The organism is Flavobacterium orientale (assembly GCF_014638005.1).
Lineage (GTDB): Bacteria > Bacteroidota > Bacteroidia > Flavobacteriales > Flavobacteriaceae > Flavobacterium > Flavobacterium orientale.
Genome location: NZ_BMFG01000005.1, coordinates 1 through 115343 on the forward strand (window position 1 = coordinate 1; position 115343 = coordinate 115343).

93 protein-coding genes are annotated in these 115343 nt (G+C 35.1%); 50 read left to right on the plus strand and 43 right to left on the minus strand.

Annotated elements, in window-relative coordinates:
• A partial coding sequence (locus tag IEV15_RS07545) for an FIDD domain-containing protein (RefSeq protein ID WP_505661210.1) occupies positions 1-2804 on the minus strand: 2804 nt, incomplete at its 3' end.
• Positions 2805-2819: 15 nt separating this feature from the next.
• The gene (locus tag IEV15_RS07550) at positions 2820-3257 is read right to left on the minus strand and encodes a hypothetical protein (RefSeq protein ID WP_188361913.1); all 438 of its coding nucleotides are present in this window, start codon (positions 3255-3257) and stop codon (positions 2820-2822) included.
• Positions 3258-3421: 164 nt separating this feature from the next.
• Between IEV15_RS07550 and folE the strand changes: the two genes are divergently transcribed.
• The 4 genes from folE (at position 3422) to lgt (ending at position 6874) form a co-directional block, all read left to right on the plus strand.
• The gene (gene folE / locus IEV15_RS07555; protein ID WP_188361914.1) at positions 3422-4093 is read left to right on the plus strand and encodes a GTP cyclohydrolase I FolE; all 672 of its coding nucleotides are present in this window, start codon (positions 3422-3424) and stop codon (positions 4091-4093) included.
• 21 nt (positions 4094-4114) lie between these two features.
• Entirely contained in the window at positions 4115-5599 is a 1485-nt protein-coding gene (gene cysS / locus IEV15_RS07560; RefSeq protein WP_188361915.1) for a cysteine--tRNA ligase, read from the plus strand.
• Positions 5600-5603: 4 nt separating this feature from the next.
• Positions 5604-5828, plus strand: a complete 225-nt coding sequence (yidD, locus tag IEV15_RS07565; RefSeq protein WP_188361916.1) for a membrane protein insertion efficiency factor YidD — start codon at positions 5604-5606, stop codon at positions 5826-5828.
• A 119-nt stretch (positions 5829-5947) separates the two neighbouring features.
• A complete protein-coding gene (gene lgt, locus IEV15_RS07570; protein WP_373282152.1) occupies positions 5948-6874 on the plus strand; it encodes a prolipoprotein diacylglyceryl transferase in 927 nt (308 codons plus the stop codon).
• Positions 6875-7178: 304 nt separating this feature from the next.
• Here the strand turns inward: lgt and secDF are convergent, their stop codons facing one another.
• The 8 genes from secDF to IEV15_RS07610 all read right to left on the minus strand — a co-directional run bounded on the left by secDF (position 7179) and on the right by IEV15_RS07610 (position 21020).
• Positions 7179-10226: a protein translocase subunit SecDF gene (secDF, locus tag IEV15_RS07575; protein ID WP_188361918.1), complete on the minus strand. Its 3048-nt coding sequence runs from the start codon at positions 10224-10226 to the stop codon at positions 7179-7181.
• Between the two features lie 192 nt (positions 10227-10418).
• Positions 10419-11354: a malate dehydrogenase gene (gene mdh, locus IEV15_RS07580; protein ID WP_188361919.1), complete on the minus strand. Its 936-nt coding sequence runs from the start codon at positions 11352-11354 to the stop codon at positions 10419-10421.
• Positions 11355-11389: 35 nt separating this feature from the next.
• Positions 11390-13330 carry a DNA topoisomerase (ATP-hydrolyzing) subunit B gene (gene gyrB, locus IEV15_RS07585; RefSeq protein WP_188361920.1) on the minus strand — a complete coding sequence of 647 codons (1941 nt, stop codon included), beginning with the start codon at positions 13328-13330 and terminating at the stop codon, positions 11390-11392.
• A 333-nt stretch (positions 13331-13663) separates the two neighbouring features.
• Entirely contained in the window at positions 13664-15280 is a 1617-nt protein-coding gene (asnB, locus tag IEV15_RS07590) for an asparagine synthase B (protein ID WP_188361921.1), read from the minus strand.
• A gap of 235 nt (positions 15281-15515) precedes the next feature.
• Positions 15516-15614 (minus strand): T9SS type A sorting domain-containing protein, encoded by a 99-nt coding sequence (locus IEV15_RS14695; protein WP_188361922.1) that lies wholly within the window; start codon positions 15612-15614, stop codon positions 15516-15518.
• Positions 15615-15667: 53 nt separating this feature from the next.
• The gene (locus IEV15_RS07600) at positions 15668-16111 is read right to left on the minus strand and encodes a hypothetical protein (protein WP_188361923.1); all 444 of its coding nucleotides are present in this window, start codon (positions 16109-16111) and stop codon (positions 15668-15670) included.
• 100 nt (positions 16112-16211) lie between these two features.
• Positions 16212-17972, minus strand: a complete 1761-nt coding sequence (locus IEV15_RS07605) for a TonB-dependent receptor (protein WP_188361924.1) — start codon at positions 17970-17972, stop codon at positions 16212-16214.
• 33 nt (positions 17973-18005) lie between these two features.
• Positions 18006-21020 carry a tetratricopeptide repeat protein gene (locus tag IEV15_RS07610; RefSeq protein WP_188361925.1) on the minus strand — a complete coding sequence of 1005 codons (3015 nt, stop codon included), beginning with the start codon at positions 21018-21020 and terminating at the stop codon, positions 18006-18008.
• Between the two features lie 197 nt (positions 21021-21217).
• Between IEV15_RS07610 and IEV15_RS07615 the strand changes: the two genes are divergently transcribed.
• Genes IEV15_RS07615 through IEV15_RS07630 form a run of 4 tightly spaced genes read left to right on the plus strand, consistent with a single transcriptional unit; the run spans position 21218 to position 24847 of the window.
• A complete protein-coding gene (locus IEV15_RS07615; RefSeq protein WP_188361926.1) occupies positions 21218-21901 on the plus strand; it encodes a cell division ATP-binding protein FtsE in 684 nt (227 codons plus the stop codon).
• 3 nt (positions 21902-21904) lie between these two features.
• A complete protein-coding gene (locus tag IEV15_RS07620) occupies positions 21905-22639 on the plus strand; it encodes a glycosyltransferase (RefSeq protein ID WP_188361927.1) in 735 nt (244 codons plus the stop codon).
• Positions 22632-23966: a glycosyltransferase family 39 protein gene (locus IEV15_RS07625; protein ID WP_188361928.1), complete on the plus strand. Its 1335-nt coding sequence runs from the start codon at positions 22632-22634 to the stop codon at positions 23964-23966. The genes IEV15_RS07620 and IEV15_RS07625 overlap by 8 nt, the downstream gene beginning before the upstream one ends.
• A complete protein-coding gene (locus IEV15_RS07630) occupies positions 23966-24847 on the plus strand; it encodes a glycosyltransferase family 2 protein (RefSeq protein WP_188361929.1) in 882 nt (293 codons plus the stop codon). The genes IEV15_RS07625 and IEV15_RS07630 overlap by 1 nt, the downstream gene beginning before the upstream one ends.
• On the opposite strand, the gene IEV15_RS07635 is transcribed toward IEV15_RS07630, so the two are convergent.
• Genes IEV15_RS07635 through IEV15_RS07645 form a run of 3 tightly spaced genes read right to left on the minus strand, consistent with a single transcriptional unit; the run spans position 24830 to position 27211 of the window.
• Positions 24830-25924 (minus strand): glycosyltransferase family 4 protein, encoded by a 1095-nt coding sequence (locus tag IEV15_RS07635; protein ID WP_188361930.1) that lies wholly within the window; start codon positions 25922-25924, stop codon positions 24830-24832. The two genes, IEV15_RS07630 and IEV15_RS07635, sit on opposite strands and share 18 nt — an antisense overlap.
• 29 nt (positions 25925-25953) lie before the next feature.
• Positions 25954-26358, minus strand: coding sequence for a sugar 3,4-ketoisomerase (locus tag IEV15_RS07640; protein ID WP_188361931.1), 405 nt, complete (start codon positions 26356-26358; stop codon positions 25954-25956).
• 1 nt (position 26359) lies between these two features.
• Positions 26360-27211: a glycosyltransferase family 2 protein gene (locus IEV15_RS07645; protein WP_188361932.1), complete on the minus strand. Its 852-nt coding sequence runs from the start codon at positions 27209-27211 to the stop codon at positions 26360-26362.
• 3 nt (positions 27212-27214) lie between these two features.
• Between IEV15_RS07645 and IEV15_RS07650 the strand changes: the two genes are divergently transcribed.
• Positions 27215-28357, plus strand: a complete 1143-nt coding sequence (locus IEV15_RS07650; RefSeq protein WP_188361933.1) for a glycosyltransferase family protein — start codon at positions 27215-27217, stop codon at positions 28355-28357.
• Here IEV15_RS07650 and IEV15_RS07655 read toward each other — a convergent pair.
• From IEV15_RS07655 to IEV15_RS07670, 4 genes are read right to left on the minus strand one after another with little or no spacing between them, the layout of a single operon-like run.
• Positions 28347-29291 (minus strand): NAD(P)H-dependent flavin oxidoreductase, encoded by a 945-nt coding sequence (locus tag IEV15_RS07655; RefSeq protein WP_188361934.1) that lies wholly within the window; start codon positions 29289-29291, stop codon positions 28347-28349. The genes IEV15_RS07650 and IEV15_RS07655 overlap by 11 nt on opposite strands.
• A 3-nt stretch (positions 29292-29294) precedes the next feature.
• On the minus strand, positions 29295-30908 hold the full coding sequence (locus tag IEV15_RS07660) for a S8 family serine peptidase (RefSeq protein WP_188361935.1): 1614 nt from the start codon (positions 30906-30908) through the stop codon (positions 29295-29297).
• Between the two features lie 24 nt (positions 30909-30932).
• On the minus strand, positions 30933-32120 hold the full coding sequence (gene mnmA, locus IEV15_RS07665) for a tRNA 2-thiouridine(34) synthase MnmA (RefSeq protein ID WP_188361936.1): 1188 nt from the start codon (positions 32118-32120) through the stop codon (positions 30933-30935).
• Between the two features lie 43 nt (positions 32121-32163).
• Positions 32164-32913 (minus strand): toxin-antitoxin system YwqK family antitoxin, encoded by a 750-nt coding sequence (locus IEV15_RS07670; RefSeq protein WP_188361937.1) that lies wholly within the window; start codon positions 32911-32913, stop codon positions 32164-32166.
• A gap of 139 nt (positions 32914-33052) precedes the next feature.
• Between IEV15_RS07670 and IEV15_RS07675 the strand changes: the two genes are divergently transcribed.
• Entirely contained in the window at positions 33053-34429 is a 1377-nt protein-coding gene (locus tag IEV15_RS07675) for an alpha/beta hydrolase-fold protein (protein WP_188361938.1), read from the plus strand.
• A gap of 209 nt (positions 34430-34638) precedes the next feature.
• Positions 34639-35601 carry a fasciclin domain-containing protein gene (locus IEV15_RS07680; RefSeq protein ID WP_188361939.1) on the plus strand — a complete coding sequence of 321 codons (963 nt, stop codon included), beginning with the start codon at positions 34639-34641 and terminating at the stop codon, positions 35599-35601.
• 63 nt (positions 35602-35664) lie between these two features.
• On the opposite strand, the gene yidC is transcribed toward IEV15_RS07680, so the two are convergent.
• The 8 genes from yidC to rho form a co-directional block, all read right to left on the minus strand.
• Complete coding sequence (gene yidC, locus IEV15_RS07685; RefSeq protein ID WP_188361940.1) at positions 35665-37563, minus strand: membrane protein insertase YidC; 1899 nt, start codon at positions 37561-37563, stop codon at positions 35665-35667.
• Positions 37564-37603: 40 nt separating this feature from the next.
• Positions 37604-39217 (minus strand): CTP synthase, encoded by a 1614-nt coding sequence (gene pyrG, locus IEV15_RS07690; RefSeq protein ID WP_188361941.1) that lies wholly within the window; start codon positions 39215-39217, stop codon positions 37604-37606.
• A 216-nt stretch (positions 39218-39433) separates the two neighbouring features.
• A complete protein-coding gene (locus tag IEV15_RS07695; RefSeq protein ID WP_188361942.1) occupies positions 39434-39667 on the minus strand; it encodes a DUF3820 family protein in 234 nt (77 codons plus the stop codon).
• A gap of 36 nt (positions 39668-39703) precedes the next feature.
• Entirely contained in the window at positions 39704-40105 is a 402-nt protein-coding gene (locus tag IEV15_RS07700; protein WP_188361943.1) for an OsmC family protein, read from the minus strand.
• Positions 40106-42001 carry a PBP1 and LysM peptidoglycan-binding domain-containing protein gene (locus IEV15_RS07705; RefSeq protein WP_188361944.1) on the minus strand — a complete coding sequence of 632 codons (1896 nt, stop codon included), beginning with the start codon at positions 41999-42001 and terminating at the stop codon, positions 40106-40108.
• Positions 42002-42014: 13 nt separating this feature from the next.
• The gene (locus IEV15_RS07710) at positions 42015-42719 is read right to left on the minus strand and encodes a LysM peptidoglycan-binding domain-containing protein (RefSeq protein ID WP_188361945.1); all 705 of its coding nucleotides are present in this window, start codon (positions 42717-42719) and stop codon (positions 42015-42017) included.
• Between the two features lie 77 nt (positions 42720-42796).
• The gene (guaA, locus tag IEV15_RS07715) at positions 42797-44326 is read right to left on the minus strand and encodes a glutamine-hydrolyzing GMP synthase (RefSeq protein ID WP_188361946.1); all 1530 of its coding nucleotides are present in this window, start codon (positions 44324-44326) and stop codon (positions 42797-42799) included.
• A gap of 179 nt (positions 44327-44505) precedes the next feature.
• Complete coding sequence (gene rho, locus IEV15_RS07720; protein WP_188361947.1) at positions 44506-46185, minus strand: transcription termination factor Rho; 1680 nt, start codon at positions 46183-46185, stop codon at positions 44506-44508.
• A gap of 178 nt (positions 46186-46363) precedes the next feature.
• Between rho and IEV15_RS07725 the strand changes: the two genes are divergently transcribed.
• From IEV15_RS07725 to IEV15_RS07740, 4 genes are all read left to right on the plus strand, one after another.
• The gene (locus tag IEV15_RS07725) at positions 46364-46774 is read left to right on the plus strand and encodes a DUF4293 domain-containing protein (protein ID WP_188361948.1); all 411 of its coding nucleotides are present in this window, start codon (positions 46364-46366) and stop codon (positions 46772-46774) included.
• A gap of 144 nt (positions 46775-46918) precedes the next feature.
• Entirely contained in the window at positions 46919-47569 is a 651-nt protein-coding gene (locus tag IEV15_RS07730; RefSeq protein ID WP_188361949.1) for a response regulator, read from the plus strand.
• A gap of 12 nt (positions 47570-47581) precedes the next feature.
• Complete coding sequence (locus tag IEV15_RS07735) at positions 47582-47878, plus strand: hypothetical protein (protein WP_188361950.1); 297 nt, start codon at positions 47582-47584, stop codon at positions 47876-47878.
• Entirely contained in the window at positions 47875-49641 is a 1767-nt protein-coding gene (locus IEV15_RS07740; RefSeq protein WP_188361951.1) for a tetratricopeptide repeat-containing sensor histidine kinase, read from the plus strand. Before IEV15_RS07735 ends, IEV15_RS07740 begins: the two co-directional genes overlap by 4 nt.
• On the opposite strand, the gene IEV15_RS07745 is transcribed toward IEV15_RS07740, so the two are convergent.
• The gene (locus IEV15_RS07745) at positions 49628-50122 is read right to left on the minus strand and encodes a metallophosphoesterase family protein (protein WP_188361952.1); all 495 of its coding nucleotides are present in this window, start codon (positions 50120-50122) and stop codon (positions 49628-49630) included. The two genes, IEV15_RS07740 and IEV15_RS07745, sit on opposite strands and share 14 nt — an antisense overlap.
• A 115-nt stretch (positions 50123-50237) precedes the next feature.
• Here IEV15_RS07745 and truA point away from each other — a divergent pair, with 115 nt between their 5' ends.
• From truA to lpdA, 3 genes are all read left to right on the plus strand, one after another.
• A complete protein-coding gene (gene truA, locus IEV15_RS07750) occupies positions 50238-50990 on the plus strand; it encodes a tRNA pseudouridine(38-40) synthase TruA (RefSeq protein ID WP_188361953.1) in 753 nt (250 codons plus the stop codon).
• Positions 50987-52735 carry an ABC transporter ATP-binding protein gene (locus IEV15_RS07755; protein ID WP_188361954.1) on the plus strand — a complete coding sequence of 583 codons (1749 nt, stop codon included), beginning with the start codon at positions 50987-50989 and terminating at the stop codon, positions 52733-52735. The genes truA and IEV15_RS07755 overlap by 4 nt, the downstream gene beginning before the upstream one ends.
• A gap of 137 nt (positions 52736-52872) precedes the next feature.
• On the plus strand, positions 52873-54261 hold the full coding sequence (gene lpdA, locus IEV15_RS07760; protein ID WP_188361955.1) for a dihydrolipoyl dehydrogenase: 1389 nt from the start codon (positions 52873-52875) through the stop codon (positions 54259-54261).
• A gap of 206 nt (positions 54262-54467) precedes the next feature.
• On the opposite strand, the gene nhaA is transcribed toward lpdA, so the two are convergent.
• Complete coding sequence (gene nhaA, locus IEV15_RS07765) at positions 54468-55796, minus strand: Na+/H+ antiporter NhaA (RefSeq protein ID WP_188361956.1); 1329 nt, start codon at positions 55794-55796, stop codon at positions 54468-54470.
• A 191-nt stretch (positions 55797-55987) separates the two neighbouring features.
• On the opposite strand from nhaA, the gene IEV15_RS07770 reads away from it, so the two are divergent.
• From IEV15_RS07770 to IEV15_RS07790, 5 genes are all read left to right on the plus strand, one after another.
• The gene (locus tag IEV15_RS07770; RefSeq protein WP_188361957.1) at positions 55988-56353 is read left to right on the plus strand and encodes a DUF2200 domain-containing protein; all 366 of its coding nucleotides are present in this window, start codon (positions 55988-55990) and stop codon (positions 56351-56353) included.
• Between the two features lie 115 nt (positions 56354-56468).
• The gene (locus IEV15_RS07775) at positions 56469-57314 is read left to right on the plus strand and encodes an alpha/beta hydrolase family protein (protein WP_188361958.1); all 846 of its coding nucleotides are present in this window, start codon (positions 56469-56471) and stop codon (positions 57312-57314) included.
• 176 nt (positions 57315-57490) lie between these two features.
• Entirely contained in the window at positions 57491-58066 is a 576-nt protein-coding gene (locus tag IEV15_RS07780; protein ID WP_188361959.1) for a non-canonical purine NTP diphosphatase, read from the plus strand.
• A gap of 408 nt (positions 58067-58474) precedes the next feature.
• Positions 58475-60349, plus strand: a complete 1875-nt coding sequence (locus tag IEV15_RS07785; protein WP_188361960.1) for a DEAD/DEAH box helicase — start codon at positions 58475-58477, stop codon at positions 60347-60349.
• 111 nt (positions 60350-60460) lie between these two features.
• Positions 60461-61231 (plus strand): carboxypeptidase-like regulatory domain-containing protein, encoded by a 771-nt coding sequence (locus IEV15_RS07790; protein ID WP_188361961.1) that lies wholly within the window; start codon positions 60461-60463, stop codon positions 61229-61231.
• Between the two features lie 5 nt (positions 61232-61236).
• Here IEV15_RS07790 and IEV15_RS07795 read toward each other — a convergent pair whose 3' ends face one another.
• Positions 61237-61911, minus strand: a complete 675-nt coding sequence (locus IEV15_RS07795) for a TrmH family RNA methyltransferase (protein WP_188361962.1) — start codon at positions 61909-61911, stop codon at positions 61237-61239.
• Positions 61912-61966: 55 nt separating this feature from the next.
• On the opposite strand from IEV15_RS07795, the gene IEV15_RS07800 reads away from it, so the two are divergent.
• Genes IEV15_RS07800 through IEV15_RS07810 form a run of 3 tightly spaced genes read left to right on the plus strand, consistent with a single transcriptional unit; the run spans position 61967 to position 64043 of the window.
• On the plus strand, positions 61967-62500 hold the full coding sequence (locus IEV15_RS07800; RefSeq protein ID WP_188361963.1) for an RNA polymerase sigma factor: 534 nt from the start codon (positions 61967-61969) through the stop codon (positions 62498-62500).
• Positions 62497-63291: an anti-sigma factor gene (locus IEV15_RS07805; protein WP_188361964.1), complete on the plus strand. Its 795-nt coding sequence runs from the start codon at positions 62497-62499 to the stop codon at positions 63289-63291. The genes IEV15_RS07800 and IEV15_RS07805 overlap by 4 nt, the downstream gene beginning before the upstream one ends.
• A 59-nt stretch (positions 63292-63350) precedes the next feature.
• Positions 63351-64043, plus strand: coding sequence for an SIR2 family NAD-dependent protein deacylase (locus IEV15_RS07810; RefSeq protein ID WP_188361965.1), 693 nt, complete (start codon positions 63351-63353; stop codon positions 64041-64043).
• Here IEV15_RS07810 and IEV15_RS07815 read toward each other — a convergent pair.
• Complete coding sequence (locus IEV15_RS07815; protein WP_188361966.1) at positions 64030-64437, minus strand: hypothetical protein; 408 nt, start codon at positions 64435-64437, stop codon at positions 64030-64032. The genes IEV15_RS07810 and IEV15_RS07815 overlap by 14 nt on opposite strands.
• Positions 64438-64575: 138 nt before the next feature.
• Here IEV15_RS07815 and purB point away from each other — a divergent pair, with 138 nt between their 5' ends.
• The 3 genes from purB to IEV15_RS07830 all read left to right on the plus strand — a co-directional run bounded on the left by purB (position 64576) and on the right by IEV15_RS07830 (position 68522).
• Positions 64576-65922: an adenylosuccinate lyase gene (gene purB, locus IEV15_RS07820; RefSeq protein WP_188361967.1), complete on the plus strand. Its 1347-nt coding sequence runs from the start codon at positions 64576-64578 to the stop codon at positions 65920-65922.
• Positions 65923-66032: 110 nt separating this feature from the next.
• Positions 66033-66635 (plus strand): NAD(P)H-dependent oxidoreductase, encoded by a 603-nt coding sequence (locus tag IEV15_RS07825; RefSeq protein WP_188361968.1) that lies wholly within the window; start codon positions 66033-66035, stop codon positions 66633-66635.
• A 3-nt stretch (positions 66636-66638) separates the two neighbouring features.
• Positions 66639-68522: a monovalent cation:proton antiporter-2 (CPA2) family protein gene (locus IEV15_RS07830; RefSeq protein ID WP_188361969.1), complete on the plus strand. Its 1884-nt coding sequence runs from the start codon at positions 66639-66641 to the stop codon at positions 68520-68522.
• Positions 68523-68569: 47 nt separating this feature from the next.
• Here IEV15_RS07830 and guaB read toward each other — a convergent pair whose 3' ends face one another.
• From guaB to IEV15_RS07855, 5 genes are all read right to left on the minus strand, one after another.
• A complete protein-coding gene (guaB, locus tag IEV15_RS07835; RefSeq protein WP_188361970.1) occupies positions 68570-70042 on the minus strand; it encodes an IMP dehydrogenase in 1473 nt (490 codons plus the stop codon).
• A gap of 150 nt (positions 70043-70192) precedes the next feature.
• A complete protein-coding gene (locus tag IEV15_RS07840; RefSeq protein ID WP_188361971.1) occupies positions 70193-71503 on the minus strand; it encodes a hypothetical protein in 1311 nt (436 codons plus the stop codon).
• Between the two features lie 94 nt (positions 71504-71597).
• A complete protein-coding gene (gene ligA, locus IEV15_RS07845) occupies positions 71598-73601 on the minus strand; it encodes an NAD-dependent DNA ligase LigA (RefSeq protein ID WP_188361972.1) in 2004 nt (667 codons plus the stop codon).
• A gap of 36 nt (positions 73602-73637) precedes the next feature.
• A complete protein-coding gene (locus IEV15_RS07850; RefSeq protein WP_188361973.1) occupies positions 73638-74117 on the minus strand; it encodes a DUF6495 family protein in 480 nt (159 codons plus the stop codon).
• A gap of 159 nt (positions 74118-74276) precedes the next feature.
• Positions 74277-76598, minus strand: a complete 2322-nt coding sequence (locus IEV15_RS07855; protein ID WP_188362106.1) for a UvrD-helicase domain-containing protein — start codon at positions 76596-76598, stop codon at positions 74277-74279.
• 227 nt (positions 76599-76825) lie between these two features.
• Between IEV15_RS07855 and IEV15_RS07860 the strand changes: the two genes are divergently transcribed.
• Positions 76826-77350, plus strand: a complete 525-nt coding sequence (locus tag IEV15_RS07860) for a DUF7935 family protein (RefSeq protein WP_188361974.1) — start codon at positions 76826-76828, stop codon at positions 77348-77350.
• Here IEV15_RS07860 and IEV15_RS07865 read toward each other — a convergent pair.
• On the minus strand, positions 77347-79419 hold the full coding sequence (locus IEV15_RS07865; protein WP_188361975.1) for a M1 family metallopeptidase: 2073 nt from the start codon (positions 79417-79419) through the stop codon (positions 77347-77349). The genes IEV15_RS07860 and IEV15_RS07865 overlap by 4 nt on opposite strands.
• A 244-nt stretch (positions 79420-79663) precedes the next feature.
• Here IEV15_RS07865 and recG point away from each other — a divergent pair, with 244 nt between their 5' ends.
• The 3 genes from recG (at position 79664) to IEV15_RS07880 (ending at position 86224) form a co-directional block, all read left to right on the plus strand.
• Complete coding sequence (gene recG, locus IEV15_RS07870; protein WP_188361976.1) at positions 79664-81769, plus strand: ATP-dependent DNA helicase RecG; 2106 nt, start codon at positions 79664-79666, stop codon at positions 81767-81769.
• Between the two features lie 145 nt (positions 81770-81914).
• Positions 81915-84911 carry an amidohydrolase family protein gene (locus tag IEV15_RS07875; RefSeq protein WP_188361977.1) on the plus strand — a complete coding sequence of 999 codons (2997 nt, stop codon included), beginning with the start codon at positions 81915-81917 and terminating at the stop codon, positions 84909-84911.
• Between the two features lie 11 nt (positions 84912-84922).
• Positions 84923-86224, plus strand: a complete 1302-nt coding sequence (locus IEV15_RS07880; protein ID WP_188361978.1) for an amidohydrolase family protein — start codon at positions 84923-84925, stop codon at positions 86222-86224.
• A gap of 78 nt (positions 86225-86302) precedes the next feature.
• On the opposite strand, the gene IEV15_RS07885 is transcribed toward IEV15_RS07880, so the two are convergent.
• A complete protein-coding gene (locus IEV15_RS07885) occupies positions 86303-87046 on the minus strand; it encodes an RDD family protein (protein ID WP_188361979.1) in 744 nt (247 codons plus the stop codon).
• A 20-nt stretch (positions 87047-87066) separates the two neighbouring features.
• Between IEV15_RS07885 and IEV15_RS07890 the strand changes: the two genes are divergently transcribed.
• From IEV15_RS07890 to IEV15_RS07935, 10 genes are all read left to right on the plus strand, one after another.
• Positions 87067-88044 (plus strand): stage II sporulation protein M, encoded by a 978-nt coding sequence (locus tag IEV15_RS07890; RefSeq protein ID WP_188361980.1) that lies wholly within the window; start codon positions 87067-87069, stop codon positions 88042-88044.
• Positions 88045-88047: 3 nt separating this feature from the next.
• Positions 88048-88998 carry a hypothetical protein gene (locus IEV15_RS07895; protein ID WP_188361981.1) on the plus strand — a complete coding sequence of 317 codons (951 nt, stop codon included), beginning with the start codon at positions 88048-88050 and terminating at the stop codon, positions 88996-88998.
• Positions 88991-89725 carry a DUF4129 domain-containing protein gene (locus IEV15_RS07900; protein ID WP_188361982.1) on the plus strand — a complete coding sequence of 245 codons (735 nt, stop codon included), beginning with the start codon at positions 88991-88993 and terminating at the stop codon, positions 89723-89725. Before IEV15_RS07895 ends, IEV15_RS07900 begins: the two co-directional genes overlap by 8 nt.
• Positions 89725-90921, plus strand: a complete 1197-nt coding sequence (locus IEV15_RS07905; protein WP_188361983.1) for a DUF4350 family protein — start codon at positions 89725-89727, stop codon at positions 90919-90921. The genes IEV15_RS07900 and IEV15_RS07905 overlap by 1 nt, the downstream gene beginning before the upstream one ends.
• A 48-nt stretch (positions 90922-90969) precedes the next feature.
• Positions 90970-91977, plus strand: coding sequence for an AAA family ATPase (locus tag IEV15_RS07910; protein WP_188361984.1), 1008 nt, complete (start codon positions 90970-90972; stop codon positions 91975-91977).
• 6 nt (positions 91978-91983) lie between these two features.
• A complete protein-coding gene (locus tag IEV15_RS07915) occupies positions 91984-93318 on the plus strand; it encodes a DUF58 domain-containing protein (RefSeq protein WP_188361985.1) in 1335 nt (444 codons plus the stop codon).
• 37 nt (positions 93319-93355) lie between these two features.
• Positions 93356-94138 carry a TrmH family RNA methyltransferase gene (locus IEV15_RS07920; protein WP_188361986.1) on the plus strand — a complete coding sequence of 261 codons (783 nt, stop codon included), beginning with the start codon at positions 93356-93358 and terminating at the stop codon, positions 94136-94138.
• Positions 94139-94253: 115 nt separating this feature from the next.
• Positions 94254-96473: a RelA/SpoT family protein gene (locus IEV15_RS07925; protein WP_188361987.1), complete on the plus strand. Its 2220-nt coding sequence runs from the start codon at positions 94254-94256 to the stop codon at positions 96471-96473.
• A gap of 131 nt (positions 96474-96604) precedes the next feature.
• Positions 96605-97054 carry a Fur family transcriptional regulator gene (locus IEV15_RS07930; protein ID WP_188361988.1) on the plus strand — a complete coding sequence of 150 codons (450 nt, stop codon included), beginning with the start codon at positions 96605-96607 and terminating at the stop codon, positions 97052-97054.
• Between the two features lie 50 nt (positions 97055-97104).
• Positions 97105-98376 (plus strand): adenylosuccinate synthase, encoded by a 1272-nt coding sequence (locus IEV15_RS07935; RefSeq protein ID WP_188361989.1) that lies wholly within the window; start codon positions 97105-97107, stop codon positions 98374-98376.
• 86 nt (positions 98377-98462) lie between these two features.
• Here the strand turns inward: IEV15_RS07935 and IEV15_RS07940 are convergent, their stop codons facing one another.
• The 4 genes from IEV15_RS07940 to IEV15_RS07955 form a co-directional block, all read right to left on the minus strand.
• Positions 98463-98849 carry an ankyrin repeat domain-containing protein gene (locus IEV15_RS07940; protein WP_188361990.1) on the minus strand — a complete coding sequence of 129 codons (387 nt, stop codon included), beginning with the start codon at positions 98847-98849 and terminating at the stop codon, positions 98463-98465.
• Positions 98850-99001: 152 nt separating this feature from the next.
• Entirely contained in the window at positions 99002-99952 is a 951-nt protein-coding gene (locus tag IEV15_RS07945; protein ID WP_188361991.1) for a phosphoribosylaminoimidazolesuccinocarboxamide synthase, read from the minus strand.
• 129 nt (positions 99953-100081) lie between these two features.
• Positions 100082-100585, minus strand: coding sequence for a hypothetical protein (locus IEV15_RS07950; protein ID WP_188361992.1), 504 nt, complete (start codon positions 100583-100585; stop codon positions 100082-100084).
• Positions 100586-100974: 389 nt separating this feature from the next.
• Positions 100975-101925 carry a PhoH family protein gene (locus tag IEV15_RS07955; RefSeq protein ID WP_188361993.1) on the minus strand — a complete coding sequence of 317 codons (951 nt, stop codon included), beginning with the start codon at positions 101923-101925 and terminating at the stop codon, positions 100975-100977.
• 107 nt (positions 101926-102032) lie between these two features.
• Here IEV15_RS07955 and IEV15_RS07960 point away from each other — a divergent pair, with 107 nt between their 5' ends.
• The 5 genes from IEV15_RS07960 (at position 102033) to dnaN (ending at position 106774) form a co-directional block, all read left to right on the plus strand.
• Positions 102033-102869 (plus strand): SAM hydrolase/SAM-dependent halogenase family protein, encoded by an 837-nt coding sequence (locus IEV15_RS07960; protein WP_188362107.1) that lies wholly within the window; start codon positions 102033-102035, stop codon positions 102867-102869.
• A 1-nt stretch (position 102870) separates the two neighbouring features.
• Positions 102871-103167 carry a putative quinol monooxygenase gene (locus IEV15_RS07965; protein ID WP_188361994.1) on the plus strand — a complete coding sequence of 99 codons (297 nt, stop codon included), beginning with the start codon at positions 102871-102873 and terminating at the stop codon, positions 103165-103167.
• A gap of 10 nt (positions 103168-103177) precedes the next feature.
• Complete coding sequence (gene gldF / locus IEV15_RS07970; RefSeq protein WP_188361995.1) at positions 103178-103903, plus strand: gliding motility-associated ABC transporter permease subunit GldF; 726 nt, start codon at positions 103178-103180, stop codon at positions 103901-103903.
• Complete coding sequence (gene gldG / locus IEV15_RS07975) at positions 103903-105588, plus strand: gliding motility-associated ABC transporter substrate-binding protein GldG (RefSeq protein ID WP_188361996.1); 1686 nt, start codon at positions 103903-103905, stop codon at positions 105586-105588. Before gldF ends, gldG begins: the two co-directional genes overlap by 1 nt.
• Before the next feature lie 67 nt (positions 105589-105655).
• Positions 105656-106774, plus strand: coding sequence for a DNA polymerase III subunit beta (dnaN, locus tag IEV15_RS07980; RefSeq protein WP_188361997.1), 1119 nt, complete (start codon positions 105656-105658; stop codon positions 106772-106774).
• A 286-nt stretch (positions 106775-107060) separates the two neighbouring features.
• Here dnaN and IEV15_RS07985 read toward each other — a convergent pair whose 3' ends face one another.
• From IEV15_RS07985 to IEV15_RS07995, 3 genes are all read right to left on the minus strand, one after another.
• Positions 107061-108209, minus strand: a complete 1149-nt coding sequence (locus IEV15_RS07985; RefSeq protein WP_188361998.1) for a hypothetical protein — start codon at positions 108207-108209, stop codon at positions 107061-107063.
• Between the two features lie 645 nt (positions 108210-108854).
• A complete protein-coding gene (locus IEV15_RS07990; protein WP_188361999.1) occupies positions 108855-110402 on the minus strand; it encodes an AbgT family transporter in 1548 nt (515 codons plus the stop codon).
• Between the two features lie 884 nt (positions 110403-111286).
• Positions 111287-112120, minus strand: a complete 834-nt coding sequence (locus IEV15_RS07995) for a universal stress protein (protein WP_188362000.1) — start codon at positions 112118-112120, stop codon at positions 111287-111289.
• Positions 112121-112288: 168 nt separating this feature from the next.
• Here IEV15_RS07995 and mnmE point away from each other — a divergent pair, with 168 nt between their 5' ends.
• Both mnmE and IEV15_RS08005 read left to right on the plus strand, forming a co-directional pair.
• Entirely contained in the window at positions 112289-113731 is a 1443-nt protein-coding gene (gene mnmE / locus IEV15_RS08000; RefSeq protein ID WP_188362001.1) for a tRNA uridine-5-carboxymethylaminomethyl(34) synthesis GTPase MnmE, read from the plus strand.
• Between the two features lie 99 nt (positions 113732-113830).
• Positions 113831-114787 carry a Fic family protein gene (locus IEV15_RS08005; RefSeq protein WP_188362002.1) on the plus strand — a complete coding sequence of 319 codons (957 nt, stop codon included), beginning with the start codon at positions 113831-113833 and terminating at the stop codon, positions 114785-114787.
• Positions 114788-115343 lie beyond the last annotated feature (556 nt).

The window sequence follows — 115343 nt, forward strand, 5'->3', positions numbered from 1 at the left end:
TCATGGTAGCTAATGGTCGAAGTCGCTGCTCCTCCCGTTACTTGGTTAGCAACACTTGTTAAATCAAAGATACCAACATTGTCATTGTTCGGATCACAGTAGGTTAACGGCGTTGGGGTGTTGGCAACCGGTCCAGGTACAACATTAAGTTCTAAGGTGGTGGTGGTAAAACATCCGGTGTCATTATTCTCTACTCTCACATACACCACTTGTCCATTAACGGTGTTGGTATAGGGTATCGGCAGGGCATCAATTTCTTGCTCAGCATCACTTAATGTCAAGTGATAACTCACCGTAAATCCGGATAAAGCCCCTGTGATTTGGTTGTTTCTGATAGTTAAATCAAAAGGTCCTGTTTCGGTGTTGCTACCTTCGCTACAAATAAATAATGGATCCGGTGCAAAAACCGTTGGTAACGGATTTACCACCACTTCAAATTGTGTAGTTGTGGTACATCCAAAATTATTCTCTGCAGTAACAAAAATAGTTTGTTGACCTGGAGTAGTATTTTCAAAACTTGTTGGCGTAGCAATAGTGGTTAAAACACCTCCATTGTCATAAGCATACGTTAAGAGTAATCCCGGTTGGTTGTTGGTAATCTGATCATACATAGTTGTTAAATCAAACACCTCTAATCCGTCTCCTGAATTGTTATAATCACAAAGCTCATAATCTGGAATGGCATTGTTTAATTCCGGTCTTGGGTTGACAATTAAAGTTAGCGTTGTAAAGGCAGAACAATCTGAAGCTCCCGCTCCGGTTTCTTTTACATTAATATAAATGATTTGTGTGTTAGGAGTAATCATCGGATAAGCCGATGGAGTGCCAATTGGCGTTACACCTAACAACGCGTCAGTTTCTGTTTCATGGAAGGTAACCACTAAATTAGGTTGACCTCCGGTGATTTCAGCAATGGCTTGTGTTAAATCAAACGTGGCAAAACCATTGTTATCATCATCACACAATACCAAATCACTAGGATCAAATATCGTAGGTGGTACAACTATAGTTACCGTGAAAACATGCTCGGTAAAACAATTTGGAGTAGTCCCCGTTTCTGCATAGATATACAAAGTGGTAGTAGTCGCAATGGAATCTCCTGCTGCATATTGCATACCACCTCCCGAAGGAGCAGCATAATAATTACCAACTAATAAACTTGGTAATTCATAAGGTCCGCAAGAAACCACATCAGCAGGTGTTGAAACCTGTGGTGTATCGTTTACCGTTACTGTAAAACTTGTCTCAGCAAAACAATTAGGTGTTGTTCCCGTTTCGGCATAAATATACAATTGTGTAGTGGTGGTTATAGGATCTCCTGCATTTAAAGGTGCTCCTAATCCATTCGGACTTGTAAAATAATTACCAACCGTTAAAGCAGGTAAAAGATACGAATCACAAACTGTTACATCGGGTAAAGTATCTGGGGTGGGAACAGGAATTACTGTTAAGGTAATTTGAGTTGTGCCATTAATTGCAGCATTATTATTGTTCTGTACTCTGATGTAAATAACCTCACCATCTGTACCATTATAAGTAGTTGGATTAGCAATAAATGGAGTACCTGTACTAGCAGCGGCAAATGTGGTATGATAAGTTACTGTATATTCTGAAGCTGGTAATCCATTTAGGGCATTAGCATCTGCTTGGGTTAAATCAAAAATCTCAAAACCGTCACCATTAGTATCACATAAACCGGGAATATCAGTAGGCTGAGGATCTAATGTACAATCCAAAATTATCAAATCAAACGAAGAAGTTACAATACAAGGGTCTCCATCAATTTGAATAGCAGCATATATTGTTTGACCGTTACTGGAGTAATTAGAAGCACCACCAATTGGAGCCGCTCCAATTTGTGCGTCCTCAAGCGTTAAATGATAGGTAACATCACCAAACAAACCATTTAATAAAATTCCTGAATTAGAATTAAGATTGAAAATTCCGGGACCGGGACCACAAAATTCTAAATCATTTGGAGTACCAATATTAGATGCGGGGGGGTCCATCAATACGACAGAGTCTGTTGCATTTGCAACACAACCCGGTTTATTTACAACTACAGAGTAAGTTCCAATTTGTGTAGCAATATAAGACTGACCGGTTGCAGTGGGTATTAAAACACCATCCAAAAACCAAGCATAACTTGCAGCATCAGCGATTGTAGCTTCTAAAAACACGGCACCACCTGGACATAAAATTTGGTCTTCTCCTAAAGTTAACGGACAAACAATATTACAATCTGTTGTGCCTGCATTGGGAGCCAGAGTATTGGTCTGTGTCATAGTTATTTGACCGGGAGCTCCATTAAAATTAGTAATTAATACTACATAAATTTCGCCTGCCTGAGCACCGGTAATAGTCATAGTTTCTACAGGTTGACCGGAATAACTACAATCTACTATATTACCGTTAGGATAAAAATTAGGATTAGAAGTGTTGTTCGGACATGAAGATGGAGCACAATTCGTTTGCAAAACTGGACAAAAATCAGCCGGACTTGTTCCTGGAGGAAAAGGTCCCCAAGCTATAAAGTCAACATCAATTGGAGTTCCTGTATTACTGGTTTGTGAAATTTGAAAATTCAAATTACCTCCTTGACTAATTTGCATATAAAACCAAGCCGGATTAGGAGTGGTTCCATTACAACCAATTGTTCCTAAACTTGGCACACCGGTTTGATTATTAAATGTTAGTGAACTACCACCGGCACAAAAAGGTTCCACAGTTGGACATGTGGCTCCTTGACCATAGAACACTACAGTTAATAATAAAAAAGATAAGGTTACTAGTAGTTTTTTCATAGCTAGTTTAAAATATTAAAAGATAAAGGGGGTAAAATTCCAATTTGATTCCGTAGTACAAGATTTCCCTGAAGCATCACTTTTTCCAATAAGAATTCTCCATTTGAAGCACTTTCTGTTTACCGTAGTTAACATGCCTAATTTAATTGCAACTTGATTTTTATTTAAATCAAGTATATCGTACATAATAGGATCAAACAAAGTTTCACCTGAAATATCGTTCATACAATCATTTAAGGGTTGTATTTCTAAAATTACTTTATCTAAAGTTTTAAAAGAATTGCTTTCATTCCATGATAATTCCACTGCCGCATATTCAGCAGGAGTAGCTTCTACCGCTCTGGTTGAAATTTCAATTGACGCATTACATTCCTCATTAAAAGTTACTTTTGTAACCTGAGCTTGCATTAAATTGGTACCGGCAAGTATCAAAAAAATAATCTTCTTAATCATTTGTTTACTTTTTTTAAATGTTTTAGGGGCGGAAATTTACATAAATTTAAGAAATTATTGTCTTAAAATTTTAAAGATTTTAAATGAATTGCTGTTTACATTAAATTCCTATTATTTATTTATCTTTGCACACCATTATAAATTAACAGTAATAGTCGATATTAATGAATACAGATAACGATACTTTTGACGAAGCCGGAGATGATCATTTTTTTAATTCAGTAAACAATCCCATTAGAGAAGATGCCTTTGATTTGAGCGACGATCAAAAAATTGAATTGATAAAAAAAGATGTGGCTTCCATTTTAACTACTTTGGGAATGGATTTGACCGATGACAGTATGAAAGGCACCCCTAATCGAGTGGCTAAAATGTTTGTAAAAGAACTTTTTGGAGGCTTAAATCCGTCAAAAAAGCCAAGTTCATCTACTTTTGAAAATCATTATAAATATGGCGAAATGCTTGTTGAAAAAAACATTACGGTTTATTCAACATGTGAACATCATTTGTTACCAATTGTTGGAAGAGCTCACGTGGCTTATATCTCTAGCGGAAAAGTAATTGGTCTTTCTAAAATGAATCGTATTGTGGATCATTTTGCAAGAAGACCACAAGTTCAGGAACGTTTGACGATGCAAATTGTAAAAGAATTACAACATGCTTTAAACACAGAAGATGTGGCTTGCGTTATTGATGCCAAACATTTGTGTGTTAATTCAAGAGGAATCAAAGATATTGAAAGCAGCACTGTCACTTCTGAATTTGGTGGGAAATTTAAAGAAGAACAAGTAAGAAGAGAGTTTTTAGAATACATTAAATTAGACACTAAATTTTAATAGTCCGGCTAAATTTTTTTTATGGAACTTTATAAAACAAATTCACTAAAAATATACAATTCACTATCCGGTGAAAAAGAAGTTTTCATTCCAATTCATCCCGGAAACGTGGGAATGTATGTTTGTGGACCAACCGTTTACAGCAATGTGCATTTAGGTAACGTTAGAACTTTTATGAGTTTTGATGTGGTGTATCGGTATTTTAAACATTTGGGATATAAAGTTCGTTATGTAAGAAACATTACCGATGTGGGTCATATTGTTGACGATATTGATGAAGGAGAAGATAAAATTGCCAGAATGGCTCGCATTGAAAAAGTGGAACCCATGGAAATTGTGCAGCGATATACTGTAGATTTTCATACCATTTTACATGAATTGAATTTCCTTCCACCAAGTATTGAACCTACAGCAACTGGACATATTATTGAACAAATTGAAATCATCAAACAAATTATTACCAACGGGTTTGCATATGAATCCAATGGTTCTGTTTATTTCGATGTAGTAAAATTTAATGAAACCAATAACTACGGCAAGTTAAGCGGTCGTAATATTGAAGACATGATTGCCAATACTCGTGATTTAGACGGACAATCAGACAAAAAAAACAGTCAGGATTTTGCCTTGTGGAAAAAAGCAGAACCCCAACATATAATGCGTTGGCCTTCGCCTTGGAGTGATGGTTTTCCGGGCTGGCATTTGGAATGTACAGCCATGAGTACAAAATATCTAGGTAATCATTTTGATATTCACGGTGGTGGAATGGATTTAAAATTTCCACACCACGAATGTGAGATTGCTCAAAACGAAGCTTGCACAGGTCAATCACCCGTTAATATTTGGATGCATGCCAACATGCTTACCTTGAACGGTAAGAAAATGGCAAAATCTACAGGAAATAATATTTTACCGGGAGAGATTTTTTCAGGAGATACACCCCATTTAACTAAAGCCTTCTCCCCTTCTGTGGTGCGATTTTTTATGTTACAAGCTCATTATAGAAGCATTTTGGATTTTTCAAATGATGCGATTTTGGCTTCCGAAAAAGGATTTATGCGACTGATTGATACCATCGATTTGATTCCGGCAATCCCAACATCAACTTCATCAAGTTTGGATGTTGCCACTTGGAAGCAAAATTGTTATGACGCCATGAACGATGATTTTAATACCCCAATTTTAATTGCTCATTTGTTTGAAGGTGTTCGCTTTATCAATTTAGCTAAAGAAAAAACAGAAACACTAACGGCTGACGATTTACAATTAATCAAACAAACGTTGCATTCGTTTGTTTTTGATGTTTTAGGATTGACCAATGCTTCTAAAAACAACAACCAAAGCGACAAGCTTGAAGGTGTTGTGCATTTATTAATCAATATGCGTGAAGAAGCACGAGCTAATAAAAACTTTGCTCTTTCTGATCAAATCAGAGATCAGTTGTTAGCACTCGGAATTCAATTAAAAGACGGCAAAGAAGGTACACAGTTTACAGTTTCAAACTAATTTCATGTTAAAAAAAATCCTAATAGCTCCGTTTATAATTCTAGTAAGAGCCTATCAGGTTTTAATTTCTCCGTTAACCCCGGCAGTCTGTAGGTTTGAGCCTACTTGTTCGCATTATACTATAGATGCTTTTAAAAAATATGGTGTTCTGAAAGGTTTTTGGTTGGCTGCAAAAAGAATAAGCAGCTGTCATCCTTGGGGAAGAAGCGGTTATGACCCTGTTCCCTAACCACCTAAAAACATAAAAACAAAATTTAACCTTTTTGAAATCTTAATGGTTTTAAAAAGGTTTTGTTTGTTGTTATAATTTCAATTACTTTTACTGATGCTAAGAAATTTCTAACTATGATTTTACACTCCTTGCAGTTTGTTTGGAATCCTTCTGAAGGTTTCGATTTAGGTGTTTTTATGATTCGCTTTTACAGCTTAACATGGGTAATTGCTTTTATTTTAGGATGGTATATTACTAAAAAAATATTCATTCGTGAAAATGAACCCATTGAAAAATTAGATTCTTTATTTATTTATACTGTACTAGCCACCATGCTAGGAGCTCGATTGGGACACGTTTTGTTTTATGAATCTAAACTGTTTTATGAAGATCCTTTGAGTATTTTACTTCCCATCAGAACCGTACCGGAATTTGAATTTACCGGATTTTCAGGGTTAGCCAGTCATGGAGCTGCCATTGCTATCATTATAACTATGATTTATTTCAGTAAAAAAATCATGCTACGTCCTTTGCTTTGGGTTTTGGATCGCATTGTAATTGCTGTAGCTAGCGGTGCTGTTTTTATTCGATTGGGTAACTTTTTTAATTCTGAAATTGTAGGTCACGAAACTACTTCATCTTTTGGCGTGAAATTTATTCAAGATTTTTATGGTAAACGAGATGCAGTTATGGCAACAAAAATTGCTGAACCAAAAGAAGCTTATAAAGCAATCACCAATAATCCTGAATTTGCCCAATTGGCCGAGGTAGTTCCTTACAAACATCCGGCTCAATTATATGAAGCAATTGGTTATGTTTTTGTCTTTATGATTTTGTACTTTTTATATTGGAAAACTGAAGCCCGACTGAAACAAGGATTTTTATTTGGTTTGTTTCTTATTCTTTTATGGAGTATTCGTTTTGCAGTTGAATATGTAAAAGAAAGTCAAGGAGGTTTTGAAACCTATACTATATTTAATGCCTTATCAACCGGTCAATGGTTGAGTATTCCGTTTATTTTAATTGGTTTGTATTTTGTAATTAAAGCTAAAAAAACGACGTAATTCACTTTTTTATATACAATAAAAACCGACTTTATTTGAGGTCGGTTTTTTTGTTATTACCACATTATATTTTTTTTATTTGTTAGATGATGTAAGTTTAGATTATTGTTTTAAAGCTCTCAAAAAGGTAAAAAAAGGAAATTAAATAGCTCACAGAAAACAAAGAAAACGCAGAAGAAAAAAGATATAATTAATACCCTTAAACTTTTAAACTTTTTTAAACTATTGTCTATTACCTATAACTCATTACCAAAAAAAAAGACCCGATTGCTCAGGTCTTTTTATACTATAAATTGAGAACAAATTATTCTTGTTCAAATGCTTTTTTTCTAGCTTCTTGCTTATTGATTGTATCAACCATTAAAGGAGTTGCTATAAATAAGGAAGAATATGTACCCACTAAGATACCAACAAGAATTGCGAATACAAATCCTCTGATTGTTTCACCACCTAAGATGAAAATAGAGAACAATACAATTAATGTAGTGAATGAGGTATTAATAGTTCTACTGATAGTAGTATTTAACGCTTTATTCACCACCTCGTTGAATGTACCGGTTGTATGCTCTGATAAAAACTCACGAACTCTGTCAAATACAATTACCGTATCGTTTAACGAATATCCAATTACGGTTAGAATAGCCGCGATAAACGCTTGGTCAATCTCCATGTTGAATGGTAAATATTTAAAACCAATTGAATAGATTCCCAAAACAATAATCACATCGTGGAAAACAGCACCAACTGCTCCTAAAGAGAATTGCCATCTTCTGAAACTGATTAATAAGTAAAGGAAAACTACCAATAACGATCCTAATACTGCCCAATATGCATTGGTTTTAATATCTTCTGCAATAGTAGGACCTACTTTAGTTGCTTGAAGAATACCCACCGTTTTATCATCAGAATTGGTTACAAATTGCTCATAAGTCATTGTTACCGGTAGATAAGGTTTTAAATTATCAAATAACAGTTGATTTACTTCTGAATCAATACCTTCACCTTCTTCGTTAACTTTATATTTTGTTGTAATTTTTAACTGATTATTAGTTCCAAAAGTCTTAGCTTCTACATTAGTTCCAAAACCTTTGGTTAAAGCAGAACCAACTTCATTGGCTGAAACTTCTTTATCAAAACGTACTTGGAAAGTTCTTCCTCCAACAAAATCAACCCCTTGGTTTAATCCGTTAATAAAGAATAACGATACTAACGAAGCGATAACTAAAACTGAAGAGATAGCATAAGCTACTTTTCTTTTGCTTAAGAAATCAATATTCATATTCTGAAACCAATTTTTGGACATTGGTGTAGAGAATGTTAAGTTTTGTGTTTTACTCAAACTCCAATCTAACAAAATTCTTGTAATAAAGATAGAAGTGAATAATGAAGTTCCAATACCAATTAATAAGGTAGTTGCGAAACCTTTAATTGGTCCCGTTCCAAAAACTAAAAGGATTAAAGCAGTTAACGCTGTAGTAATGTTAGCATCAAAAATAGATGACATTGCTCCTTTCCATGTAAATGCATAATTTACAGATTCTTCTAGAGTTTTGCCCATGTCTAATTCTTCTTTGGCTCTTTCAAAGATAATAACGTTAGCATCCACTGCCATACCTATCGTAAGAACGATACCGGCAATACCAGGCAAAGTTAATACAGCACCTAAACTGGCTAAGATTCCGAAGATGAAAAGAATATTTACAATAAGTGAAATATTAGCAAAAACACCGGCTTTTCCGTAGTATAAAATCATCCAAACCACTACTAATAACATACCAATTATAAATGATAAAATACCATTATCAATAGCTTCCTGACCCAATGATGGACCAACAACATCCGACTGAACAATATCTGCAGCAGCAGGAAGTTTACCGGCTTTTAATACGTTTGCTAAATCTTGCGTTTCTTCAACTGTAAAGCTACCTGTAATTTCTGAACGACCACCGGAAATGGCACCGCTTGAAACTCCTGGAGCAGAATAAACAATATCATCTAAAACAATAGCAATTGCATTTTTTTGTTGGCTAACTTTACCTGTTAACTCTTCCCATTGTTTGGCTCCTTTTCCGTTCATTTGCATGGTTACGGCCGGTTTACCAATTTGATCAAAAGTTGCAGCAGCATCAACAACAACACCACCACTAATTGGAGCTTGTTTGTTACGGTCTGCTTTTAAAGCATATAATTCTACAGCACTTACTTGTTCTTTCTTATCGTTTTCAATTGTAGTTGGTTTACCCCAAACTAACTTTGCATAACGTAATTCAGGTGTACGCAAAGATTTAATACTTTCTCTTTTGAAATAATTATTGATTGTTGCTGTATCTCTTGGAGAAAAATAAGCAACAACAGGTCCGAAACCTCTTGAAAGCATCTTGTCTAATAACGGATTATTAGTATCCACTTTTGCACTATCTGTAGTATTATCTGTCAACAACGATTCGATTTCAGTTTTAACTGAATCTTTTACTTCAGTACTTGCTACCTCTTCACTTTTTACTTCAGTTGCTTTTAAAGCATCATTTACAGCAAACAAATAATTCATTACTTGATCTGACTGTAAAGTTTCCCAAAATTCTAATTGAGCAGTACTTTGTAATAATTTCTTAGCACGATCGATATCCTTAGCTCCAGGTAATTCTACTAGAATTCTTCCTGATTCTCCTAGACGCTGAATGTTAGGTTGGGTTACTCCAAATTTATCAATACGCTTTCTCAATACTTCAAAAGCACTCACAATTGACTCGTCAACTTTTCTTCTGATAACAGGTTTAACCTGATCATCGGTCATTTTTAACGTAATTTCGTTTTCTAAGTTTTTGTTTAAGAAAATTTCAGGTGATGCTAATTTAGTTTTAGAATCTTTAGCAGCGACATCATACGCTTCAAAAAAAGCATCTAAATAAGTTTGATTTCCTCTTTGGTTTACTTTTGCATCAGCCAAAGCTTTGTTGAAAGTAGCATCTTGTGTGTTGTTCGCCAAACCTTTCAAAATATCTCTTACAGAAATTTCTAAGATAACGTTGATACCTCCTTCAAGGTCAAGACCTTTGTTGATTTGGTTGTCTTTTACGAAATCATAAGTAAAAGCATTTAAAAATACTTTCTCATTTTTAATCGAATCCAAGTATTTCAACTCCAATCGATTTAAATCAAGATTTTCAAGTGCTCCCGGATCATCAGCTAATAATCCTTTCTCTTTTTTATCAGTTAATTTTTTAAACTCCGCTGTAGCATATGCCTTGGCATCATTTTTTACTTTATTTGCTACAAAAGTGAATGAAAGTTGGTAAATACATACCAACGCTAAAATGATTGCGATAAATTTAATCAGTCCTTTATTCTGCATTATTACTAAAAATTAATTACTATTTAATTGGTAAAGTTTTGATTGTAAATCAGATAGAAACCAGAGTCGCTCTAATCTTTTTCTGAAAACGTGCAAATATATAATTATGGTTAGGATTAACCAATTAATTTATGGTTAATCTCAAAAAAAAGACTGCAAAAATGCAGTCTTTTTTATTATATATCTACTAAATTATGCTAAAACCGATTTCAAATCGCCGTTCATTGCTCTAACAGCATCTGCACTTTTAGCAAATAATGCTTTTTCATCGGCATTTAACTCCAAATCCACAATTTTTTCGATTCCGTTTTTACCGATAATACATGGCACTCCGATACAAATATCGTTTTGTCCGTATTCCCCTTCTAAAAATACCGAACATGGTATCATTTTTTTCTGATCGTTCAAGATACTATCCACCAAATAAGCTACAGAAGCTCCTGGTGCATACCAAGCAGAAGTTCCTAATAAGGCTGTAAGTGTTGCTCCACCAACCATCGTACTTGAAGCTACTTTACTTAATTCTTCTTCAGATAAAAATTCTGAAACAGGAACACCGTTATAAGCTGCTAAACGGGTTAATGGAATCATGGTAGTATCACCGTGACCGCCAATTACCATTCCGTGAATGTCATTTGCCGGTTTGTCTAACGCTTGTGATAAATACGTTTTGAAACGTGAGCTATCCAAAGCACCACCCATTCCAATCACTCTGTTTTTTGGTAATCCGGTGGCTTTTAAAGTTAAGTAAGTCATAGTATCCATTGGATTTGAAACTACTACAACAATTGCATTTGGAGAATGTTGTAATAAATTTTCGGCAACCGACTTCACAATTCCTGCATTGATTCCGATTAACTCTTCACGAGTCATTCCCGGTTTTCTTGGAATTCCTGAAGTGATAACTACTACATCGCTATTTGCTGTTTTTGCATAATCATTAGTGCTTCCCGAAACTTTTGTATTAAAACCTAAAGTAGTTTGCGTTTGCATGATGTCTAACGCTTTTCCTTCAGCAAAACCTTCTCTAATATCTAACAATACGATTTCACTCGCAATTCTTCTGTAAGCGATAGCATCGGCACATGTTGCACCTACGTTTCCTGCTCCTACAATTGTAACTTTCATTGTGTGTATAAATTTATAGTTATTTTTTTATTTACTTATGCATCAATCTTGGCATAAACTGCGTTCTTTTCAATAAATTCTCTTCTTGGCGGTACTTCATCTCCCATTAACATAGAAAAGATACGATCTGCTTCTGCCAAACTATCAATAGTTACTTGACGAAGCGTTCTGAAATCAGGATTCAAAGTGGTTTCCCAAAGTTGTTCCGCATTCATCTCTCCTAAACCTTTGTAACGTTGAATTGCTGCAGAACCTCCTAACTTTAAGTTGATCATATCGCGTTGGTCATCATTCCAAGCATATTCTTTTTTATTTCCTTTTTTCACTAAATATAAAGGTGGTGTGGCAATGTAAACGTGACCACCCTCAATCAATTCTTTCATGAAACGGAAAAAGAACGTTAATATTAAGGTAGAAATATGACTACCATCCACATCGGCATCACACATGATGACTACTTTGTGGTATCTCAATTTTTCTAAATTCAATGCTTTTGAATCTTCGGCTGTTCCGATGGTAACTCCTAAAGCAGTGAAAATATTACGAATTTCTTCGTTTTCAAAGACTTTATGGTGCATAGCTTTCTCCACATTCAAAATTTTACCACGAAGCGGTAAAATAGCTTGAAAACCACGATCACGACCTTGTTTTGCCGTTCCACCTGCCGAATCTCCCTCGACTAAGAAAATCTCACATTTTTGTGGGTCTTGTTCTGAACAATCAGAAAGTTTTCCCGGTAATCCGCCACCGCCTAAAACGGTTTTACGTTGCACCATTTCACGAGCTTTTTTGGCAGCGTGACGGGCTTGAGCAGCTAAAATTACTTTTTGTACAATAATCTTAGCATCATTTGGATTTTCTTCCAAATAATTCTCCAACATTTCTGCAACAGATTGACTTACCGGAGAAACAACCTCACGGTTTCCAAGTTTGGTTTTGGTTTGTCCTTCGAATTGTGGTTCTTGAACTTTTACCGAAATAATTGCTGTTAAACCTTCACGGAAGTCATCTCCAGAAATTTCAAATTTCAATTTATCTAATAACCCTGAACTGTCTGCATATTTTTTCAACGTACGTGTCAATCCCATTCGGAAACCTTGCAAATGCGTTCCTCCTTCGTGGGTATTGATATTGTTTACATAAGAAAAGATATTTTCTGAATAACTGGTGTTGTAAACCAACGCCACCTCAACCGGAATTTCACCTTTTTCATTATCCATGCTAATCACATGAGATATGATTGGTTCACGGTTACCATCCAAGAACTTAACGAATTCTTTCAATCCTTCTTTCGAATGGAAAGTTTCAGTAACTAATTCGCCTTTTTCATCCAAATGCCTTTTATCACACATTGTAATGGTGATTCCTTTATTTAAAAAGGACAATTCACGCATACGAGCGGCCAACGTATCATACGAAAACTCAATCGTTTGTGTAAAAATAGTCGTGTCCGGCTTAAATGTAACCATCGTTCCACGTTTGGTCGTTTCACCAATTTGCTTCACAGGATACATTGCTTTTCCGCGTTCGTATTCTTGTTCGTATATTTTACCGTCTCTATAAACTGTCGCTCTTAAATGGTCAGAAAGTGCGTTTACACACGAAACTCCAACACCGTGAAGACCTCCGGAAACTTTATACGAATCTTTATCAAACTTACCTCCTGCTCCAATTTTTGTCATTACTACTTCAAGAGCAGAAACACCTTCCTTTTTGTGAATATCGACCGGAATTCCACGTCCGTTATCTTCTACAGATACAGAATTATCTGCATTTATAAAAACTGTAATGGTATCACAGTGTCCTGCCAACGCCTCGTCAATGGAGTTATCAACAACCTCATAAACCAAGTGATGCAAACCTCTAACACCTGTATCTCCAATATACATGGAAGGACGCATTCTTACGTGCTCCATTCCTTCTAAAGCCTGAATACTATCCGCTGAATAACTATTCTTTTTAATTTCGTCGCTCATAAATTTTTATACTAAAAATGCATTTTTTGTCAAACATGCAAATATAGCAAAAATTAGCCGATTTTCCTTGGCAACCCTTACGTCAAAAGTCATAAGTTATTAACAAAAAGTACGAGTTTTTCACTATTTTGGAAAGATTATACTCCTAGGGGTCGTTTGCATTTTAAATTTAGAAAGTCGCAATTAAATAACCATATAAGTCATTGAAGTTTTAATAGCTTGATTTACTTCCGTAGTAAGAGTTCATATAAGTAATGAAAAAAAAGATATAAAAAAACGCCCCGATAAATCAGGACGCCTTTAACAAACAAACTAAACTTTCATCTGAAAAATTTACACTATTAAGGATTCTTTGGCAATTGTTGTATCTGCTTTTACGTGAGCAGCATTTGCTCTTCCACTTGGATCTTGGTTTTCTTGCCACTTTGGAATCCATTTGCGAACGGTTTGAGCGGCTGCATGTTGCGGAAAATGTTTATGAAATAGCGTTCTGTAATAAAATGCTTCTTTGGTTGCAGGTGTATTGTATGGAAATAATGTTGCAGCTTTTGCAAAATCTTCATCCGATACTTGAGAAGAACAATAATCAATTAACGTATCAATCCAATTGTAGCCCACTCCGTCTGAAAACTGTTCTTTTTGACGCCATAATACTTCCTGTGGTAAATAAGGTTGTTCAGGCGTATCAAATGCTTTTCGTAAAATATATTTTTCTACACCATCATACGTCTGTGGCATTTTTTCTTCGGGTTTTATTTTAATGGATAATTCCAAAAAGGCTTTGTCTAAGAAGGGTACTCTGGCTTCTAAACCATGAGCCATTGTTGATTTGTCTGCACGAAGCAAATCGGCCGTGAAAAGCTTTTGAACTCGTTCGATTGTTTCTTTATGAAAATCCATTACGGATGGTGCATTTCTAAAATAAAGATAACCTCCAAATATTTCATCGGCTCCTTCACCTGATAAAACTACTTTTATACCTTTTTCTGTAATGGCTTTTGATAAGAAATACATGGGCGTACTTGCTCTCACCGAAGTGACATCATAGGTTTCTAAATGCCAAATCAATTTATCAATAATTTCAATACCTTGCTCTATCGTAAAATGAATTTCGTGGTGTTCTGTTCCTAAAAACTCCGCAACTTTTCGTGCTGCTTTTGCATCAGGGGCTTCTTGGTCTAATCCAATTGAAAAAGAATGTAAGGTTTTGCCTTTCTCTTTCATCATACGAGCGGCGATTGAAGAAGTTAATGAAGAATCCAAACCTCCGGATAATAATACACCAATCGGCACATCGCTCATCAATCGTTTTTCTACTGCCTTTGATAAGGCTACACGGATTGCAGCTAAATCCAACTCCTCTACTCCAGCTTCAGGATTTTCCCATTTTGGTTGGTAATATTTTACAAATCCTGTTTCGGGCGTATAATAATGTCCCGGAGGAAAGGTTGAAAAAGTTTTACATTGGTCAGCTATGGATTTCATTTCTGATGCAAAATACATGCGTCCACGTTCGTCTAAACCATAATATAATGGTTTAACTCCAAGTGGGTCGCGACCAGCAATGTAATCATCGCCATCAATAACAACAAAAGCAAACATACCGTCAAGTAAATGGCAAAAATCGTATCCGAATTTTTCATACAAATGCACGATGACTTCCGAATCAGACGTACTTCTGAAAGTATGATCTTTTAAAATGGTATCCCGCAATTCTTGGTGGTTGTAGATTTCGCCATTGTGCACCATCCAAGCGGTATCGCATCCTTGAATGGGTTGCTTTCCGGTATGTAAGTCGATAATTGACAAACGTTCATGGGATAGAAAATGACCTTTCTCAGTAATGTGCACATCACTTTCATCCGGACCGCGATGCGACATTCGTTTCGATAATTGTTTCACTAAGGCTTCGTCTTTTCCTTTTCCTATAATGGCTAATATTCCACACATATATTTTTTACTTTTCAGATTATTATTTATTTGATAAAGCAAAAGTGAGTATTTGGTTTATATTTATGAAACAATATCAATTTTTTGATTACAATTTAAAACTATAAACTCATAATAACATCATAAATGAAACTTAAAATCTAATAAATTGAAGTAACTGATTATAAATTGTAATTTCAAATAAAAAAAACTCCTTTCTGTGACAAAAGGAGTTTCAGGTATATTGTAGTTTTCTTTACTTTTTTATGATTTTTTCAGTTTGAGAAAACTGTTCGTTTTTAACTTTTAAAAAATAAATACCATTTGAGCAAAAGCAGAAAAACCAAAAATGCAAAAGATAAAAAGAACAATTTTTTTCATATTTTTAAACTTAGACAATCAAAGTTACTAAAAAATACTTATGATACTATAATTCTTACCGTTAAAAGTGATGCTTTCATTTATTTCTCTTCCCATAAACAATTCACCCAAAGGTGATTGCGGAGACATTCCAAAAACAGATTTGCCCTCTACTTCAATTTTAGGTAAAGCAACTGCCATCAAAAAAAAGGTGTCGTTTGCTTGAACTAAACTTCCTAAAACTACCTGATTTGATGAAATAGTATAATCAATTTTCAAGAATTTATGTTGCGTAGCCAAAACCTCTGATAGCTTTTGATTCAGTTTTTCCTGTTCTAAATGCATCATCGCCAAACCGGTTTCATGTTTGTCACCGGCAGAACCTTTGGCATCATTTTTTGAGTCTTCGGTTAAGCCAACAATCATTTCACGTAAGGAAGTGATGCGGTCGTTAAGGTATTGATTGTAATGTTGGATAATTTGTTGTTTCATTTTAGAGGTGCTGAGTTGCTAAGATGCTGAGTTAAAAAAATCCGCAAGGCTTACTAAACTTTGCGGACTTTTTAAAATCTTTGTATGCGGTTAGATAAATTTAAAAATCAAACTTATAATTGGCTCCTAGCACCACTTGAAACTGTTGTGCTGGAAAATTAAACCATTTCTCATACGATTGATTCAAAATATTATTCAAGCGTAAGAAACCTGTTAAACGTTCGTTATGTTTGTAACCGATATTGGTGTTCAAATCAAAATAACTGTTTAATGTTGCTTTGTTTCTGTCTAAAAATAGTGGGTCATTTGCTACTGTTAAATATTCATCATAACGCTGTCCGACAAAAAAGGCTTCCACACCACCAAACCATTTTTCAGTGAAGGTTACATTCAAATTACTTCCTACTGTAACGGCCGGTAAGTTCCATGCTTCTTGTTCAAAGTTGGTAGTGTAACTATTTAAAGTAGCATTAATTCCAAAAGATACATTCTTTGAAAAATCAGCTTTTAATTCCCCTGAAAAAGCAATAGTTTTCACATCATCATACACCACACCAAAGGAATTGCCATTACCGTATGCTTTGTTACTCGGATCCATAGAGGTGAATGATTCCAAGCTATTGTATTTAAACAACGCTTTGGCTTTTTCATTCGTATAAGAACCTCGAACGTTATAACTGATATTCCCGGCCAATTTCCCTTTTAGACCGGCAAAAATATCATATTGTCTATCCGTAGGCGTCATAAATTGAGTTGGCGACAAAAACGGATTGCTATTAGTAAATTCTCTGTAACTGTTTTGTTGTAATGATCCTTCTGCACCTGCATAAAAAATCATTAAATCACCCACCACTTTGTAGGCTGCTGTAATTTGCGGATATACAAATAAGTTGTTGTCACCTTCGCTGGCAATACTGTAGAAAAAAGCAGCTCCGATATTCATGGACAAATCATCTTGATTGTAAACAAAACTTGGATGAATTCCCACATTGGTAAATCCGTAATCTATTTTATTTGAATCGAAATAACTTCTTTCAAAAGAACCGCTTACATTGTCAACAATTACTTTGGTATTGATTTGAAAATCATTAATGGCAAATTCAAAAGTTGGTTTCAAAATCAATCTGTTTTCTGCCGAATTATAGGCATCCCAAAAACGATTGTATTTGATACTTGCTCCTTTGAAAAAACTGTCTTCCATGCTTAACTTTCCACCTACATAAAAATTGTGATAGGTTTGTTGTGGGTCAATTCCGTTCAAAAACAAATCGCGGTCTTCTTGTGATAGTGAACCAATTAAATAATCAGGAGTTCCATACCAATTGTAAATTTGATGTTGGTAACCCAAATCTGCATTCCAAGACATGTCTTTGTTTTGATTTCCATAAGTTAAATCCAATGACGTGTTATAGAATTTATCATCCAATAATGCTTCTTCGATTCCTCCTTGAGAAGAGTGATGACGAAACATTCCGCCAACATATTCATTGCGATTGAGTTGTTGTGTTACAAATAATTCGCCAATAATTGTGCCGTAATTTCCAAAACCTAAAGTGGCATAATTTGAAAATAATTTTTCTTTTTTTGCTTTATCAACTCCGGCCGCTTTTCCTTTGGCAGGTGTAAATGTTGACGCTACGGGAAAAGAAAAAATATTGTATTGAATGTCTTCTTTTTTAGAATTGTCTTCGTCATCCAACGAAGGTGTTTCTTTTACTTTAAAAGCATCTGAAATAGTTGCCGTATAAGGTTTTACTACATTCACCACTTCGGTTCCTATGTTTTCATCTTTCTTTTGAGCTAATGTTGTCTGAGCAACAATCAGCAATAAGATTAAAAGGTATTTTGGGTTGCTTTGCATAATTTACTTTTTTAAAAACTGCTTACTTTTTAATTAATTCTGAATCGATGAGTTGCGTTTGGCTTCTTCACCTTTGATAATGGCCAACTCTTTTTGTGCCTCTTCCACTACATCGGGATATTCTTTGAAGTTTGCAATCAAACTATCCAAGATGTAAGTAGCTTGAAAACTGTCTTTTAACCCATAAAAATTCTTAGCCATTACTACTAATCCTTTGGCTCCATAATATCGGTAACCGGAATAATCTTTGGTTAATTTTTGAACGGCAATATTCGATGCTTCAAACTTATTTTCTTTGTTTTTAAAATACGCATCATAATACAATGCTTCGGCAGCCAATTCGCCTTTGGCAATGGTCATTAACGTTGCATAAGCCGTTTTTGCTTTGGCTTCATCTTTCGTTTTCATGGCAGAACGTGCCACAATCATATAAGCATCACTTTTGATTCGATCATCAACTTTAGCATTGTTCAACACTTTATCAGCATAAACTACGGCATTGGCATAATCTTCTTGTTCGTAATACGCTTTCATCAAATTGGATTGAGCAAAGGTGATGTTTTGAGGGAAATCTGCTTCTACTTCCAAGCGTTTCAAAGCCGGAATTGCTTTTGCGTAATCTTTTTTCTTTAAATGAATTTCAGTCAATCTGGCTAAAGCTTGTTCCGTATATTCACTTCTTGATTTAGAAGCTACAAATTCATAATGCGGAATGGCATTGGTTTCCAATCCATCTGCAAAATACAATTGAGCCAAATAGAAATTGGCTTTTAAAGCATGAATTCCATTTGGAAATTTGGAAACATAACTACTAAAACCTGCAATCGCACCTTTGGCATTGTTTTGCAAATACATTTTTTCTGCCGATTCATACGACGTATTATCAATATCCGCATTGGATACTTCTACATAATCTAAGGTTTTTACCCAAGTGGCATATTCATCTACTTTGCCGGTATCCACATAAATTTGTCTGGCCGTTGTAACCGCTTCCATAGCTTCAGTAGTTCTAGGATAATCGGCTGCCACTTTTTTGAATTTTGTCAACGCCAATTGCAGTTTATCATCATTGTAATAAATCAATCCCTGACGCAAAATTGCTCTTGCGGCAAAAGAACCGTTTTTATATTCTGAAATTAATTGGTCATAAATTTTTAATGCCAAATCGGATTTATTTTCATTGGTATACGTGTTACCTAACTCAAACAAAGCATCGTCACGGAATTGTGATTTTGGATAATTTTTCAAAAACAGATGTAAGTCTTCAATCTTTTTTTCGTTTCTGGCAACAAATCCATAGCTGATGGCTTTTTGGTAAGCCGCATAATCGGAATCAACCACTTTTAATTCGATGGCTTTGTTGTATGCTTCCATGGCCGGCCAATATTTTGCGGATACAAAATGACTGTCGCCCAAACGCAAATAACTATCATTCAGCCTTGTTTTGTCTTCTTTCGCTACATCAATTTGTTTTTGAAAAAATGCAGCTGCTTGTTCGTATTCTTTCAATTTGAAATGCGTGTAAGCCAAATTGTAATTAATGTTTTTATATTCAGGAGTAGTTTTGGCTTCCGGATAACCTAAAAACTGTTTAAAACTTAACAAAGCTTCTCCAAAATTGTCTAAAGTATATTCGCTTTCCCCTTTCCAAAACATGGCACGAGCTGTAAATTTTGGGTCACGAGGTTCTGCCAATGATTTTTTGAACATTGCCAAAGCCTCTTGGTTATTTCCGTCAGTATATAACTCTAAACCTCTGTAGAAGGTTACTTTTTGATAAGCCTGTTTGTTTTCAAAACTTTTATTTTTTTCTAATAAAACCAGAGCTTCCTTGTAGTTTTTTGAAGTGATGTAAGAGTTAATTAAAAGTGTTTCCACTTCTTGCTTGTTTGGCGTATTGGGATATTTATTTAAAAAAGCCACCATCACATCCGGAACACTCTGATAAGGATTTCCAATATCATAACTTAATTTGGCATAGTTATAAAAAGCATCTTCTTGAATTTTTAAATCAAAATCCATCTCAGAAGCATTTTTAAAAGCATTCAACGCTTGTTGTTTTTTGTTGGATTTCAAATAACTTTCACCCAAATGATAATAAGCATTTTGAGCCACACCATCTTTTCCTTCAATGATTTTATTAAATTGAGCAATCGCATTTTCATAATCACCTTGCTTGTAATAGGAGTAACCAAACAGGTAAAAATCTGTGTTGCTCCATTTTCCTTTTTTACCTTTATATTCTTTTAGGTAAGGAATTGCTTTGTCGTATTGTTTTAAATTAAAGTAGCTTTCGCCAATAATTTTATTCAATTCTGATTTTTCGGTAGCATCTGATTTTGGCATCGCAGCAATTCCTAAATCAATAGCTTTTTGAAAATTTCCTAATTTAAAATTCATGTCAGCCTGATAATAGGACATTTTTTCTTTGTATTTCTTTTCGTCTTCAACTTGTTCAAAATATTCATTTGCTTGCGTATAATTGTCTGATTCATAAGACATATAACCCAAATAATATTTTGCTTGTGAGCCAAATTCTTTTGAATTTTCTACACGTTTGAAATAATTGGAAGCTTCTTTCTTTTTATTTCCAGAAAACAAAGCGTATCCTTTTTGAAAATTGAATTTTTCTTTTTCGTCATTTGTCAAATTGCTTTCATCCACTTTATCAAACCATTGCAAAGCTTGTGGAAATTTATTCTCATCGAAATAATAATGAGCCACTTCAATATACGCTTGATTGTGCTTGGAACTGGTAGGATAACGCTGTACGAAATCTTCCATCAATACATCACCATTGGCTTGATTTAAACGAATGGCACAATTTGCAATATAGTAGGCACAATCGGATTGCACTTCATAATTATCTTGTGAATCTTTTACTTTTTTGAATAAAATTTGAGCAGATTGGTATTGTTTATCTTTATACAATTGAAGGGCTCGATTGTATTCCTCTAACGGATTGGTGTAGACTTCAGTTCGTTGAGCCTGAACCGAAAAACAAATTACTGTCAAACAGACAGCAAACAAATAGGTTAATTGACGCATATTTATTGGGTTTTTATGAACTATTCAAAGGTAACATTTACCTATGCATGTAACGAGTTAATGATTGTGTTTATTATGAACAAGGTTTTAAACATTTTTTGAGTTGCTGAGATGCTGAATGGTTGAGAACATTAATTAAAATAAAATTTTGATAACCTTCGTTAAGTTACTACTTTTACCCTTCAAATATCATACCTATGTCAGATTCCATTTTAGAATTAAAAAATGTTACTATTTATCAAGAAAAAAACATGGTACTTCAAAACGTTTCGTTGGAAGTGAAACGCGGTGATTTTCTGTACATTATTGGTAAAACGGGTTCCGGGAAAAGTAGTTTGATGAAAACGCTTTATGCTGATTTACCTTTAACGGAAGGTGAAGGAACTATCGTTGATTTTGATTTAGCCAAATTGAAAGAAAGTGACATTCCTTATTTAAGACGAAAAATTGGAATCGTTTTTCAAGATTTTAAATTACTACCCGATCGTAGCATTTTTGACAATTTGGATTTTGTTTTAAAAGCCACAGGTTGGAAAGAAACAGAAGAACGCAAACATCAAATTGATGAAGTTTTAGATAAAGTAGGCATGAAATCTATGGCTTTTAAAATGCCACACCAACTTTCAGGTGGTGAGCAACAAAGGGTTGCCATTGCCAGAGCTTTATTAAACAATCCGGAATTAATTTTAGCCGATGAGCCAACCGGAAACCTTGACCCGCAAACTAGCGTGGAAGTCATGGGTGTTTTAAAAAAAATCAACGAAAACGGAAAAACCATCATTATGTCTACACATGATTATGCGTTAATTATGAAATTCCCATCAAAAACGTTGAAATGCGAAGACAGCACTTTGTTTGAAGTGGTGCAACGAACGGTGTAAGTCATGACAAATTCTACCAATGCATTGTTGATTATTCCTTTTTATAATGAAGGAAACCGAATGATTGGTGAAGAATTATCTTTAGCATTTGAAACACATCCTAATCTTGATTTTTTATTGGTTGATGACGGAAGTACAGATACTACTGCATCACTTTTATTGCAATTTGAAAAGAAACATTCAAATGTAGCTTCACTTTTATTGTCCAAAAACTCGGGCAAAGCCGAAGCAATTCGAAACGGCGTAAAGACTTCTGAAGGTAAGAAATATGATTTTATTGGTTATTTAGATGCCGATTTGGCAACACCTATTTCTGAAATGAATCACCTTTTGTATTTCGCAAAACAACATACAAACTATTCTTTTCTGATGGGAAGTCGTATAAAAAGATTGGGCTCCAAAATTGAACGTTACTCTTACCGCCATTATATTGGTCGTGTTTTTGCAACCATAATAAGTGGCGTTATTCTCAAAACGCCAATTTATGACACACAATGTGGAGCAAAAATCATGAAGCAAGAACTAGCTTTTGCTTTATTTGAAAAGCCTTTTTTGACCCGATGGTTATTTGATGTAGAACTTTTACTTCGAATGAAGCAATTAAATTCCGATTTTTACAAAGAAGTTTATGAATATCCATTGGAAACATGGATTGAAAAAGGAAACAGCAAAATCAGAATTAAAGACATGTTAGCTCTTCCTTTTCAGTTAATAAAGATTTACAGGGCTTATGTTTGAAAAACTAATTAATCACAAATGGTTTCGATTTGTAGAAAGTAGAGAAATTAGGATTCTGATACTTTTTGGTTTACTTTTTCGAATACTGCTTTCGTTATTTTATTTAAATATTTCTCAATTTCCTGACTCCAGTAGTTTTATGGTTTTAGCCAATAGAATGTTGGAATTCAATTTGATTGATTACACCGGAGAAAGAAGTCCGGGATATCCCTTGCTTATTTTTTTAGCTTTTGGGTTCAAACCTTTAGTGGTTTTATATCAGTTTGTTATTGGAATACTAACTACTGTTGTTTGGTTTAAAACTCTTATGAATTTTGGCTTTAACAACAGACAATCTCTTTGGATTGCATTTTTTTTGCAGAGTTTCATACATGTCTATTTTTATGAAACCTCAATTTTAATTGAGTCGTTGGCTTTGTTTTTAATTTCATTGATTTTTTACCAACTTACCACCAAATATTTAGAGGAAAAGAATTTCAAAAAAGACTTACTGATTGGATTATTGTTAGGTTTTTTAGTATTAGTAAAACCATTTTTTGCATATATTCCTTTTATAATTTATGCGTTTAGTGTTTTAAAGTCATTTTCATTTAAAAATTTTATTTCTTCAAAAATTCTTATTTTATTTTTTCCTTTGATAGCTTATTTTGGTTGGTCATATATAAACAAAGTGAATACCGGATATTTTGTATCTACAACATATTTTGGTTTAAACTTATCGCAAAACTGTGTGCATTTTGCTGAAAAAGCTCCCGACGAATTTGCAACAATCAGAACCATTTACATTAAAAATCGTGAAGCCGCTCTAGCTGAAAATAGTGATGTAGCAATGGCTATTTGGCGAGCTGAACAAGAATTGATAGAAGCTACAGGTTTAACTTACTTTCCTGATTTATCAAATGAATTAGGTCGCTTTGCCAAAGCCACCGTTGGCAATGCTCCCAAAGAATATTGTTACCAAGTCGTTTTTGTTTCATGGATTGATTTTTGGAAAACCTATATCTGTTGGAATCCTGAAAAGTTTAAAATTTCGGAAATAAGAATTTTTTTTGAATTTATTTGGGTAATTCAAGCTCCGATACTTTTACTCTTTAAATTACTTTTTATAGGTTTGTTACCTATTTACATCATTCGATTTTTTAAAACCAAACAATTGACAACTGAAATTTTACTTTATAAAATTATTTTTGCTTCGTCCATTTTACAAGCAATTGTGACTTATGGAACCAATGCAAAATACAGTTATCCGTTTGAATATATGATGGTGATTTTGGTGTTGCTTGAATTGAAAAGAAATACGATGCTTTTTAAAACAAAAACTAACTAATGCTTTCTATACTGATTCCAACATATAACTACAATGTTCAACCATTGGTTTTAGAGCTTCAAAAACAAGCGGAAGCACTAAGCTTTGTTTATGAAATTATAGTATGTGATGACGCAAGTAATACAAGTCAAAATATCACAATTGATTCAAATCAGTCCATACATTTTATAAAAAATGAAACCAATTTAGGTCGAACTCAAACCAGACAAAAATTAGCTTTGAAAGCTAAATTTGAAAATTTACTATTTTTAGATGCAGATGTTCTGCCTAAAACTACCACTTTTGTAAAGGAATATTTTACTATTTTAAGTCAATCTTATGAAGTAATATGTGGAGGTTGTACTTATGAAAAAAATGAACCATCAAAAAAATGCATACTTCGATGGAAGTATGGAAAAAATCGTGAGGAAAAGAGTGCTTTGCAAAGAAATATAAAACCATATAGTGCTGTTTTCTCAGGAAATTTGCTCATCAAGAAAAGTGTTTTTTTGAAGTATAATTTTAATGAAAATACCAATTTTTATGGAATGGATATTTACTTTGCTTATCAACTTTTTTTCCATGCTGTTTCTGTAAAACATTATGATGTTGATGTGATTCATTTGGGATTAGAATCCAATGAAGTCTTCTTTAAAAAATCTTTAGAATCAGTTGTTTCACGAAACACATTTCTAATTGACAAACCAAAAATTGAAGAAATTAATTCCTTAATTAAACACTACAAAACATTAAAAAAATTCAAACTTGACTTCGTTTTTTCTGTAAAATTTAAACTTTTTAAATCACTTTTAGAAAAGAATATTTTAGGAAACAACCCAAACTTGTTTTTGTTTGACCTCTATCGTTTAGGTTATTTGTGTAGTTTACAAGCTAGTAAATAACTGATGCCATTGTTCCATAATTGTAGATAATTGGAATTTATGAATGCTTTTTTGAGCATTGTTCCCAAGTTGCTGACGAAGTGTATCATCTTCAATTAAATGGTTTATTTTTTTGGCATAAGCATCTAAATCAAAAGGGGGAATTAAATAACCATTTACACCTTGAGAAATCAATTCCGCCGGACCGGTGGGACAATCAAAAGCAACACATGGTAGTCCGCAAGCCATGGCTTCAATCAAAACCATTCCAAAACCTTCATGTCGAGAAGTCATTAAGTAAATTGAGGCATTAGAATAGGCTTTTTCAATAGATAAAGTGGGTCCATGAAAAGCAACATTTTGTTCTAAATTTAATTGTTGTACTAAATTGTTCAACTTTAAATCCGGATTATGATCACTGTAAATATGTAATTTCCAATCAGAATGTTTTTGTATCACTTTTTCCCAAATGGGCAATAATAAATCAATTCCTTTTACAAATTCTTGTCGGCCAACGAAGATAACATTTTTGTTTTTTAATGAGTTTTCAGGAACATTTTCAATCCATAATGGGTTTGGGATAACTTGGCAACTTTTCACTTGCCATTCCAATTTACTAGCTTGGGTTAAAACCACAAACTCATCTACAAAAGAAGTGGTGTAATCTATAATTTTATTTTTAACTGAAACATTTAATTTTTCAAAGAAAGATAGCTTTTTTTCTATGGCTTCATAAAATCGAAAACCATGTTGTTCAAATACAATTTTTACATCTGATTTCCGTAAAAAAAATGGCAATAAAAAACCTTTTAAACCATTGTCAGTAATAATAACAACATCAGGCTTTTCATTTTTGATAGTAGTTTTTACCGTTTTTATATAATTTAATAAATAAAATGGACCCCAACCCGTTAGTTGTTCATTCAATAGTTTATGCTTAGAAAAATCAAAAAAAGGTTGTGGTGTTTTTGCATTGGTAGTTACGATAACAACATCATAATTGTAATGTTCTTGAAGATAATTGGTCTTAATGGAAAACACGCGTTGTAAACCACCAATTCCATCAACTCTATGTGTAATATACAACAGTTTTTTCATTTAGAATGGTATTAAAACGCAAACATTTTTTAAGTTTTACTTTTTTTGAATAACTCAAAATCTCGTATGTAATCGCTTTCATCAAAAACATCTTCAGCAATCACCAAACAAACTGCACCTGACGAGAAATTTTGCAGTTCACGCCATAATCCCGGAACAATCTGTAATCCAATATTAGGTTTGTTTAAAAGAATTCTTTTTTCATTTTTACCATCATAAATAACTACTTCAAAACTGCCGCTTAACGCAATTAAAATCTGATTTTGATTGATATGAGAATGGCCCCCTCGCTGAGAAGTACTCGGAACGTCAAACAAATAATAGACGCGTTTAAAATGAAAAGGCAAAACATCATTTTGAATATAAGCCAGATTCCCACGAGAATCTTCAACCACGGGAAGTTTGATAAATTGTATGTCGTTTATTGTGGTCATGTTACTTTTTTAAAAAATCGGTTCTGCCGGATTTAAAGTTTTGAAAGGCTAATTTAAATTCTTTTGTTGAAAGTTTACCTTGTTTCCAATCAAAAAACACTTTCAACAGCAACCAAAAACGATAAAAATTTGGAAATAAAGCAGTTAAAACGGCTCCTTGAATATAATATTTTTGCTCAATCGAAATTTTATAATTGGTGGTTGGTTGTGGATGAACAACTAAAACCTGTGGTTCAAAGCTCATTTTTAGACCTGCCTTATTAATTGCTGTCAAAAAAACCTGCTCCTCACCTGCTCCAAATGTACTTCCCAAACCAAAACGTTCGTCAAATTTTATTTGATTGCTTGTTAATTGCTTTCGATTTACAACTATTTCAAAGGAAATAGTGTTTAAAATATCAAACCAATTAAGCGTTTCTTTTCTTATTTTAGGATATTTGTGTGTTGCAACATTTTCATCTTTCTCAGAACAAAATTTCACCATCGCCGGATTTTGAAAATGATTGAAAGCAGCAATAATTTTAGATTCAAAATCGGATTTATAAATCACATCATCATCTGTAATGACTAAAAGTTCTTTAGTGGCATTAGCTAAAGCTAGATTTCTGCTTTTAGAAAGTCCAAATTCTTGACTATTAATTACTTTAACATTTTCATGTTGAGAAACTAACGGACTTCCTTTTGTTTGATGTACAATTACCAATGAAAAATCCCAATAATTAGCAAATGGAAACATCGGTGTCAAAAAATCAAAATTGTCCCGATTCATCGTGGCTATTAAAATTTCAATATCCGATTTTGTATACTTTGATTCCAAATGTTTTTTATATTTGAACAAATATAGTAATTCCATTTTATGAAAATCCTTCTTTTAGGTGAATACAGCCGTCTACATAATTCGTTGAAAGAAGGACTTTTGGCTTTAGGTCATGAAGTTACATTGGTTGGAACAGGCGATTCATTTAAAAATTTTCCAGTTGATTTATCTTTTGAACCTAAACTAACTACCAAGAATTGGTTTTTTACCTTCCTGAAAAAAGTAGTTTTCAAATTGACAAACCTCAACTTAGAAGAAACCGAAAAAGGTATTCGATTTTATTTTCTTTTGCCAAAACTAAAAAATTATGATGTAGTGCAATTGATAAATTCCAACGCTATTGAAACCCATCCAAGTTGGAGCATCAAGTTACTAAACAAACTTTTTTCAAAAAATAAAAATTGGATACTTTTAATTTGTGGTGATGAAACTTCTGTAGTTGATGCTCTTCTCGATAAAAAACTATCCTATTCGATACTTACGCCTTATTTTGAAAAACAAGTTCCTGCAAACTATTTTGATTATTCATTAAAGTATACAAAACCAAACTACCGAAAGTTATATGCTTTTGTGAGTCAAAATGTTTCTCAGATCATCACTTCTGATTTTGATTATAAATTACCTTTGGATAGTTTGAATATAAAAAACACGTTCCTTCCAAATCCAATAAATACCGATTTAATCGACTATGTTGAACCTGCAATACACGAAAAAGCACTAATTTTTTTAGGTATAAATAAAAAAAATGCTTTCAAAAAAGGGATTCCGTTTTTTGAAAAAGCAGTTGAAATTATAAAACAAAAATATCCTTCAAAAGTTGAAATTATAATCACTGAAAACGTTCCCTATCAAGAATACATTCAATTATACAATCAAGCTCATATTGTTTTGGATATGGTCTACGCTTATGACCAAGGCTACAACGCTCTTGAAGCTATGGTAAAAGGAAAAGTGGTTTTTACCGGTGCAGAAAAAGAATTTATGGAGTATTATCAGTTAACCGAGAGAGTTTGTGTAAACGCTTTACCTGATGTGGACTATTTGGTTCAGGAATTATCCTTTTTGATTGAAAACCCAGAAGAAATTATCAACATTAGCAAAAGAGCCCGAGCTTTTATAGAAAAGGAACATCATTATGTAACCATTGCACAAAAATATGTTGATGTTTGGTCTAAAAAGTAAGGTTTGAAATTTCTTTTTTTGAAGTTTCAAAATCCGAAATAATTTCAGCTATAATTTCTTTTACAGGCTTAATTTCATGAATCAAACCGGCAATTTGACCAATCTCTAATTCGCCTTCAATTAAATCACCTTCAAACATCCCTCGTTTTGCTCTAGCCCGACCCAATAATTCTTTTAATTGATCTGTTGTGGGACATGTAGCATACAATTCTTGAACATCGTTATAGAACTTATTTTTAACCAACCGAACGGGGGCTAATTCTTTTAAAGTCACTTGCGTATCGCCTTCTTTTACATCCAAAATCGTTTGCTTAAAATTATCATGAGCAGAACTTTCAACAGAAGCTGCAAAACGACTGCCCATTTGAACACCATCTGCTCCTAAAATCATTGCGGCCAACATGCCTTTCCCGTTGGCAATTCCACCTGCTGCAATTAATGGAATCGTGATATTCTCCCGAACCATAGGAATTAAAGTAAATGTTGTGGTTTCTTCTCTTCCGTTATGACCTCCGGCTTCAAATCCTTCGGCTACCACAGCATCAACGCCGGCTTCTTGTGCTTTTAACGCAAACTTTGAACTGCTGACAACATGAACTATGGTTATCCCCTTTTCTTTTAAAAATGCCGTCCAGGTCTTTGGATTTCCTGCAGAAGTAAAAACAATCTTCACACCTTCTTCCACAATGATTTGCATGATTTCCTCTAAATTGGGATACAACATAGGAACGTTTACACCAAAAGGTTTATCTGTTGCTTTTTTACATTTTTGAATGTGTTCCCGTAAAACTTCAGGATACATGGAACCGGCTCCAATAAGTCCTAAACCGCCTGCATTGCTAACTGCACTGGCCAATTTGTAGCCACTGTTCCAAATCATGCCGCCTTGAATAATGGGATATTGAATGTTGAAGAGTTGGGTAATTCTGTTCATGAATTATTTTTTAATGAGTTTGCCTTTTCTATGTTCTGATGGAGTTTGAAACGAATAAAAATACAATCCCGATTGTAACTGTGATAACGAAAGTATCTGATTGGCCTGAATAGTTTGTTGTTGAACCACTCGTCCTGTTGCGTTGTAAAGTATAAAATTACCGCTTTCAAACTCATTTGAAAACGCGATTGTTATTTCATTTTCAAATGGATTTGGATATATCGTAAACACATTGGAGGAAATGGTTTCTGTTGAAAGCAACAAACCGTTTTGATAAGCTGCATAAAAATTAGGAATACCATAACCCAATTGTGCTGTTGGAGTGGTATAAATCGAAGCAGATTCTCTAATTAATTGAAGAATTTCTGCATTGGTAAGATTGGGCAAACTTTGCCACAAACAAGCCACTAAACCTGCCGTTATCGGACTTGAAAATGACGTGCCGTTAGCTCCTCCGATTGTTCCGGTTGATGAAGCAACTATGGCTCCAACTCCTTGGGCTACAACATCGGGTTTTATTCTGTTATCCGCTGAAGGACCAATAGAACTGAATGAGGCATAATTACCTTCAGAATTAACAGCTCCAACGGTCAAAGTATTCAAAGCATCGCCGGGAGTAGTAATGTATTGCCAAGCACTATTTCCTGAATTTCCGGCGGAAGTCACACAAATCATCCCCCGGGTAAAAGCAATTGCAGCTCCTCGAGCAATGAAAGTTGTGGTTCCGTTCATCGCATCATAATTATAATTATAAGCCGGATTATCAAAAGTGGAATAACCCAACGAAGTATTGATAATATCGACACCCAAACTATCGGCTAATTCGGCTGCCTCAACCCAGATCGATTCTTCCAATGGATTTTCATAGGTATTAGATTCTGTAACAAACAAATAATACTGAGAATCAGGAGCACTTCCAATTAATTGGTTTTCTACAAAAGCTCCCATGGTGGATAACACTAAAGTTCCGTGTGAACCACCACTATATATGGCATCATTTCGCAACACAAAATTATAGCCTCCAAGTAATAAATTATTATCAAACAAGCGTTGAAAAGGTGCTGTTGTATTCACTCCGGTAAAACCATTATCCATTACAGCAATGATTTTTCCGGTTCCTGTAAAATCATTTTGATGTAACAAATGGCCATTCATCATAGTTACTTGATTGGCAGAATTTCCATATTGATAGGTAACTTGCGTTTCCAAGTTTTTTTCTACAGAAGCAATTTGTTGAAATCGTCCGAAAGCGTTTGTATTCAATTCCGCATTAGCAAATTGAATTTGTGTTACAAAAGAAATAGTATCTAAAAATTGAATAGCCTGTTGACTTCCACGAACATGAACCGCATTAAGCCATTTAGATTGTGCCAAAACGGTAACTCCATTATTTGAGGCTACTTGAGTTACATAAGGCTGATGAATCGGAACATCCAAATTGTCCAAAGCAATAGACTGAGCAGAACGTCGGTCTAAAGCTCTTTGCGAAAGCATTTCTAAAGGATTGGATAAATAATAAACCGCATCAGGTTTGTTTGAAAAATAAACCCATGCGTCTTCTTGTGAAAAACAAAACGATATACTTATTAAAAAGAAAAACAGTATTGATTTTCTCATACTTTCAATTTTTTGAAAGCTAAGTTACGAAATTACTCCGGAACCTAACAATTCTTCACCCAAATGCCAAGATACAAACTGACCCGGTGTTATGGCTGATTGAGGTTCGTCAAATACGACATACAAACCGTCTTTTGTATGATGTAAAGTGGCATTTTGAAGCGGTTGTCGATAGCGAATGCGAGCCATAACTTTCATGGTCTCATTGGTTTTCAAGCGTAAATCTTCGCGAATCCAATGTACTTCATGCGACATTATTTTCAATACCTTTCTAAACAAACCGGGATGCGAAGCACCTTGTCCCGTGTAAATTATATTGTTCTCAACATCCGTTGCAATAATAAACAAACCCTCTTTGGTGCCGCCAACATTCAAACCTTTACGTTGACCAATAGTAAAATAATGGGCTCCTTGATGTTTGCCTACTATTTTTCCCATGGAGGAAGTATAACTTAAAGGTTGTGCTTCAAATTCCAGTTGGTCTTCTTTTAATTCGAATTTTGGTTTTGGCAAACTATAAATAGAATCATCTGCTGCGATTTCAATAATAATTCCTTCTTTGGGTTGCAATTGTTGTTGCAAAAATTCAGGTAAGCGTACTTTCCCAATGAAACACAAACCTTGAGAATCTTTCTTTTCTGCGGTTACCAAGTCCATTTGAGCGGCAATTTCTCTAACTTGTGGTTTGGTCAACTCCCCAATCGGGAATAATGATTTGGCCAACTGCTCTTGAGAAAGCTGACATAAAAAATAAGATTGATCTTTATTCCCGTCAACACCTGCTAATAATTGATAGATTTCTTTTCCGTCTTTTTCTAGAGTTCCTTTTCTGCAATAATGTCCGGTAGCAACATAATCAGCTCCTAAACTCAATGCAATTTTCATGAATACATCAAACTTGATTTCGCGATTGCACAACACATCCGGATTGGGGGTTCGACCGTTTTTGTATTCATTGAACATATAATCAACAATACGTTCTTTATATTGTTCACTTAAATCAACAGTTTGAAATGGAATACCTAATTTTTCAGCTACCAAAAGTGCATCATTAGAATCTTCTAACCACGGACATTCATCAGAAATAGTTACAGAATCATCGTGCCAGTTTTTCATAAACAACCCGATAACTTCATAACCTTGTTCTTTAAGCAAATAAGCGGCTACACTTGAATCTACTCCTCCCGAAAGTCCTACTACTACTCTTTTCATTAACCTAATTCTAATTTAGCTGCAAAAATACTACTTATTCCGGTTATAGTTTTCGCTCTTTAACTTTTCTTTTAGTTGCCGTCGGATCGGGGTTAGCTGCTTCTTTTGGTCGTTTGGTTCGAAATAATTCCTTTCTTTCAGTTCTTACCAATTTACCTTTTTCATAATACTTCCATTCGCCAACAGATAATCCATTTTTATATTGACCTGTGATGCTTATCGTTCCATCTGTTTCTTTATAAATTGCAGGACCGTGAAAGAGGTCGTTCTTATAATTTAATTCTTCCATCACTACGCCATTTTCAGCATATTTTTTATAAACACCATCTCTTTTTCCTTCTTTATAATTAGCCTCTTCTGCTATTTCGCCACTTTTATAAAATACTTTTCGAATTCCATCTAACTTTCCTTTTTTGTAATTCTCCAAAGTCATGATTTGATCCATGTCTAAATGGTAATATTTCCACTCTCCTTCATATAACTTGTTAACCACTTTTCCTTCACTTACTTTAAATTTACCTTTGTAAAATATGGTGTAAGCAGAATTATCTTTTGAATCAAACTCACGGGTAGCAACAACTCTTTTTGTTTTTGTATTGTCATAAAAAGTAAAAACACCAATCTCTTTACCATTTTCAAAAGTCCCTTCATATTTTAAATTTTTGGTATCGTCATAATACCCCTTCCAAAGACCATGCTTTTGCCCTTTTGCATTCAATTGATTAAAATCTGACTGCGAAAACACAGAAAATCCACATAAAAAATAAAATAAAAGTAACGGCATTAATTTCATTTGAAACTATTTTTAAGATTAACATTCAAATAGGATAAACAACAAAGTGTTTGATTTAGTATGTAATGTTTGAAATTCAGAACTAAATAAGTAACTTTGGTTTAATTGAATTAAAAAGCAAAAATAAACATTTATTTTTATGAGAAAATATTACTTTTTACTGGGATTATTTTTACCACTGATTGGTTTTAGCCAAGTTACACTTCGAGTCACATCAATTCCAACTAATACACCTGCAGGAGCTTCAATCTATTTTGCAGGGGCAACTAATGGTTGGAATGCCGGAGATCCAAATGCTGTTCTTCAACCTGATGGTTTTGGGGCTTATGAAATTACAATTCCTCAAGGAACTGGAACAGTTGAATATAAATTTACACGTGGCAGTTGGCCTACTGTTGAAGGTAATGCTTCAGGTGGCTTTTTACCGAACCGTTCCTTTACTTTTACAGATTCACCACAAACCATTAACTTAACGATTCAATCTTGGGAAGATATTTCAGGAAGTGGTTCCAACAGCACTGCTGCTGCAAATGTTCAGATTTTAAGTCCATCATTTTTTATTCCACAATTAAATCGCAACAGAAGAATTTGGTTGTATTTGCCACCGGATTATCATACCACAACCAAAACGTATCCGGTTTTGTATATGAAAGATGGTCAAAATTTGTTTGACAATGCCACTTCCTTTGCCGGAGAATGGCAGATTGACGAAACTTTAAATACGCTGCATGCTCAAGGAGATTATGGAGCAATTGTTGTTGGAATTGACAACGGCGGAGTGCACCGATTAGATGAATATTCTCCTTGGGTCAACGCACAATATGGTGGTGGTGAAGGTGCTGCTTACATGAATTTTATCGCTCAAACGTTGAAACCTTATATTGATTTAAATTTCAGAACCAAACCACAACCGGAATTTAATGCGTTGATTGGGAGTTCCATGGGAGCATTAATTGCAACTTATGGTGCAGTGGAACATGGTATGCATTTTAAAAAAGTAGGTTCATTTAGTCCCGCATATTGGTTTGCTTTGAGCGATTTAAACACTTACGTGAACGCTACTTCAACTGTACTAACCAATCACAGAATGTATTTTGTTGCGGGTCAAAATGAATCTGCAACAATGGTTACTAATCTAAACACGGTTAGAAATAATTTAATTGCAAAAGGATTACCAACTGCAGAAACTTTTACCAAGATTGATTCTTATGGTACACATACTGAAAACTATTGGAAAGGTGAATTTGCAGCTGCTTATCAATGGTTGTTTTTAACTACTACCTTATCAAATGATGGCTTCGTTCCAACAAAACCAATGGTTTACCAAATGACTTCATCAAAATTGTTTGTTGAAGGAATGGAAACTGAAACCATTTTTTCTCTATTTTCAATAACCGGACAAAAAGTTGGAACCATCAAATTATCTAACGGAGTTCATGATTTAGATAACGCATTGGCATCAGGGATTTACTTTTTGAAAGCTGCTGATTTTGCTTTTAAAATTTTCAAAAATTAAAAAAGTAGCTCATAGTATTGTTTATTAAATTTTTGTTAAAGTTAAACAAATTTTATTTTCATAATAATTCGCTAAGACCAAATAAATAAGGTTATAGCGAATTTTTTATTTTTTTAAGCTCTAATTTTGTTTACTCTATTTGATTTTAAGTTAAACAAGTTTGAAATATTTTACTATATTTGCTTAAACAAATATTAAAAACAATTACTATGAAAAATTTTAAAACCATCAAACTTTATGCTCTTGCAGCATTCATTTCATTTGGATTAGTTTCATGTTCAAGTGATGACGAAACGGGTACTGTACAATTAGACACCATTGCGGGAATTGCAAGTGATAATGCTAATTTGTCTATTTTAGTTCAAGCTTTAGTAAAAGCGGATCTTGTTGGTGTGTTGGACAGTCCTGGAAATTACACCGTTTTTGCTCCAACAAACGCAGCATTTACCAACTTTTTAAGTGCTAACGGTTTTGCCAATTTGGATGCAGTTCCGGTTCCGTTACTTACTGAAGTTTTATTGAACCATGTTGTTTCAGGAACATTGCAGTCTTCACAACTAAATACAGGTTATATCAAAACTTTAGGAAAAGGTTCGGCTTCATCATCAAACACTTTAAGTATGTATGTTGCAGCAAGTTCTACAGGAGTACGTTTAAACAACCAGTCTAATGTTGTTTTGACGAGTGCTAACATTCTTGCGTCAAATGGAATTATTCATGTTGTTGATGCTGTTATTGGTTTACCAACTGTGGTGACTTTTGCTACTGCTGATCCAAACTTCTCCTCTTTAGTCGGAGCTCTAACAAGTCCTGGACAACCTGACTTTGTAACTATTTTATCAGGAAACGGACCATTTACAGTATTTGCACCAACGAATGAAGCATTTACAGCTTTAAACGCTGAATTAGCAGCCATTCCATTGACACCAACTGCCGAACAATTAACTGCGGTTTTACAATACCATGTTGTATCTGGCAATGTATTATCAACCACTTTAACTAACAATCAAGTTGTTCCAACATTAGAAGGGGGTTCATTTACTATTGGTTTAACTGGTGGTGCTACTATTACCGATGCAAACAGTAGAGTAAGTAATATTGTTGCCGTAGATGTTCAAGCAGCAAATGGTGTAATTCATGTTTTAGATAAAGTGCTTTTACCTACTTTATAATTTTAGGTTTAAATACGAAAAAGCCACGCAATTGCGTGGCTTTTTTTATGAATAGAAATTTATTTATTTCTTTAAGTTCTTTTGCTTTTCAGCTTCTTCCATCATTTCCTGCATTTTGCGTTGGAAACGATTCATTGTTTTTGGCTTTGTTTTATTTTCTTGAATTTTAGCATGAATCTTTTTCTCATCAATAATGAAATTCTTAATTACTAACATAATTCCAATTGTAATAGTATTGGATACAAAATAATACAAACTCAATCCGGAAGCGAAGTTGTTAAAGAAAAACAACATCATGATAGGTGAAATATAAATCATAATCTTCATGATTTTACCCATATCCGGCATACCTTCTTGTGGTGGTGCACTCATGGCTTGATCACCTGTTGTCATTTTCATATAAAAGAAAATAGCAATAGAAGCCAAAATAGGAAACAAACTCACGTGATTTCCATAAATTGGAATAGAAAATGGCAATTGTAAAATGGAGTCAAAAGAAGATAAATCATCAGCCCAAAGGAAATTTTTCTGTCTCAATTCTATCGCAGAAGGAAAGAAACTAAACAACGCATAAAACACCGGAATTTGCAACAACGCAGGTACACAACCCGCCATCGGGTTAACTCCGGCTTTGCTGTATAACTTCATGGTTTCTTGTTGCTTTTTCATTGGGTCTTTTGCAAATTTTGTACCCAATTCCATAATCTCCGGACGCAATACTTTCATTTTTGCTTGTGACAAATAGGATTTATACGTTACCGGAGACATCGCGATCCTAACTAAAATAGTCAAAATAATAATTGCAATTCCATAAGGAAAAAAGCCCACTAATAAATCGAAAGTTGGTATAAAAACATAACGATTAATCCATCCGAAAATTCCCCATCCTAAAGGAACTACCTCATCTAAATTACGGTCATATTTTTTAAGAATATGATAATCTGTCGGACCATAATACCAATTCATAGCGTGGTTTAATTCGCCATTTTTGAAAGCTAACGGTAAACTTGCTTTAAAGTTTTTGGTAAAAACAGTATCTATTTTATCATCATCAACCAAGTTTTCTGAAGTAACAATAGCTTTTTCAAAAGGAGTATCTGTCAATAATATCGAGGAAAAGAAATGTTGTTTAAAGGCAACATAGGTAACATTCTTAACCTCATCTGAAGTCGATTTTCCTTGACCTAAATAATCGTCTTTACCACCTTCGTATTCAAAAATCAATTCCGTATACCGATTTTCATAGGTTACGCTTTTTTCATTTCTGAAAGCTTTCAATTGCCACTCAAGATTCAACGGATTTGAAGTATTGATAATATTGTCTAAGCCTTGCGAACGAATTCCAAAATCCAACATATAGTCGTTTGGTTTCAACACATAGCGATATTCCAAAAACTGAGTGGGAGAAGCTTTCAATTTTAAACTCAAAACCTGATTACCATTTTCTTCGGTCAACTTGGGTTCAAAAAATAGGTCTTTAGTTTGAAGGGTTCTGTTATCTGACGTTTTTAGTTCAATAGAAAAATTGGCGTTATTTTCCTTGATGATTTGAACATTTTGAGCCGATCCTTTTTGAAATTGCTCAAATTGCTTCATTTCTGCTTCAACAATATAACCTCCTTTGTTGGCAATTTTTAAACGAACTAAATCATTCTCTAAAACAGTAAACGCTGCTTCAGTAGCACTAGGTAACGCCGCAGAATAAGCAAACGAACCAAGGCTGTTTTGTAATTTTAAGGTTTGGATAGAATCGGAAACAGTAGAATCAATAACTGTAGCTACCGTTTCTTTTTTGGGAACTTCGGTAGTTGACGTTGTAGTTGGTGCTACTTTTTCAGTCTCCTGTTTTTTTGTTTGTTCTTCTAATTCTTTTTGTTGACTGTTGTACATAACCCAAATCAGGATTATAAATATCAAGCCAAAGCCAATTATGGAGTTTAAGTCTAATTTTTTTTCTTCCATGTAAAATTTAATTAATTAGTGCTTTCAAATTGTTTTGAAATCAACGATTTTTATATTGAACAGCGGCAGCCACAAAGCTAACAAAAATTGGATGCGGATTGGCAACCGTACTTTTATATTCAGGATGGTATTGCACACCAATAAAAAACGGATGGTCAGCAATTTCTATAATTTCTACCAATCCGGTATCAGGATTAATTCCGGATGCTTTTAGTCCGTTATTTTCCAGTTGTGAAAGATACGCACTGTTGAACTCGTAACGATGGCGGTGTCTTTCTGAAATTTCATTTTTACCATAAATAGCATGAGCCAAAGTGTTGGGTTCTAAATCACATTTCCAAGCACCCAAACGCATTGTTCCGCCTTTATGAGTCACATTTTTTTGTTCTTCCATCAAACTGATAACCGGATTTGTGGTGTCGGCATTCATTTCGGTTGAATTGGCATCAGACAAACCTAAAACCGTTCTTGAAAATTCAATTACCGCCATTTGCATTCCCAAACAAATACCAAAGAATGGAATTTTATTTTCTCTAGCAAATCGTACGGTTTCAATTTTTCCTTCGATGCCGCGTTCACCAAATCCCGGAGCTACAAGTATTCCGTCCAAACCTCTTAATTTTTCTGCCACAGAATTGACATCAACATATTCTGAATGAACGCTTATTACATTTACTTTTGTTTCATTAGCAGCCCCTGCGTGAATAAAAGCTTCTAATATTGATTTATAAGAATCTTGTAGTTCTACATATTTCCCAACCAAACCAATATTAATAGTGTGCTTCGGATTTTTTAACTTTCGTAAAAAGTCATTCCAATGCTCCAAATTAGGAGTCGCTTTTTCAGGTAATGCTAATTTTTTCAAAGCAACAATATCCAAACCTTCTTCCAACATTAAGTTAGGAACATCATATATGGTTTTGGCATCGATAGATTGAATGACTGCCTCACGTTTCACATTGCAAAACAAGGCTAATTTTTGACGTAACTCGTCTGACAATTCATGTTCGGTTCTACAAACTAAAATATCCGCTTTGATTCCACTTTCCATCAATGTTTTAACGGAATGTTGTGTGGGCTTTGTTTTTAATTCTCCGGCTGCTGCCAAATAAGGAACTAACGTTAAATGTATCACTATTCCATTATTTTCGCCTAATTCCCAAACCAATTGACGAACTGACTCAATATAGGGTAACGATTCAATATCACCAACCGTTCCTCCTATTTCTGTGATTACAATATCAAAATCACCTGTCTTTCCAAGCAATTGCATGCGTTCTTTAATCTCATTGGTAATATGTGGAACCACTTGAACCGTTTTTCCTAAAAACTCTCCACGTCGTTCTTTTTCTATTACTGAAAGATAAACTCTACCGGTTGTTACATTATTTGCTTGAGAAGTTGGAACGTTCAGAAATCGTTCGTAGTGACCTAAATCCAAATCGGTTTCGGCACCATCATCCGTAACATAACATTCGCCATGTTCATAAGGATTTAGTGTTCCCGGGTCAACATTAATATAAGGGTCAAATTTTTGAATGGTGGTTCGATAACCTCTGGCTTGCAATAATTTTGCTAACGAGGCTGCAATAATTCCTTTTCCTAAAGAAGAAGTTACACCTCCTGTTACAAAAATATACTTTGTTTGATTCATTGTGTTGTGGTTGTAGTTGTTGTTGTTATTTCAAATAGCAATTTGTTTTCTATTCAAAACGGTGCAAAAATACGATTAAAATAATCAATGTGAAAATGAAATTGAAGGGTAAATGGGATACAATTTTAAATTTAAGAGTATTTTAAAAAGGATGGCGTCGCAATAGTGATTCTTTGAAATAAAACTGAACACAAAACACTGTAAATCGGTGAGTTATTATTTTGATTTAGGATATTGTTTTTTAATGGTTCGGACAATTTCTTCCAACCCATTTAATTTTAATTCATAAATCAATTGCAATTGTTCTCCTAATTTGCCTTTTGGGAAACCTTTTCTGTGGTACCAAACCACATAATATTCTGGTAAGTCAATTAAAAAACGACCTTCATACTTTCCAAAAGGCATTTTAGTATGAGCCAATTCAATAAGTAATTGTTGTTGAAAATTCATGAAGATTTTTAGCGTAACCGCTTTTTAAAATGAAGATTACTTCCAATGAAACGTAATAATTTTTTCAATATCCGGATGCAAACTCAAGTAAACGGGACAGGTAAGTGCCGCACGTTCTAGTACTGTTTTTGTTTTCTCATCTGCAGCAATCGCCATTTCAAAAATGATTTCAATTCGAGCAATTTTTCTGGGTTCCGATTGCATGATTTTAGTAACTATTGCCGTTGATTCACTTAAATCGATTTCTAAATCTCTGGCTTTTATTCCCATGATAGAAAACATGCAGGTAGCTAATGAATTGGCTACTAAATCTGTGGGTGAAAAAGCTTCACCTTTGCCATGATTATCTTTTGGTGCATCAGACAAAATTTGGGTACCCGATTGAAGATGAATCGATGTGGTTCTTAATTCTCCGTTATAAATTACTCTTGATGTCATTTAATCTAATTCAATTATAGAATAATCTTCTTGATATTGCATGATAAAAACCCCTTTGTTAGAATAACCGGAATCATTTCTGTCAAAGTAATCAAACTTATTTTCCAATTGCACCGTGGATGTGGTTTGAACGGAACTTTCAAATCCTTCAGGAAGTAACACACGTTGCATCACATCAAATGTGACATCAAAACCACGAATGGCAAATTGATTTGGAAACACATTATTTTTTTTGCGATAGGAATTGGAAAAGTTTGAAAACTCCAACGTTTCCTCAAATTTTGTCATCGAAGGAAAAATAATTTTTTGCTTTATTAATCGCTGAAAAATTTCGTCAGTTTCAAAAGTATCATTTATTTCCAAAACAACCAATTCTACTTTATAACCATTGCTTCTGGCTTTATTGCATTGATTTAATGCTGATAAAATCATACCTGTACTACCTGTATCCAAAATAAAATAATTGGTTTTATTCTTTTGCAACCTCGGAGTAATACTGTCTCCAATAAAACCTCCTTTTTCACCCAAGGGAGTTATATAAATTGATTTGTGTTCTGTCTCTAATAGTTTACGGGTGGCATTCCTTTTGTTATCAATCAATGCAATGATGTTACCATTTTTTGCATAAAGGTAATCTAACATCGTATTTTTCACAAAATCACCGGAAGGCATAGATTGATATAAATTTTCATAGGAAGTAGATGTTTCACGTAAAGGCGAAATTACCGGTACATTTGATTCGCTTAATAATTGGGCTACTTTTTCAACATATTGCGGATAAAACGGCCCAATAACAATATCGGAATTCTTTAAATTTTCTGAATGTACCAGAGAAACTACGTTCGAACTATTCCGTGTTTCTTTAGAATCTAAAAATTTTATTTTTAACGGCATACCTAAACGTCTGGCTGAATCAACAGCCATTAATGCTCCTGAATAAAAATCCAAGGTCATATTTAAAAAGCTATCTCTTTTTAAACGAGCTTGCATTGATAAAGTAGTATCGGAAGCTATACTCGATACATTAAACGGTAATAAAAAAACAATCTCTTTTGTTTCTTTAACTCGAACCGATTTTGATAAATCTCTATATGTTGTTTTAGCTATTGGAATCGTGTTTGTTTTGATTTGAGTTTTTGGAACACGTAATGTCATTCCTTCCTGCAGACCATTTTCTAATTCCGGATTTAATTTTACTAATTCCACTTGACTTAAACCGAATTCTTTTGAAATTCCGAAAAGTGTTTCTTTTGGCTTAACTACATAAGTTTTGAAATCAGTTGAATTAGTTTCTGAAACAACTACTTTATTATTCGGATTACTTTCAGCTTCTACTTTAACATTAGCTTTCTTTTTTATTACCAATTGATAACCAACAGGCAGATTGGAAACTACATCAGGATTGAGCTGTTCTAATTCAGAAACACTCATATCATAGAGTCTTGAAATGCTATAAAAAGTCTCTTTAGGTTGTACTTCGTGAAAGGTTTTTGTTTCGTTAGTTTTATTACCATTAGATGTAACGCCGTTTGAAGTTAGCTGTAATTGTTGTCCAATGATCAAATTAAATTTATCAATCGACGGATTGGCTTTTTCTAACTGTTCATTAGTCAAATTATATTTTTTAGCAATACTGTAAAATGTATCTCCCGGTTTTACTTCATGCACTTTTGCTGATGCTCCGGTCGCTTTTGGAATAAGTAAAATCGTATTTTCCTTGATACCCAATTTGGCATCGGGATTTAATTGATAGATATCAAAAGGCGTTACTTTATAAAATTGTGCAATTTGAGCAACTGTTTCACCTTTTGCCACAGTGTGTTTTTTTAATTCACCGGGTTGTGCACTACTTAAACAGAAGAAAAGTAAAAAACTAATGTAAACTATTTTATTCATAAAGGGTCTTTAATCAATTGGTTTGAATTAAAATAACTTGACCTATTTGCAAACCATTCCGCAACGTTTTTTCATTTAATGATTGAATCTCGGCAACGGTTACACCATATCTTTTAGACAAACCATATAACGTTTCTTTTGGTTGTACAGTATGTTTTATTAAGATATTTTTTGGCACTTCAATTGGTTTTTCAATAACTGTGCCATTTGAAGGAATTGTAATGATTTGTCCAATTTGTAATCCTTTTTTTAAAAGTTCCGAATTATTTTGTTGAAGAGCTGTAACGGTTACTTGGTATTGTTTAGAAAGTCCGTATAAAGTTTCTCCGGTCTTTACTTTGTGTTTGATGGCAGCAGTACGAACTTCTGGAATTGATGTTTTTACCACTTCCACCTCTTTTTCAGTACTAATTGGTATTTTAGTTTCAATCCTTTCAGTGGATTTTATAGGTTCAGATACAACAGTGATACTTTTAGGAGTTTTTATTTTTTTATAGCCTGAAAATTTCAATTCCATACCTTCCGAAACACCTTCAATTGCAAAACGATTTTCACGGTAAATAACAGAGGGATCTACCGAATAATCGGTTGCTATTTTTAGAATCGTTTCTCCGTTAGCTACGACATGATGAATAGAAGACAATACACCATTATCTTGTGTTGCCTGGCTAAAGGACAAATGAAAACTTAGGACGAAAAGAAATAAAAACTGTTTCATAACAACCCTACAAAATTTAATGGTAAAAACTTAAACATAAGAAATACAACTAAAATTTAGTAACGTCTAAACTAGTTTTATTCCCATTCTATAGTGGCGGGTGGTTTTGAACTAATATCATAAACCACGCGATTTACTCCTCTTACTTTATTTATAATTTCGTTTGAAATGGTCATCAAAAACGAGTACGGTAAATGTACCCAATCTGCCGTCATCCCATCGGTTGATTCTACGGCTCGTAAAGCAACTACTTTTTCATAGGTACGCTCATCTCCCATTACACCTACACTATTGACAGGGAGCAAAATAGCTCCTGCTTGCCATACTTGATCATACAATCCGTGCGACTTTAAACCTTCAATAAAAATAGCATCAACTTCTTGCAATATACGAACTTTTTCTTTTGTAATTGCACCTAAAATTCGGATAGATAAACCTGGTCCTGGGAATGGATGTCTTCCCAATAATTCATCGTCAATTCCTAAAGTTTTTCCAACTCGACGCACTTCATCTTTAAAAAGCATTCGTAGCGGTTCAACCACTTTAAGTTTCATAAAATCTGGTAATCCGCCAACATTATGGTGTGATTTTATAGTTGCTGATGGTCCTTTTACCGAAACCGATTCAATAACATCAGGATAAATTGTACCTTGAGCCAACCATTTTACTTCTTCAATTTGGTGAGCTTCATCATCAAATACTTCAATAAATACTCTTCCAATTGCTTTTCGCTTAGCTTCAGGTTCGTCAATGTTTTCAAGCTGATCTAAAAAGCGATCTGCCGCATCTACTCCTTTTACATTTAACCCCATTCCTTTGTATTGATCTAATACGTTTTGGAATTCATTTTTACGAAGTAATCCGTTATTCACAAAAATACAATACAAATTAGGTCCTATGGCTTTATTCAATAAAACAGCAGCAACTGTAGAATCTACCCCACCGGACAATCCTAAAACTACTCTGTCATTTTGTAATTTTTCTTTTAACTCAGCTACAATTTCTTCAACGAAAGCATTGGGCGTAAAATTCTGTGGTACTTCTGCAATTTTAACCAAGAAGTTTTCCAAAATTTGCTTTCCGTCAATAGAATGATAGACTTCCGGATGAAATTGTATGGCATAAGTATTCTCACCTTCAATTCGGTACGCGGCATTTTCAACGTCTTTTGTACTTGCCAGTAAAACCCCGTTTGTTGGAAGTTTTTTGATGGTATCACTATGACTCATCCAAACTTGGCTGTTTAAAGCTACTTCGTCAAAGAAATGTTCGTCATCTTTTACAAAACTCAAATTAGCTCTTCCATACTCTCTGGTATTGGAAGGAGCTACTTCGCCACCATCAAAATGAGCTAAATATTGAGCACCATAACAAACCGCCAATAAAGGCATTTTACCTCTAATTTGCGATAAATCAGGATGTGGAGCATCTTCAGCTCGAACAGAGAATGGACTTCCCGATAAAATCGTAGCTTTAAAAGAAGATAAATCTGTTGGAATGTTGTTATAAGGAAAAATTTCGCAGAAAATATTTAATTCCCGCACTCTTCTCGCAATAAGTTGTGTGTATTGCGAACCGAAATCTAAAATTAGTACATTGTGTTGCATGGGCAAAAATAGTCAATATCTTGAGAACAAAAAATAGCTTGTGATGAATTATTTTAAAAGTCGCAGTTTACCAATTCCATTATTTTCATGTAAACCTGCTTTTTCTTAAAAACCTTTTTGAAGTTTCTGTTTTGATATACTAATTCCATAAAAAAAGTCCCAACTAAGGGACTTTTTTATTAATCGTTCATGGAGATTAAAAATTCTTCATTATTTCTGGTTTTCTTAAAGCGATCATTGATAAAATCCATCGCTTCTACCGGATTCATATCTGCTAAATATTTTCGCATAATCCACATTCTGTGAATAGTGTTACTATCTAAAAGTAAATCATCTCTACGGGTACTAGACGACGTTAAATCAATTGCTGGGAATATTCGTTTGTTAGAAATTTTACGATCCAACTGCAACTCCATATTACCGGTACCTTTAAATTCTTCAAAGATGACCTCGTCCATTTTCGAACCGGTTTCTGTTAAAGCTGTTGCAATAATACTCAGCGAACCGCCATTCTCGATATTTCGAGCCGCTCCAAAGAAACGTTTTGGTTTTTGTAACGCGTTGGCATCAACACCACCACTCAACACCTTACCTGATGCAGGTTGAACGGTGTTATAGGCTCTGGCTAATCGTGTAATGGAATCCAATAAAATCACAACATCATGACCACATTCCACCAAACGTTTTGCTTTTTCAAGCACAATGTTTGCCACTTTTACATGGCGGTCAGCAGGCTCATCAAAAGTGGAAGCAATAACTTCACCTCTAACATTTCGTTGCATATCGGTAACCTCTTCAGGACGTTCGTCAATCAGCAATACAATTAAGTAAACTTCAGGATGATTAGCAGCAATAGTGTTGGCAATATCCTTTAATAACATCGTTTTACCTGTCTTTGGTTGAGCTACAATCATACCGCGTTGTCCTTTTCCAATCGGAGAAAACAAATCGATAATTCGGGTTGAAATGGTAGCTTGCTTTTCCGCTAGTTTAAATTTTTCATCCGGGAAAACCGGAGTCAAATGTTCAAAGGAAATTCGATCACGAACCACTTGAGGGTCATGTCCGTTTATTTTTAAAACTTTTACCAATGGAAAAAATTTCTCACCTTCCTTAGGAGGTCTAACTACTCCTTTTACAGTATCTCCGGTTTTTAATCCAAATAAACGGATTTGAGAAGTTGATAAATAAATATCATCCGGAGAAGCTAAATAATTATAATCTGAAGAACGTAAAAAACCATAACCATCAGGCATCATTTCTAAAACACCTTCACTTTCAATGATGCCGTCAAATTCATAATCAGCATCTCTAAAGTTTGGTTTTTTATTTTTTTGATTGGGGTGTTGATTCCCGTTGCCGTTTTGATTTTTTTGAAATTGCTGTGGGTTCTGATTTTTGGCAGGAGCGTTTTCTGAAGGTTGAATTGGTTCCGTTGGATCAATTGGAATTTCTATTGATTGTTCAGTTGCGGGCGTTTCTTGAAACAAAGTTTCTTGAGAAGGTTCCTGTTTTCGTTTTTCAAATTTTGGCTTTATTCTTTTTTCAAACGGTTGAGTTTGTTCTTCCTGTTTAGTTTCTTTTACATCAACAGACGCTTCATTGATATCCTCAGCTATGGTCACTTTTTCATCTGGTGCTTTTACCTCCTTATTGGGAACAATTCTATTGCGTTTGGATTTTAGTTTTAAGAGGTCTTCAGAAGGAGTTTCTTCCACAGACACAGCAGCTTCCTGTTTGCTAACAATATTTTTAATTAATTCGTCTTTTTTGACTCCGTTAAACTTGATATTGGCAATTTTGGCTATTTCTTGAAGCTCAGCAAGCTTCATTTCTTTTAAAGCAGAAATTTGAAACATGTATGTTTTTTAAAATTTAAATTAATTTTTTCGGTAAAATGTGAAGTGTAATTTTATTGAAAATATGCCGAAGGTTTAGGGGCATTCGGAAATACAAGGCAATAATACAACTATTTTTTTTACTAAACAATAGTTCAATTTAAAAAGAAAAATTATTTTTGTGCATTAATATTTTATAATGTTTCAAAGAATTCAAACAGTTTATCTAATTGCGGCTATTATCAGTTCAGGAATATTGCCTTTTTTCTTGCCTTTGTGGCATGATTCTAATAGGTTTCCTATTTACTTTGACAATTTCTTAGGTATTGCCATACTTTTTATATTTAGTGCTGTTTTATCAGTTATTGCCATTAATTTATATAAGAAAAGACGCATTCAGTCGGTTCTTTGCTTATTAAATATAGTATTAAATTTAATTTTATTAGGATTATTGTTATTCTATTCGTTAAATGTATCCGGAGATATTGATATATCTGAGAAGGGTATTGGGTTAGGTCTTCCTGTTCTTTCTATCGTAGTTCTGGCATTGGCCAACAATGCTATTAAAAAGGATGAAAAGCTCGTAAAATCTTCGAACAGAATTAGATAAACCTATAAACTTAGTTTATTATAGTGCGTAAGAAACCCGAACCAATGGTTCGGGTTTTTTTGTTGTTTTACATAAATTAAACAATTTCTAATAATATTTTACAATTTGTATTTATTTCTTTACATTTGATTTGTTAAAATCAATATGGAACCCAAAATAAAAATTTATCTAGCAGACGATCATCAAGTATTGATTGATGGAATGTTGGCTGTTTTAAAAACAAATGCACTATTTGAAGTAGTTGGACATGCTTTAAACGGTGAAGATATTATTGAAAAAGTGTGTGCCGTAAAAGCGGATATATTAATTATGGATATCAACATGCCAATCCGCGACGGCATTGAAGTATTAAAAGAATTTTCGGTTAAAGGATATTGTTGTAAGGTTATCGTATTATCAAGTTATGATGATTATAAACTCGTTAAAGAAGTTATCAAACTTGGAGCCAGTGGCTATTTATCTAAAGAATGTGCCGGAGAGAATATTATTGAAGCTATAACTACTGTAGCAAATGGAACTCCTTATTATTCCCAAAACATTAGAGATAAAATTGTAAATTCTATGACTAACAATGGAGACTCTAATTCAATGTTAGGTGTGCCCTTAACAAACCGAGAAATTGAAATTTTGAAACTTATTTCACAAGAATACAGTGGGAAAGAAATTGGGGAAGAACTTTTTATTAGTGCTAGTACCGTGGAGACACATAGAAAAAATTTAATAAAAAAACTCAATGTAAAAAACACTATAGGTTTAGTAAAATACGCTTTGAAACACAACCTGATAAACCCTTAAACAACTATACAAATGGAACTAGTAGGCAAAATTAATATTGAAAGAATCTCTACTGAAGAATACGCTGTAATTTTCGACATTCCGGATAACTGTGACTTTGTTTTAGAAGATGACTCCAGAGGGAGTTATAATATTATTGTTACTTTAATCCCACCGGCAACAAGTCCGTCTTCAACTTATAACACGCACATTTTTGACTCCAGAGCTTATGAAGGCAACATTGTTATCAGCTTTGATCAACAAGATTATCAAGTCAATTTAGTGGATCGAAAAGTTAAGCCCGTTATTCGTATAGCTACAATTGAATGATGAAAATTGTGGTTCTTTATATAGTGTTGTTTTTAAGTTGCAATTTTGTTTTGGCTCAAAATGCAACAAAAGATTCTATTGACTATTACATAGAGCATAATGAATTAATCAAAGGGCTAAACTATGCAAAAAAAAAAACAGACCTATACATTAAAACAAAACAATTCAAAAAACTCAAAGAAACAAGTATAAAGAAATCCAATATTTTTACTAAACTAAATGAAAATGATAAAGCAATTCAAATAATTTACGAGGCAATTATACACATAGAAAAAAACAAGGCAACAATTCCTATTTCAGAACTGTATTTAGAGTTAGGTAGAAAGTATTCTATCATCAGAGATACCACAATGTCGCTGAAAAGCTATCACAAAGGAATGAAACTGGCAAAAGAAATCAATGACTCGATTCGCCTAAAAAATGCATATCAGAATTTATTCCGATTACATATATATACCAATCTTGATAGTTCCTATTACTACATGAAAAAGAAATTTGCATTGGACAAAATACATAAAAAGAATGCAGGTTTAGCTTCCAGTTACAACAATCATTTCGCCTATTATTCGATGAAAAATCAATATGATATGGCCAAAAAATATTTAGACTCTTGCTATACAACTTCAATGAAAGGCAATTCAATAGAATTGAAAATTTCTGCCTTAAGCAATTTGGGTTATTATTATATGGTTCACGAAGAAGATTTCAAACGCGGTGCAGACTATTACCATGAAACATTAGATAAGTTTGAAAAAGAGATGACAGATAACGAACTGGTAGATGTTTATCTTAATTTAACTTATGCATATGAGAATTTAAAAGATTACCAACAAGCCAATACGTATTTGAATATTGCTTATGAACTGAAAGATAAAGTAATCAACACCGACATTAACGATGCGGTTAAAAAAGTGGAAACCCGATATCAAATTAAAAAACTCGAAAATGAGTTTGACCAAATAAGCAAAAACATGCAGGAAAAGCAATCAAGAAACAAAAAAATTATAATAGTTTTTGCCTCCCTTTTTGCTTTTAGCTGTATTTTATTCTACTTTTTTTATCAAAATTTACAACTCAAACAACGTAACAAATTAAAGGAAATTGATAGCAATATTCAAGAAAACATTATCAATGCTTCTATCGATGGTCAAGAGTTGGAACGCAAAAAATTAGCAGAAACACTACATGATAATATTAGTGCTTTACTGTCATCTGCCGGATTGCATTTGTCAGCTTACATTGCCAATAAAACCGAAGAACCTGCCGAAGAAATTCGTAAAGCACGATCACTTTTAAAAGATGCTCACGATAGAGTTCGAGATTTGTCTCATGAACTTGTACCTCCGGTCTTGGCTAAATTAGGATTGGTTTATGCTTTACAGGATTTGTGTGAAAAAAATTCGAATTCTGCAATTCAATTTCATTTAATAACAGAACTTTCCACTCAAAAAAAATACAATACTGATTTTGAAATAAAAATATATTTCATTGTAACAGAATTGTTTAACAACATCATTAAACATAGTAAAGCTTCAGAAGCCAACTTAATCTTAGAAGAAAATAAAAATCAATTGCTTATTAATTTAAAAGACAATGGCAAAGGTTTTGACACTACAAAGTCGATAACATCTGATGGATTTGGTTTAACACAAATTAAATCACGCATCAAAGGTTTAAAAGGTAAAATTCAAATTACCTCAAAAAATAAAGAGGGAACAACTGTTGATATAAAAGTGCCACTACCAATGACTACTCCCGTTTGATTTCAATTATTTCTAAGTTTTTTATCGCTTCTTTATCTATCACGAATCGTAACATTGTACGAACAGTATGAAATCCGTGTTTTCCGACAGCTCCCGGATTCATATGTAATAAATTGTGCTTTGAATCAAACTGCACTTTCAAAATATGGGAATGACCACAAATAAATAGTTTTGGCGGATTCGTTTGCAACTCCTTCAACACTGCCGGATTATACCTTCCCGGATAACCACCAATATGGGTAATCCAAACCGCCACTTCTTCACATAAAAATCGATTGTGAAGTGGAAATTCCATTCTAGCTTCCTTAGTATCAATGTTGCCGTAAACGGCACGCAAAGGTTTTAAATATTTTATAGTATCCGTAACCTCTAAATCGCCAATATCTCCGGCATGCCATACTTCATCTGCCCAATTGATATGTTTAATCATGGCTTCATCTATGTGACTATGAGTGTCAGACAACAAAAGAATCTTTTTCAAAATAACTAATTTTTCACAAAAATAAACCATTTCAAAACAGTTAAAAAGTTTAACGCAAAATTATAGTCATGCCATCAAGTAAATTCTTCATTTCCGCTATCTTTGCTTTTTGATTATGAGGTACTTTATTCAATTAGCATATAACGGAAGTAACTTTAACGGGTGGCAATCGCAACCCAACGCTGTTACCGTTCAGGAGACTTTAGAAAAAGCACTTTCGTTGTTGCTAAAAACACCAATAGCAATTGTTGGTGCCGGTAGAACGGATAGCGGCGTTCATGCCAAACAAATGTTGGCTCATTTTGATTATGATGCGACCTTAGAGGTTGCTTTTTGGTTACCTAAATTAAACTCCTTCCTGCCAAAATCGATTGTTATTTATGATTTAATCCCGGTTGCTGATGAGGCTCATGCTCGTTTTGATGCTACTTCAAGAACTTATGAATACCATATTCATACTTTTAAAGATGCTTTTATAAACGAATTAAGTTGGTATTATGCACAACCGTTGGATATTGACAAAATGAATTTAGCAGCGGCTATTTTAATGAATTATACCGATTTTGAATGTTTTTCAAAAACAAATACCGACGTGTTCACTTTTAATTGCAAAATAACACAAGCCCATTGGAAGAAAACCAATACTAGTTTACAATTTACAATTACTGCCGATCGTTTTCTTCGCAATATGGTTCGGGCTATTGTGGGAACCTTAGTAAACATTGGTCAAGGCAAAATTGAAGTAGAAGAATTACATAACATTATTCAAAGTAAGAACAGAAGTAAAGCTGGTTTCTCAGTTCCGGCTCACGGTTTGTATTTAACCAAAATTGACTATCCATATATTCCAAACAAAAGTGACCTATGAAAGCCTTTGACACTTCCTTATTCAAACGGATTTTAGAGTATTCCAAACCTTATCAATGGCGTTTTAACAGCGTAGTGGTTTGGGCTGTTTCACTTTCTATTTTCGCTGCCCTTCGCCCCTATTTATTAAAAGAAACGGTTGACGGCTACATCAACACTAAAGATGCTTCGGGCTTGTTATTTTATATTTCTCTAATGGGATTTGTATTGTTACTGGAGGTGGTTTCACAATTTTATTTTGTGTATTGGGCCAATTGGTTAGGACAAGATATTGTTCGTGATATTCGAACCAAATTATTTCAGCACATTGTGCGGTTTAAAATGACTTATTTTGATCATTCTCCCGTCGGACAACTTGTTACCCGTTCAGTTTCTGATATGGAAGCCATTGCCCGAATTTTTAGTCAAGGTTTATTTATGATTATCAGTGATGTGTTGAAAATGATTGTAGTCATGGCTTTTATGCTCTACATGAATTGGAAGCTATCCATGATTGTAATTCTGGCCATGCCGCTATTGGTTTATGCTACCCGAATTTTTCAAATTAAAATGAAAGGAGCTTTTGAAGAAGTTAGAACCCAAGTGGCAAACCTCAACACTTTTGTTCAAGAACGTGTAACCGGTATGAAGATTGTACAGCTTTTTTCAAGAGAAAAAATTGAATATGAAAAGTTTAAAGTCATCAATGATAAACACAATAAAGCGTGGATAAAAACGGTGTGGTACAACTCTATTTTTTTTCCAATTGCTGATATTATTTCTTCATTTACGTTAGGTTTGATAGTCTGGTATGGTGGATTAGCCATGATTGGTGGCGATTCGCAAACAACTATTGGAGATTTGTTTACCTATACCATGTTAATCAGTATGTTGTTCAACCCATTGCGTCAAATTGCAGATAAATTTAATGAACTACAAATGGGGATGATTGCTGCCAACAGGGTTTTTGCCATTTTAGATACTTCAAAAGAAATTCAAAAGGAAGGTACGCTACCTACTCCACGTTTTAAAGGCGAGATTCTTATAGACAATTTACATTTTGGTTATACCGAAAATGAAAAAGTGCTAAAAGGCATTTCACTTCAAATCAATGCCGGACAAACCATTGCCATTGTTGGAGCCACCGGAGCCGGAAAATCAACCATCATCAATTTGCTCAATCGGTTTTATGATATTGACGAAGGTAGTATCTTAATTGATGGTGAAAACATCAATTCGTTCGAATTGACTTCGCTTAGGAAACAAATTGCAGTGGTATTACAAGATGTATTTCTGTTTGCCGATACCATTTATAACAACATTACACTTTATAATCCTGCTATCACAAAAGAACAAGTAATTGATGCTGCACAAAAAATTGGCGTTCACGACTTTATTATGAGCTTACCAAATGGTTATGATTACAATGTAAAAGAACGCGGGGTAATGCTATCATCCGGTCAGCGACAATTGATTGCCTTTTTAAGAGCATACATGAGTGAGCCTAGCATTTTAATTTTAGATGAAGCTACTTCGTCTATTGATACCTATTCTGAGGAATTGATTCAAAAAGCGACCGAAAGAATCACCCAAGGACGCACCTCGATAATAATTGCACACCGATTAGCAACTGTTATAAATGCCAATCAAATCATTGTAATGGATGCCGGAATGATTGTAGAACAAGGCACTCATTTTGAATTAGTGCAAAAAGAAAATGGTTATTACAAAAACCTATACGATTCGCAATTTGTGACAGTACTTTAGAAAAAAATGAGGATAAGCTTTCAAAACAAACAAACGCTTAGCATTTGATAGCTTCAAACAACTGACAACAAAAAAACTTTTTAAAGACATAATTAATCCTTAATTTCGCATTCTGATAATTAGCAAAAATATAAAATATGAACTACGATATTATAGTTTTAGGTAGTGGACCCGGTGGTTATGTAACAGCCATTCGTGCTTCGCAATTGGGTTTCAAAGTAGCCGTTATTGAAAAAGAAAACTTAGGTGGTGTTTGTTTGAACTGGGGATGTATTCCAACCAAAGCTCTTTTAAAATCGGCTCAAGTGTTTGAATACCTAAAACATGCCTCTGATTACGGATTAACAGTTGCTTCATTTGATAAAGATTTTGGTGCCGTAATCAACCGAAGCCGCAATGTCGCTGACGGAATGAGCAAAGGTGTTCAGTTTTTAATGAAAAAAAATAAAATTGACGTAATTGAAGGTTTTGGTAAATTAAAACCTGGCAAAAAAGTAGCGGTTACAGCTGCAGATGGTAAAGTAACAGAATACAGTGCTGATCACATCATTATTGCAACCGGAGCCCGTTCGCGTGAATTGCCAAACTTACCTCAAGACGGTAAAAAGGTAATTGGTTACCGTCAAGCGATGACAATGCCATCGCAACCTAAAAAAATGATTGTGGTAGGTTCAGGTGCTATTGGGGTTGAATTTGCCAGCTTTTATAACGCTATGGGAACAGAAGTAACCATCGTTGAATTCATGCCCAATGTAGTTCCCGTTGAAGATGAAGATATCTCCAAACAATTTGAACGTTCGTTGAAGAAATCAGGAATTACAGTAATGACCAATTCCTCTGTGGAACGCATTGACACTAGTGGTTCAGGCGTAAAAGCGTTTGTAAAAACAGCCAAAGGAGAAGAGGTTTTAGAAGCAGACATTTTACTTTCGGCAGTAGGAATAAAAACCAATATTGAAAACATCGGTTTAGAAGACGTGGGTATTGCTACCGACCGTGATAAAATCTTAGTTAACGATTATTGTCAAACCAATATTCCTGGTTATTATGCTATTGGAGATGTGACACCAGGACAGGCCTTGGCTCACGTTGCTTCTGCAGAAGGAATCTTGTGTGTAGAAAAAATAAAAGGTTTGCATGTTGAACCTATCGACTACGGAAACGTTCCGGGTTGTACCTATGCAACTCCCGAAATTGCATCGGTTGGAATGACTGAAAAGCAAGCTAAAGAAAAAGGATACGAATTGAAAATCGGAAAGTTCCCTTTTAGTGCTTCCGGAAAAGCAAAAGCAGCAGGAACTCCTGACGGTTTTGTGAAAGTAATCTTTGATGCCAAATATGGCGAATGGTTGGGTTGCCACATGATTGGAGCAGGTGTAACCGATATGATTGCAGAAGCAGTAGTTGCTCGTAAATTAGAAACTACAGGTCACGAAATATTAAAAGCCATTCACCCTCATCCAACGATGAGCGAAGCGGTAATGGAAGCTGTAGCAGATGCTTATGGTGAAGTGATTCACTTATAAGAAATAAATAGAAACACGGAGAAGCTGTCTTTAAAAAAGGCAGCTTTTTTTTATTTTATTTGTTGATATTCCACATGTTTTAAATAGGTCTCTTATGCTTTTGTTTATTTAAAAACCATTGTTTTACTTACTATATGATTTCTCTGGAATATATAAAACCTTAAAGAGCCTACCCTGGCGGTTAATGGACTTGTACCATTCACTCCCTACTCCAAACTCCCCACTTCTTTCCTTCCGTTTCCTTTCAACAAATAATACCCAAATACTCCTGCTATCGAGGACGCAGCCAAAATACCGAGTTTGGCTTGTTTGATGAGCTGTTCGTCTTTGAATGCTAAATCTGTGATGAACACTGACATGGTAAATCCAATAGCGGCAAGCAATCCCACACCCATTATCTTAGGCCAGTCAACCCCGTGAGGCAAATGGCAAATACGCAACTTGACCATAATGAAAGTGAACAAGGTGATACCAACAACTTTTCCAACTATGAGTCCGCTAACCACTCCCAAAGTCACAGAGCTCATGAGTTGTTGATAGACATCAGAGCCTAGAACAACACCGGCATTGGCGAAGGCGAAAACAGGTAACACCACAAAACTAACAAAGCTATTGAAACTGTGTTCTAAACGATGTAAAGGCGGTGAAGCATCATAGGTCAACAAAGTAATTTTCTCAATCTCGGAACTGAGTTTACTTTTATTAAGTGGCATAGTATCGTGTTGATGTCCAATTTTAAAGGCCATCAATCTAATCTTTCTCAAAAAGAGTCCGGTGTGTACTTTGCGATTGGCGGGTATCGTAAAGGCCACCAATACGGCAGCAATGGTAGCATGCACTCCGGAAAGCAATATCGCTAGCCATACCCCACCGATGCCAAAAAGGGCATAGTATAACGTATTTCTAATACCTAATATATTTCCAATGATGAGGAAGACCATGAATGAAGCTCCCAAGTACAGGTTTTGAACAGCAATTTCTTCTGTATAAAATAGGGCAATGACCAGTATTGCTCCTATGTCGTCGACAATAGCGACAGCCGTTAGAAATACTTTTAGTGATAAAGGTACCTTGTCTCCAAGTAAGTATAATATCCCTAAAGCAAAAGCAATATCCGTTGCCATCGGAATACCCCAACCATTAGCACCGGGAGTACCATGATTGATTAGCGTATAGATTAATGCCGGAACCAACATACCACCAAGAGCAGCAAAAGCAGGCAATAGCGAATCACGAAAAGAAGAAAGTTCACCTTCTAAAATTTCACGTTTTAACTCTAAACCTACTAGGAAGAAAAACATCGACATAAGTCCGTCATTAATCCAATGCAAAATGTTTTTTTTAATTTGGAAATTATGCACCCCAAAGGAAATATACTTGTCTAAAAATGAAAAATAATAAGTAGATAGACTTGAGTTTGCCACCACCATTGCCAACATCGCGGCGAGGAATAAAACGATTCCAACAGATGTTTTTTTCTCAATAAAATTTTGGATGGGCTTTAGAAAAAAAAGATCTAATTTAGACTTTCTCATGGTCGCTATTTTTGAAATTAAGAGACTTTATAAGTTGAACGTTACTTACAAAAGTAAACTATTTAAATAAAAAAGAAGGTGAATTCTAAAATCTTATTTCGTTACTTTTGTTTTAAAATTACAGTTATTGAAAATAAACACTTGTCTATTAGAAACAAAATTACCTAACAAAACAACAAGTATCTTATACTATGAAAATAACTCCCGAACATAACGAACGAATGGCAAAAATGACTTTTGCATCCGTTTATCCGCACTACGTTACTAAAGTGGAAGGCAAAGGCAGAACAAAAGAAGAATTACACGAAGTCATAACTTGGTTAACCGGTTTTGATGATAAAAAACTACAAGAATTGATTGAAGAAAAAGTCACTTTTGAAACTTTCTTCAACAGAGCAAATTTAAACCCTTTGGCCAATTTGATTAAAGGTGTTATCTGTGGTTATCGAATTGAAGAAATTGACAATCCTCTAACTAAACAAGTGCGATATCTTGACAAACTGGTTGATGAATTAGCCAAAGGCAAAAAAATGGAGAAGATTTTACGGACTTCTTAAATAAATTAACGAAACTCTTACTTTGATTGTATCGTATTATTTAAAGTAAAAAATACGGCCATGGTAAATTAAACCATTTCCAAGTTTAAAAGTCAAATACAAATACTTTAATGAAATGAAACTACTCGTCATTTTGTCTTTATTCCTGCTTTCCTGTCAAAAAGACGATACGATTGCAACACCCAATCCATCGTCTGACGCTTATAGAATAACCAAAAGCATTTCTTATAACGACGTGAATGTTGATGTTGTCATTGACAAACCGACAAATAATGAAGTAGATGTATTGATTCTGTATCATGGTACTGTTTCCTATGACAGTGCAATTCTCAATGCTGCCAATACTACCTTAAATAATTTTAAAAACATTCTCAACAGAAACGATATGATGCTTGTGAGTGTGGCATATCCCGAAGAAAATTTATTACTAGGTGACAACATACTTCAAGCAGAAGCAGCTTTACTATGGGTAAAAAACAACGCCAATCAAGAACTTGGTATAACCGTAGGTAAACTATTTTTAGCAGGTCATTCCCAAGGAGGTTATTTAGTAACACGACTAAATACAATGCATGAGACCAATGGCGTTATTGCCAATGCTCCCGGTCCGTTAAATCTGGTCTACCGATGCAGCCTGGAAGAAAATGGTCAAATTCAAACAAGCCTGGTTTGCACACAACTCAAAAACACCTTCGGAACAACAAACAGTAATCCAAACGCCTATTTTGATCGATCGCTTTTAAATTTTACTAGTGGATTTAAATCTGATATTCTCTTTGTTCAAGGACTGAACGATTCCCCTATTCAGATGTATTCTTGGCCCATTTTCAAACAAGAGGTTTTAAATTGTTCAAATTGCCAAAACAATCAGTTTCTCGAAATTCAAGGCCAAGGTCATACCGCACTGTTTACAAGTGCAACAGCAAAAGCAACTTTTAATAATTTTATAGCAACCAGATAATTCTGAATACGCATCTAGCCATTGAGAATGATTATAAATGTTAAAATTTTGATTCAATCTCTTACTCACACTATTAAAACCGAAACTAGAAGTTAGAATCTAAATAATTTCGAAACATTTAAATCCCAAAATTTCTTCTACTTTTTTAAATAAATTTAACTACTTTCGTCTCAAAAATGCAACTCGTTTTCGCCTCAAACAACCCCAACAAAGTAAAAGAAATACAACTACTTTTACCAAAAACCATAACCCTTCAAAGTTTGGAAGCTATTGGTTGTAACGAAGAAATTCCGGAAACAGCCCAAACTATCGAAGGCAACGCCATTCAAAAAGCCAATTACATTACCCAAAACTACAACTTAAATTGTTTTGCTGATGACACAGGGCTTGAGGTGGAAGCTCTCAACGGCGAACCAGGTGTTTACTCCGCCCGTTATGCCGGAAGTCAAAGAGATGCAAATGACAACATGGATAAACTTTTGGTAAACCTCTCCGATAAAACAAACCGAAAAGCACAATTCAAAACTACCATTTGCCTGAACATAGATGGCAAACAACACCTTTTTGAAGGTAGTATCAAAGGAACGATTACCACAGAAAAAAAAGGAAATCAAGGCTTCGGCTACGACCCCATTTTCATTCCTCATGGATATAATCGAACCTTTGCAGAAATGACTTTAGAAGAAAAATCAAAAATCAGTCACCGCGGTTTGGCAATTACACAATTAGTCAATTTTTTAAAAAAACAATAAAACAAGTCAATAACCTATATATATCGTACTTATAGCGTACTTATAGCGTAGTCATAGCGTATTTATAGCGTATAAAAGCTATAGATAAGCCATACCAAAGCCCACCTTGTGGTACCCCTACTCTAATTAAAATACTAATTTAAAATAACTAAGTTAGGAGTAAACTTGCTAGTTCAAGGTAACAATAGATGGAGCTGGGAAATTGATGGTAGTAAAGAAAGTGACAGCAATAAAAGTAACGAATACTACTGTGTTTTAATCACTTTGAAACAACATTAGTAAGTTATTTATCGCATCCTCCCCTTTGAGTAAGTAATCATAGTTGTCAACTAATTAAAAATCAATAACTAACACCATTAGTTTTTATGATTTTTAAACCTTACCTTTGCACCCAATTTAAAATTATATATGAACAAATTTGAACAATTAGGATTGAGTGAATCGCTACAGCGTGCGATTATCGATCTAGGATTTGAAAATCCGACCGAAGTACAGGAAAAAGCGATTCCCCTATTATTGGAACAAGAAACAGATTTAGTTGCGTTGGCTCAAACAGGGACAGGGAAAACGGCAGCATTTGGTTTCCCGCTTATCCAAAAAATTGATGCGAACAATAGAAATACGCAGGCCTTAATTTTATCTCCTACTCGCGAACTGTGTTTGCAGATTACGAATGAAATTAAATTGTACTCTAAGTACGAAAAAGGAATTAATGTGGTAGCTGTTTATGGAGGTGCAAGCATCTCCGAACAAGCTCGTGAAGTAAAAAGAGGAGCTCAAATTATTGTAGCAACCCCGGGTAGAATGCAAGATATGATTAACAGAGGTTATGTAAACATCTCTGAAATCAACTATTGTATCCTTGATGAAGCCGATGAAATGTTAAACATGGGATTCTATGAAGACATCGTTAGCATTTTATCTACAACCCCTGATGAAAAAAGCACTTGGTTGTTCTCAGCCACAATGCCTCAGGAAGTAGCTCGTATTGCTAAAAAATTCATGCATGAACCACAGGAAATTACTGTAGGTGCTAAAAACTCAGGTTCTGCAACAGTATCTCATGAGTTTTATTTAGTGAATGCTCGCGATCGTTATGAAGCTTTAAAACGTTTAGCAGATGCCAATCCGGATATCTTTTCGGTAGTGTTTTGTAGAACAAAAAGAGACACACAAGCAGTAGCTGAAAAGTTAATTGAAGATGGTTATAATGCAGCAGCGTTGCATGGCGATTTATCGCAAGCTCAACGTGATTCTGTAATGAAATCATTCCGTGGTCGTCAAATTCAAATGCTGGTTGCAACCGATGTTGCCGCTCGTGGTATTGATGTTGACAATATTACTCACGTAGTAAACTACCAATTACCTGATGAAATTGAAACCTACAATCACCGTTCAGGTCGTACGGGTCGTGCAGGTAAATTAGGAACTTCAATCGTAATTGTTACAAAAAGTGAATTGCGTAAAATTTCTGCTATTGAAAGAATCATCAAACAGAAATTTGAAGAGAAAACAATCCCATCAGGAATTGAAATCTGTGAAATCCAATTATTACACTTAGCTACAAAAATTAAAGATACCGAAGTAGATCACGAAATTGACAACTACCTTCCGGCAATCAATGAAGTTTTAGAAGGATTAAGCAAAGAAGAATTGATTAAGAAAATGGTATCGGTTGAATTCAACCGATTCATCAATTACTATAAGAAAACAAGAGATTTATCCTCACAATCATCAGGTTCTGAAAGACGTGACGAAAGAGAACCTAGAGAAAACAATAGCGGAGCAACTCGTTTCTTCGTTAACATTGGTTCAAGAGATAATTTTGATTGGATGCAACTAAAAGACTTCTTGCGTGATACGTTAGAATTAGGTCGCGAAGACGTTTACAAAGTAGATGTTAAAGAAGGTTTCTCTTTCTTCAACACCGATATCGAACACACAGATAAAGTAATGGATGTGTTAAACGGTATGCAATTGGAAGGTCGTAAAATCAACGTAGAAATCTCTAAAAATGATGGTGGCGGAAGACGTGACCATAATGGCAGAAGTTCGGGTGGTTTTAGAGGCGAAAGAAGCTCAGGCTCAAGAGGCGGAGGAAGTTTCGGCCCAAGAAAAGAAGGTGGAGCTCCAAGAAGCGACAGAAAAGAAGGCGGATTTAGACCAAGAACCGAAAGTGGTTCTTCAGAAAGACCAGCCAGACGTTCAGATGATTCTCGTAGTGAAAGACCGGCCGGCCGTTCATTTGAAGCCGCAAAAAATAGAAGACCAAGAAGAAGTTAATACATTTTAACACCCTTTTTTGGGTTTGAAATTGTTAATTTTCTGATAATAGACTAAAAACTGTAAAAAATCTCAAAGCGAATGCTTACTTTTAAACCGTTAAATCAGTTTATGAGATTTTTTACAGTTTTATTATTTATTTTAGTTTCTTTTGCCTCCTTTTCGCAAAAGACCTTCCCTGATATGGTTAAGGTGAATGGCGTTATCAAAGACGACAATTCACTTAAACTATTGAGTAATGTACATATCATCAATTTTAACACCGTAAAAGGTACCATCACAAATGAAAAAGGTTATTTTGAAATTGATGCACAAGTAAATGATACACTGCACATTTCCATATTAGGTTACCAATCCATTAGAGTTCGGGTTACTAATGACTGGATCAATTCAAAATCAACAGAAATAAAACTTACAGAAAAAGCCTATGCCTTAGAAGAAGTTGTGGTGACGCCTTATACTTTAACCGGTTACTTGGAAATTGATGCTAAAATAATTCCGATTCCTGAAAACTATCGTTATGGCATTTCCGGACTTTCTTATGGCTATGAAGCGGGAAGTAAATCACCTAACGCAATAAGTCGTGTGGTAAGTTCACTATTTAATCCTGCAGATTTACTCTATAATTTCTTTGGAAAAAAACCAAATGAATTAAAGAAGTTAAAAGAAATGAAAAAAGACGATACGGTTAGATCCATGCTCGAAAACAAATTTGATCGTGAAACCATTTCTATCATGTTAGGTGTTGACAAAAAAGAAATACCTGAAATCCTTCATCGTTGTAATTATTCTGAGACTTTTATCAAAACGGCAAACGACTTACAAGTACTTGATGCCATTAGCGATTGTTACGAAGAATATAAAATTCTAAAAAAGAAATAATAATCCTAATTTGAATTTTCTTCAATAAATCGTTCCGTGATTTTCACATAATCTTTTATGGATTTTTGTGCCCAATCAATTTTCTTTAAAAGAATTTCCTGAGGTGTCAATCGCCAATCGATGGTTGATTTTCGTAATCGATCAGATAAATGTTGTAATAAAATTGCCGCAGAGACTGAAATGTTCAAACTTTCTGTAAATCCCACCATAGGAATATGAATCATCCCATCAGCTTCTTGTAAAACTTCTTCCGAAAGTCCGTCTTTTTCAGTACCAAAAAAAAGAGCAGAAGGTTTTGTGATAGCAAAAGAAGTCAAATCAGTAGATTGATCATGTGGAGTTGTAGCTATGATTTGATACCCTTTCTTTCGCATGGCTTTCATACAAGAGGTGGAATTTTCAAACCGATAAATATCCACCCATTTTTGAGCACCTAAAGCAATTTCAGAATCAATTTGTTTTCCAAACTTTTGTTCAATCACTTGTATCTCTTGAATTCCAAACACTTCACAACTTCGCATAACGGCACTGGTGTTGTGCAATTGGTACACATCTTCCACTACTACAGTAAAATGTTTTGTTCGTGAATGCAATACATCATCAATGCGTTTTTTTCTGTTTTCAGTAATAAAACTTTCTAAAAATTCGAGGTATTCTTTGGTTTGTAATAATTCATTCATCAACAATTGGTTTTATTTCAGTAAATTCATATCTTGGCAACACTAAAAAATAACTATGACACAAGAAGAGTTGTTACCGCTAATTTATAAAAAAGAAGAAGGTGCTTTCACTATTTTGTATGACATGTATTCTAAAAGTTTATTTGGTGTTATTTCTAATTTAATAAAAGATAGAGAAGAAGCCGAAGATGTCCTTCAAGATGTTTTTGTAAAAATATGGAAAAATATAGATACCTATGCTGAAAACAAAGGTCGTTTTTACACTTGGATAGTTAACATAGCTCGAAACACAGCCATTGACAAACTACGTTCAAAAGGATTTAACAACAGTCAAAAAAACCTTTCAGCTGACAATTTCGTACATCTATTGGAAGACAGTTCAAGAATGACAAATAGAATCGATGCTATTGGAATTCAGGAATTTGTTAAAAAACTAAAACCCAAATGTATTAAATTAATTGACCTGCTGTTTTTCAAAGGCTACACGCAACAAGAGGCTTCGGATGAACTCGAAATTCCACTGGGAACCGTAAAAACCCAAAACAGAAACTGCATCACTGATTTAAGAAACTTATTACAAGTAGCATGAGTACACAAGAATACATAGAATCAGGCATTTTAGAACTGTATGTTTACGGTAAACTTTCGGAAGCTGAAATGGAAGAAGTTTTCAAAATGGCCGAACAGCATATCGAAATCAAAGAAGAAATCATTGCCATTGAACGTGCCGTTTTGTTTTTGTCAAGTAGTGTTTCGCCAAGATTATCAGGCAAAAATTATGAAGACATTAAAAAACAGATTTTTGGAGAAGCCGAAGCTCCTAAAGTAGTTGAAATCAAACCAAAATCAAATTGGTCCAACTATTTAGGATGGGCTGCAGCACTTGTTTTCTTAGTCGGTGGTTATTATTATCACATGCAAAAACAAGAAGAAGCAACCAATCAAATTGTTACGGTTGAAAATGAAAAATCTGAATTGCAAAAAAACATTGTAGATTTAGAATTAACCAACTCTGAAAATCAAGAATTAATAGCTATCATCCGTGATACAAAAAACATTGTAGTTCCTTTGTTAGGTCAGGATGTTGCTCCAAAATCGTATGCAAAAATTTATTGGAATCAGGACACCAAGAAAGTATATGTAGACGGTTTAGGATTACCAAATCCTCCTGAAGGAATGGTCTATCAAGTATGGTCCTTAAAATTAAATCCTTTAACTCCTGAAAGTATCGGATTGATTGAAAACTTTGGCACTTCTAAAAAACGTTTCTTTGAAATGAATGCTTCTTATGATTCTGAAGCATTTGGAATCACTTTAGAACCTGCCGGCGGAAGTCCAACACCTACACTAGAACAATTGTTCACTTTAGGAAAAGTGTAAATAATAATTAAATTTTAAAAATCCTTTCATCGTTGCGATTGAAAGGATTTTTTTATACTATGAAAAACTTAGTTGTACTTACAGGAGCCGGAATGAGTACTGAAAGTGGCATAAAAACCTTTAGAGATGCCGATGGTCTTTGGGAAGGTCACGATGTTATGGAAGTAGCTTCACCCGAAGGTTGGTATAAAAACCCGGAACTTGTTCTCGATTTTTATAACAAACGTAGACAACAATTGCACGAAGTAACGCCCAACCAAGGTCATTTTCTATTGGCTGAATTAGAAGCGTTTTTCAACGTTTCCATTATCACTCAAAATGTTGACAATTTGCATGAAAAAGCAGGTAGCTCATCGATTCTTCACCTTCATGGCGAATTGACAAAAGTGAGAAGTACCAAAAATGAAAACTATATCTTAGACTGGACATCCGATTTGAATTGGGGCGACACAGATAATCATGGCAATCAACTTCGCCCTCACATTGTATGGTTTGGTGAAGCCGTCCCCGCCATTGAAGAAGCCATTACAATTGTTGAAAAAGCTGATTTTATTGCCATTATAGGAACTTCCATGCAGGTATATCCTGCAGCTGGATTGGTGCATTATGCAAAACCAAACTGTCCCATTTTTTATGTAGACCCAAAACCGGCAACAATACATCAACTCAACCAACCTTTGGAAGTTATCCCAAAAGGAGCTTCTGAAGGAGTGGCTTTGTTGAAAAATAAATTGTTGGCTATTTTAAAATGAAAATAGTCTTCCATTTTGGATAATAAAAAACGATAATTAAAATTGTGATGGCTAAAGGAATACCCGTTTCAACCAATTCATGTGGTCGGTTATCTAAGAAATAATGCAATAAAAAGATATTGAAAATAATGGGTAATAAAACTATCGCTCCTATCAAACGAGTTCTCGGAATTACCAATAAAATTCCCGACAAAACTTGAAAGAATCCAATCACAACCAACATTCCAGAATTACACATTCCTGAAATAACTTGTTGGTATTCCAACGGAATGGTACTTTCCGGCCCATAAACTTTACATGGCGATAAAAAGTGTTTGTTGATGCCTTTATAAATAAAAAACAACCCCAAAGCGATACTCAAAACTACAATTGTTACTTGGAAAAAACGTTTCATACTATTTTGTTATTTATATTAATTCTAAATTGCAATAGTACTACATTTTTTGGATAAAACCATAAAATACAAAATAAATTTGCTTTTACTTTTTGAAGTTTAGAGCTATCTTTGCACTTCGACACAAACACACAACTCATGACATTTTTAAACGAATTAAATGCCATATCTCCAATAGATGGAAGATACCGATCTAAAACAGTTTCACTTGCACCTTATTTTTCTGAAGAAGCCTTAATACGCTACCGCGTATTGATTGAAATTGAATATTTTATATCGCTATGTCAAATTCCGTTACCACAATTAAAAGAGGTTCCTTCCGGCAAGTTTGAAGCTTTGAGAAATTGCTATAAAAATTTCACATCAGAAGATGCTCTTGCTATCAAAGAAATTGAAAAAACAACCAATCACGATGTAAAAGCGGTTGAATATTTTATCAAAAATGCTTTTGATGCATTGGGATTAGAAGCTTTTAAAGAGTTCATTCACTTCGGGTTAACATCACAAGATATAAATAACACGGCCATTCCGCTTTCTACAAAAGAAGCTTTTGAAAATGTTTACCTACCACTTTTAATTGGTGTAATTTCCAAATTAAAAGATTTAAGTCAGGAATGGGCAAACATCCCAATGTTAGCCAGAACACATGGTCAACCGGCCTCTCCTACCCGATTAGGAAAAGAAATTGGTGTTTTTGTAGAACGTTTAGAAGAACAAATGCGATTGTTATTCAATACGCCTTTTGCAGCTAAATTTGGTGGAGCAACAGGGAATTACAATGCCCATCATGTGGCGTATCCAAACATTGACTGGAAAAAATTTGGTAATGAATTTGTTGAAGATACGTTAGGTTTGCACCACTCCTTTCCAACAACTCAAATAGAACATTACGATCATTTTGCTGCATTTTTCGATGCGTTAAAACGCATAAATACAATCATAATAGATTTAGACAGAGACATTTGGACGTATGTTTCGATGGATTATTTCAAACAGAAAATTAAAGCCGGAGAAATTGGTTCAAGTGCCATGCCGCACAAAGTTAACCCTATTGACTTTGAAAATTCTGAAGGAAATTTAGGGATTGCCAACGCCATTTTTGAGCATTTAGCCGCCAAATTGCCATTGTCTCGACTTCAAAGAGATTTGACAGATAGTACGGTTTTAAGAAACATTGGTGTGCCAATCGGACATACCTTAATTGGTTTTGAAGCCACTTTAAAAGGGTTGAATAAACTATTGATCAACGAACCAAAATTTGCTGAAGATTTAGAAAAAAATTGGGCTGTAGTTGCAGAGGCTATTCAAACTATTTTGAGACGTGAAGGTTATCCAAATCCGTATGAAGCACTGAAAGGCTTAACAAGAACCAATGAGGCTATTGATAAAAATGCCATTCATACGTTCATTCATTCTTTGACAGTTTCAGAAGAAATCAAAACGGAACTTCTGGCAATAACCCCATCCAATTATTTAGGAATATAATTGCTTTTTTTAAATCCGATAGGAATTGGTTTTTAAATCGGAATTTAGTACCTTGTCTCAATTGAAAAAAAATAACCAATTGATGACAACTAACGCTGTATGGATACTTTATGACTACAAATAAAATTTTAATCTTATTTGCTCATCCTTTGTTTGAGAAATCCATGATAAATAGGATTTTAATTGAGTATTTGCTGGATTCTCCCAACGTTACTTTACACGATTTATACGAAGAATACCCTGAATTTGATATTGACATCAAAAGAGAACAAGATTTACTGATGGAGCATGATATCATTATTTGGCACCACCCTTTTTATTGGTACAGTTGTCCGCCTTTATTAAAGCAATGGATAGATTTAGTTTTAGAGTACAATTGGGCGTATGGCAAATCAGGAAATGCTTTAAAAGACAAAATCATTTTTCAAGCGATAACTACAGGTGGAAGTGAAGAAAATTATTGTTCGGAAGGAAGAGACCGTTTCACAATTTCTGAACTCTTAGAACCTTTCAATCAAACGGCGATGGTTTGTAAAATGAACTACCTTCCGCCATTTGTTATTCACGGAACACATAAAATGAATTCGAAAGAAGCTCTTGATAAGAGTAGAATGTACAATAAATTACTTCAGCATTTAATCGAAAATGGAATTGGAAAGGAAACTTTTGAAAACTATCCTTATTTAAATCAATGGATTCAAACAAAACAATAAAACATGGATAACGGATTCTTTGTTCAAGCCATAATTTATTTATCCGCAGCTGTGGTATTTGTTCCTATTGCAAAAAAAATAGGTCTGAGTTCTATTTTGGGGTATCTTTTTGCCGGTATCATTATTGGTCCGTTTGTGTTAGGACTTATTGGTCAAAGAGGTGAAGATATTATGCACTTTGCTGAATTTGGAGTTGTAATGATGCTTTTTCTTATTGGACTTGAATTAGACCCCCATAAGTTCTGGAAAATGCGAAAGTTTATTCTGGGAATGGGTTCGCTACAAGTAATTGGAACTTCCATCTTATTATTTCTTTTAGGTGTAATTTTATATGATTGGTCTTGGCAAGTAGCATTGATAATTGCAATGGCTTTAGCCTTATCATCAACCGCTATTGTATTGCAAACTTTGAAAGAAAAAAGTTTATCTCAAACGTCAATGGGTCGGGCTTCTTTTGCGGTATTGTTATTTCAAGATATAGCCGTAATTCCAATATTAGCTGTAATTCCGCTTTTGGTGTCTGCCAATGCAAGCATTCCACTCGAAGATTTAAATCAATCCATCATATCAGATTTTGCTGCTTGGATTCAAACCTTAATTGTTATTGGTGCCATTCTAGCTGTTTATTTTGCCGGGCGATATATTTTTGTTCCGCTCTTGCATGTGGTGGCAAAAACAAGGCTTCAAGAACTTTTTACGGCTTCTGCTCTGTTATTGGTTGTTGCGGTTTCTTACTTAATGCAACTGGTAGGTTTAAGCCCTGCTCTTGGTGCGTTTATGGCTGGTGTCGTTTTAGCCAATTCTGAATTTCGTCATGAACTCGAGGGAGATATTGCACCCTTCAAAGGATTACTTTTAGGTTTGTTTTTTATTGGCGTAGGAGCCTCAATCAATTTTCAATTAATTATTGATGACCCGATTTTTATTTTAGTTTTTGGATTGACATTAATTACTATTAAATTTTTAGTATTATTTGGCATTGGAATACTTTATAAAAAACAATCCGACCAAAATTTTCTTTTTTCATTTGGACTTAGTCAAGCAGGGGAATTTGGATTTGTCATCATGAGTTTTTCCATGCAATTAAATATCATTCCAAATATGTTGGCCAATCAAATATTAGCCATAATTGCATTGAGTATGCTATCCACACCTTTTCTGTTGTTAATCAACGAAAAATGGATTGACCCTTATTTTGGCGTTAAAGAAAAAGCAGATAAAAAAGCAGACACCATAGAAGAGCAACACGAAGTTATTATTGCAGGATTTGGACATTTTGGTAGTACTATTGGTCGACTTCTGAGAGCAAATGGAGTGAAAGCTACCATTCTTGATCATGATTCAGAACGAGTTGATTTACTTCGTAAAATGGGATTTAAAGTATATTATGGTGATGCCACCCGATTGGAGTTATTAAAAGCAGCAGGTGCAGAAGACGCAAAACTTTTTATTGCAGCCATTGATAATCCTTCGGTGAATTTAAATGTGGTTGAAATCATCCGTAAAAACTTTCCAAACCTTAAGATTCTTACCCGAGCTCGAAACAGGATTGATGCATATGAACTCATTGATCACGGAGTGGAAAACATTTATCGTGAGACATTATATACGGCGGTTCATTTGGGTGTTGATGCGTTAACTCAATTGGGACACAGAAAATATTCTGCCACAAGACAAGGCCAACGTTTTATAAAATATGACGAAGCCTCCATAAGAGAATTGGCAGCCAAACGTCATGATAAAATGGCTTATTTAGTAACGGCTCAAGAACAAATTGAATTACAGGAACAAATTTTAAAAAATGACTTGTACACCAATTTCGAAGCTAAAGATCATGCATGGGATAGTGCCTTTTTGAAAAGAGAAATCAACAACGATGACAAATAAAAAAGACGTCAAATTTGACGTCTTTTCTACTTATTTAGTTTTAAAACTTATCTCGAATAATTCGGAGCTTCTTTGGTAATCGTTACATTATGAGGATGACTTTCGCCAATGCCACTGGCTGTAATTCTAACAAAACGACCGGTATCTTGTAAAGTAGGAATATCTTTTGCTCCGCAATAACCCATTCCGGCACGAAGTCCGCCAATGAATTGCTGCATACTTTCATTTAATTCCCCTTTATAAGGAACACGACCCACAATTCCTTCCGGAACAAGTTTCTTCACATCGTCTTCCACATCCTGAAAATAACGGTCTTTTGAACCTTCTTGCATGGCTTCCACAGAACCCATTCCACGATAGGATTTGAATTTTCTTCCTTCAAAAATAATCGTCTCACCCGGTGATTCTTTAGTTCCTGCTAAAAGCGAACCTAACATCACACAATCAGCTCCTGCTGCGATTGCTTTTGGAATATCACCTGTATATCGAATACCACCATCAGCAATTACCGGAACACCACTACCTTTAATAGCAGCAGCAACTTCCAACACCGCAGAAAATTGTGGAAAACCAACTCCGGCAACCACACGAGTAGTACAAATTGAACCGGGTCCGATTCCTACTTTCACCGCATCAGCTCCATTTTCAACTAAATATTTGGCAGCTTCGGCTGTGGCAATATTTCCAACTACTACATCCAAATGAGGGAATTTGGCTTTCACTTCTTTTAAAACAGTAACCACCCCTTTGGTATGACCGTGAGCCGTATCAATAATCACTGCATCAACACCTGCATTTACTAAAGCCGTTGCTCTTTCTAACGCATCAGGAGTAACTCCTAAAGCAGCAGCAACACGCAAACGACCAAATTTATCTTTGTTGGCTATTGGTTTTTGAGTCAGTTTTGTAATATCTCTGAAGGTAATTAATCCAACCAATTTGTAGTTTTTATCAATAACCGGAAGTTTTTCAATTTTGTTTTTTTGCAAAATTCCTTCTGCTTGTTGCAAAGTCGTTCCTTCTTCAGCGGTAATTAAATTTTCAGCCGTCATAACTTCCAAAATCGAACGGGAATTTATTTTCTCAAATCGCAAATCACGGTTGGTTACAATACCTTTTAGAATACCGTTTTCATCTACCACAGGAATTCCACCAATACTAAATTCACGCATGGCTGCTTTTGCATCACCAACATTTGCTGTTAAAGGTAAAGTTACAGGATCCAAAATCATTCCGGCTTCCGCCCGTTTTACTTTACGAACTTTAGCAGCTTGTTGTTCAATGGTCATGTTTTTGTGCAAAACACCAATGCCGCCTTCTTGAGCCATGGCAATTGCCATCGAACTTTCGGTAACAGTATCCATCGCAGCCGAGATTATTGGGACGTTTAACGTGATATTTCGAGAAAATTTAGATTGAATGCTTACGTCGCGTGGTAAAACTTCTGAGTAGTTGGGAATCAACAGAACATCGTCATAGGTTAAACCCTCTCCAACGATTTTTGTTTCATGTGCTTTCATGGTTGCAATTTGTAGTTAAATTGCGTGCAAATATACGCTTTTTTTTGATTGGAAGCAATTACGATTTCTAACATTTTAAGTATCCCCTAAATTGAAAATACACAACAGTATCTAGAAGTAAGTATAAAAATGTTTGTTGTGTTATATTTATTATTTCAACACAATTTCTTTACATATATATCCTTTACTTTCAAAAAATCCTTTGGGAAAAGCCATTAAATAATTCCCACGATATTCCCATAATATTAATGTACCATCTTTAAGAAAAATCCATCTAGAAAAGCTTGTTTCAGTATCTCTATTTTCTGTTAACTCATAGAAAATGGCGTCCTTATATCTACCGTTATATTTATTTTTATCAATACCATTATCGGCTAAATCTTCTTTAAAAGAATTTTCTGCTTCTTTACTCAAAGATTTAGAATTAACCCAATGTATTTCTCCGAGGCAATTATCGCATTTTAAAGTATAATTATAGACTGGATTTAATTTTAATCGATTAATCAATTTGTCTTTTTTATAAAGAATTGTCTTAGGCGAGTTCATAATCTTATTTGTTCCGAAAATTGTATAAAATTCAATTTTTTTTGAAACTATAGAATCCTTTAAAGACATTTCAAGACAACGCCTACCAAAATCTCCGCCCCATTCAATTGAAGACATATCTACAATCTCAGCTCTCTTAATTTCAAATTCTTTTTCTAATAATTTAAAAGTTCTCGAATATTTATTTCTTGCCTCTAAGTAATTTTCTTTGTCATTAATAAATTCTCGATAAAATTCATTAATAAAATGATAATTGAAATTTTTACCACTTAATCGTTCTTTATTGGTTGGAACTTTATCTGGTAATAATTCAGCAATTAATTCAGACAATCTAGAATTATAAACTTTATGTTTTTTGATGTGCCAAGGCAACATATATGGGTATTGCCCATTTGAAGATGCAGATAAAGTATCATTTTTATTAATTAATTGGATAAAAACAAATGGATAATCATCCGTCCTATTCGAACCTTGAAGTGATATTGCTATTTTGTTTGCTTTTCTAACATCTTTTATTGCACCGATTGCAATTGAATCTATTTCCTTTGTCGTTTTCCAGTTTTTCCTATATTCTTTCCATAATTTTGCAGCATTCTGATCAAGCCATAATGAATCTTTTTCAAAAAAGCTCATTGACTCTTTTGATAAATCTGATTCACCATTATTCTGTAGTAGACCGACTATTTCATTAATTAATTTAGGATCAACTTTTTTGATAATCGAGTCGGGTTTTTCTAAAGAAGTAAGTAATAAATCTTCCTTTTCAATTTGAAATTTGTTGTCAAAATATGACCAACCCACATAAACATCGTGTATCACAATTTTATCCCAATTATTAATAATAATATCATTTTGCCCAATAACATTTTGGATACAAATGAGTGTAATTAATATGATAGGAATAAGTTTATTCATAATTATTCATAACTTAAATATCAACTATAATTTCCAACTTTCTAATCCTTTAAAAAAATACATATTTCATAAACTATTAATCAAAATCAAACCATCACTTCTTATAATCTCCAATCATTCCCAAAAAATCATTTTCACTAATAATCGGAACTTTAAGTTGTGATGCTTTTTCCAATTTTGCCGGTCCCATATTATCACCTGCAATTACAAAATTCGTTTTTGCTGAAATGGAACTGCCTACTTTTCCTCCATGATCTTCAATGGCTTTCTTTAAATCATCACGAGAAAATTTTTCAAACACACCTGAAACTACAAACGTTTTTCCTTCTAAAACATTACTAACTACTGTTGATTTCGATTCGTCCAAAGTTAATTGAACTCCCACATTTTTAAGTCGCTCCACAGTGATTCTGTTTTCAGGATTCTCAAAAAACTCAATCACACTTTGAGCAATTTTATCGCCAATTTCATCCACTAAAATCAAATCCATCAAACTGGCATTCGCAATAGCATCTATATTTTTATAATGTTTGGCTAATTTTTTAGCGACAGTTTCGCCAACATACCGAATTCCCAACGCATACAAAACCCGTTCAAACGGAACTTCTTTCGATTTTTCAATTCCGTTGATTAAATTCTCCGCACTTTTTTGAGCCATTCGTTCCAACGGAAGAATTTGTTCGATCTTTAAATCATACAAATCGGCATAATTTTTCACTAAACCATTTTGATAGAGCAACGCCACCGTTTCGCCACCTAAACCTTCAATATCCATTGCTTTTCGGGTAATGTAGTGTTGAATGCGACCTATAATCTGTGGCGGACAACCATAAAAATTCGGACAATAATGATTGGCTTCGCCTTCTTTTCGCTCTAAAGCGGTTTGACATTCGGGACAATTAGTAATGTAAACCGTTGGAAAAGATTCGCTTCCTCTTTCGGCAACGGCTATAATTTTTGGAATAATTTCGCCGCCTTTTTCAACAAAAACTTTATCACCAATACGAATATCTAATTTTTCAATTTGATCGGCGTTGTGCAACGAAGCTCTTTTAACAATGGTTCCCGCCAATTGCACTGGTTCTAAATTGGCAACAGGCGTAATCGCTCCCGTTCTTCCCACTTGATAGGAAATGGAATTTAATCGGGTGGAAACTTGTTCCGATTTGAATTTATATGCCATTGCCCAACGAGGCGATTTGGACGTATAACCTAATTCGTCCTGATGTTGCAAACTGTTAACTTTGATTACAACCCCATCTGTTTCATAAGGTAAGTCGTGTCGATGTACATCCCAATAGGTAATGAATTCCAACACTTCTTGCATATTCTTCGCCAATTTTGCTTGAGATGGCACTTTGAACCCCCAGTTTCTAGCCGTTTCCAAACCTTCAAATTGTGTTTTAAAAGGAAGATTATTTCCCACAATAAAATACAACAAACAATCCAACGGACGTTTGGCAACCTCAGCACTATCTTGTAATTTTAAACTTCCGGAAGCGGTGTTTCTTGGATTGGAATAAGGTGTTTCACCAATTTCAATCAACTCCTGATTCATCTTTTCAAATCCGGCAAATGGTAGAATTATTTCACCTCGAATATCGAACTTCGGTGGATAATTTCCTTTTAATTGCAATGGAATAGACCGAATGGTTTTGATATTATTCGTCACTTCATCACCTTGAAAACCATCGCCACGCGTCACGGCTTTTTTTAACTTTCCGTTTTCATAAGTGATGCTGATTGAAGCTCCGTCGTATTTTAATTCACACGTATAGTCCAAATCAACATTTCCTAATATTTTTTGAATTCGAACTTCCCAATCCATCAGATCTTCGGTGGAATACGAATTATCTAACGAATACATTCGATGTTCGTGAGCCACCGTATTAAAATTCTTAGTGATGCTTCCTCCTACGCGTTGCGTGGGTGAATTTTCATCAAAAAACTCCGGATGTTGCGTTTCCAACTCTTGTAATTGTTTCAATAATTGATCAAATTCAAAATCGGAAATGGTGGGTTTGTCCAACACATAATAGTTGTGGTTGTGTTGGTTGAGTTCGTCACGAAGGGTTTGAATTTTGGTTGGGATATCCATTTTTTTGAGGTACTAAGGTTCTGAGGTGCTAAGGTGCTAAGGTTTTGCGTTGACTATTTTATCAATTTGCTGGTACAATTGTCCGTCACTTAAAATCGCTCCTTGTTGGATAATGTCAAAAATAGCAGCATTGCGTTCACCTTGGTATTCTTTTCGTCCCACATGAATGTCAATTGCATCGGTAAACAAATTATTGACCATCCATTCCAATCCTTTGGAAGTCATGAAATCAACTTCGAGTTCTAGTGTTTTTAAAACAATCGATTTTACTTCGGTTTCCAAACAATGAAACAAGAAGATATGGTTCTTTGAAAAATGTTCTAAATAATTGGTCTGACTCAAAACACCTTCCCAAATTAAATCAGAGAAAACATCTAATTCTTGCTCCGCTACTTCGGGCTTGTTAATCTTGATTTCATCCCATTCTTTTTTGTCAATGGATTGTGTGGCTAAAAAATTAGCGAATTCTTGGTGGAGGGCTTCGAATTGTTCTTTGGTTAGTCTTGAATATTTCATTTTAAAGGTACTGAGGTACTAAGGTGCTAAGGCACTAAGGTTTTTATTACTATTTAATTTTAATTTTTTCAATTGCAGGTCTTGTTAAGGTTACATCAGGATGTGAGTTATTGGTTGATTACTGAGGTTCCAAAACTCGCAACCCGCAACCCGCAACTTCTAACCAATGACATCCAACTTCGCAAACCGCAACAACAACTTCTTAATCCCACCCACATCAAATTTAATTTCGGCTTTTTTGTCGGCTCCTACTCCTTCTAAGTTTAACACTTCCCCTTTTCCAAAACGTTCATGCATGACGATGTTACCGGGAACTAACTTTGAATCAAACAAATTCGCACTTGCGGGAGCATTTCCTGTCACGGGTTTTAATTTTCGAATGGTAGAAGACGGTTCTTCGCCATACCGCTTCGGTGGAGTTCCGTTAGTCGGTTTTGCTAATCGCAATTTGGATTTGTCCACATCGCCAAAAATATCCATATCCATCATTGGTTTGTAACGGTAACCCGTTTCGGTGTGACTGATGTATTCCAAATATTGGTCGTCAATTTCTTCTATAAAACGCGAAGGCTCGCTGTCCATTAATTTTCCCCAACGGTAACGCGATTGAGCATAAGTCAAATAGGCTTGGTGTTCGGCTCTGGTTAGTGCGACATAAAACAAACGGCGTTCTTCTTCCAACTCACTACGGGTGTTTAAACTCATGGCACTCGGAAACAAATCTTCTTCCATTCCTACTACAAAAACAGTGGGGAATTCCAACCCTTTTGCCAAGTGAATTGTCATTAAAGCCACGCGATCATCATCGCCGGTATCTTTATCCAAATCGGTTGCCAGAGCTACATCTTCCAAGAATTCCGATAAGGCTCCTCGAGCTCCGTCAATTTCTTTTTGACCTTCGGTGAAGTCTTTGATACCGTTTAATAATTCTTCGATATTTTCAATTCGGGCAATTCCTTCCGGGGTGCCGTCTTTTTTTAATTCTTGAATCAAGCCTGTTTTCTTGGATACATGTTCGGCAAGAAAAAAGGCATCTTGATTTTCGTTAATGACTTGAAAACTTTTAATCATCATCACAAAATCTTCCAACTTTCGTTTGGTTCCTGAATTGAGTTTGAGGTCAATCTTATCAATATTTTCCATGACTTCAAAAATGGAACGCTTGTAATGATTGGCTGCAACGGTTAATTTCTCCACCGTACTATCACCAATTCCACGTGCCGGATAATTGATGACACGGACTAACGCTTCTTCGTCTTTTGGATTGATGACCAAACGCAAATAACACAACACATCCTTAATTTCTTTGCGTTGGTAAAACGATAATCCACCGTAAATGCGATACGGAATATCGCGTTTTCGCAACGCATCTTCCATCGCACGGGACTGAGCATTGGTGCGATACAAAATAGCAAACTCGCCATTTTTCATTTGGTTTCGCATCTTTTCTTCAAAAATGGTGGAAGCTACAAATCGACCTTCTTCTCCGTCGGTGATGCTGCGGTTCACTTTTATTTTGGGTCCGTCCTGATTATGCGTCCAAACGACTTTTTCTAATTTGGTTTTGTTTTTATCGATGATGGAATTCGCAGCTTGTACAATATTTTTGGTGGAACGGTAATTTTGTTCCAAGCGAAAGGTTTGCACATCCGCATAATCTTTCTGAAAATTCAAGATATTATTGATGTTAGCTCCACGAAATGCATAAATACTTTGGGCATCATCACCTACCACACAAATATTCTGAAAACGATCAGACAAAGCTCGTACAATTAAATATTGCGAATGATTGGTATCTTGGTACTCATCCACCAAAATGTATCGAAAACGGTCTTGGTATTTGGCCAACACATCCGGAAAACGATTTAATAATTCATTGGTTTTTAATAACAAATCATCAAAATCCATCGCTCCCGATTTGAAACAACGTTCCACATAATTATTGTAAATTTCACCAATTCGCGGTTTTTTGCTCATGGCATCTTGTTCCTGCAATTCGGGATTATTGAAATAGGCTTTTACGGTTATCAGTGAGTTTTTATAAGACGAAATACGACTAAAAACCTGTTTGGGTTTGTAAATATCTTTGTCGAGTTGCATTTCTTTGATAATGGCACCGATTAAACGTACACTATCCTGAGCGTCATAAATAGTAAAATTGCTTGGATACCCTAATTTCTCCGCTTCGATGCGAAGGATTTTCGCAAAAACGGAGTGAAACGTACCCATCCATAGGTTTTTCGCTTCATTACTTCCCACGATATCAGAAATACGTTTCTTCATTTCGCGAGCGGCTTTGTTGGTAAAAGTGAGCGACAAAATATTGAACGCATCAACTCCCAAGCTCATTAAATAAGCAATCCGCATCGTAAGAACCCTTGTTTTTCCTGAACCTGCTCCTGCGATTACAATCATTGGACCGTCTTTTTGGAGTACGGGTGCACGTTGGGCTTCGTTGAGTTGATTAATATATTCGTTTATCATAGTGTTTTTAGCAAAGTTCAAAAATAAGCTTACTTATGATTTATTACAATTAAAATTGTAACGAATTATCAACTAAAATTCTATTTTTGCAGTAAACGTTTTTATGATAACTCAAATTTGATTTTATCATATAAGTCATATAAGCATTTAAAACTTTTATGACTTATATGGTAAAAAAAGATAAAGTAAGTTTGAATGTAGCTCCAAATTAAAAAATACAAACTATGGAATCAATTAAATGGATTGAACTTTTATCGTATACTTTACCGGCAATTATAACGGGAATTGTGGCCTATTCTTTTTTTCATTTGAATTTAAAAAATGACTCTGACAAAAGAAAATATTTGTTGCTAAAGGAATTGCACAAAGTAGCTTTACCCATGCGTTTGCAAGCCTATGAACGGATGGTTTTGTATTTGGAACGCATCAATCCGGCCAAATTACTGATTAGAATTGCACCGCTTTCTGATGACAAAACTGCTTATGAAAACTTATTAATTCAACAAATTGAGCAAGAATTTGAACACAATTTAACCCAACAAATTTATATTACGGAAGATTGTTGGACGGTTATTTCAACAGCCAAAAACACCATCATTCAAAACATTAGAAAAGCGGCAATGAGTGAGAAAGTGGAAACTTCTAACAAATTACGCGAAGTCATTTTGAGTGATTTGTTGGAAAAACCTTCGCCAAGTTATGTAGCTATCAGCTATTTGAAAGCTGAAGTGATTAATTTGATGAGTTAGTTTTCCAACAATCGTTTCAACTGACTTTGTTCCGCAGCGTTTAAATTAGGAAGCATTTCTTCAAAATACTTTTTGTGACGTTCCGTTTTGATTAATTCCCGAATTTGATTCCTGGCAAAAAGCGTAAACTGCCATTTGTGATGCGTGGTGGCATTGACTAAATTTTTCAAAATATTATGATCGTTCGGATTCAGAAACAACAAATTGGTTAACGCATTCTGTCGAATGGAACTTTCAAATTTAGGCGAACTGTAGGACATTAATTCGTCATAAAATTGCACTTTATTTTCGTTTTGATAGTCTTTCGTCATCAACGCTAATGTGAGCCAAAGTATGCGTAAGTTTTTATCATTAAACCCAATCCAATCTTTAGATTGGTTTAAATAATCTACTTGTTTTTCGGGGAATAAATTCCACAAAGTGCCTAATGCAATTTCTTTGGTGATATAGGATGCATCTTCTAAAAGTGATTCATAAGGGGATTGAAAAGGGATTGGTATTTCCACCATAATTCGGGCGATGGCTTGACGTACTTTTACATTATTTCCATCCAATGCTATTGTAAGTAAGGCTTCTTTTTCTTCAAAAGGCACTTCGGCCAATTGAAAAACCACTTCTTCTTTGAGCGGATAAAAAGCGTCACTTTTTAAAAGGTTTTCTAACGTAGTTTTCTTTTCCGAAAAAGGTTTGGATTGTAATTCTACCAATTCCAAATAGGATGTCATGAACTTGTTTTTCCGAAGTAAAGCCAAAGCCTGGTTGACTTCAAAACCGGATTGTTCCAACCAAATGTGTTTGAAAGCAGCAGTATCAAAAGAGGAAACCGCTTTAACTTCGGTTAGAAAATCATCCGTATTCACGTTTTTGAAACTGTATTTTTTCAGGTAATTTTTTACTGCTTTTTGAAAATTAGCAGCTCCGATTGTTTCTCTTAAATAATGCAAAGCCCAAGCTCCTTTTTGGTAAAAGGTTAGCGAACTGGCTTTTTCGTTGAGCAACGGAATCGTATCTGTTTTGGAATTTTGCTGCAAACGCTCGGCCATTTCGTATAATTCCCATTGAAAATGATCATCGCCAAAAAGTTCTTTTTCGGCCAATAACGCATAATATGTAGCAAAACCTTCCTGCAACCAATGGTGTTTTCCCGTTTCTGCTGTGATTAAATTGCCAAACCATTGATGAGCTAATTCGTGAGCGTTGACGTTGATGTACGTTTTGTCATTAAACCCTATTTTATCCACCACAAAATCCTGAGCAAAAATGGTAGCAGTGGTGTTTTCCATTCCGGAGTACAAAAAATCACGAACAGGCACTTGACGGTAGATTTCCCAAGGGTACTTCACGCCTATTTCTTGTTCAAAAAAATCGAAAATTTGCGTGGTGTATTGATAAGTGGTTTCAAATTTATCGACATCTTTTTGATCCAAATAAAATTCTAAAGGTGTGCCGGATTTGGTTTTCGTGGTTTGCTTTGCAAATTTTCCAATGGTCATCATCACTAAATAGGATGACATCGGTTTTGTCATTTGATAATGCCAAATTATATTAGGATATGAAAGTGGCGGATAAACAGTTGTTCCGTCAAGCTTACCATTAGAAAGGACTTCAAATGAGGTATCAAATGCGATTGACAAATTAAAAATAACTTTCTCATTCACATCATCAAAACTGGGTAACCAATGACTGGTGTATTTTCCTTGTCCTTGTGTCCAGATTTGTAAATCTTCTCCTTCTCCAATAAAATAAAGCGTTTGTTTGGGAGTGGCTGTATAAGTAAACGTTAACGTGTTTTTACCCTTTTTAAAGCCTTCGAATAATTGGAGTTTTTTAGTTGTATTTTTAAAGTTGATGGATTTACCATTTATTTTTACGTTAGTAAAATCCATTTTAATAGCGTCGATGGCAATGGTGTCAATCGCATTTAAAACTTCAAATTGATAGTTAACTTGACCGGAAATGGATTTCTCAGTGGCATTTGGAACCAACCTGGCGTTCATTGTTTTAAAATCAACTTTTGAGGTTTGTTGAGCAAAGGAAAAAGAGAAAAGGAATAAGAATAGGTATCGCATGGTTGTTTCACAGAGTTTCACAAAGTTATACAAAGATACGCAAAGATTTGAACGCGGATGAAACAGATTGGCTTCGCCAAACGCAGATTAGAACGGATTTTATCATACACTAGAATCAATCTTAATGAACCTTAATTCCTTAATGGTTTAAGAAATGTAGTTACTTCAATTTTTAAATACCTTCCAAAAAAACTATCTTCGCTTTTAATTGCTCCTGTCATTGACATTGCAATTGCCATTGAAAATGAACGACATCCTACAAACACCAATCGAATACCTCAAAGGCGTGGGTCCTTCCCGTGGCGAAATGCTGCGAAAGGAACTCAGCATTCATCGGTATGGTGATTTATTGACGTTGTTTCCCAACAGGTATATCGACCGAACTCGGTATTATAAAATCAATGAGTTGCAAGCCGGAAATACAGAAGTGCAAATTGTCGGCAAAATCATTCACATTAAAACGGTTGAACAAAAAATAGGCCGAGGTCGTCTGGTGGCTACTTTTGTAGACGAAACCGGCGAAATGGAATTAGTTTGGTTTCAAGGTCAAAAATGGATTCGTGAAACCTTAAAACTCAACACGCCTTATGTTGCTTTTGGAAAAGTCACCCCTTTTTCGGGACAGTTTAACATGGCTCATCCGGAATTGGAACTTTTGGAAGAACACAAGCAAAGTCTGCGTTCGGCCATGCAACCCGTGTATCCTTCTACAGAAAAGTTGACACAAAAAGGGATTTCCAATCGCTCCATCAACAAAATGATGCAGCAATTGTTTGTGGAAACACAAGCCCGTTTTTTAGAAACTTTACCTGCTTATTTACTGGATGAATTGAAACTGATTCCCAAAAATGCCGCGTTGTTTAACATTCATTTTCCGAAAAGTCAAGAGCTATTGGCTAAAGCCCAATTTCGTTTAAAATTTGAGGAATTGTTTTTTATTCAACTGCAATTAATCACGAAGAATCTTATTCGGAAACAGAAGATTAAAGGCTATCCATTTGAAAAAATTGGCGATTATTTTAACGATTTCTATCAAAATCATTTGCCGTTTGAATTGACCAATGCTCAGAAAAAAGTGTTGAAGGAGATTCGCAACGACTTAGGCAGCAATGCCCAAATGAACCGATTGTTACAAGGTGATGTGGGTTCAGGAAAAACCATTGTAGCCTTACTTTGTATGTTGATTGCTTTAGACAATGGTTTTCAAAGTTGTTTGATGGCTCCAACGGAAATTCTGGCAACACAACATTTTAATGGGTTAACGGAACTAGCCAAAGATTTGAATATCAACATCAAACTATTGACCGGTTCTTCCAAAACATCGGAACGTAAAATCATTCATGAACAATTGGAATCAGGCGAATTGCATATCATTATTGGAACTCACGCGTTGTTGGAAGATAAAGTACAATTTCAAAATTTGGGATTGGCAATCATTGATGAACAACATCGATTTGGTGTGGAACAACGCTCGAAATTATGGAAGAAAAATGATATTCCACCCCATGTTTTGGTCATGACAGCTACGCCTATTCCGCGAACGTTAGCAATGAGTTTGTATGGCGATTTGGATATTTCAGTGATTGACGAACTACCACCGGGACGAAAACCAATTCAAACCGTGCATCGCTATGATTCCAACCGATTGAAAGTTTGGAAATTTTTAAAAGATGAAATTGCCAAAGGCCGTCAAATTTATATCGTTTATCCCTTGATTAATGAAAGTGAAAAAATGGATTATAAAGATTTGATGGATGGTTACGAAAGTATTTCAAGGGATTTTCCGTTGCCGCATTATAGTGTTTCTATGGTTCACGGACAAATGAAAGCGGCGGATAAAGAAGCTGAAATGCAACGTTTCGCTGCCGGAAAAACCAATATTATGATCGCAACTACCGTGATTGAAGTGGGCGTTAACGTCCCCAACGCCAGTGTGATGGTCATTGAAAGTGCGGAACGTTTTGGTTTATCGCAACTACACCAACTTCGCGGTCGTGTAGGTCGAGGTGCCGAACAGAGTTATTGCATTTTGATGACGGGTCACAAACTGAGTAACGATAGCAAAATCCGATTGGAAACCATGTGTCGAACCAACGACGGTTTTGAAATTGCCGAAGTCGATTTAAAACTTCGCGGACCGGGAGATTTAATGGGAACACAACAAAGTGGTGTATTGAATCTACAAATTGCTGATTTGGTGCGTGATCGTGATATTCTGCAAATTGCCCGACATGAAGCGATGAAACTCCTGAAAAAAGATGCTTCAATGACCTTACCGGAACATCAAACCTTGCGAATGGTCTTTATAAAAATGAGCAAAAAGAAGACTATTTGGAATTATATTAGTTAGGAATTTGAAGTTTAAAATGGTTTAAGTTGGTTTACTTTAGTTTTTTTTTGTCTTGAATTGATTTTCATCATTTATAAACATATTTTTCGATTCAATCATTTAATTTTTCACTAGATTTATGGCTTTTATTTTAAAAACCCTTTACATGAGAAATTTTATTCACGTGTTTTTTATCTTGTTTGTAATACCAATTTTTGCACAAGACTATTTCCCAAAAAATGACGGTGTTCGTCAAAATTTCAAATCGCAAATTGCTATTACTAATGCAACTGTTTATGTTTCGCCAACTCAAAAAGTGGAAAAAGCAACTATTTTGCTGGAAGGTGATCGTATTTTAGACATTGGCACCAACATCACTATCCCTAAAAATGTAACCGTTATTGATGCTTCAGGAAAAACCATCTATCCGTCATTTATTGATTTGTATAGTGAATTTGGTATTTCGAAAGCTCCGGCTACACCACGTGGCGGAGGAATGAACACACCCTCTTACGAACCTTCCCGACAAGGTTATTATTGGAATGACCATATCAAACCCGAATACCAAGCCTTTGAAAACGTTACTTACGATGCCAAATCAGCTGCCGGACTTCGTGAAATTGGTTTTGGAACGGTTGTAAGTCACAATAGCGATGGCATCATTGCCGGAACGGGTTTACTTTGGACGTTAAACGACGCGAATAATAATGCAACGCGTATTTTAAATCAAAAAGTATCGCAACATTTTACCTTCAGACGTAGTAGAAATTCCCGTCAGGCGTATCCATCATCTTTGATGGGCAGTATGGCGTTACTTCGTCAGGTCTATCACGATGCAGAATGGTATGAAAAAGGGAATTCAAAAACTGTTGATTTGTCTTTGGATGCTTTCAATCAAAATAAAAAATTGCTCCAAATTTTTAATGCAGGCGATAAACTGAATGCCTTGCGAGCAGCAACAATTGGTAAAGAATTTGGCGTCAACTACCTCATCAAAGGAAGTGGAAACGAATTTGAACGTATTGAAGAAATTAAAAAAACAGGAGCCACTTATATTATTCCATTAGAATTTCCGGAAGCTTATGATGTTTCCAACTCTTTTTTGGCCTATCAAGTGAGTTTAACCGATATGAAATTTTGGAACCAAGCTCCGTTCAATCTAAAAATACTGGCAGAAAACAATATCAATTTTATTTTAACGGCTTCCGATTTAAAAAATCAAAAAGAATTTTTAACGCAATTGCGAAAAGCTGTGGCTTATGGATTGCCGAAAGAAAAAGCGTTGGCTGCATTAACCACAATTCCTGCACAATTATTGAATCAATCCGCTAATTTAGGAAGTTTAAAGAAAGGAAGCTTAGCCAATTTCATTATAACCTCCGGTGATTTATTTGAATCGAAAACCATTCTTCACGAAAATTGGGTACAAGGCAACCGAACCATCCTGTCAAAATTTGATGGATTGGATAGCAGAGGAACCTATGACTTAGTGGTCAATCAAATAAACTATGAATTAAAAATTGAAGGGGAAGCGTCAAAACCTGAAGCCAAAATAACGAAAGACAGTATTTCGTTTGATACCAAAACACAATTCAATGACCCTTGGATTAATTTGTTGGTAAAAAGCAAAGACTCCACGGCAAAAGGTTACATGCGATTAAACGGTGTTTTTGATAATGCCGCTTTCAAAGGAACCGCAACTTTAGAAGATGGTAGGGTAATCCCTTGGACAGCTCAATTAAAAGAACCCAATAAGGTAAAAGAAAAACCGACAGAAGAAATTGTGGTTCCTGAAATGGTACCTATCGCCTATCCTAATGTGGCCTTTGGTAACAAAGAAAAACCAAAACAAGAAACCCTTTTATTTAAAAATGCAACGGTTTGGACCGGTGAATCGGAAGGGATTTTAAAAGAAACCGATGTTTTAATTCAAAACGGTAAAATCATCCGAATTGGAAAAAACATTAGCGGTGCAAATGCCAAAACCATTGATGCAACCGGAAAACACTTAACGGCGGGTATTATTGACGAACATTCACACATTGCCATTTCAAGTGGCGTAAACGAAGGCGGTCAAAATTCATCTGCTGAAGTAACCATTGAAGATGTAATCAACTCCGAAGACATCAACATTTATAGAAATTTATCAGGCGGTGTGACCTCCGCTAATTTATTACACGGTTCTGCGAATCCAATTGGAGGAAGAGCTGCTTTTATCAAACTAAAATGGGGCTATTCACCGGAAGAAATGTTAGTGAAAGAGGCTCCAAAATACATCAAATTTGCTTTGGGAGAAAATGTAAAACAATCCAATTGGGGAACTGGAGGCTCGCGTTTTCCGCAATCAAGAATGGGCGTTGAACAAGTCTATGAAGATTATTTTACCCAAGCTTTAGCGTATGAAAAAGAATGGAAAACCTATAACGCTTCCAAAAGCAAAACCAAAATAAAACCAAGATATGATATTGAAATGGAAGTTTTGGTTGAGATTTTAAACAAAAAAAGGTTTATTACCTGCCATTCTTATGTGCAATCTGAGATTAACATGTTGATGAAATTGGCCGACAGGTACCAATTTAAAATTCAAACCTTTACTCACATTTTAGAAGGCTATAAAGTGGCCGATAAAATGGCGGCTCATGGCGTTGGAGGTTCCACTTTTTCTGATTGGTGGGGATATAAATTCGAAGTAAAAGATGCTATTCCACACAATGCTGCCTTGATGCAAGGCGAAGGTGTTTTGGTTTCTATAAATTCTGACGATGCTGAAATGTCACGTAGGTTGAATCAAGAAGCGGCAAAAACTGTGAAATACGGGAATGTTTCTGAAGAAGAAGCTTGGAATTTTGTCACTTTAAATCCGGCACGATTACTTCAGGTTGACAACCGATTGGGAAGCATAAAAGTAGGCAAAGATGCCGATGTGGTGCTATGGTCCGAAAGTCCGCTTTCCATTTATGCCAAAGTGGAAAAAACAATTATTGACGGCATTGTCTTTTATGATTTAGAACAATCAGAAGCGATCATTGAAAACATTCAAAAAGAGCGTAACTTGATGATCAATCAGTTGCTTGACGCTAAAAACAAAGGCAGTAAAACGCAAACCCCAAAACGAAGAGAAGTGAAACATTACCATTGTGACACGCTACTTGAAGAATTTTAATTTTTATACTCATGAAAAAATACACACTATATATCTCGTTAGTATTGGTTTCGCTTAGTTGGGGACAACAAACTCCGGCCGCAAAACAGAACCAATCCATTTTAATTATTGGCGGTACGGCTCATATTGGAAATGGAACCACTCAAGAACACAGCATGATTTCCATTATTGACGGAAAAATTCAATATGTTGTTGATGGCAGGTTAGCCAAACCGGCCAAACATGATGTTGTAATTACAGTCAATGAAAATCACCATATTTATCCGGGTTTTATTGCTCCTAATTCAACTTTAGGATTGGTAGAAATTGATGCTGTAAAAGCAAGTGATGATGTGAGAGAAATGGGCGAAATGAATCCGCACATTCGAAGCATCATTGCATATAATGCAGAATCATTAATCACGGAAACCACACGTCCGAATGGCGTTTTGTTAGCTCAAATCACACCTCGTGGCGGACGAATTTCCGGAACTTCTTCTGTGGTGCAATTGGACGCCTGGAATTGGGAAGATGCTGTCGTAAAAGCCGACGAAGGGATTCATTTAAATTGGCCACGAAGTTATGTCAGAACCGGATGGTGGGCTGAACCGGGTGGCATTGAAGCCAATAAAGAGTATGAAAATCAAATAAAAGCGATTCAAGACTTCTTTTCGCTTTCCTCCAATTATTTGAGTGGTGATAGAAAAAATAAAGATATTTCACTGGAAGCGATGAACGGTTTGCAAGCCGGAACAAAAAAACTGTATGTTCACGCTGATGGCGAAAAAGAAATACGCGATGCTCTTTTATTTAAACAAAAAAACAAAATCGCTAAAATGGTGATTGTGGGTGGGTATTATGCTTTTAAAGTGGCAGATGATTTAAAACAAAATCAAGTAAGCGTTTTATTAAAACGTGTTCATGATTTGCCGCTACTGGAAGATGAAGATGTTAATTTACCTTATAAAAATGCTGCTTTATTGGTCAAAAAAGGGGTTTTAACAGCTCTTCAAAACCAAGGTGACATGGAACGCATGCAAACCAGAAACTTGCCTTTTTATGCAGGAACTTGTGCGGCTTGGGGTTTAACCAAAGAAGAAGCGTTACAATTAATCACTTCAAATGCGGCAGAAATACTGGGAATTTCAGAAAATTACGGAACTTTAGAACATAACAAAAGTGCCACACTTTTTATTTCAGAAGGTGATGCTTTAGACATGAAAACCAACAAAGTAACGCATGCTTTTATTGACGGCAGAGGGATCAGTTTAGACAGTCGTCAAGATGAATTGTATGAGCGTTATAAAGGCAAATTTGAACAACAGAAGAAATAAAACACCATAGTTCATTAAAATTAAAACTGATAGGTAACCGGAAATTGATTTAGAAATGATTTTATAGTTATGGCAACACTACATTTTTTGCGTATAATAATTATAATCTTTTAAAAGCGTTCGAATAAAATCGGTGTCATTTCCTGACGTATTTTTAATTCCGGTTACCTCTTCTATTTTGGTTCGCAATCTAATCAAAGTTGCATAATCTCTTATGGCAACAGCCGTATTGAAAGTTTCTTTAATAATTCGGGCATCGTTGTCATTTAGTTTAATCACTAAAGGATAAGTAGGCACATAAGCCTCATCAATTTCTTCTAAAATAGTATGATTGATTGATATGTTGTTTTTCAAACTTATTACGGCCGTACCCGCTGTGATATCACCTAAACGCTGCGTTTTTTTGCTTATAATCATAGTAATTAATCCTATTATACCACTACTAATATTTACATCTACAAGTCTAAAAATCCAGCGAATAATATAATCGCCAAACGATGCTTGATAGCCATCAATCTTAACTACTTTGGTTTTCATCAATCGTTTTCCAATAGTTTGACCTTCAAAAAGACTCTCCAGAACTAAGGAATAAAAAATTATAGGGGAATAAACTAAAACATAAATAGCCGCTTGTGACCAATAATCCATCGCTGCCATTTTTTCATTGATTCGCAACCAATAAAAAAAGATGCCGAAGACACTAATAGCATAGGCTATTTTAACCAGCAAATCAAGCATATAGCCAAACATTCTATCGGCTACAGTAGCCGCAGTAAAATTAATTGTCACATTTTGTGTTGTGGTTATCGATAATTCTGACATATTTTATATTTTAGCAAACCATGAGAGAAGTTGCATTCATAAAGCAAAATAAAGAAAAATGGCTCGAATTTGAGCAAGCTATTTTTGGTAAAGCTAAAAAAAATCCTGATGAAATGGCTAGTTTATATATCCATTTAGTCAACGATTTATCGTATGCACAAACCTACTACCCTAAAAGCAAGACAGTTGTCTACTTAAATTATTTGGCTTCGCAAATTTACCAGAAGATATACAAGACGAAAAGAACGGAACAAAACAGATTAATTTACTTCTTTTCTACAGAAGTTCCCTTGATTGTTTACCAATACCGTCGTTATTTGGTCTATGCTTTTGTTCTCTTTTTTGCTTGTACTGCCATTGGGGTTTTATCTGCAAAATATGATACCGATTTTGTGCGATTGATTTTAGGCGATCATTACGTAAACATGACGTTAGAAAATATTAAAGAAGGTAATCCGGTAGCCGTTTACAAATCAGGAAGCAACTGGGGTGGTTTTATTGCGATAACTATGAATAACCTCTACGTAGGTTTGCGGTGTTTTCTATACGGTATATTTGGTGGTATTGGCACGTTTTGGATCATGCTGCAAAATTGTATTATGTTGGGTGCTTTTCAATATATGTTTTATCAAGAAGGTGTTTTTTGGGAAAGTGTTCGCGGTATTTGGATTCACGGTTCAATGGAGATTTTTGCCATTGTTATCGAAACAGCAGCGGGATTTATTTTAGGGGCTTCTATTCTGTTTCCTAAAACCTATTCTCGATTTGTTTCGTTTAAAATGGGTTTTAAAAACGGATTAAAAATATTCTTAAGTACCATGCCATTCACAATTGCAGCAGGATTCTTAGAAGGTTTCATCACACGCTATTCGTTAGAAATGCCAAATTGGTTAAATGTCTTCATCATCCTTTCAACGCTCGCGATGATTTCTTTTTACTTTTTAGTTTTTCCATTTATAGTGAATGCCAAATTTAATAACCAACTACAAAAAACGTAAGCTATGTTTCAACTATTTAAAACCCGAAATTTCAGCGATTACATTTCAGATACTTTTTCCTTTTTTAAAGTAACCGGTAGACATTATTTTTCAAATTATTTCATCATTAATGGTGGATTCCTATTACTGCTTTCGGTGCTTTTTTACTTAGCTTTTAAAGTTTATTTTGAACTTATTTTTTCAGCTATTGCTCCTGCTAATCAAGATTTTGGAATAATCGAAAGTTATTTTACAGACAACTTAGGATTAATTATAGGTCTGATTATCATTTCCGTTATTTTAATCATTTTTGTTTCTATTATAAATTTCACCTACCCAATTATCTACTTAAATTTATACCACAAAAACAAAGGTGATTCGTTTACAACTGCAACGATTATCCAAGAATTGAAAAATAACTTTGGAAAAATTCTGCTTTACATTTTCAAATTATTTTTAATTTCTATTCCGTTAATTTTACTACTCGGACTTGTAATGTTTGTATTGACGATAATCATTATTGGAATTCCTTTAATTTTGATTATTGTTCCGGCCTACTTAGCTTGGATGAATATAAGTTTATATGTTTATCTAAATTCTGATAGCGGATTTTTAAATGCTCTTGGTAAAGGATTTACTATAATAAAAAACAAATTTTGGCCCATAGTTGGTGCTAGTTTAGTGATGCTCGTCATCATACAAGTAATATTGACAGTTTTAACAATGATACCTTATGTTTTCGGAGTGGCATCCATTTTTACTTCTGCTCAAAACTCCGGTTTTGATGATAACAACCCTTTTTCGTTTATGTCAATTATTTTGTCTATCGTTTTTGTTGCATCAGTAATTTTAAATTATGTATTAAACAACATTCAATTGATAAATAGTGGTATCATTTATTACAGTTCCTGTGAAGAAGAGGAAAACAACCAACCAAAAAATGCTATCGAAATGATTGGAAGTGATCATGAATAAAATAGTCCTTCTTTTTTTATCCTTCATAACGCTAATGGGTTTTGCTCAGAATGATTCGTTGTCTATGGCTATAACTGAAAATAAAATAGACACCATCGCTATTGAAGAGCTACAATTTGAAACAGGTTTTAAAGAAAAATACAGCGATGATGCTTTTATTTATGAAGCCAAAGCAAAAAAAGTAAATGCTTGGGATCGTTTTAAAGAATCGCTATTTGATTTTTTTGAACGAATTTTCAATTCCAGTAGCCGAGAGAACACTGAAAATGTGGTAGAAATCATTTTAAAAGTACTTGCTGCTGCTTTACTCATTTTTGTCATTTATTTAATTGTAAAAGCAATTATGAATGGCGAAGGAACCTGGGTTTTTGGAAAATCATCGGATAAAAAAGTAATCAATTATGAAGAAATTGAAAAAAACATTCACTTAGTTGATTTTGAAAAACTGATCAAAGCGACGCTGAAAAATGGTGAAAACCGCTTGGCTATTCGCTACTATTATTTATGGTTGCTAAAAATAATGTCGGCCAAACAATTCATTGAATGGGATGTTGAAAAAACCAATTCTGATTATTTGTATGAAATAAATAATACAGCTATCAAAAACCAATTTGAATATGTCTCCTATTTGTACAATTACATTTGGTATGGCGAATTTGAATTGGACGAAGTAACCTTTATAAAAGCCAAAAAAGCTTTTGATAACTTAATCAATTCTTTAGGCTAATGAATTGCACCTTAAAAATATACATTTTCCTTTTACTCCTGATTATTGCGGGAATCATTTTAATGGATGCCAATCGACCTAAACCAATTGATTGGCGACCCACCTACAAAGTGAGTGCTAAAACGCCATTGGGACTTTATGTGCTGGATAATGAAATCGAAACGTTGTTTTCTAAAGATAAAATAGAGCGATTCAAAAACACGCCTTATGAGTTTTTTGATGGTCATTACGATTATGACACCTTGGTAAATACCTATGACATCAACGGTACGTTCCTTTCAATAACCGAAGAAAATACCATCGATGAAGAGTCTATCCTGGAACTGCTTTATTTTGTAGGTCACGGTAATCAGGCTTTTTTGAGCATGAAATATTTTTCAGAAGGATTAGCGGATTCTTTACAATTCAAAATTGAAAATCAATATTACTATAAAGATACCCTTCAAAATTACCTGACCCATCAAAAATTCAGTGCCTCAAAATACAACATGAGTGGCGGTGTTTCAGGTTTTTATTTTGGAGAAATGGATAGTTTAAAAACTACAATTTTAGGCTATCACAAAATCGGCGACAAAAGCTATCCCAATTTTATAAAAGTTGATTACAAAAAAGGCTCCTTTTTACTTCATACGCAACCTGCCGCTTTTTCAAATTTTCACTTATTAAAAGATAATCATTCGGAATATGCTCAAAAACTTTTGTCGTATATTCCTAATCAACCTGTGTATTGGTATCAAAAAAACCTAACTGCCGATAATATATCACAATCGCCGTTGCGTTTTGTGTTTGCAAATCCGGCGTTAAAATGGGCTTGGTATTTCTTTTTATTTGGAATGATTTTGTTTATTTTGTTCAATGCCAAACGAAAGCAACGTATTGTTCCCATCATAAAACCTTTAGAAAATACTACGGTAGATTTTACAAAAACAATTGGCAATTTGTATTTTCAAGAAGGAAATCACGGCAATCTGATTGACAAAAAAATCATTTTCTTTTTAGAGAAAATCAGAACAGATTATATGATTGATACCTCAAAACTGGACGATGCTTTTGTGAAAAAATTGCATTTAAAATCAGGTAAAGACCTACTGGTAATTGACAAAGCCGTACGTTTGATTCACAAACATCACAGAAGGTATCAAAGTACCGAAGAAGATTTAATTGAAATTAATACTATACTGGAAAAAATAATATAGCACTTCTCCTTTTTTAAAGGAATGGGGCTTTAAATAAATATCAAAATTATGGAAGAAAATAGCACAAATAATCCGATAGATGAAAATGTAAATTTTGAATCGCGAATCGATTTAAAACCGTTGCAAGACAGTCTAACTGAAATTAGAAATGAATTAGGAAAAGTAATTGTGGGACAATCAAAAATGATTGATCAATTACTGGTATCTATTTTATCCAACGGACATGTTTTATTAGAAGGTGTTCCGGGTGTTGCTAAAACAATTACGGCTAAATTACTGGCTAAAACTATGAATATTGGTTTCAGCAGAATTCAATTTACGCCCGATTTAATGCCGTCTGATATTTTAGGAACTTCCATTTTTGACTTAAAGAAATCAGAATTCGAATTTAAAAAAGGACCTATTTTTTCGAATCTGATTTTAATTGACGAAATCAACCGTGCTCCCGCAAAAACACAAGCAGCTTTGTTTGAAGTAATGGAAGAACGCCAAATTACAATGGATGGAACTACCTATCAGTTAGCAACACCGTTTTTAGTAATTGCGACTCAAAATCCTATCGAACAAGAAGGAACCTATCGTTTGCCGGAAGCTCAATTGGACCGATTTTTATTTAAAATAAACATCGATTATCCAAATTTGACCGAAGAAATTGAAATCATCCAACGGGAACATACGTTACAGGATTCAGGTAAATTAGACCAAATCAAAACTTTTTTAACAGCCGAAGACATTAACAAATTCCAAAGTTTGGTAAAACAGATTATTGTTGAACCACAATTGTTAGAATATATTGCCAAGTTGGTAATTAACACTAGAGAAAATGCCTTTTTATATCTGGGAGCTTCTCCCCGAGCCTCAATCGCCATTTTAAATGCTTCCAAAGGATTTGCAGCATTACGAGGTCGTGATTTTGTAACGCCCGAAGATATTAAAGATGCCGCTATTCCGGTTTTACAACACCGGGTGATTGTCACTCCCGAACGTGAAATGGAAGGGATTTCCGGTAAAGAAATCATTCGTCAAATTATTGAAACCATCGAAATTCCAAGATAAGAAACTTTGAAACGACTATTGCAACAACTGTACCTCAATAACTTATTTTTCTATGCTTTGCTTGGAATAATAACGTTGTTTGCTTGTGCCTTCTTTTTTCCGTTTTTATACTCGGCTACATGGTATGTGTTTATCATTTTGATGGTGTTTTTAGTTTTAGATATACTAACTCTTTTCTTAGCAAAAACAGGAATTGAAGGAAGTAGAACGATGGCTGAAAAACTATCTAATGGTGATGATAACAAAATTGTTGTGAGTATTAAAAATTATTACACTTTTTCCATACAGGTAAAGATTATCGATGAAATTCCTTTTCAATTTCAAGTAAGAAATTTTGAAATTTACAGAAAAATAAAAGCTTCTGCCACAGATGCGATCCAGTATTATGTAAGACCAACAGAACGTGGCGAATACCATTTTGGAAAACTTAATATTTATGTTACTTCTCCGCTACGGTTAATTTCCAGAAGATTCATGTTTGAAAACGGACACATGGTGCCCACCTACCCGTCTTATATTCAGCTTCGTAAATATGATTTAATGGCTTTTTCAAACAATCTGTTTCAATATGGGGTTAAAAAAATCAGACGAATTGGGCACACCATTGAATTTGAACAAATTAAAGAATATGTTCAAGGCGACGACATCAGAACCTTAAACTGGAAAGCAACCGCCAAGAAAAATTCGTTGATGGTCAATCAGTTTCAAGATGAAAAATCGCAGTCGGTTTATATGGTTATCGACAAAGGCAGGACGATGAAAATGCCTTTTAACCAATTGAGTTTATTAGATTATGCAATTAATGCTACGTTGGTTTTATCAAATGTAATCTTGAAAAAACACGATAAGGCCGGAATGTTTACCTTTTCTAAAAAAGTAGAAAATAGAGTAATGGCCGAAAAAAGAGCGTCGCAAATGCAACTTATTTTAGACGCACTTTATAATGTAAAAACCGATTTTTTTGAAAGTGATTATGGCAGGCTGTATGTAGATATTAAGAAAAATATCAATCACAGAAGTTTGATTTTGTTGTATACTAATTTTGAAACTTTGGATGGTTTACAGCGACAACTTCCTTATCTAAAAGGGATTGCAAAAAATCATTTATTGGTGGTTATCTTTTTTCAAAATACCGAACTCAATGAAATCATTCATAAAAAATCAGAAACCGTTCAGGAAGTGTATGATAAAGTGATTGCTGAAAAGTTTGCTTTCGAAAAACGATTAATCGTGAACGAACTCAAAAAATATGGTATCTATTCTGTTTTGACACAACCGGAAAACCTGACATTAGACACGATAAATAAATATTTGGAAATCAAAGCTCGCGGGATTTTATAAAAAAGACTGTACCTTAGCAACACCGAAAAACAGCATCTTGAAACAAATCACTTCCATACAAAACCCCTTCATTAAATCCTTAGTCCAATTGCAGGAAAAATCAAAAACCCGCAAACAAACCGGCACGTTTTTAATGGAAGGCAAACGGGAAATTGAATTGGCACTAAAAGGCGGTTACGAACTGGAAACAGTTTTGTTTTTGCCGGAATTTGTTTCAGATAAAGAACTAAAAAAATTTAGCGGTAGTGAATGTATTGAAATAACAAGAGAGGTCTATCAAAAATTAGCCTATCGAGACACTACAGAAGGTGTTTTGGCTGTAGCCAAATCAAAAAAACACCGGTTAACCGATTTAAAACTTTCCGAAAATCCCTTACTTTTGGTTGCAGAAGGCATTGAAAAACCGGGAAATTTAGGTGCTTTGCTCCGAACTGCCGATGCGGCAAAAATAGATGCTGTGATTATTGCCAATCCAAAAAGTGATTTATACAATCCAAATATCATTCGTTCCGGTGTGGGATGTGTATTCACAAATCAAATAGCCGTTGGTTCTACCGATGAAGTTATTTCGTATCTGAAATCGAACAAAATCGCCATTTTTTCGGCAACCTTACAAAATGCTAACAGCTATCATTTAGAAAATTATACAACGCCCACTGCTCTTGTTGTGGGTACAGAAGCAACCGGTTTAAGCGAACTTTGGCGTACAGAAAGCACACAAAACATTATCATTCCTATGCAGGGAGAAATTGACTCCATGAATGTATCCGTTGCGGCCGCTATTTTATTGTTTGAAGCAAAAAGACAAAGGGGTTTCTAATTTTTTAAAAAATTGTACTCCTAATTTTAGTACAGTAATGTAGTAAAAAACGTTCTGTTTTCCATTTGCATATTTAAAAACTTTGTCCTACTTTTAGTAACAGATAGAGATTGATATGACAGAGATTGATATAGAACAAGAAAACAAGGCTATTGCAAAGGAATATAAAGAGTTACTTCGCATAAGTTATCAAACATTAACTGCTGAGGATAAAAAAATTATAAGAAAGGCATTTGATGTGGCTGTTGATGCTCATAAAGAGCAACGACGCAAATCAGGTGAGGCTTATATTTTTCATCCTATTGCTGTCGCAAAAATTGTGGCTTCAGAAATTGGATTAGGTGCCACCGCTATTGCAGCAGCTCTGATGCATGATGTTGCGGAAGATACAGACATTACCATTGCGGAAATTGAAAAAATGTTCAATCCCAAAATTGCACAACTGGTTGATGGTTTAACAAAAATTGCCAAAGTTAAAACCGATCAGGAAATTTCCATGCAAGCAGAGAATTTTAGAAAAATGCTGCTCACCTTAAATGATGATGTTCGCGTAATTCTTATCAAATTGGCCGATCGCTTGCATAACATGCAAACCATGGAATCCATGGTGGATTATAAACAAGCCAAAATTGCATCGGAAACCTTATACATTTATGCTCCTCTTGCCCATCGATTGGGACTTTATAACATCAAATCGCAATTGGAGGATTTGGGTTTAAAGTATACAGAACCCGATGTGTACCATGACATTCTCAGTAAATTAAAAGAAAGCCGACAAGAACAAGAAGCTTATATTGCCTCTATTTCTGACGTCCTCAAAAAAGCTCTGGATGAAGAAGGAATTGAATATACCTTAAAAGGGCGTTCAAAATCGATCTACTCTATCCGAAGAAAAATGCTCGCTCAAGGTGTTTCATTTGATGAAGTCTACGACAAATTTGCTTTGCGTATCGTCTATAAATCCAACCAACACGATGAAAAGTTTTTGGCTTGGAAAATCTATTCTATAGTAACCGATCATTATCGCCCGAGTCCGAGTCGTTTGCGTGATTGGATTTCATCACCAAAATCTACCGGTTATGAAGCCCTTCATATTACCGTTATGGGACCAAAAGGCCGATGGGTGGAAATTCAAGTGCGAAGTGAACGAATGGATGAAATTGCAGAAAAAGGCTATGCTGCCCATTATAAATACAAACAAGGGTTGAGTGAAGAAAATAGTCTCGACACGTGGTTGAATTTGTTGAAAGAAGCTCTGGAAAATTCAGCTTCTAATGCGGTCGATTTTGTTGAAGATTTCAAATTGAACCTTTATTCAAAAGAAATATATGTTTTTACACCCAAAGGGGAAATAAAAAGTTTGCCCAAAGGAGCTACCTCCTTGGATTTTGCCTTTAGTATTCACTCCGAAATTGGAGTCAGAACCCGCGGCACAAGAGTAAATGGAAAGTTAGTTCCTTTAAATCACGTATTAAACAGTGGTGATCAGGTGGAAGTGATTACTTCGGCCAATCAAAAACCCAATTTTCACTGGTTGGATTATGTAACGACTTCAAGAGCCAAAAACAAAATTAAAAACGTTTTAAACGAAGATACCAAAAAAATTGCCGAAGACGGAAAGGAATTACTAACCAGAAAGTTGCGTCATTTAAAAGTGACACTTAACGAAACTACGGTCAACGAATTGGTCAATTATTTCCATTTAAAAACGAGTTTGGATTTATTTTACCGAGTTGGAATTGGCACCATTGACAACCAGCAATTAAAAGATTTTGCTTCGCAAAAGAGCAACACGCTTATAAATTTCTTCAAGAAAATAAAGCGTTCGCCTTCTGTTAATCAGGAACAAATTCAAAAAAATGAAATCAGCAAAAATTTTGACATGCTGGTTTTTGGTTCGGAACAAGATAAATTGGATTACAAATTATCTTCCTGCTGTAACCCTATTCCCGGCGACGATGTTTTTGGATTTTTAACCATCAACGATGGCATAAAAGTACACCGCAAAGATTGCCCTAACGCCATAAGTTTACAGTCCAATTATGCCTATCGCATTATCACTGCCAAATGGATTGATTCCTCTCAAGAAGAATTTAAAGCCGTCTTGAATATTACGGGTATGGATACGTTGGGATTAACTAATGAATTGACAAAAGTTATTTCAAACCAAATGCATGTGAACATTCAAAGTATTTCCTTGAGTGGTGACGCCGGAATTTTCAACGGGCAAGTGACTGTTGTCGTACAAAACAATACCATTTTAAAACGTTTGATTGAAAACATCAAAAAAATTGACGGCATCGACAAAGTGACTCGAATTCACACAAGAAACTAAAAAATGGGTTAGGATGATTGGCCAAAACAGCTATTTTACTGGCATTTTTGACAGTATAAAAAATAGTAAATCGCAATAAATTCTAATCCTAAAAATATCCTTATCTTTGCCACAATTGATAGAATTCTTCTATGGACAACACAAAAAACAACCAGGATATAGTAAAAAATGTATTTACAAAATACCTTGAAGAAAAAGGGCACCGTAAAACACCGGAACGTTATGCTATTCTTCAGGAAATCTATGATAGTTTAGAACATTTTGATATCGAATCTTTGTATATCAAAATGAAAAATAAAAACTATCGTGTCAGTAGAGCTACGCTGTATAATACTATAGAACTTTTATTGGAATGTGGATTAGTGAGAAGACATCAATTTGGTCAAAATCAAGCTCACTATGAGAAATCGTATTTTGACAAACAACACGATCATATCATTATGACTGATACCGGTGAAGTGATTGAGTTTTGTGACCCAAGAATTCAGCAAATCAAAAAAACGATTGAAGAGATTTTTGGTATTGAAATCCACCACCATTCCCTTTATATGTATGGAAATAAAAAAGCAACTACTGAATAATAGGTTATTCAAATTATACTAACTATAACTAAACAACAAACAACAAAAAGATGACCGTAGATTTACTGTTAGGACTACAATGGGGCGACGAAGGAAAAGGAAAAATTGTCGACGTTCTTACTTCAAACTATGATATAATTGCTCGTTTTCAAGGTGGTCCAAATGCGGGACATACATTGGAATTTGACGGAATTAAACATGTATTACGCACCATTCCATCCGGAATTTTTCATAAAAATGCCATCAACATTATTGGAAATGGTGTAGTGATAGACCCGGTTGTTTTTCAAAAAGAATTGGAAGGATTGGAGAAATTCAATTTAAACATCAGTTCAAAATTATTTCTTTCCAGAAAAGCCCATTTAATTTTACCCACACATCGATTGCTTGATGCCGCTTCGGAAGCAGCAAAAGGAAAAGCAAAAATTGGTTCTACACTAAAAGGAATTGGCCCAACCTACATGGACAAAACCGGTAGAAACGGAATCCGAATTGGCGATATTGAAATGGCTGATTTTAAAGAACGATATAGAGCCTTGGCCGATAAACACGAAGCCATGATTGCGTTTTATGATGTAAATCTACAATATGATTTAAAAGAAATGGAAGATGAGTTTTTTGCTTCCATAGAAGTTTTAAAAACACTCCAATTTATTGATAGCGAAGCTTTTTTAAACAACGCACTGAAAGAAGGGAAATCGATTTTAGCGGAAGGAGCTCAAGGTTCGTTATTAGATATTGACTTTGGAACCTATCCTTTTGTTACCTCATCCAATACAACAGCTGCAGGAGCTTGCACCGGTTTAGGGATTGCTCCAAACAAAGTAAAAGAGGTATTCGGAATTTTCAAAGCCTATACTACTCGTGTGGGTAGCGGCCCATTTCCTACGGAACTGTTTGATGAAGACGGAGCTACAATGGCCCGTGTTGGAAATGAATTTGGTTCGGTTACGGGAAGAGCTCGCCGTTGCGGGTGGTTGGATTTAGTAGCTTTAAAGTATGCCGTTCAAGTGAATGGGGTCACCCAATTATACATGATGAAAGGCGATGTACTTTCCGGTTTTGAAACGTTGAAAGTTTGTACCGCTTATGCGTATAAAGGAGAAATCATCAACCACTTCCCTTATAACATTGAACCGGAAAATGTAACGCCGGTTTTTGTTGAGAAAAAAGGATGGAAAGCTGACTTAACGGGTTTAACTTCTTATGAGGCATTGCCGGAAGAATTTAAAGACTATGTAGCTTTTATAGAAAAAGAATTGGAAGTGCCAATCAAAGTTGTTTCTGTAGGACCCGACAGAACACAAACTATTATAAAATAAAGTACTACCGTTTATAAAAAACAACAATCCCATCAGTTATTGATGGGATTATTTTTTTAACTAACTCCTATAAAAACAAAACTACTTTATTTACTTTTTAAAAGTTGCACCGCTTCAGTTGCATTAGAATGCTCCGCATATTGTAAAGCAGTATAACCATTTTTACATTTTGCTTTAACATCGGCACCTTTTTCTAATAAGAAAGTAATAATTTCGGTTTGATTATAACGAGCGGCATACATTAAAGGGGTCATACCGTTTGTTTTCTCGTTAATATCTGCTCCATAAGAAACCATTTTTTTAACTAAGTCCACTTCGCCTTTGCTAATTGCAATACACAAGGGTGTCGCATAATATTTTGCATACACAAATGTTTCGGCTTCACTACGAGTAAAAGTAGTGTCGTTGGAAGCTAAAGTAACATTACTAAAAGCCAATAAGGCTAAACCTAAAATACTGATCGTTTTTTTCATGATGATTGATTTAATGATTAATGATTGATTACTTTAATAGACGACAAAAATTCATAAACGTTACAAAATGAATTCTTTGTAACAAAACTTTAACATTTGGGTATAAAAAAACCACGCAATGGCGTGGCTTTAAAAATTTGATTAACGAAGTGTTATAATGAGGCTAAATAGCGAACTACATTGGTTTCTATTCGTTCTTGTATATTTGAAATATCAGCTTTGATAAAGGGTTCGCCTAAAATATTTTCATACAATTCAATATAGCGTTCCGAAACGGTGTGGATATAGTCTTCTGTCATATTTGGAATTTGTTGGCCTTCTTTTCCTTGAAAACCATTGGCAATTAACCATTGTCTGACAAATTCTTTTGACAATTGTTTTTGAGCTTCTCCTTTATCTTGTCGTTCCTGATAACCGTCTGCATAGAAATAACGTGAAGAATCAGGGGTGTGAATTTCATCGATCAGCACAATCTTTCCTTCTTTTGTTTTTCCGAATTCATATTTCGTATCTACTAAAATCAAACCTTTTGAAGCAGCTATTTCAGTACCTCTTTGATATAAGGCCCGGGTGTATTTTTCAAGAACTAAATAGTCAGCTTCCGAAACAATGCCTTTTTCTAAAATGGCTTCACGAGAAATATCTTCATCATGCGAACCGTTATCCGCTTTGGTAGTAGGTGTGATTATTGGCTTTGGAAAACGATCGTTTTCTTTCAATCCTTCCGGCATCGTAACACCACAAAGTAAACGTCTTCCTGCCGTATATTCTCTGGCAGCATGTCCGGACAAATAACCTCTAATCACCATTTCCACTTTAAAAGGTTCGCATAAATGCCCCACAGCAACGTTGGGATCAGGTGTAGCAATCAACCAATTGGGAACGATATCTTCCGTAAGTTGCATGAATTTCGTAGCAATCTGATTTAAGATTTGACCTTTATACGGAATCCCTTTTGGCATCACTACATCAAAAGCGGACAATCTATCGGTGGCAATCATAACTAAAATTTCATCATTGATGGAATATACTTCTCTTACTTTGCCTCGATAAACCGATTTTTGATTGGGAAAATTAAAATTTGTGGTGGTTATTGTGTTCATAGTTGTGTGTTGTTGTGAACTGCAAAAGTAAAAATTTAAACTAACTTTTAAAGTATCCACTACTAATATAATAGACAAAAAAAAAGGATAGCAGTGAGCTATCCTTTTTAATAATGTTTTACTTTTTAATTAGAACATGATGTTATACGTAACACCTACTCCTACAACTTGTAAGTCGATATCGTTTTGAGCAAAAGTATGTTGGTAAAAACCATAGATATTCCATTTTTCGTTATGGAATCCAATTTGAGGATTAATATATAAACCTCCTGAATTGTTGTCTGCATTGGTTAAAAATCCGTATCCTAAATCAGTTCCAAAAAATAAACCTTTTGGTTGGAAATAGTAACGAACAAATCCGGCTAATGGAATTAATCCCAAATCTTGAAAATCATCTTTACCAAAAAAGTGATTGTATCCGGAAGCTACACCAATTCCAAAACTAGGTGATACAAGGTGTTGTGCTCTAAAATCGGCTCCTACGGTAAGTGAAGCAAAATCAGCTGTATCCCCAAGTGGCAAACCTACATTTACTCCTGCTTTAAACCAAGAATTTTCCGGAGTAATAACTAGATCTTGAGCATAAGTAAAACTTACTGCTACCAAACTCAATGCTAAAATAATTTTTTTCATTTTCTTTTTTAAATGTTATACTTCCTAGTAGACAATTATCGTGCCGAAAAGTCAGATTATTCAACAGTACTGAACGCTAGACGCTTATAACAGCAAAAACTGACAAATTATTTTTTGAATCGTACAAGAAAAGTAAAAAGCAGCAGCAAAATGCTATAAATTAAATAAATCAATCCAAAAAACAACAGCAAAAATGCGAGAATCAGCCACGATGGATATATAGTGGTATGCCACCCCGGAATAATGGAAGTAAAAAAATCAATCGTGTTGGAAAGAAAGAAAACAATAACTAGTGCAACGACTACAAGGAGTATCTTTTTCATTTTGTTGATTAAAAAATCCCCATCAAATGATGCATTTGATGAGGATTTATACACTTAAATAAGTATTTAATCATGATTCTCAATGCTTTTGTAAGCATCAATAATTTTCTTAACCAAACGGTGTCTAACAATATCTTTATCATCTAAGTAAATGATGCCAACACCTTCAACATCTTTCAAAATAAGCAACGCTTCTTTTAATCCTGAAATGGTTCTTCGCGGCAAATCTACCTGTCCCGGATCGCCGGTAATGATAAACTTTGCGTTTTTACCCATACGGGTTAAAAACATCTTCATTTGTGAATGCGTCGTGTTTTGTGCTTCATCCAATATGACAAAAGCATGATCTAAGGTTCTACCCCGCATAAAGGCCAAGGGTGCAATTTGTATAATACCTTTTAATATATAATCTTCTAACGTTTGTGGTGGTAACATATCTCTTAAGGCATCATATAAAGGTTGCATGTACGGGTCTAATTTTTCCTTCATATCACCCGGAAGAAATCCTAAGTTTTCTCCGGCTTCTACTGCAGGACGTGTCAAAATGATACGCTTTACTTGCTTTTCTTTAAGTGCTTTTACAGCCAATGCAACTCCGGTGTAGGTTTTACCCGTTCCGGCCGGACCCACGGCAAAAACCATATCATTTTTCTGAATTAACTCCACCATTTTCTGCTGATTAGGCGTCATGGCTTTAATCAATTTTCCACCAATTCCATGCACCAAAATTTTATCTTGGTCATGCATTTTGTGTTCCTCGGCAGAATTACTTTGAATTACCCGATCAATAACATTGGTGTCAATATTATTGTAACGTGTAAAATGTACCATTAATCTGTTAAAGCGATTTTCAAATTCGTCAAGCTCTTCCCGCTCACCAAAAACTTTTAATGTTGTCCCTCGTGCTACAATTTTAAGCTTAGGATAATACCTTTTGATGGTTTCCAGATGGGAATCTTGAGCACCCCAAAACTCTTTTGGGGCAATGTCGTGAAGTTCAATAATTCTTTCGTTCAAAAGCAATAGTTTTAAAATTAAAAAATAGGTTTTTAATTATTAGATTTGCATCACTCAAATTTAATGAAATTTCATTGAAGGTTTCACGAATAGTTATAAACAAAATGATGTCAATAATTACCCTTACCACCGATTACGGATTAAAAGACCACTTTGTTGGAGCTTTGAAGGGAAAAATTTTAACCGAAGCACCCGATGCCACGATTGTTGACATATCCCACAACATCGACCCGTTTAACACGGCCGAAACCAGCTATATTATCTCAGCAGCCTACAGTAGCTTTCCTAAAGGAACCGTTCATTTAATTGGTGTTGACGCCGAACGCAACCTGGAAAACGAACACATCGCTATGCTTTGGAACGATCATTATTTCATCTGTGCCGATAATGGCATATTGAGTATTTTGACGCAAAAAATTCTTCCACAACAAGTAGTTGCCATCAATATCCATGACCGATTGACAGTGGATGCCACCGATATGGATGTTTTTAAAACCGTGGCCTGTCATTTGGCTAAAGGCGGTCTGTTGAATGTTATAGGAAGGGAAATTAAAACACTAAAACCTATAACTGACCTACAACCCATTGTTTCTAAAACGGGTGATTCCATTAAAGGAAATGTCATTTACATTGACCACTTTGGAAACGTGGTGGTGAATATTACTAAAAAACTTTTCATTGAAACCGGAAAAGGGCGACCTTATGAAATTGCCATTAAACCTAAAGCCTTAAAGACCATTTTACCCAATTATTCGGCCATCGCTCAATCGGGAAAATTTCCGGTGAAGAATTACGAAGGTCAGAATTTGGCTTTATTTAATGAAGCGGGGTATTTGGAAATTGCTATTTTCAGAAGCAATCCCGCTACTGTGGGTAGTGCTACTTCTTTATTGGGCTTGAATTATCGCGATACTATTACCATTAATTTTTTACCTGCTGATTGATATGTTTATTCGAATCGTAAAAATGAGTTTTCATCAAGAACATATCCCGAAATTTTTGGGCAACTTTGATTTGATGAAAGAAAAAATACGAAATGCACCCGGAAACCGTTTTCTTGAATTGTATCAGGATAAAAACAATCCGGAAGTTTTTTTTACCTATAGTTTTTGGGAATCCGAAGCCGATTTGGAATCCTATCGGAATTCGGAATTATTTTATGACGTATGGCAATTTACCAAACAATTATTCAACGCCAAACCGGAAGCTTGGAGCGTAGATAAAGTGGTAAGTTTACCTTAAATTTAAAACAATGAAAGCACTATTTTTAAAAGAAATACAATCCTTTTTTGGTTCCGTTTTGGGCTATTTGGTGATTGTATTGTTTTTACTGCTCAACGGATTATTTCTTTGGGTTTTTGAAGGAGATTTTAATATTCTAAACAGTGGCTTCGCCGATTTGAGTCCGTTTTTCACCTTTGCTCCTTGGGTATTGTTACTCTTAATACCTGCCATCACCATGAAAAGTTTTTCTGATGAAAAAAAACAAGGTACGATGGAATTACTACTCACTAAACCTTTAAGCATTGGGGAAATTGTAGGCGGTAAATTTTTAGCCGCTTTTGTGTTAATCGTTTTGGCAATACTGCCCACTTTGATTTATGTGGTGGTTATTTCTAAATTGGGCTATCCGGAAGGGAGCATCGATATGGGGAGCACTTGGGGGTCTTATTTTGGGTTGCTGTTTTTGGTAGCCGCTTATACCGCCATTGGTGTTTTTACTTCTACGCTGTCCACCAATCAAATTGTGGCGTTCATTCTGGCTGTTTTCATCTGTTTTCTTTTCTATTTTGGATTTGAAGGCATCTCAAAACAAATGACTTCCTTTTCAGACGGAATAGCTGCTTTGGGAATGGAATTTCATTATAAAAGTATGAGTAGAGGCGTTATTGATACCCGCGACTTGATTTATTTTATAAGTGTTACTGTTTTGTTTTTTACAGCTACTGTTTATCAACTTAAAAACTTGAAGAACTAATGAAAAAAATAAACAAAAAACTACTTATTAATTGGCTTTCGTTAGTAGCGATACTTATCGTTATAAATATAATCAGCTCTTATTTCTTCAAACGTTTTGACCTAACTGCGGATAAACGGTACACGCTTTCCGAACATACTTTGGAATTGTTAGCCTCAATTGAGCAACCCTTATTTATTGATGTTTTTTTAGATGGTAATTTTCCGAGTGACATCAAAAGACTGCAAGTGGAAACCCGTCAGTTGTTGGAAGAATTCAAAGCCTATAATTCCAACATTCAATTTCAATTCATCAATCCGCTAGCGGAAGAAGGAGATAAAAACGCACTAATCGACGCTTTTTATGAAAAAGGAATGACGCCCATCAACATAACGGTTGAGGATAAAGGCAAGCAATCCCAAGAGATTGTTTTTCCGTGGGCCATTGCTTACAGTGGCGAAAAAGACACTAAAGTTCCCTTACTGAAAAACATGATGGGTGCTTCCACCGAAGAAAAAGTCATCAGCTCGGTACAACATTTGGAATATGCGTTTGCGAATGCCATTGCCACTGTTTCCAAAGAAAAAAGTAAAAAAGTAGTCGTTCTAAAAGGTAATGGCCAACCCGAAGATGTATTTATCGGCGATGCCTTGAAACAAATCAGAGACAACTATTTCATTGCTCCTTTCACTTTGGATAGTGTGGCTGCCAATCCGGAAAAGGTGTTAAAACAATTGCAAGGGTATGATTTAGCCATCATGGTTAAACCTACCGAACGTTTTTCTGATGAAGAAAAATTGGTTTTGGATCAATATGTGATGTCAGGTGGAAAAATGCTTTGGTTGATGGATATGGTTTCCATAGAAATGGATAGTTTGTATAACGATACGGGAACCAGTTTGGCCTACCCCAAAGACTTGAATCTGAATGATTTATTTTTTAAATACGGGGTGCGAATCAATCCCTATTTGATTAAAGATATCATGGCGACACCCATTTCGTTAGCCACCGGTGCAGAAGGTTCTGCCACACAATACAAACAGTTTCCTTGGTTTTATGCTCCCATGATTTATCCTTCAAGCAAACATCCTATTGTGGCCAATCTTGATGGATTAAAATTTGAGTTTACCAATCCCATTGACACCTTAAAAAACGACATTCAAAAAACGGTGTTGTTGCAATCTTCTCCCTATTCAAAAGGGATTGGAACACCAATTGAGGTTTCTCTTGAAATGGTATCCGAAAGACCTGAACCTACCGATTTTCAAAATAGCGGACTGCTACCTGTAGCCGTTTTATTGGAAGGAAATTTCAAATCGGCTTTTCAAAATAGAGTGTTGCCTTTTAAAACCGATGGTTATAAAGAAACAGGCACGGCTACTAAAATGATTGTTGTGTCGGATGGTGATGTGATTAAAAACCAATTGGACAAAAACTACCAACCGTTAGAATTGGGTTATGACAAATGGACCAATACCTATTATGGCAATAAAGAATTCATCCTAAACAGTGTGAATTTTTTGTTGGATGACAGCGGACTTATTAACATTCGAAGCAAGGAAGTAAACCTGCCCTTGCTGGATAAAGAAAAAGTATATGACAATTATAGTCTTGCTCAATGGATAACTATTGGAGTTCCAATTACTATTGTGGTGTTTTTCGGACTGCTGTTTATCTATATTCGCAAAAGAATTTACGGTAAATAGTGTTAATAAAAAACTTTTTGTTATTGTTGAGTTAGAGTTATATTTGTGGTTATAAAAATTAAGCGAAATGAAGTTTATCGTATCGAGTTCCTATTTATTAAAACAATTGCAAGTTTTAGGTAGTGTTATCAACAGTAGCAACACCTTACCTATTCTAGATAATTTCCTTTTTGAATTAAACGACACTGTTTTGACTGTTTCTGCTTCCGATTTGGAAACTACCATGTCGGCTATTTTAGAAATTGACAGCAAAAGTAAAGGTAGCGTAGCCATTCCGGCCAAGTTATTATTAGAAATTTTAAAAACATTCCCGGAGCAACCGTTGACCTTCACCGTTGAAGAAAACAGCACGATTGAAATTAGTTCCAATTCCGGAAAATATGCCTTGGCTTATGCTCCCGGAGATGAGTTTCCAAAGGCAGTGGTTTTAGATGAACCTTCTGCCACCATGGTTCCTGCTGAAGTTTTAGCGTCAGCAATCAGTAAAACTATTTTTGCTGCAGGTAACGATGATTTACGTCCGGTGATGTCAGGTGTGTTTTTCCAATTCTCACCACAAAGCCTTATTTTTGTGGCTACTGATGCTCACAAATTAGTAAAATACTCCAGAACAGATGTTACAGCTACTGAAGTAGCAGAATTCATCATGCCTAAAAAACCGTTAAACATTTTAAAAGGTATTTTAGCCATGACCGATAGCGAAGTGAAAATTGAATACAACGACAGTAATGCCGTTTTTTCGTTTGATTCATACATGTTAGTTTGTCGCTTGATTGATGGAAAATACCCCAACTACGAAGCGGTGATACCAAAAGAGAATCCAAAAAAATTGCATATTGACAGAACACAATTATTAAATTCTGTGCGTCGTGTTGCAATTTTCTCTAACAAAACTACACACCAAATCCGATTGAAGATTGCCGGAACCGAATTAAACATTTCCGCAGAAGATATTGACTACTCAAACAAAGCAGAAGAACGTTTGACGTGTGATTACCAAGGTGATGACATGCAAATTGGCTTCAACTCACGCTTCTTAACAGAAATGCTAAACAACCTGCATTCTGACGAAATCATGTTGGAAATGTCGCTACCCAACAGAGCCGGTATTTTAACTCCGGTGGATGGATTAGACGAAGGCGAAACGGTTACGATGTTAGTAATGCCGGTGATGCTGAACAACTAAAAATAAAACACCACTTATTTATACTGAAAAAACCCTTATCTCAATTGAAATAAGGGTTTTTCTATTTCATCCATCTTGCTCTCCAAAATTTGATTCATGACAATAACCCCCACAAAAAACTCCCACTCTATGTCATTCCGACGCAGGAGGAATCTCATAATCAAATCACACACGCTGGTTCGAGCGTCTTCAATTGTACCCACAATCAATCTCTAAAATAGTAGGATTATGATTTTCATACTATCCGGAACTACTAGTTCCAAATAAGTGGATAAAAAACAAACTCCTATTGCTTTTTCAGATTTGTATTTTTCTCACATATTTGACTATACCATTTTATCCACTTGCGTTGTAATTTTATAAGTTCTATTTCGCTAGCATACATTCCTGCACTTCCAAAATCTTCACTAGTTATTTCTTTTAGTAAGTAATTTGCTCTCCCCGACACTCTAAAAAGATCATCAAAAATTACATCTCCAGTTTCCAAACGCATATCGCCACTTTCTACTCTACCATCGATTATTAAGTTTACTGAACCTACTAGACCTACTTCTTTATTATTCGTGATTCTTTTAATTAATTCTTGAATACCTGTTTTATAATTAAATACTACCCAACTTTCTACATCACCAACTGAAGTTGTAATTTCTCTTTCATTTTCAAATAAATTAAAAATATAATCTTTAGGTTTATCTTTGATTAAAAGACGTATTGAATCTGAATATTTATAATATATATTTTTATGTTTTTTAATGTTTTTATTGAAGGGTTTAGGTAATTTATCTTCATTAGGTAAAGTACATTCTGAAAATATTTTTTCATATTTCTTAATGCTTTTATTAGATATTCTAATAACTTTATTGGTATTATTTGGTGGAACAATTTCTTTACACTCTCTAATATAGAATTTCATCCATTTTAGTTGTAATTTTTTGAGGTCTCTTTTTGTTGCATTTCCACCAGCTTCACCCATATCGCCATAAGTGATATGTTGAAGAATATGATTTATTCTTCCTGCTACCCTTGTAAGGTCATTACCACCAACCATTTCTGGTTTTAAATTCAAGTCACTTATTTTTGAATTATTTGTAATTCTTTCTATTAAACCTTTTAAACCTACTTTATAATTATTTACAACCCAATATTCCACCTTATCTATTGCAAAATTACCATCTTCTTTTTCAAGAATATCATAAATTTCCTTTTCTGTTTTATCCTTTATTGAAGAAAATGAGGGTGGGTATATATCCGAAAATTGCTCGTTTTTTAGTTGTGACTCAAACCTTCTTTGATGTGATTTTAAAGTATTTGAAAAAAAAATTTCTAACTTATCTTCATCGGGCAAAGTACTTTCTGAAAACACCTTATGCGTTTGACAGCCTAATAGCAAATAGAAAAACACTACAATAAAAATAAACTTAATTAGTCCTTTCATTTTATTTTTTTTTGTGACTTTTATTGGTCGCACCCTCCGCTGCCGCACAAATCTCTTCATGTGCCAATTAAATTAATAAAAACTACTCTTAATTTACCTTTCAATAAAAATAGTAAAAAATACAGTAGTAATCTAGAACTGAAATTAGTTTAATGGCTTCAAAAGTTTTTTATAATCCACACCAAAAGATTCGTTTATAGCGGTGAAAAAAAATCCGTTTAAATCCTCTTTCCATAAATAACCTTACACTGTCAGTTTTCAAGTGCTTCGTGTCTTATTTCTTCGTGGCAAAACTAAAAATTAACCGTAGCGAAGCCAACCTGCCTGCCGTCAGGCAGGTCCGCGTTCCCATCTTTGCGTCCTCTTATTTTTACGACTTTGCTCCCGATATGTATCGGGATTGCGAGAAAAAATCCGCTCAAATCCGCGTTTGGCGAAGCCATCAGTGTCACCTGCCTGCCGTCAGGCAGGTCCGCGTTCCCATCTTTGCGTCTTCTTATTTTTGCGTCTTTGCTACCTATGTTTATCGGGATTGCGAGAAAAAATCCGCGTTCCCATCTTTACACCATTCCCCTCCTTATTTATACAAAAAAAACCCTTACTTCAATCGAAATAAGGGTTTTTCTATCATATAAAAAAAACTACTTAAGGAGCAATATACTCATACGTTGACTGCAACCCTAACGGTATTCCTAAAGCCCAATACGCCAAAAGGAATATCGTCCATGCAATCATAAACGCAATGGAATACGGTATCATCATGGAGACTAGCGTACCAATTCCGGTGCTCTTGACGTACTTCTGACAATAGACCACAACCAACGGGAAATACGGCATCAACGGTGTTACAATATTAGAAACCGAATCCCCCACACGATACGACGCTTGCGTTAAATCAGGAGAAATACCCAATTGCATTAACATCGGTACCATAATCGGAGCAATTAACGCCCATTTTGCCGAAGCAGAACCAATAAACAAATTGACAAAAGCCGTCAATAAAATAATACCTACAATGGTAATCTCCGGTGCCAATGCCATTGCTTTCAAAGCAGATGCTCCTTTTAAAGCCAATAAAGCTCCTAAATTGGATTTGGCAAACGCATCAATAAACAACGCACAGAAGAAAGCCATTACGATATAATAACTCATCCCACTCATGGATTTGGTCATACTGTCAATAATGTCTTTTGATTTCTGAAAGGTGCCTGACATCATGCCATAAACCACACCCGGAACCAAGAAAATAATAAAGATCAAAGGAACAATAGAACGCATTAATGGAGCTGTAAAAACAGCAATCTCACCGGTCTCTGCTCGTAAAGCAGAATCCGCTGGTGCGGCCCAAAAATACAAGCCTAGTAATAGCAACAACATGATACCACAAGAAACCCAAAAGGCTTTCTTTTCTTTGCTGCTCAAGGCATCCATTTTAGGTTGCTCTTCTGAATTGACTTCAACTGTGACACTTCGCAATCTTGGGTCTACAATTTTTTCAGTGATGTACCAACCCAAAAGCACAATCAACAAGGTGGAAGCTGACGTAAAAAACCAGTTGTTCAAGGGGTTCAATTGAATCGCGGGATCTATAATTTGTGCCGCCGATTGTGTAAATCCTTGCAATAATGGGTCAATTCCTGACGGAATAAAGTTGGCACTAAAACCACCGGAGACCCCCGCAAATGCAGCGGCTATTCCCGTTAAGGGATGACGTCCTGCAGCATAAAAGATAACACCGCCTAGTGGAATTACTAACACATAGCCCGCATCCGTTGCCGTATGAGACACTATGGCAACTAAAATCAACATGGGGGTTAATAAGGCTTTCGGTGTAAAGCTCAACATGGTTTTTAATCCGGCATTGATGAATCCGGCATGTTCGGCAACACCTACACCTAACATGGCAACTAACACGATGCCAAGCGGTGCAAAACTAGTGAATGTGGTGACCATATTGGCCAAAAAAGCCGCTAATGACCCACCACTTAATAAATTGATAATGGTAATGGGGGCTTGTGATCTTGGGTCGATCTCTGCAAAAGATACGGTTGAAAAAAAAGCAGACAACACCCATATTAACAGCATTAAAACAAAAAACAAAATAGCAGGATCAGGGAGTTTGTTACCCTTCCGCTCAATAAAATCGAGAGCTTTTGCGACAAAGCCCTTTTTGGTTTGTTGAATTTCTTCCATGGTTAGTTTAATTTGCAACTAATATACTATTTTCATAAGTACGATTGCAAATCATCACGGATTTATTACTAACAGAAAAAATTAAGCCCTATAAGTCATCTAAGTTGCTACTATACTTGAAGAGGATAAACTTTTCCTCGACTAGTTTTGAACTTATATGACTTATAGGGTTTAAACAAGTCCTTTTAAACTTTTAAACTATTTTTTTAACCACATAGAGACATAGTTTTTCATAGTTATTAAAGACGCTTCGCTCAATCAAAGTAACACCTAGCTATGCGAAACCAAGTATTGGTTCTATGTCCTTTTTTCCTATGTATCTATGTGGCTAAAAAGGTAAACCTTTTAAACTCTTAAACTATTTTTTTAACCACATAGAGACATAGTTTTTCATAGTTTTTAAAGACGCTTCGCTCAATCAAAGTAACACCTTGCTATGCGAAACCAAGTATTGGTTCTATGTCCTTTTTTCCTATGTATCTATGTGGCTAAAAAGGTAAACCTTTTAAACTTTTAAACTATTTTTTTAACCACATAGAGACATAGTTTTTCATAGTTATTAAAGACGCTTCGCTCAATCAAAGTAACACCTAGCTATGCGAAACCAAGTATTGGTTCTATGTCCTTTTTTCCTATGTATCTATGTGGCTAAAAATGTAAAACTTTTAAACTTTTAAACTATTTTTTTAACCACATAGAGACATAGTTTTTCATAGTTGTTAAAGACGCTTCGCTCAATCAAAGTAACACCTAGTAGCTATGCGAAACCAAACATTGGTTCTATGTCCTTTTTTCCTATGTATCTATGTGGCTAAAAATGTAAAACTTTTAAACTTTTAAACTTTTAAACTTTTAAACAATTTAAACTTTTAACCAATTAACCCCTACTCCTCATGTATCGCCAAAATCGGCACTTTCACATGATACGCCAATTTCTGTGTCAAACTTTGATTGAACAACTCTTCAAAGAAACCGCGTTTGTAGTTCAACATGGCTAATAAATCCACATTATAATCCTTTGTGAAATCAAGGATACTCTGTTTGACATTTTCATTTTCTATAATGTGAAACACCACTTGATCGTCTTTAAACAAAAACTTCCAATCTTGAATCACCACATCTTTCACGTCTGATTTTGCTGTTTTGATATACAAACAGTGCACTTTTGCCTTGAAAGCATTGGCTAGTTTGATAACTTGTTTGAGAGCTTTAATGTCTTTCTCTTTAAAACGAGTGGTGAAAACGATATTCTTAATTTCGTTAAAAGCCGCTTCTTCAGGAACACCTATAACAATCGCCTCAGATTCGATGATTACCGTTCCGGTATTGGAACCTAAAAAGGTTTCCTTTAAACCACTGGCTCCTTTGGTACCCATCACCACATAATCAATGCGGTCTTCTTTAACTATTTTCTTGATAGCCCAAATCAAATCACCGTGTTTTAAAATGTGACTCATTTGTACGTGTCCCAAATTATGCTCCTCGGCTATGCGTCGTAAAATCGGAATCTGGTCTTTTAGATTTTCAAAGTTTTCCAATTCAATAGAATCATATACCTCTTTTAAGGTACTTGGCAAGCCTCCCATATGCAATTGAGGCAACTCATAAACGTGCAATACAAACAACTCCCCTTTTGTTACTTCGGCCAATTTCAAAGCATAAACAAAAGCATTTAGTGAAGCTTTTGAAAAATCGGTTGGATACAATATTCGTGACATGACTAGTGGTATTAATTTCTAACGTAAAGTTACGACTTATGATTCAAAAGCCACATGATATTTATCAATTCTTATGTTAAATCGGCGTGCGAATTGTTAAAACAACACAAAATCAGCAGCTTTCCTTAGAGCGAATAAAATTGTTACTTTTGTAAAAAAAAGGAAAGCATGATTTTAAATGAAACCATTGTCGCATTAGCCACGCCATCCGGCTCGGGAGCCATCGCCATTATCCGACTGTCAGGTAAAGAGGCCATTGCTGTTGCGGCTTCCGTTTTTCAATCGGTTTCGGGAAAAGATATCAACAAACAAAAAACACATACGCTTCATTTAGGGCATATCGTGGATGACAAAAAAGTAATCGACCAGGTGTTGCTTTCTATTTTCAAAAACCCAAATTCCTATACGGGTGAAGATGTAATTGAAATTTCCTGTCACGGCTCCACCTTTATTCAACAACAAATCATACAACTGTTTTTACGAAAGAATTGCCGTTTGGCAAAACCCGGTGAGTTTACCTTACGAGCGTTTCTAAACGGCAAACTAGACCTATCACAAGCGGAAGCCGTTGCCGATTTAATTGCTTCTGACAACGAAGCCTCCCATCAAATTGCCATGCAGCAAATGCGGGGTGGTTTTAGTAATGAAATTGCACAACTCCGTCAAGAGCTATTGAACTTTGCTTCGTTGATTGAATTGGAATTGGACTTTGCCGAAGAAGACGTGGAGTTTGCCGACAGAACGCAGTTTAACGAGTTGCTTACGCGTATAGAATTTGTATTAAAACGACTCATTGACTCGTTTGCCGTTGGGAATGTGATAAAAAATGGTATCCCCATTGCGATTGTGGGCGAACCCAATGTAGGGAAGTCCACCCTATTGAATGCGTTATTGAACGAAGAACGAGCCATTGTTTCCGACATTGCCGGCACCACCCGCGACACCATTGAAGATGAATTGGTGATTGACGGCATTGGCTTCCGATTCATCGATACGGCGGGTATTCGGGAGACTACCGACCATGTGGAAAGCATCGGGATTAAAAAGACGTTTGAGAAGATCGAACAGGCACAGGTGGTGGTGTATTTGGTTGACAGTTCTCAGTTGTCGGTTGTCGGTGATCCGGTATCTGTTGTCAGTTCTCAGTGGTCAGTTGATAAGTTGAAAAGTGATATTGAACAAATTAAAAACAAGTACCCCCATAAAACGTTGCTCACCATTATTAATAAAAAAGACTTACTGACACCTGACATGATTGAGCTGCTAGAGGGACAACTGACAACAGACAACAGACAACAGGAAACGCTGTTTATTTCTGCTAAAAACAAGGAAGGCATCGACGAACTCAAGCAAACCCTCCTTTCTTTTGTAAACACCGGTGCGTTGCGAAACAACGAAACCATTGTCACCAATTCCCGTCATTACGACTCGCTTTTAAAAGCCCTGGAAGAAATCCAAAAAGTAAAATGGGGCTTGGAATCAGGAATCAGTTCTGATTTAATGGCGATTGACATCCGTGAAGCCTTGTATCACTTTGGTGAAATCACGGGTGAAGTGACCAATGATGAGCTGTTGGGAAATATTTTTGCTAATTTTTGTATTGGGAAATAAAGTTATTGCATACCTTTGATACTATCAAATGATACTATCACAAATGAAATCGCGTTTACAAGATTCCATCCCCACACTAATATAAAAACATTATAGCGGATGAAACCACCTTATACCATTACAGATAAAATGTTAGCCTTAGTGGCTTCTATTTCAGAAAAAATAGGAGCCATTAACGCTACGCATTTATACAAACCAGCCACCGAATTACGAAAGAAAAACCGAATTAAAACCATTCAATCTTCTTTAGAAATTGAGGGCAATACATTGACCGAAGAGCAAATTACGGCATTGTTAGAAAACAAAAGAGTCATTGCCCCGCCAAAAGATATTTTAGAAGTTCAGAATGCCATAAAAGTATATGAACAACTCACTACTTTCAAGCCTTACCAATTAAAAGATTTAGAAAAAGCTCACGCTGTTTTAATGCAGGGTTTACTTGATACTGCAGGAAAATTAAGAACTACCAACGTAGGTATAGTAAAAGGATCAAAAGTAGAACATATTGCTCCAAGCGGAAGTAGGGTAAACGGATTGATGAAAGACCTTTTTGAGTATCTGAAAACAGACAACGATTTAATCCTCATCAAAAGTTGTGTGTTTCATTATGAGTTTGAATTTATACACCCATTTTTAGACGGAAACGGAAGAATGGGCCGATTGTGGCAAACACTAATTCTAATGCAACAATATCCGGTTTTTGAATATGTACCGGTGGAATCACTCATCAAGCAAAAACAAAGCGAATACTACAACAAGTTGTCCGAATCCGATAAAAAAGGAAATTCAACGCCTTTTATTGAATTTATGTTGGAAATCATTTCAGCATCATTAGACAGACTTTTACAATCGCAATCCGTAATACTTCATACAGAAGACAGAATACGCTTATTTGCAACCAAAATAGGTAAGAATACGTTTAGCAGAAAAGACTATATGCAACATTTTAAAAACATCGCTGCTCCAACAGCAAGCAGGGATTTAAAATGGGCCGTTGAGCAAAACCTTTTGACTAAATCCGGAGCATTCCGATTAACGGAATATCAGTTCAACTAATTTTCTTTCTATGGCGATCAAATAGATTATTCACCACAAATTATAAGAATAGTAATTTAACCCCGTTCCAAAAAAAAGAGCGAAGCTCAAATCAATAAACCTACCGAAAGCTATTCAGTAGCAAAAACCACCCCTCCACTTAGTGCCTTCCTCTCTTAGTAGCCCAAAAAAGAGCGAAGCTCAAATCCGTGACCATACGCAAAACCTGCCTGCCGATAGGCTGGTCCGCCTCATCCGCGTTCCAAAAAAAAAAAGAGCGAAGCTCAAATCAATAAACCTACCGAAAGCTACTCAGCAGCAAAAACCACCCCTCCACTTAGTGCCTTCCTCTCTTAGTAGCAAAAAAAAGAGCGAAGCTCAAATCCGTGACCATCCGCCAAACCTGCCTGCCGATAGGCCGGTCCGCCTCATCCGCGTTCCAAAAAAAGAGCGAAGCTCCATTTCAGCAACCTGCCGAAGGCGGGTCAATACCCAAAAGCCACCCCCTCCACTTAGTGCCTTCCTTTCTTAGTGGCAAAAAAAAGAGCGAAGCTCTAAATCCGTCACCATCCGTCAA

Excerpts from the sequence above, each read along its gene's own strand:
- IEV15_RS07780 (WP_188361959.1), top strand. The coding sequence starts at position 57,491 with ATGCAACTCGTTTTCGCCTCAAACAACCCCAACAAAGTAAAAGAAATA.
- folE (WP_188361914.1), top strand. The coding sequence starts at position 3,422 with ATGAATACAGATAACGATACTTTTGACGAAGCCGGAGATGATCATTTT.
- IEV15_RS07995 (WP_188362000.1), bottom strand. The coding sequence starts at position 112,120 with ATGTCACGAATATTGTATCCAACCGATTTTTCAAAAGCTTCACTAAAT.
- IEV15_RS07900 (WP_188361982.1), top strand. The coding sequence starts at position 88,991 with ATGAATAAAATAGTCCTTCTTTTTTTATCCTTCATAACGCTAATGGGT.
- IEV15_RS07705 (WP_188361944.1), bottom strand. The coding sequence starts at position 42,001 with ATGAATAAAATAGTTTACATTAGTTTTTTACTTTTCTTCTGTTTAAGT.
- gyrB (WP_188361920.1), bottom strand. The coding sequence starts at position 13,330 with ATGAGCGACGAAATTAAAAAGAATAGTTATTCAGCGGATAGTATTCAG.
- IEV15_RS07965 (WP_188361994.1), top strand. The coding sequence starts at position 102,871 with ATGTTTATTCGAATCGTAAAAATGAGTTTTCATCAAGAACATATCCCG.
- mnmE (WP_188362001.1), top strand. The coding sequence starts at position 112,289 with ATGATTTTAAATGAAACCATTGTCGCATTAGCCACGCCATCCGGCTCG.
- guaA (WP_188361946.1), bottom strand. The coding sequence starts at position 44,326 with ATGCAACACAATGTACTAATTTTAGATTTCGGTTCGCAATACACACAA.
- IEV15_RS07990 (WP_188361999.1), bottom strand. The coding sequence starts at position 110,402 with ATGGAAGAAATTCAACAAACCAAAAAGGGCTTTGTCGCAAAAGCTCTC.
- mdh (WP_188361919.1), bottom strand. The coding sequence starts at position 11,354 with ATGAAAGTTACAATTGTAGGAGCAGGAAACGTAGGTGCAACATGTGCC.
- nhaA (WP_188361956.1), bottom strand. The coding sequence starts at position 55,796 with ATGAGAAAGTCTAAATTAGATCTTTTTTTTCTAAAGCCCATCCAAAAT.
- gldF (WP_188361995.1), top strand. The coding sequence starts at position 103,178 with ATGAAAGCACTATTTTTAAAAGAAATACAATCCTTTTTTGGTTCCGTT.
- IEV15_RS07615 (WP_188361926.1), top strand. The coding sequence starts at position 21,218 with ATGTCAGATTCCATTTTAGAATTAAAAAATGTTACTATTTATCAAGAA.
- IEV15_RS07805 (WP_188361964.1), top strand. The coding sequence starts at position 62,497 with ATGAGTACACAAGAATACATAGAATCAGGCATTTTAGAACTGTATGTT.
- IEV15_RS07620 (WP_188361927.1), top strand. The coding sequence starts at position 21,905 with ATGACAAATTCTACCAATGCATTGTTGATTATTCCTTTTTATAATGAA.
- IEV15_RS07790 (WP_188361961.1), top strand. The coding sequence starts at position 60,461 with ATGAGATTTTTTACAGTTTTATTATTTATTTTAGTTTCTTTTGCCTCC.
- IEV15_RS07880 (WP_188361978.1), top strand. The coding sequence starts at position 84,923 with ATGAAAAAATACACACTATATATCTCGTTAGTATTGGTTTCGCTTAGT.
- IEV15_RS07730 (WP_188361949.1), top strand. The coding sequence starts at position 46,919 with ATGGAACCCAAAATAAAAATTTATCTAGCAGACGATCATCAAGTATTG.
- IEV15_RS07985 (WP_188361998.1), bottom strand. The coding sequence starts at position 108,209 with ATGAAAGGACTAATTAAGTTTATTTTTATTGTAGTGTTTTTCTATTTG.
- IEV15_RS07810 (WP_188361965.1), top strand. The coding sequence starts at position 63,351 with ATGAAAAACTTAGTTGTACTTACAGGAGCCGGAATGAGTACTGAAAGT.
- IEV15_RS08005 (WP_188362002.1), top strand. The coding sequence starts at position 113,831 with ATGAAACCACCTTATACCATTACAGATAAAATGTTAGCCTTAGTGGCT.
- IEV15_RS07940 (WP_188361990.1), bottom strand. The coding sequence starts at position 98,849 with ATGAAAAAAACGATCAGTATTTTAGGTTTAGCCTTATTGGCTTTTAGT.
- pyrG (WP_188361941.1), bottom strand. The coding sequence starts at position 39,217 with ATGAATCAAACAAAGTATATTTTTGTAACAGGAGGTGTAACTTCTTCT.
- IEV15_RS07925 (WP_188361987.1), top strand. The coding sequence starts at position 94,254 with ATGACAGAGATTGATATAGAACAAGAAAACAAGGCTATTGCAAAGGAA.
- IEV15_RS07550 (WP_188361913.1), bottom strand. The coding sequence starts at position 3,257 with ATGATTAAGAAGATTATTTTTTTGATACTTGCCGGTACCAATTTAATG.
- IEV15_RS07740 (WP_188361951.1), top strand. The coding sequence starts at position 47,875 with ATGATGAAAATTGTGGTTCTTTATATAGTGTTGTTTTTAAGTTGCAAT.
- guaB (WP_188361970.1), bottom strand. The coding sequence starts at position 70,042 with ATGAAAGCACATGAAACAAAAATCGTTGGAGAGGGTTTAACCTATGAC.
- secDF (WP_188361918.1), bottom strand. The coding sequence starts at position 10,226 with ATGCAGAATAAAGGACTGATTAAATTTATCGCAATCATTTTAGCGTTG.
- IEV15_RS07890 (WP_188361980.1), top strand. The coding sequence starts at position 87,067 with ATGAGAGAAGTTGCATTCATAAAGCAAAATAAAGAAAAATGGCTCGAA.
- IEV15_RS07670 (WP_188361937.1), bottom strand. The coding sequence starts at position 32,913 with ATGAAATTAATGCCGTTACTTTTATTTTATTTTTTATGTGGATTTTCT.
- IEV15_RS07865 (WP_188361975.1), bottom strand. The coding sequence starts at position 79,419 with ATGCGATACCTATTCTTATTCCTTTTCTCTTTTTCCTTTGCTCAACAA.
- IEV15_RS07655 (WP_188361934.1), bottom strand. The coding sequence starts at position 29,291 with ATGAACAGAATTACCCAACTCTTCAACATTCAATATCCCATTATTCAA.
- IEV15_RS07710 (WP_188361945.1), bottom strand. The coding sequence starts at position 42,719 with ATGAAACAGTTTTTATTTCTTTTCGTCCTAAGTTTTCATTTGTCCTTT.
- IEV15_RS07840 (WP_188361971.1), bottom strand. The coding sequence starts at position 71,503 with ATGAATAAACTTATTCCTATCATATTAATTACACTCATTTGTATCCAA.
- IEV15_RS07680 (WP_188361939.1), top strand. The coding sequence starts at position 34,639 with ATGAAAAATTTTAAAACCATCAAACTTTATGCTCTTGCAGCATTCATT.
- IEV15_RS07875 (WP_188361977.1), top strand. The coding sequence starts at position 81,915 with ATGAGAAATTTTATTCACGTGTTTTTTATCTTGTTTGTAATACCAATT.
- IEV15_RS07630 (WP_188361929.1), top strand. The coding sequence starts at position 23,966 with ATGCTTTCTATACTGATTCCAACATATAACTACAATGTTCAACCATTG.
- IEV15_RS07605 (WP_188361924.1), bottom strand. The coding sequence starts at position 17,972 with ATGCAAAGCAACCCAAAATACCTTTTAATCTTATTGCTGATTGTTGCT.
- IEV15_RS07755 (WP_188361954.1), top strand. The coding sequence starts at position 50,987 with ATGAAAGCCTTTGACACTTCCTTATTCAAACGGATTTTAGAGTATTCC.
- IEV15_RS07625 (WP_188361928.1), top strand. The coding sequence starts at position 22,632 with ATGTTTGAAAAACTAATTAATCACAAATGGTTTCGATTTGTAGAAAGT.
- IEV15_RS07930 (WP_188361988.1), top strand. The coding sequence starts at position 96,605 with ATGGACAACACAAAAAACAACCAGGATATAGTAAAAAATGTATTTACA.
- IEV15_RS07950 (WP_188361992.1), bottom strand. The coding sequence starts at position 100,585 with ATGAAAAAAATTATTTTAGCATTGAGTTTGGTAGCAGTAAGTTTTACT.
- IEV15_RS07725 (WP_188361948.1), top strand. The coding sequence starts at position 46,364 with ATGTTTCAAAGAATTCAAACAGTTTATCTAATTGCGGCTATTATCAGT.
- recG (WP_188361976.1), top strand. The coding sequence starts at position 79,664 with ATGAACGACATCCTACAAACACCAATCGAATACCTCAAAGGCGTGGGT.
- ligA (WP_188361972.1), bottom strand. The coding sequence starts at position 73,601 with ATGGATATCCCAACCAAAATTCAAACCCTTCGTGACGAACTCAACCAA.
- IEV15_RS07735 (WP_188361950.1), top strand. The coding sequence starts at position 47,582 with ATGGAACTAGTAGGCAAAATTAATATTGAAAGAATCTCTACTGAAGAA.
- IEV15_RS07770 (WP_188361957.1), top strand. The coding sequence starts at position 55,988 with ATGAAAATAACTCCCGAACATAACGAACGAATGGCAAAAATGACTTTT.
- IEV15_RS07785 (WP_188361960.1), top strand. The coding sequence starts at position 58,475 with ATGAACAAATTTGAACAATTAGGATTGAGTGAATCGCTACAGCGTGCG.
- dnaN (WP_188361997.1), top strand. The coding sequence starts at position 105,656 with ATGAAGTTTATCGTATCGAGTTCCTATTTATTAAAACAATTGCAAGTT.
- IEV15_RS07610 (WP_188361925.1), bottom strand. The coding sequence starts at position 21,020 with ATGCGTCAATTAACCTATTTGTTTGCTGTCTGTTTGACAGTAATTTGT.
- IEV15_RS07825 (WP_188361968.1), top strand. The coding sequence starts at position 66,033 with ATGACTACAAATAAAATTTTAATCTTATTTGCTCATCCTTTGTTTGAG.
- IEV15_RS07695 (WP_188361942.1), bottom strand. The coding sequence starts at position 39,667 with ATGAATTTTCAACAACAATTACTTATTGAATTGGCTCATACTAAAATG.
- IEV15_RS07850 (WP_188361973.1), bottom strand. The coding sequence starts at position 74,117 with ATGAAATATTCAAGACTAACCAAAGAACAATTCGAAGCCCTCCACCAA.
- purB (WP_188361967.1), top strand. The coding sequence starts at position 64,576 with ATGACATTTTTAAACGAATTAAATGCCATATCTCCAATAGATGGAAGA.
- IEV15_RS07600 (WP_188361923.1), bottom strand. The coding sequence starts at position 16,111 with ATGAAACAACAAATTATCCAACATTACAATCAATACCTTAACGACCGC.
- IEV15_RS07700 (WP_188361943.1), bottom strand. The coding sequence starts at position 40,105 with ATGACATCAAGAGTAATTTATAACGGAGAATTAAGAACCACATCGATT.
- IEV15_RS07640 (WP_188361931.1), bottom strand. The coding sequence starts at position 26,358 with ATGACCACAATAAACGACATACAATTTATCAAACTTCCCGTGGTTGAA.
- gldG (WP_188361996.1), top strand. The coding sequence starts at position 103,903 with ATGAAAAAAATAAACAAAAAACTACTTATTAATTGGCTTTCGTTAGTA.
- IEV15_RS07830 (WP_188361969.1), top strand. The coding sequence starts at position 66,639 with ATGGATAACGGATTCTTTGTTCAAGCCATAATTTATTTATCCGCAGCT.
- IEV15_RS07635 (WP_188361930.1), bottom strand. The coding sequence starts at position 25,924 with ATGAAAAAACTGTTGTATATTACACATAGAGTTGATGGAATTGGTGGT.
- lpdA (WP_188361955.1), top strand. The coding sequence starts at position 52,873 with ATGAACTACGATATTATAGTTTTAGGTAGTGGACCCGGTGGTTATGTA.
- IEV15_RS07795 (WP_188361962.1), bottom strand. The coding sequence starts at position 61,911 with ATGAATGAATTATTACAAACCAAAGAATACCTCGAATTTTTAGAAAGT.
- IEV15_RS07960 (WP_188362107.1), top strand. The coding sequence starts at position 102,033 with ATGTCAATAATTACCCTTACCACCGATTACGGATTAAAAGACCACTTT.
- rho (WP_188361947.1), bottom strand. The coding sequence starts at position 46,185 with ATGTTTCAAATTTCTGCTTTAAAAGAAATGAAGCTTGCTGAGCTTCAA.
- IEV15_RS07885 (WP_188361979.1), bottom strand. The coding sequence starts at position 87,046 with ATGTCAGAATTATCGATAACCACAACACAAAATGTGACAATTAATTTT.
- IEV15_RS07815 (WP_188361966.1), bottom strand. The coding sequence starts at position 64,437 with ATGAAACGTTTTTTCCAAGTAACAATTGTAGTTTTGAGTATCGCTTTG.
- cysS (WP_188361915.1), top strand. The coding sequence starts at position 4,115 with ATGGAACTTTATAAAACAAATTCACTAAAAATATACAATTCACTATCC.
- IEV15_RS07645 (WP_188361932.1), bottom strand. The coding sequence starts at position 27,211 with ATGGAATTACTATATTTGTTCAAATATAAAAAACATTTGGAATCAAAG.
- mnmA (WP_188361936.1), bottom strand. The coding sequence starts at position 32,120 with ATGAAAAGAGTAGTAGTAGGACTTTCGGGAGGAGTAGATTCAAGTGTA.
- truA (WP_188361953.1), top strand. The coding sequence starts at position 50,238 with ATGAGGTACTTTATTCAATTAGCATATAACGGAAGTAACTTTAACGGG.
- IEV15_RS07660 (WP_188361935.1), bottom strand. The coding sequence starts at position 30,908 with ATGAGAAAATCAATACTGTTTTTCTTTTTAATAAGTATATCGTTTTGT.
- yidC (WP_188361940.1), bottom strand. The coding sequence starts at position 37,563 with ATGGAAGAAAAAAAATTAGACTTAAACTCCATAATTGGCTTTGGCTTG.
- IEV15_RS07650 (WP_188361933.1), top strand. The coding sequence starts at position 27,215 with ATGAAAATCCTTCTTTTAGGTGAATACAGCCGTCTACATAATTCGTTG.
- IEV15_RS07910 (WP_188361984.1), top strand. The coding sequence starts at position 90,970 with ATGGAAGAAAATAGCACAAATAATCCGATAGATGAAAATGTAAATTTT.
- IEV15_RS07945 (WP_188361991.1), bottom strand. The coding sequence starts at position 99,952 with ATGAACACAATAACCACCACAAATTTTAATTTTCCCAATCAAAAATCG.
- IEV15_RS07895 (WP_188361981.1), top strand. The coding sequence starts at position 88,048 with ATGTTTCAACTATTTAAAACCCGAAATTTCAGCGATTACATTTCAGAT.
- IEV15_RS07675 (WP_188361938.1), top strand. The coding sequence starts at position 33,053 with ATGAGAAAATATTACTTTTTACTGGGATTATTTTTACCACTGATTGGT.
- IEV15_RS07935 (WP_188361989.1), top strand. The coding sequence starts at position 97,105 with ATGACCGTAGATTTACTGTTAGGACTACAATGGGGCGACGAAGGAAAA.
- IEV15_RS07860 (WP_188361974.1), top strand. The coding sequence starts at position 76,826 with ATGGAATCAATTAAATGGATTGAACTTTTATCGTATACTTTACCGGCA.
- yidD (WP_188361916.1), top strand. The coding sequence starts at position 5,604 with ATGTTAAAAAAAATCCTAATAGCTCCGTTTATAATTCTAGTAAGAGCC.
- IEV15_RS07800 (WP_188361963.1), top strand. The coding sequence starts at position 61,967 with ATGACACAAGAAGAGTTGTTACCGCTAATTTATAAAAAAGAAGAAGGT.
- IEV15_RS07905 (WP_188361983.1), top strand. The coding sequence starts at position 89,725 with ATGAATTGCACCTTAAAAATATACATTTTCCTTTTACTCCTGATTATT.
- IEV15_RS07775 (WP_188361958.1), top strand. The coding sequence starts at position 56,469 with ATGAAACTACTCGTCATTTTGTCTTTATTCCTGCTTTCCTGTCAAAAA.
- asnB (WP_188361921.1), bottom strand. The coding sequence starts at position 15,280 with ATGTGTGGAATATTAGCCATTATAGGAAAAGGAAAAGACGAAGCCTTA.